Source organism: Pseudomonas sp. 2(2015), from assembly GCF_000955865.1.
GTDB lineage: Bacteria > Pseudomonadota > Gammaproteobacteria > Pseudomonadales > Pseudomonadaceae > Aquipseudomonas.
Genome location: NZ_JYOF01000003.1, coordinates 735,953 through 851,295 on the forward strand (window position 1 = coordinate 735,953; position 115,343 = coordinate 851,295).

The following is a 115,343-nucleotide window of genomic DNA, read 5'->3' on the forward strand; positions in this document are numbered from 1 at the left end:
TTGGCGAACATCTGCCCGCCCTCGCTCAGGCGTGCCGGCTCACTGGCCACGGCGGCCGGGGTACGCGGTTCGCCAGCTTCGCCATTGCGCTCGGGCTGACGGCGCTCGCCGGTGACGAACTGGTCGGGCTGAACCTTGATCAGCAGCAGCTTGCACGGCAAGGCGCCGTTCCAGAAGGCATATTGCTTGTGGCTGCGGATACCCATGCGCTTGCCCAGGTCCGGGGCGCCGGTGAACACCGCCGCTTCCCAGTTCAGGCAGGCCTGACGCAGGCGCTCGCCGAGGTTCTGGTAGAGGTACAGCAGGCTCGCTTCGTCGCCCAGGCGCTCGCCGTACGGCGGGTTGCAGATCACCAGGCCTTTCTGGTTCTGGTCCGGGCGCGGCTCGAAGCTGCCGACTTCGCCCTGGTAGATCTTCACCCAGTCACTCAGGCCGGCGCGCTCAACGTTGTTGCGGCCCGGCTGGATCAGCCGCGGGTCGGCCTCATAGCCGCGAATCCACAGCGGCGGGCGGGCCAGGCCGGCTTCGGCACGGGCCAGCGCCTCATCATGGAGTTTGCGCCAGAGGGCCGGCACGTGGCCGAGCCAGGCGCTGAAGCCCCAACGCTCGCGGCGCAGGTTCGGTGCGATATCGGCGGCGATCATTGCGGCTTCGACCAGGAAAGTCCCCACACCACACATCGGGTCGGCCAGGGCGCCGCCCTCGGCAGCGATGCGTGGCCAGCCAGCGCGGATCAACACCGCGGCCGCGAGGTTTTCCTTGAGCGGCGCCGCACCTTGCTGCAGGCGGTAGCCGCGCTGGTGCAGGCTGTGGCCGGACAGGTCCAGGGACAGGATCGCCTCGCCACGCTCCAGGCGCAGGTGCACGCGCAGGTCCGGGTTGAGCTTGTCGACCGACGGGCGCTCGCCGCTGCTGGTACGCAGCTTGTCGACGATTGCATCCTTGACCTTCAAGGCGCCGAAGTGGGTGTTGTCGATACCCGAGCCGTGGCCGCTGAATTCCACCGCCAGCGAGCCGCTGGCCTCCAGGTGATCCTGCCACTCGACTTCGTTGACGCCGTCGTAGAGGTCGTCGGCGTTCTTCATGTTGAAGCGCTTGAGCACCAGCAGTACGCGGTTGCCCAGGCGCGACCACAGGCACAGCCGGTAGGCGGTTTCCATGTCGGCCGTGCCGCGGATCGCCGAAGTGTGCTCGCGCACTTCTTCAAGGCCGAGGCCGCGGGCTTCTTCGGCAAGCAGGCCTTCAAGGCCTTTGGGACAGGTGAGGTAAAGTTCGAAACGGTCCGACATGGGGTATCCAGAGCCTTGAGCAATAAAGTGGAGAGGCAAGCGCATCGCCCTTCCGATGTTTAATCGAACGCCTTTCCACAGCGTTCGAGTGGCGCTTTATCTCGCGCCGGGCCGCCCGCCAATCCGACTTTTGCCAAGGGCTGAAAAGTCTTTGATTGCCGGGCAGAACGAAAAATTCAGGCAAAAAACCGGGAAAAATGACCCTTCGTCGTTTTGCCGCTGTTGTTACAAATTATCACACGGCGATGGCCAGATGACTTTGCAGCAGGTCAAACCCTGATCATAGCGGGCTTTGCGCCAGATCCTAATCAGACGCATTTATTTACTTATCCTGTGACCCTATGAAAGGTTACGTCCTTATGACAAAACGATCATTCACACTGTGTCCTGCATTGGTTAGAACTGGTCTCAGGTTGTCACCGCAACGGGGCAACACTTCCGCTCGCGACGCCGGCAGCGAGCGCAAACCGGCAGAACGATTCTGCCCGACCTTCTAGAGGTCGACGGGACATTACAGTCAACAAGTGAGGGCAACACCCTATGAGAAGACTTAAGCGTGATCCGTTGGAACGAGCTTTTTCACGTGGCTACCAATATGGGGTCACCGGCAAATCCCGCGAGCTTTGCCCCTTTACTCTACCGTCTGTACGCCAGGCATGGATCAATGGCTGGCGCGAAGGACGCGGCGACAACTGGGACGGTATGACCGGCACTGCGGGTATCCATAGACTCAACGAACTTCACGCCGTTGGCTGAACGAGGAACTGAATCCGATTACCATGCGCGCCCTATCCGGGCGGCGGGCTGAGGCCCAGGGGCCCCTTGAGGGGGCCCTTTTTTATGCCTGCGGTTTCAGCGCCCCATGGCGGCGATGGCGTCCACTGCCTCGCGGATCAGGGCCGGGCCCTTGTAGATGAACCCCGAGTAGATCTGTACCAGGCTGGCACCGGCAGCAATCTTCTGCGCCGCATGCTTGCCTTCGGTAATCCCGCCCGCAGCAATGATCGGCAACTTGCCACCCAGCTCGCCAGCCAGCACCTTGACGATGTGGGTGCTCTTTTCCAGCACCGGCGCGCCCGACAGGCCGCCTGCTTCGTCACCATGCTGCAGGCCTTCGACGCCTTCACGGCCGAGGGTGGTGTTGGTGGCGATCACCGCGTCCATACCCGACTCGACCAGGGCTGCGGCGACCAGCGCGGTTTCTTCGTCGCTCATGTCCGGGGCGATCTTGATCGCCAGCGGCACATGCTTGCCGCGTTCGGTCACCAGTTGCGAGCGGCGCTCGGCCAGGGCGTCGAGCAGTTGCTTGAGCGAATCACCGAACTGCAGGCTGCGCAGGCCCGGGGTGTTCGGCGAGCTGACGTTGACGGTGATGTAGCTGGCCTGGTCGTAGACCTTGTCGAGGCAGATCAGGTAATCGTCGACCGCGCGCTCGACCGGAGTGTCGAAGTTCTTGCCAATATTGATGCCGAGGATGCCGCTGTATTTGGCGGCGCGCACACGGTTGAGCAGGTTGTCGACACCCAGGTTGTTGAAGCCCATGCGGTTGATGATCGCTTCGGCTTCCGGCAGGCGGAACAGGCGCGGCTTGGGGTTGCCCGGCTGTGGACGCGGGGTGACGGTGCCGATCTCGACAAAACCGAAACCCAGCTGGGCAAAACCGTCGATGGCCGCGCCGTTCTTGTCCAGACCCGCCGCCAGCCCGACCGGGTTGGCGAAGTTCAGGCCCATGACGGTAACCGGCAAGGAGGCCGGTGCCTTGGTCAGCAAACCGTTGAGGCCCAGGCGGCCACCGGCGCCGATCAGGTCCAGGGACAGGTCATGGGAGGTCTCCGGGGAGAGCTTGAACAGCAGCTGGCGGGCCAGGGTATACATGGGCGGGCTTAGCTCGACGTGAGTGAGGGGGGCGATTATAGCGGTGGCGTCGCCCGGGGGACAGGGCCGCCTTGGCATATGCGTTGCTTGGGCCCTGTTAATACGCCTGCCACGCAAGCGGTACGGCCTGACCCTCGACACAGGCGCACTGACGTGACCCACCCTATTCCCGCAACCTCCCTGGCTTGGGTGAACGGCAGCGATGCCCCGGAAAAGCCCTGCCTGAATCTCGGTTTCATGGCCCTGAGCGATTGTGCCTCGGTGGTGGTGGCAGCGACCCAAGGCTTCGCCCAAACCTACGGCCTGACTCTTAACCTGCAGCGCCAGAGCTCCTGGGCCGGCCTGCGCGACAAGCTGGCCAGCGGCGAGCTGGATGCCGCGCATAGCCTGTACGGCCTGATCTACGCGCTGCAACTGGGCATCGGCGGTAGTCCGGCCGCCGACATGGCGGTGCTGATGGGCCTGAACCAGAACGGCCAGGGCATCAATCTGTCCGCTGCGCTGCAACGTCAGGGCGTGACCAGTCCCGAGGCATTGGAGCGCTTCGTGCACCAAAGCAGGACAAAACTGACCTTTGCACAGACTTTTCCTACCGGCACCCATGCTATGTGGCTGTATTACTGGCTGGCCAGCCAGGGCATCCACCCCTTGCATGACGTCAACAGCGTGGTGGTGCCGCCAGGCCAGATGCTCGCACACCTGCAAGCCGGACGCATCGACGGATTTTGCGTCGGCGAACCCTGGTCGGCGGGCGCCATCGAACAGGGCCAGGGCTTCACCCTGGCCACCAGCCAATCAATCTGGCCGGATCACCCGGAAAAAGTCCTGGGTTGCACCCGGGCCTTTGTCGAACAGTATCCGAACAGTGCGCGGGCCCTGGTGATGGCGGTGCTGGCCGCCAGCCGCTTCATCGAGCAGAGCCGCGAAAACCGCCGCAGCACCGCGCAACTGCTCAGCAGCAAGGCCTACCTGGATGCGCCGCTGTCGAGCATCGAGCCGCGCCTGCTCGGCCACTACCAGGATGGCCTGGGCAACCAGTGGCAGGACCCGCACGCCTTGCGCCTGCATGATGAGGGCCGGGCCAACCTGCCGTACCTGTCCGATGGCATGTGGTTCATGACCCAGTTCCGTCGCTGGGGCCTGCTGCGCGAAGATCCGGATTACCTCGCGGTGGCCCGCCAGGTCCAGCAACTGGCGCTGTATCGCGATGCCGCCACCGCAGTTGGCGTGCTCTGCGACGGACCGGACATGCGCAGCAGCCAGCTGATCGATGGCACCCGTTGGGACGGCAGCGACCCGCACGGCTACGCCCGCAGCTTTCGTCTGCACGCGCTGGCCGAGCCGCACGCCGCCCTCGCCCGACGCTGAACGGAGAGGCCCCATGCTGCGAATCCTGCTAATCGACGACACCGCGAAAAAAGTCGGTCGCCTCAAGGCTGCGCTGGTCCAGGCCGGCTTCGAAGTGATCGAAGAGTCGGGCCTGACCATCGACCTGCCGGCACGCGTCGAAACGGTGCATCCGGACGTGGTGCTGATCGATACCGAGTCACCGGGCCGTGATGTCATGGAGCAAGTGGTGCTGGTCAGCCGGGACCGGCCGCGACCGATCGTCATGTTCACCGATGAACACGACCCCGGGGTGATGCGCCAGGCGATCCAGGCCGGGGTCAGCGCCTACATTGTCGAAGGCATCCAGGCTACGCGCTTGCAGCCGATCCTCGATGTGGCCATGGCCCGCTTTGAAAGCGACCAGGCGCTCAAGGCCCAGCTGCAGGCCCGCGACCAGCAACTGGCGGAGCGCAAGCGCATCGAACTGGCCAAGGGCCTGTTGATGAAAATGAAGGACTGCAACGAAGAACAGGCCTACACCCTGATGCGCCGCCAGGCCATGAGCAAGCAGCAGAAGCTGATCCAGGTGGCCGAGCAGATCATTGCAATGAGCGACCTGCTCGGCTGAAGCACTCTGGCCCGGCTCTTGCTATCACCACAGCACAGGTAGCCAACGGCGGTTGCCCCCTTCACGACAAAGACGTCGCCCCCCCACTCGCGCCAGCGGGTCGGGTGGCGACGTCTTTTTCGTTTCCGTCCCTGTTCAACGAGGTGTTCGATGAAGACGAGTTTCTGGAAGTCCGGGCATGTCCCCACCCTGTTCGCCGCCTTTTTGTATTTCGACCTGAGTTTTATGGTCTGGTACCTGCTCGGCCCGCTGGCGGTGCAGATTGCCGCCGACTTGCAACTGACCACCCAGCAACGCGGGCTGATGGTGGCCACGCCGATCCTGGCCGGGGCGATCCTGCGCTTTGTCATGGGCCTGCTGGTGGACCGGCTGTCGCCCAAGACCGCCGGGCTGATCGGCCAGGTGATTGTCATCGTCGCACTGTTCTGCGCTTGGCGCCTGGGCATTCACAGTTATGAGCAAGCCTTGTTGCTCGGGGTGTTCCTCGGCGTTGCCGGCGCCTCGTTTGCCGTGTCGCTGCCGCTGGCCTCGCAGTGGTACCCGGCGCAGCACCAGGGCAAGGCCATGGGCATCGCCGGTGCCGGCAACTCCGGCACGGTGTTCGCCGCCCTGCTGGCCCCGGCCCTGGCCGCAGGCTTTGGCTGGAACAACGTGTTCGGTTTTGCCGTGATCCCGCTGCTGCTGACCCTGGTGCTGTTCAGCCTGTTGGCGCGCAACGCCCCCGAACGGCCCAAACCGAAAGCCGTGGCCGACTACCTCAAGGCCCTGGGCGATCGCGACAGCTGGTGGTTCATGTTCTTCTACAGCGTCACCTTCGGTGGCTTTATCGGCCTGGCCAGTGCCCTGCCCGGCTACTTCAACGACCAGTACGGCCTGAGCCCGGTGACCGCTGGCTACTACACCGCCGCCTGCGTCTTTGCCGGCAGCCTGATGCGCCCGTTGGGCGGCGCCCTGGCCGATCGCTTCGGCGGCATCCGCACCCTGCTGGCGATGTACAGCGTTGCCGCCATCTGCATTGCCGCCGTCGGCTTCAACCTGCCCAGCGCAGTGGCTGCCCTGGCCCTGTTCGTCAGCGCCATGCTCGGCCTGGGTGCCGGCAACGGCGCGGTGTTCCAACTGGTGCCGCAACGCTTTCGCCAGGAAATCGGCGTGATGACCGGGCTGATCGGCATGGCCGGCGGCATCGGCGGCTTTCTGCTCGCTGCGGGCCTGGGGGCGATCAAACAGCACAGCGGCGACTATCAGCTGGGCCTGTGGCTGTTCGCCAGCCTGGGCATTCTTGCCTGGTTCGGCCTGCACGGCGTCAAGCAGCGCTGGCGCACCACCTGGGGCTCGGCAGCGGTGACTGCGGCGCGGGTTTGAGGATGACAACATGAGCCTGCAACTGAGCTTTGCCCAGGCCAGCGCCAGCGGCCCCCGGGAGGAAAACCAGGACGCCCTGCGCCTGGTCACCCCCAACCCGGAACTGGCCGCCAGCAAAGGCTACCTGTTCGCCCTCGCCGACGGCGTCAGCCAGTGCGCCGATGGCGGCCTGGCGGCGCGGGCCAGCCTGCAGGCGCTGGCCCTGGACTATTACGCCACGCCGGCCACCTGGGGCGTGGCCCAGGCCCTGGACCGCCTGCTACTGGCGCAGAACCGCTGGCTGCGTGCCAATAGCGGCGGCCAGCCGCTGCTGACCACGCTGAGCGCACTGGTGCTGCGTGGTCGGCGTTTTACCCTGGCGCATGTCGGTGATTGCCGGATCTACCGCTGGGCCGCCGGGCAACTGCAGCGCATCAGCGAAGACCACGTCTGGGACCAACCCGGCATGCAGCACGTGCTCAAGCGCGCCCTGGGCCTGGACCAGCACCTGCAGGTCGACTACCTGGAGGGCGAGCTGCAGGCCGGTGAGTGTTTCCTGCTGCTCAGCGACGGCGTCTGGGCCAGCCTCAGCGAAGCGCAGATTCGCGCGGTGCTGCGCGAGCAGATCGACCTGCAGGACGCCGCCCAGACCCTGGTCAGCTCGGCTCACTACTGCGGCAGCCAGGACAATGCCAGCGCGCTGCTGGTGCGGGTCGAGCAACTGGGTGCGAGCAACCTCGGTGATTCCCTGGCGCAATTGCAGCAATGGCCACTGCCGCCCGCCCTGCGCAGCGGGCAGACAATCGACGGCTGGCAGGTCGAGCGGGCGCTTGGCCACAGCCGCCAATCCTTGCTGTATCGCGTGCGCGACCCGCAGCAACAGGCATGGCTGCTGAAAACCCTGCCGGCCGAACGCAAAGATGAACCCGGCGCGCAGCAAGGCCTGCTGCTTGAAGAGTGGATCCTGCGCCGGGTGGCCGGGCGCTACTTCCCCGAAGTGCACCCGGCCAGCCAGCGCCAGCACCTGTATTACCTGATGCGCGAGTACTCCGGGCAAACCCTGGCGCAACGGTTCGCCGCCAGCGGCCCCCTGCCGTTGGCGCAATGGCAGGCGCTGGCCCGGCAACTGTTGCAGGCGGTAGGCGCGCTGCACCGACGCAACATCCTCCATCGCGACATCAAGCCCGAGAACCTGCTCCTGGGCGATGACGGCCAGCTGCGCCTGCTGGATTTCGGCCTGGCGTTCTGCCCGGGGCTTTCCGAGGACCGCGCCCATGAGCTGCCAGGCACGCCCTCGTTTATTGCGCCGGAAGCCTTCGACGCCGAGCCGCCCAGCCCGCAACAGGACCTCTACAGCGTGGCGGTAACGCTGTACTACTTGCTCACCGGACATTACCCCTATGGCGAAATCGAAGCCTTCCAGCGCCCGCGCTTCACCCAGGCGATCAGCGCCGCCCGCTATCGCCCGGACCTGCCCGAATGGCTCGAGCACAACCTCGCTCAGGCACTGCTCGCCGACCCACGGCAACGCTTTGAAACCGCCGAGCAATGGCTGTTGCTGCTTGAACAGGGCGACCGCCAGGCGCTTAGCGTGCGCCCGCGGCCGCTGCTTGAGCGCGAGCCGCTGAAAGTCTGGCGCACCCTGGCGCTGCTGTCCCTGCTGCTTAACCTGATCCTGCTGATCAGCCTGCTAAAAGGCTGACAGCCCCTATGCCGATGAGGAAAACCCGATGCATGCGAAAGTCTGGCTGATTGGTGCAGGCCCCGGCGATCCGGAGCTGCTGACCCTCAAGGCGGTACGCGCCCTGGGGGAAGCCGAAGTGGTGCTGATCGACGACCTGGTCAACCCGCACATTCTTCAACACTGCCCGCAGGCGCGGGTGGTTGCCGTGGGTAAGCGCGGCGGATGCCGCTCCACGCCGCAAGCCTTCATTCAGCGCCTGATGCTGCGCTATGCCCGTCAGGGCCGCTGCGTGGCGCGGCTCAAGGGCGGTGACCCGTGCATCTTTGGCCGCGGCGGCGAAGAGGCGGCCTGGTTGCAGGCTCATGGCGTCGAAACCGAGCTGGTCAATGGCATTACCGCAGGCTTGGCCGGCGCGACCCAATGCGGTATCTCGCTGACCTTGCGCGGCGTCAGCCGTGGCGTGACCCTGGTCACCGCCCACACTCAGGACGACAGCCCGTTGAACTGGCAGGCGTTGGCTCAGGGCGGTACCACCCTGGTGGTGTACATGGGCGTGAGCAAGCTGGAGGACGTGCAGCAGGGCTTGCTGGCAGGTGGCCTGGCGGCGCAGACGCCGGTGGCCATGATCGAGAATGCCTCGCTGCCTCAGCAGCGCGAGCAACGCAGCACGCTGGCGCAGCTGTGCCAGGACGCCGCCCGCTTCAAGCTGTGCAGCCCGGCGATTGTGGTGATCGGCGAGGTGGCAGCAGCGCACAGCGCAGTGCTGCAGCAACTGACAGCCTGAATCGCAGGCAAAGAAAAGCCCGGCCTAGGCCGGGCTTTTCAGTAGCGCCTGGACCAATTACTTGGCTTGGGCTTCTACTTGTGCTTCTACGCGACGGTTAACAGCGCGACCAGCGTCGGTGGCGTTGTCAGCAACCGGACGGGTTTCACCGTAGCCAACCGACTCAACGCGGTTCGACTCAACACCGTACTGGTTGGTCAGAACTTGCTTAACGGCGTTTGCACGACGCTCAGACAGTTTCTGGTTGTAAGCGTCAGGACCGACGGAGTCAGTGTGACCTTCAACAGTGGTGGTGGTCTGTGGGTACTGCTTCATGAAGTCAGCCAGGTTCTTGATGTCGCCGTAGCTGTTTGGCTTGACGACCGACTTGTCGAAGTCGAACTTGACGTCCAGCTCAACACGGACGACTTCAGCAACAGCTGGGCAGCCATCAGCGTCAACGGTAACGTTGGCTGGGGTGTCAGGGCACTTGTCGACGTTGTCGCAGACGCCATCGTTGTCGCTGTCGGAGCAGACTTCAGCGACTGGAGCAGGAGCGGCTTCAACCTTGCCACCGCTACCACCGAAGTTCAGACCCAGACCAACGGTCGGACCCCACTCGGTGTTGCCGTTGTCGATGTTGTACATGGCTTCAACGCCAGCACGGGCGAAGAACATGTCGGTGATGTACCACTTGGCGCCAGCGCCAACGTTGGCGAAGGTGGAGTGGTCACGGCCGTTACGGGTAGCTTGACCCAGGCTTTCGTGAGCGAAACCAGCCGAAACGTATGGACGCAGAGCGTCGCCGACGGTACCGAAGTGGTAGGTAGCGTCCAGCTTGGCCTTGGAACCTTTGATGTCTTTGTTGAAGACTTCGCCACGAGCGTTGTGAGTCTCGTTGTAGCCCAGGTCCAGGGACAGGTCGTCGGTCAGGAAGTAACCGAGGCGAACACCAGGATTGGTGCCGTCGTTCTTGAAGTTACGTTCGCTGTCGTAGTACTGCTTGGTGACGTTGCCTTCAATTTCGACTGCGCCTTGGCCTTGTGCCAGAGCGCCGAAGGAAGTTGCGGCTACAAGAGAACCAATGGCCAAGCCCAAGGTGTTTTTCAATTTCATCCGTTAAATCCCCATCTGGTGATAGTTAAGCAGTCCCACCAACATCCGGGGGACAACTCGACGGCAAGTCTAGCAGAACTTGCCGGTACGTTAGAGATATTTGCGCGCTACTAAGTTTCAGCAAGGCCCGCAAATTTCTCACGTAGCTTGTCAAGCGCACGCTTGTACCGCATTTTCGTTGCGCTCAGGCCCATGTGCATGATATCGGCGATTTCCTGAAATTCCAGTTCTGCGACAAATCGAAGCACCAGAATCTCGCGGTCAATCGGATTGACATGCACTAGCCATTTGTCCAGCCCGCCTTTCTCTTCCGGTTTTGGCGCCTTCTCTTCCGAGGCCTCCTCGAGTGGATCAAGACTCAAGGCATCCATCAGTCGACGTTTGCGCCGCTCCTTGCGGTACTGGGTGATGCATTCGTTGTAGGTGATGCTGTAGAGCCATGTCTTGAACTTCGATTTGCCCTCGAAGTTCTTCAGCCCATAGAGCACCTTGAGCATCACCTCCTGACAGACATCGTCAGCATCCCGATCGTTCCCTAAATAACGTGCACAGACGTTAAAAAGGGTCCGTTGGTAGCGGCGCATGAGCTCCTCATACGCGCGAGTAACATGAAACAGCTCCTCATGCGAACGCGCCACCAACTCCTCATCAGTGAGCTCGCGGGGGTCGTAACGCATGGGCAGCGAGTGAACTTTATTCAAAACGGATCTGGCCGACAGTCAGGTCAATGTCGCCGCATACCCCTGCCTGGGGCATTTTTGCGGCGGCATACATTAGCAGGATTTGCCCGGTTAGCGGCTATTGACTCGCTGCTCAAGCAGAATCCGGTTGGACAACGACACTAGTTCGCCATCATCGGTCAGCAGGGTCGTCTTGACCGTGCCGATCTCTTCGATCTGCCCTTCGACCTCGCCAATCCGCACTTGTTGGCCCACTTGATACAGTTCACGCACGTAAATTCCGGCCAGGATCTGCCCGGCGATTTCCCGGCTGCCCAGGCCCATGGCCAGCGCTACGGCCAGACCAACGGTAATCAAACCGATGACGATCACATGGTTGAGCAGGTCGGTCTTGACCTCAAGCTGGCTGATTGCCACCGAGATACTGATGATAATCACCAGGCCCTGGGCGATGCGCCCGACGCCTGCGGCATATTCCAGGCCGATGCCTTCGGCGGCGCCGCGTACCAGGCCGTTGACCAGTTGCGCCAGCAACACACCGGCCAGCAGCACCAGCGCCGCACCGAATACCTTCGGCAGGTACAGGGCGAGCATGTCGAGGGTCGCCGAGACGCGCTCAAGGCCAAGGGATTCAGCGGCCGAAACCAGGAAAATCAGCAGCACGAACCAGTAGACGATCTTGCCGATCAGGGTCGAGATCGGCACCTGGATGCCGACCCGGCTGAGCATCTTGGTCAGGCCGGTGCCGCCCATCAGGCGATCCAGGCCGAGCTTGGCCAGCAATTTCGACAACAGGGTGTCGAGCAGCTTGGCCACGACGAAACCGAGCAGCACCACAACCAGGGCGCCGAACAGGTTGGGGATGAAGTTCGCCACTTTGGTCCACAGCGCTGTCATCGCGGTGACCAGGCTCTGGGTCCAGAGATCAAGTTCCATATTCAATCGGCCTTATCAGCTTTACGGGCGGTAGCGTTACGGCGCACCGGCGCGACATGCGCCGAGCCATTGTTCACGGCAATCATCAGCGCCTGGCTCCAGCGGCCCAGCAGGCTGAACAGATCGCCCGCGCCAACCTGGCGGTTGGCGGTTTTCAGGACCCGGCCCAGGCAGGCGTCGTCGTCGCGGTCCTGACCGGACGGCGATGCCTTGAGCAGGTCTCGCAGGGATTCTTCAAACGGATCGTGCATAGGCACCTCGCGCAATATCTGTCAAAGACGAGGTCGCCAGACAACGGGTCACATGAACCGCCCAGGCAGTTTGTGACTGCATGTTCACAGATTTCATCTTCACACCCAGCGCAGGCGGCGGAACAGCCACCATTGCCCCAACGCCAGGGCCAGTACCAGCAGGCTGGCGAACAGAAAGCCGTAGGGGCTGTCGGAGCCGGGAATGCCGCCGACGTTGATGCCCAGAAGCCCGGTGACGAAACTCATGGGCAGGAAGATGCAGGTGATGATACCGAAGCGGTACATGGTCCGGTTCATCCGCTCGCTGCGGCGCCGGTCCTCGCTCTCGAGCACCAGGGCGGCGCGCTCACGGGTGAGATCCAGCTCTTCGAGGTAGCGGGTCAGGCTGTTGTTGAGCTCGTTCCAGTAGTCGGCATCGTCGGCGGCGAACCAGCTCCACTTGTTGCGCGCCAGTTGTGCGTAGATTTCCCGCTGCGGGTTGAGAAACCGCCGCAGCCCCGCCGCACGCCGGCGGATCTGCTGCAGGCTGCCCTGGTCCGGGGCATAGCGCTTGTCGGCTTCAAGCTGCTCTTCTTCGCCGTCAACCACTTCCGAGAGGTCGCTGATCAGCGCCTGGACCTTTTCGGTCAGCAGTTGGGCCATGCTCAGCAGCAGTTCGGAGGCGGTCTTCGGCCCTCGATTTTCGGCCAGTTGCTGGAGCAGCTCGTCACTGGCGCGCAACGGCCGCAGGCGCAGCGAGATCACCCGCTGGGCCTCGGCGAAGATGCGCACCGAGACCATGTCTTCGGGTTCAGCGCCGGGGTTTAAGTTGACCCCGCGCAAAAACAGCAGCATCTGCGCATCCGGCAGGGGCAGCAGGCGTGGACGGGTGTTTTCTTCCAGCAACAGGTCGCAGGCAAACTCGTTCAGGCCGCTGTCGTGGCGCAACCAGGTGCGGGTCTGCGGGTGGCTGCGGTCCCAGTGCAGCCACAGGCTTTCCTGGGGCTGCAACGCAAGGGCGTCCAGTTCAGTTCGGGCGATCGCACGGGCACCGCCTTTTCCATCCAGCACCAGGGCATGCACCAGCCCCCATTGCGCGTTTTCTTCCTCGAACATCCCTACCCCACTGACCGGTTTCAGAGCTTTACTCAGGCATTTTCAACGGGCTTGGCGAGACGATCACGCCATTGTTGTCGGCGTAGATGTATTCGCCCGGACGGAAGGTCACGCCGGCAAAGGTCACGGGGATGTTGAGTTCGCCAACACCGCGGCGTACCGATTTGAGCGGGTGGCTGGCCAGGGCCTGGACGCCGACGTCGGTCTGCGCCAGGACATCGACATCACGCACGCATCCGTAGATCACCAGGCCTTGCCAGTGATTCTTCGCCGCCTTTTCGGCGAGCATGTCGCCGAGCAGGGCATGGCGCAGCGAACCGCCGCCATCGACCACCAGGACCTTGCCGGTGCCATCGAGCTCGACCTGCTCTTTTACCCGCGAGTTGTCCTCGAAGCACTTGATGGTGACGATCTCACCCCCGAAGGAGTCGCGGCCGCCGAAGTTGCTGAACATCGGCTCCAGCACCTGCACCAGTTCCGGGTAGGCGTCGCACAGATCGGGGGTGATGTAATGCATGGGAAACTCCTGTCGATTATCGAGACGATGAATGTCGCAGTTTCACTCAGTGAACGAGGCCCGGCGATGCGGCTTTAGGCCCAAGGCTACACGTCACTGCCGTTGCGGTCACCTTGGGCAAGGAATCAGCGAACAGATGTTCGCTGAAAAACCCAAAAATGACCAAAACCTTCACAATCGTCATATCTTAACGGCATCAGCTCGCCGGCGAAACGGCCTGCGCCGCCTCCGGCAGCAACGCCGCCAGCGGATCCTGCAACCAACGCTCGACCAACGGCCAGACCTGCGCCTGCGCCGGCTTGCTGACCAGCATGTCGACATGACCAAAGTTGTCGAAGCCCTCCTCACGGCCCAGGCGGACAAACTGCTTGTGCTCGCAGCCCAGTTGCTCGAACAGCTTGCGACAGGCCCACACCGGGTCCTGGTGATCACCCGCGCCGGCCACCGCCAGCACTGGCACATCAACTTCGGCCAGCCCCGCCCACCAGTCGCGATCCTTGTCGCCAAAGCGGCCAAACAGACCGAACCAGCGCATGCTTTCCAGCGCCAGGCCAATCGGCTCGTCTTCCGGGCCGCGCTTGAGCCGCGAGCCGGAAATCTGCGCAAAGCGCTTGAGCAGCAGGCGCCCGCCCCACTCCACCGGCGGCAGCTTCAGTGGCCAGTAGGTTCGGCTGACCTGGGTACCGAAGAACGCCACGCCGGCCACCTGCTCGGCGCCCAGGTACTGGCCACCGAGGGCCGCCGCCAGGGTGGTACCGCCCAGCGAGTGACCGATCCAGTGCGCAGGCCTGCCGGCCTGCTCGCAGACGAACGCGGCAATTACCGGCAGGTCGTAACGGGCATAGTCAGCCACGCGGTTGTTGCGATAGCCATGGTTGCGCGGCGACAGGCCGTGGCCGCGCATCTCCGGGATCCACACATCGAAACCGGCGCGCGCCAGGTAGGCGCCCAGGCCAATGCCCCGGGGCGAATACCAGAAGCGCCGGTTGGAAAAGCTGCCGTGCAGCAGAATGACCGGGGTGCCACGCACCTCGGCTTGATCGGCCATGCCCAGGCGGGTGAGCGCCAGCTCGACGCTGCGATCCGGGCTGTTACCGGCTTTGATCCGGTACACGTCCTCGCTCAGGTCGCCACGGCGCTCGGCACTGAGCAAGGCCACGGGAAAAAGGATACTGCTGCTTTGCATAGGGTTCTTGCACAAAAAAGGGCGAGATCCATCACTGGAACACGCCCTGGAATACGGTCGGAACCCTCACCGGCGTAACCGCCAGGTGAAGGCTCCGGTTCAGCGCATCAGTTCGCGGCCTGGCCTTCAGCCAGGAAGAACCAGGTCTCGAGGACCGAGTCCGGGTTCAGCGAGACGCTTTCGATGCCCTGTTCCATCAGCCATTTGGCCAGGTCCGGGTGGTCGGATGGGCCCTGGCCGCAGATGCCGATGTACTTGCCAGCCTTGTTACAGGCCTGGATGGCATTGGCCAGCAGCTTCTTGACGGCAGGGTTACGCTCGTCGAACAGGTGCGCAATGATCCCCGAGTCGCGGTCCAGGCCCAGTGTCAGCTGGGTCAGGTCGTTGGAGCCGATGGAGAAGCCATCGAAGTACTCGAGGAACTCTTCGGCGAGGATGGCGTTGGACGGCAGTTCGCACATCATGATCACGCGCAGGCCGTTGTCACCGCGGGCCAGGCCGTTTTCGGCAAGCAGGTCGACAACCTGGCTGGCCTCGCCCAGGGTGCGCACGAACGGCACCATGATCTCGACGTTGGTCAGGCCCATCTCGTTGCGCACGCGCTTGAGGGCGCGGCACTCGAGCTCGAAGCAGTCACGGAAGGTTTCGCTGATGTAGCGCGAAGCACCGCGGAAACCCAGCATCGGGTTTTCTTCTTCCGGCTCGTAGAGCTTGCCGCCGATCAGGTTGGCGTATTCGTTGGACTTGAAGTCCGACAGGCGCACGATGACCTTCTTCGGCCAGAACGCCGCCGCCAGGGTGCTGATGCCCTCGACCAGTTTCTCGACGTAGAAGCCGACCGGGTCGTTGTAGCCGGCAATGCGCTTGTCGACGCTCTCTTTGAGCTCGGCAGGCAGGCCTGCGTAGTTGAGCAGCGCCTTGGGGTGCACGCCGATCATGCGGTTGATGATGAATTCCAGGCGCGCCAGGCCGACACCGGCGTTGGGCAGCTGGGCAAAATCAAAGGCGCGGTCCGGGTTGCCGACGTTCATCATGATCTTGAACGGCAGCTCCGGCATGGCGTCGACGGAGTTCTTGCGCACGTCAAAGCCCAGCTCACCTTCGAAGATGAAACCGGTATCGCCTTCGGCGCACGACACGGTCACGCCCTGGCCATCCTTGAGCAGCTGGGTGGCGTTGCCGCAACCCACCACCGCCGGAATACCCAGTTCACGGGCAATGATCGCCGCGTGGCAGGTACGCCCGCCACGGTTGGTGACGATGGCGCTGGCGCGCTTCATCACCGGTTCCCAGTCCGGGTCGGTCATGTCCGAAACCAGTACGTCGCCGGGCTGGACCTTGTCCATCTCCGAGACGTCCTTGATGATCCGCACCTTGCCGGCGCCGATGCGCTGGCCGATGGCGCGGCCTTCGACCAGCACGGTGCCGGTCTCTTTGAGCAAGTAACGCTCCATGACGTTGGCCTGGGCGCGGCTTTTCACGGTTTCAGGGCGGGCCTGAACGATGTACAGCTTGCCGTCGTCACCGTCCTTGGCCCATTCGATGTCCATCGGGCACTTGTAGTGCTTCTCGATGATCATCGCCTGCTTGGCCAGCTCGCTGACTTCGGCGTCGCTCAGGCAGAAACGGGTGCGGTCGGCCTTGTCGACATCGACGGTCTTGACCGAACGACCGGCCTTGGCTTCTTCGCCATAGACCATCTTGATCGCCTTGCTGCCCAGGTTGCGGCGCAGGATCGCCGGGCGGCCGGCCTCCAGGGTGCCTTTGTGCACGTAGAATTCGTCGGGGTTGACCGCACCCTGAACGACGGTTTCACCCAGGCCGTAGGCGCCGGTGATGAACACCACGTCACGAAAGCCCGACTCGGTGTCGAGGGTGAACATTACGCCGGCAGTGCCGGTTTCCGAGCGGACCATGCGCTGCACGCCGGCCGACAGGGCCACCAGCTTGTGGTCGAAGCCCTGGTGCACGCGGTAGGAAATGGCGCGGTCGTTGAACAGCGAGGCGAACACTTCCTTGGCGGCGCGGATGACGTTGTCGACGCCGCGGATGTTCAGGAAGGTTTCCTGCTGGCCGGCGAACGAGGCGTCCGGCAGGTCTTCGGCAGTGGCCGAGGAGCGCACGGCCACGGCCATGTTCGGGTTGCCCTGGGACATTTCGGCGAAGGCAGTGCGGATTTCGGCGTTCAGGCGCTCGGGGAACTCGGCCTCCATGATCCACTGGCGGATCTGCGCACCGGTCTTGGCCAGGGCGTTGACGTCGTCAACGTCCAGCGCGTCGAGGGCAGCGTGGATCTGGGCGTTCAGGCCGCTCTGCTCGAGAAAGTCACGATACGCCTGAGCCGTAGTGGCAAAGCCGCCGGGGACCGAGACACCGGCGCCCGCGAGGTTACTGATCATCTCGCCGAGGGATGCGTTCTTGCCCCCCACATGCTCTACATCATGGACGCCGAGCTTATCGAGGGAAACTACGTACTCTACCAAGGTGATCTCTCCACTAACTGTGTTGGAAAAGCTCAGGTCGCCCGCCTGCCAGCTCTGGCTTGGCCGGGCGCTTGTGGCCTGGACCTGGAAAATAAGTGAGAATGCCGAACGCAGTGTTCGGTAAACCGAACCTATCATATCCAAGATTCGTCACCAGCTTAAGGCCCAAGGCGCAAATGAAACGATCTGCTTTCTTTATCTCCGATGGCACCGGCATTACCGCCGAGACGCTGGGACAGAGTCTTCTAGCGCAGTTCGATACCATTCCGTTCAATAAATTCACGCGTCCGTACATCGACAGCGTAGAAAAAGCGCGGGTGATGGTACAACAAATCAATAGCGCCGCTGAGAAAGACGGTGTCCGTCCGATCATCTTCGACACCATCGTCAATCAGGATATCCGCGAGGTCCTCGCCACCTCCAACGGCTTCATGATCGACATCTTCTCGACCTTCCTGGCCCCGCTGGAACAGGAACTGACCGCCCATTCGTCCTATTCGGTGGGCAAATCCCACTCGATCGGCGGCAATTCCAACTATATGGAACGCATCGAGGCGGTCAACTTCGCTCTCGACAACGACGACGGCGCGCGCACCCACTACTACGACAAGGCCGACTTGATCCTGGTAGGCGTGTCGCGTTGCGGCAAGACCCCGACCTGCCTGTACATGGCCATGCAATTCGGCATCCGCGCGGCCAACTACCCGCTGACCGAAGATGACATGGAGCGCCTGCAACTGCCCCAGGCCCTGAAAAACCACCAGCACAAGCTGTTCGGCCTGACCATCGACCCCGACCGCCTGACCGCCATCCGCCACGAGCGCAAGCCCAACAGCCGCTACGCAAGCTTTGCCCAGTGCGAGTTCGAGGTACGTGAAGTGGAGAATCTGTTCCGCCGCGAGAACATTGCGCACATCAACTCCACGCATTTCTCCGTGGAAGAGATTGCGGCGAAGATTCTGGTCGAGAAAGGTGTAGAGCGAAGGTTCAAATAAAATTCACCTGCCTCATCGCGGGTCAAGCCCGCTCCCACAGGTACAGCACGATCCACCCTGTGGGAGCGGCGGTGCGGCGACCCGACTTGACCCGCGATGAGGCCGGGACAGGCACAAAAAAAGCCCCGGCAAATGCCGGGGCTTTTTCATTTCAGCTCACGCTCAGGACGGCATCACCGTTGCCTGGCCACTCAGGGCCAGGTCCACCAGTTCGCGGTTGGCCACCGCGTACATGGCGTAGTCGGTGCCGGTAGCGGCACGCAGCTCGTCGAGCATGGCGCGCCAGCGCTCGACCATGACCCGGTGCTGATCCAGCCACAGGGCCACGCGGGCGTCCATGTCCTCGGGTGCGTCGATCATCTGCAGCACCGAGATGGTGATCGCCCGTTGCTGCAGGTCGATATCATCGCGGAAGGCTTCACGGGCCAGGGCCTGCCAGTTGTTTTCCACCGGCAGGTTGCTGATTTCCTGCAGGTACCAGGTCAGGTCCAGGGCGCTGCCAACGGCGAAGAAGGCCTTGGCCACTTCGGCCGGGTCCTGGCCGGTGACGTCGGAAGCCTCGATGATCGGCAACAGGGTGTACAGGTGCGTGGTGCCGGCCACCATGCGTGCCAGCAGCTCCGGCACGCCGGCTTCGACAAAGCCCTGGTAACGGGTCATCCAGCGCTCGCGGGTCGGCCCTTCCAGCAGTTCGTCAAGCTTGAGCCCCAAAGCAGCGATCTTCGGCCCGAAGTGCGCCACGTCACGCCCGGCATCCTGCTCATTACGACGGCTGCGCAGGAACCAGCGGGTCGCACGGCGGCCCAGACGCATCAGCTCGTCCATCAGGGTCAACTGGATTTCAGCCGGGACCTGGTAGTCCAGCGCCTCGATCTGACGGAACCAGTGCGGCAGGTGGAAGATGTCGCGCACGATCACGTAGGCGCCAGCGACGTTCGCCGGGCTCATGCCGGTGGACTCTTTCAGGCGCTGAACGAAGGTGATGCCCATGTTGTTGACCAGATCGTTGGCGATCTGGGTGCTGACGATCTCGCGTTTCAGGCGATGGCGGCGCATGGCCTCGGCGAACTTGCTCACCAGCGACGGCGGGAACGCGGTTTCCATGTCGCGGGTCAGGTAGTCATCGTCCGGCACCAGCGACTTGAGCAACTGCTCCTTGAGGTCGATCTTGCTGTACGAGATCAGCACCGACAGCTCGGCACGGGTCAGGCCCTGACCGGCGGCCAGGCGCTCGGCCAGTTGCTCTTCGGTCGGCAGGAACTCGATGGCGCGGTCCAGCTTGCCACGGCCCTCAAGGTCGGCCATCAGGCGCTTGTATTCAGCGATGCGCTCCTTGGCCCGACGCGCAGCCAGCGACAACGCCTGGGTCTGCTTGTAGTTGTTGCCCAGCACCAGGCCGGCCACTTCGTCGGTCATGCTGCCCAGCAGCTGGTTGCGCTGCTTCTCGGTCATGTCGCCAGCCTGCACCACTTCGTTGAGCAGGATCTTGATGTTGACCTCGTGGTCGGAGCAGTCCACGCCACCGGCGTTGTCGATGAAGTCGGTGTTGGTGGCGCCGCCGTTCAAGCCGAACTCGACCCGGCCCAGCTGGGTCATGCCGAGGTTGCCGCCCTCGCCCACCACCTTGCAGCGCAGCTCGTTGCCGTCTACGCGCAGGGCGTCGTTGGCCTTGTCGCCGACGTCAGCGTGGCTTTCTTCACTGGACTTGACGTAGGTGCCGATACCGCCGTTCCACAGCAGGTCGACCGGCGCCTTGAGCAGTGCGTTGAGCAGCTCGGTCGGGGTCAGCTTGTCGGCTTCGATGGCGAAGCGCTCTTTCATTTGCGCGGTGATCGCGATGCTTTTCGCACTGCGCGGGAAGATCCCGCCGCCTTCGGACATGATGCTGGTGTCGTAGTCGCTCCAGGCCGAACGCGGCAGGTCGAACAGGCGCTGGCGCTCGGCGAAGCTGCTGGCCGGCTCCGGGTTCGGGTCGATGAAGATGTGCAGGTGGTTGAACGCCGCCACCAGTTGCAGCTTGTCGGACATCAGCAGGCCGTTGCCGAACACGTCACCGGCCATGTCGCCGACGCCGACCACGGTGATCGGGTCTTCCTGGACGTTGATGCCGCGCTCGCGGAAGTGACGCTGCACGCCAACCCAGGCGCCACGGGCGGTAATGCCCATTTTCTTGTGGTCGTAACCGGCCGAGCCACCGGAGGCGAACGCATCGCCGAGCCAGAAGCCGTAGTCGATGGCAATGCCGTTGGCGATATCGGAGAAGGTCGCGGTGCCTTTGTCGGCAGCCACCACCAGGTACGGGTCATCGTCGTCATGCCGGACGACGTTGGCCGGCGGCACCAGGGCGCCGTCCTTGAGGTTGTCGGTGATGTCCAGCAGGCCGGAAATGAAGATCCGGTAGCAGGCGATGCCTTCGGCCTGGATATCGTCGCGGCTGCCGCCCAGCGGCAGGCGACGCGGCAGGAAACCGCCCTTGGCGCCGACCGGCACGATCACCGAGTTCTTCACCTGCTGGGCTTTTACCAGGCCCAGCACTTCGGTGCGGAAGTCTTCTTCACGGTCCGACCAGCGCAGGCCGCCGCGGGCGACGTTGCCAAAGCGCAAGTGCACACCCTCGACCCGTGGCGAGTAGACGAAGATCTCGAACTTCGGCACCGGCTTGGGCAGCTCGGGGATCAGCTTGGGGTTGAACTTGAAGCTGAAGTACGACTTGTTATGGCCCTGGGCATCGGTTTGGTAGAAGTTGGTGCGCAGGGTGGCCTTGATCAGGTCCAGGTAGCGACGCAGGATGCGGTCTTCGTTGAGCACCTGAACGTCGTCCAGGGCGGTGAGGATCGCCTGCTCCAGACGCTGCTGCTTGTCGTCGAGGTCTTCGCTGGTGAGCTTGCGCGCCAGGTAGAAGCGGGTCTTGAACAACCGGGTCAGCTCGCGGGCGATGTCGGTGTGGTTGTTCAGCGTGCTGGCGATGTAGCCGAGGTCGAAGCCTAGGCGGATCTGCTTGAGGTAGCGGGCGTAGGCACGCAGCAGCGCCACATCGCGCCATGGCAGGCCGGCGGTCAGCACCAGGCGGTTGAAGGCGTCGTTCTCGGCATCGCCATTGACGATGTGCACGAAAGCATCCTGCAGGGTGTCGTTGAGCTGCTGGATGTCGAGGTTCAGGCCTTCGGCGGCGGTGAAGGCAAAGTCATGAATCCAGTATTCGCGGCCATTGGCATGGCGCAGGCGGTAGGGGAACTCGCCGAGCACGCGCAGACCGAGGTTTTCCAGGATCGGCAGCACATCTGAAAGCGCCAGCGGCGTATCGGCGTGGTACAGCTTGCAGTGCAGCTGCTGTTTGCCGGCCTGGGTCAGCGGCTGGTAGAAGCTCATGACCAGCGGCTTGCGCTCGGACAGGGTCAGCAGGTGCTGCATGTCGACCACCGCCGAATGGGCGGCGAAACGCTCGCGGTAACCGGCCGGGAAGCCTTTCGGGAAATCGGCCAGGACGTTGGTGCCCTGGGCTTCGCCGAAGCTTTCGACGGTCAGGCTGGCGTAGTCGTCCTGCCACGAACGGCAGGCCTGGATCACTTCGTTTTCCAGTTGCTGCGGGTCGATGTCGATGCGGTTTTTCGGGTCGACGCGCAGAATCAGCTGCACGCGGGCCAGTACCGACTCGGAGAAGAAGGTCCAGAACTCGCAGTCGCTGGCCTTGAGGCGCTCCATCAGCACCTGCTGGATCTTCTGCCGCACTTCGGTGGAGTAGATATCACGCGGCACGTAGGCCAGGCAGTAGCAGAAGCGGCCGTACGGGTCCTTGCGCAGGAACACGCGGATCTTGTTGCGCTCCTGGATCTGCACGATCGACATGACGGTGCTGAACAGCTCGTCGACCGGGGTCTGGAACAGGTCGTCGCGCGGCAGCACTTCCAGGACCTGCGCCAGCTCCTTGCCCAGGTGGGCCTTGGGGTCGAAGTGCGAGCGGCGCTCGACTTCGGCGACCTTGCCACGGATGTAGGGGATCGCGCGCACGCTCTCGCCGTACACCGAGGAGGTGTACAGGCCCATGAAGCGGCATTCCTTGATGACCTTGCCGTCGGCATCCAACTGGCGGATCGACACGTAGTCCGGGTAGGCCGGACGGTGCACGCGGCTTGGGTGCGCGGCCTTGGCGAAGGACAGCAGCAGCGGCTCTTGCAGGTAATTGACGGCGTAGTCTTCGATGCGCAGGTCTTCGGCGGTGAGACCGACGCGCAGCATGCGGGTCAGGCCGAGGAACGACTGCTCGTCGTATTGCAGCTGGCCGCCCTGGGCGTCGCCATGGACAACGAACTCTTCGTAGCCGAGGAAGGTGAAGTGGTTGCCCAGCAGCCACTCGAGGAACGCCTTGACCTCGGCCTTTTCATTTTGTGCCGGGGCGTAGGCGGTTTGTTCAACCAGCGCCACGACCTCGCGCAGCTTGGCTTTCATCGGCTCGAAATCGGCGACGGCGACACGCACTTCAGCCAGCACCTGCTCAAGCTCGCGGGTCAGCAGGTTGAGTTCGGCGGTGTTGGCGCAGCGGTCGATTTCCAGGTACATCAGCGACTCTTGCAGCACGCCTTCGCCCTGGGTGCCCTTGGGCAGGATTTCCAGCAGCTCGCCTTTCGGCCCGCGACGCACGCTCAGTACGGTGGTCTGCAGGGTGTGGATGCTGTAGCCGCGACGGTTGAGCTCGGTGCGTACCGAGTCGACCAGAAACGGCAGGTCATGGTGCAGGACTTCGACCGCGGTGTGGGTCGACTGCCAGCCATGACGCTCGTAATCGGGGTTGTAGACGCGAACCTGAGGCTGGGAGTGATCGAAACGCTCGATGATGCGCCAGGCAGAGAGGGTGCAACCGGCCAGGTCCGACATACGGCGCTGGGTGAGTTCGTCCAGAGAGATGATGCCGAAGAACTGCTCTGCGAACAGCGCCACTTGTGGCAGTGCCTGTTCGCTGATGTGCTGCGCCAGGGCCGCTTGCAGTTGATGCTGGAAGTCGGCTTTGCTGGCTGCGGTGAAAAACGCCATCTGTGGTACTCCGCTTGGGCTTTATTATTGAGTGAAGCGTCGCGCGCGTCCGCCGTTTACGGATCAACGATAGCCAACCCGTAGCAGGAGGACGGTAAAACCATAGAAACAGGCGCTCAAGGTGACCCGCAAGTCACATCTTCCCGCTCCACGGATGGGCATCTGCAAAAACGACTGCCAGCGCGGCTGTGTCTTTACGGGTGTCCATCGACAGCGCAGCTTAACGAGTGCCCGCCCGCCCCTGCTTGCGGTGCTGCGACATATTCGGTCATTGAGGTGCAACCGTACGTTTATCCACAGGCCGAAGACTGGCAGAATCGTGTTTCAACTTGTTTATGGAAGGGCGAGATACCCACTCCTGACAGGTCATGCAGGGTAGGATTCGCAAAGCCCGCTGCCAGGAGCAAGAAGATCATGCTGTATCTCGACACTCCACTCTCCAAAGCCATCGTCAGCCTGTTTGAGCGCGCCTTACCCATGCTGCAAGGCAAACAGCCCGGAGCGTTGAAGATCTATGTATTTGGTGGCTGTGCATTGCACATCCTGACGAACGCCCGAGGGAGTGCTGACGTTGATGCCGAACTGATGGCAGCCGAACATAAAGGTACGGTGAGCAGTTACTTGAGGTTGATTCTCGATGAAGCAAAAGACATCGGCGATGACAGCTAAGCCAGTGTGCCCGCAGGATACTCTGGAGCGCTTCCTCGGGCTGTGCGCCACGCCATCCGATGCCAGGCTATCGGATAACTTGCATAGCGTTTTTGATAAAGTCGTCGTCGAGGTAAGCAAGGCCCCTCTGGATCACCTTGACCAAGACGCAGCGACGCGCTTTGCCGTGGCGCTCTGGTACTTCAGTGATGCAATGACCGAGTCTCTCGAGCAGCGCCTTCAGCACCCCAGGCTTGCTCCGGTGCGAAAACGTCGCCTGTTGTACCTGGTGGACAGGCTGCGCAGATTTCCTGTACTGACACCGGAAAAAGCAGCGCTCATGAAGTCATTTGTCAATCAATGGCGTTGTTTGGCAACGACAGCGGACTCGCTGGCAGTTCGCACGGCTGAAAAAGTTAACCGTTACGACAAGGTTGCGGTGACCTGGGGGCTTACCGAGGATGTCAGTGGCCTAATGAGCAAAGTGCTTGAGTACCAGACTCGGCATTTCGTCGATGCCCATGCTTTGCCAAGCGGCTACTCCGAATTGTGCTCCAGAAAAACAGCTTGAAATCGGCAGACTCCACAGCCTGCAACGCTTATCACCCCTGCCAGTAAAATCGCAGCTCAACACTCGTAGATTTATTGCCAGGCCGAAGACTGGCAGAATCGTGTTTCAACTTATTGATCGAGCCGCTCATGCAATTCAAGACCGCCCTGCTCTTCGCCACCCCCTGCGATGATGAAGAAGACAACATGGCCACCCTGTGCTGCCACAGCGACAAGGGCCAGATGTTCCTCATGACGCGCTATCCGGACGAAGACACGGTGGACATCACCCTGGATGACGAGCCAAGCACTCTCGATGGCCTTAAAGTGACCTTCAGTGCCAAACGCTTGATGATCGAAGTGGCAGCGGGCGATACCGATGCGCTCAATGGCGACGACTTTCTGGAAATCCTGCTTACCGCCGACGGCACCGACCTTGCCGAAGTCGAAGAAACCCTGCAGAACATCCTCAAGGGCACCGGTACCTACGTCAGCGAGCTGTAATCGCCCACGCGGTTTCTTGACAAGGAACCGCTGCAAAAGGCATTGTCTGACAACCTGATTAATGAGCCACCCCTCATGCTTGAGCTTCAGCGCCCCGACACCCTGGTCGAACGGGTTGTCGGCGCCATCCGCGCAGAAATCGATTCCGGTCGCCTGGCGGCCGAATCGCGCCTGCCCACCGAACAGCAACTGGCCGAGCAATTGAACGTCAGCCGCTCGGTGGTACGCGAGGCAGTGGCCCAGCTCAAGGCGGACGGGGTGCTGATCGCTCGCCGCGGCCTGGGTTCGTACATTTCGCAAACCCCGACCGGCACGGTCTTCCGCTTCCCTGCTGCGCAAGGCCGCAGCCCGGACCTGGTGCAGATGTTCGAAGTGCGCCTGTGGATCGAGACCCAGGCCGCCTCGGTAGCCGCCCAGCGCCGCGACGCCGCTGACCTGGCGCGCATGGGCAAGGCCCTGCAGGAGATGCTCGACAAGCGGAGCGAGTTTGCCGTGGCCGCCGCTGCCGACGTGGAGTTCCACCGGGCCATCGCCGAGGCCAGCAAGAACGATTATTTCGTCGCTTTCCATGATTTTCTGCGTGGCCAGCTGGCCGCAGCCCGTCGCACCGCCTGGGAAAACTCGGCGGCGCATTCGGTCGGCGGTTCGGCCGATGCCCATCGCGAGCACCAGGCGCTGTACCAGGCCATCGCCGATGGCGACCGGCTTGGCGCCGCAGCCTGCGCCGAAGCGCACCTGCGGGCCTCGGCCAAACGCCTGAAACTGGACCTGCCGAGTATCGACTGAACACCCTATAGAACGGGCGCTGCGGCATGGCGCCCTTTTGTTTGACCTACTTAGTCTGACAACCTGATAAGCAGACTCTCTGATAAGAACAAGCCAAGGTGACACCTGCATGATCTACGACTACTGCATCATCGGCGGGGGCATCGTCGGCCTCGCCACCGCCATGGCGCTGCTGGAACGCCAACCGGGCGCCTCCTTGCTGATCCTGGAAAAGGAAAGCAGCCTGGCCAAGCACCAGACCGGGCATAACAGCGGCGTGATTCACGCAGGCATCTACTACGCGCCGGGCAGCCTCAAGGCCGACCTGTGCAAGCGCGGCGCCCAGGCCACCAAAGCGTTCTGCAGCGAGCACCAGATCAAGTTCGAAGTCTGCGGCAAGTTGCTGGTGGCCTCGACGCCGCTGGAAGTCGAGCGCATGCACGCCCTGTACGAGCGCTCGCAGCAGAACGGCCTGAAGGTCGAACAGCTGGATGCCAAGGAACTGCAACGCCGCGAGCCGAATATCGTCGGCCTCGGCGGCCTGTTCCTCGATGCCACCGGCATTGTCGACTACCAGCAGGTCTGCGAAGCCATGGCCCGGGTCATCCAGCGATTCGGCGGCGAAGTGCAGCTGCAAACCACCGTGCGCGCTATTGTCGAAACCGCCGACAAGGTCACCATCAGCAGCGACGACAAGGTCTGGAGCGCCCGCCAGCTGGTGGCCTGTGCCGGCCTGCAATCGGACCGCCTGGCAACCATGGCCGGGGTCAAGATCGACCACCAGATCATCCCCTTCCGCGGCGAATACTTCCGCCTGCCTGCGGCCAAGAACGACATCGTCAACCACCTGATCTACCCGATCCCCGACCCGGAGCTGCCGTTTCTTGGCGTGCACCTGACGCGGATGATCGACGGCAGCGTTACCGTCGGGCCGAACGCGGTACTGGGGCTGGGCCGGGAAAACTACCGCAAGTTCTCGGTGAACTGGCGCGACGTTGCCGAATACGCGCGTTTTCCGGGGTTCTGGAAAACCATCTGGAACAACCTTGGTTCCGGCACCGCCGAGATGAAGAACTCGCTGTTCAAAGGCGGCTATCTGGAGCAATGCCGCAAGTACTGCCCGTCGCTGAATGTCGAAGACCTGCTGCCCTATGAGGCCGGGATCCGCGCCCAGGCGGTGATGCGCGACGGCACCCTGGTGCACGACTTCCTGTTCGCCGAGACGCCGCGCATGGTGCACGTCTGCAACGCGCCGTCACCGGCGGCCACCTCGGCCATCCCGATCGGCCAGATGATCGCCGAAAGGATCTTCAAGGCCCGCTGAATCCTGCTGCACACCTAACTACAAAGACAAAAAAGGAACACCCCACATGTCGGTACATGAGGCGGCTGCGGCCGCGAGCGAAACCCCGGAACAAAAACGCAAACGCCTGCGCAAGGTCGCCGCCGCGACCATCTTCGGCTCGATGCTGGAGTGGTACGACTTCTACCTGTACGCGACCATGGCGGCGATCGTCTTCTCGAAGATCTTCTTCGACCCGAGCAACCCGGCGGTGGCGTCGCTGCTGGCGTTCTCCACCTTCGCCATCGGCTTTATCGCCCGCCCCTTCGGCGGCGTGCTGTTCGGCTACCTGGGCGACCGCTTCGGGCGCAAGCAGGTACTGGTCATCACCTTCTGCATGATGGGCGTGTGCACCACCCTGATCGGCCTGATCCCCAGCTACGCCTCGATCGGTATCTGGGCGCCGATCATCCTCGTACTGGTACGCATCATCCAGGGCCTGGGTGCCGGTGCGGAGTTGTCTGGCGCGGCGGTGACCTCTTATGAACACGCCAGCGAAGGCAAGCGCGGCAGCCAGGGCGCCTGGCCGGCGCTGGGCCTGAACCTGGGCCTGCTGCTGTCGTCGCTGACCGTCTACCTGCTGACCATGAACGGCAACGAGTTCCTGCTCGCTGGCGGCTGGCGCATCCCGTTCATCTGCAGCATCGTGCTGGTCGGCGTCGGCCTGTGGGTGCGTAAAAGCATCCCGGAAACCCCGGACTTCAAAGAGCTCGACAAAACCCCGGCCAAGGACCAGGTTTCGCCGCTCAAGCTGCTGTTTCGCAACGACCTCAAGGGCCTGGCCGTGGTGTTCTTCGTGGCCATCGGCTACAACGCCCTGAGCTACATCTTCAAGACCTTCTCGCTGGCCTATCTGACCCAGTACAAAGGCGTCGAAGCCCATGTCACCTCGCTGTCGGTGACCATCGCCAGCCTGGTGGCGATTATCGCCGTGCCGTTCTTCGGCTGGCTGTGCGACAAATGGAGCAGCAAGACCGTGCTGATGCTTGGCGGGCTGTTCTCGGTGCTGTTCGCCTACCCGTTCCTGAGCCTGCTCAACACCGGCGAGCCGATGATGATCTACCTGGCGATTGCCATCGGTACCGGCATCCTCGCACCGATGATGTTTGCCCCGCAGGGCTCGTTCCTCAGCCGCCAGTTCCCGACCCAGACCCGCTCTTCGGGCTTTGGCACCGGGCGCGAGATCGGCACCGCCGTGGCCGGCGGCCTGGCACCGCTGGGCGGCCTGGCGCTGGTGGCCAACTCGGCGACCCACTCCACCGACGGCGTGGCGCTGATTCTGGTGGTGGCGGCGGTGTTCGTGGTGGTGTTTGCCCTGTGTGACCAGGGCCGCAAGCATTCCAGCTTCAAGAACTGACACCCCGGGTCCCACAGGGTCAGCGCGATCCCTGTGGGAGTTGGCGTTGCCGACGATGAGCTGCACAGCAGCCCCGACTTCACGATTTGAACAATTTTCCCTGCTGCCGTTAGTCGCAAGCCCCCGGATGGATTAAAGTATCAGCCCCCGCCCGGGCGCTTTTACGCCGCACGCCCTGGCTTTTTTCCAGGAACCGTCAACGATGGAACACCGTGAGGCGCTGATCGCGCTGCGCACCTTTCTTTCAACCCAGATCCTGGGCCAGGAAAAACTCGTCGAGCGCTTGCTCATCGTGCTCCTCGCCGACGGCCACATGCTGGTCGAAGGCGCCCCGGGCCTGGCCAAGACCAAGGCCATCAAGGAACTGGCCGAAGGCGTCGAAGCCGAGTTCCATCGTATCCAGTTCACCCCCGACCTGCTCCCGGCCGACATCACCGGCACCGAGATCTATCGCCCGGAAACCGGCAGCTTCGTGTTCCAGCAGGGGCCGATCTTCCACAACCTGGTATTGGCCGACGAAATCAACCGCGCCCCGGCCAAGGTTCAGTCGGCGCTGCTCGAGGCCATGGCCGAACGCCAGGTCAGTGTCGGGCGCAGTACCTACGAGCTGTCGCCGCTGTTCCTGGTGATGGCCACGCAGAACCCGATCGAGCAGGAAGGCACCTACCCGCTGCCCGAAGCCCAGCTCGACCGCTTCCTCATGCACGTCAAGATTGGTTTTCCCGATGCCGCCGTCGAACGGCGCATCCTCCAGCAGGCCCGGGGCGAGGCGCTCAACGGCGAGACCAAGCCGGAACGACGGGTCAGCCAGCAGGCGATCTTTGCCGCCCGCAAAGAAATCCTCGGTCTGTACATGGCCGACGCGGTAGAGGAATACCTGGTGCAACTGGTGATGGCCACCCGCACCCCGGCCAAGTTCGACCTGGAGCTGGCCGACTGGATCGCCTACGGCGCCAGCCCGCGCGGCTCGATTGCCCTCGACCGCTGCGCGCGGGCTCATGCCTGGCTGGCCGGACGCGACTTCGTAAGCCCTGAAGACATCCAGGCGGTGCTGTTCGACGTACTGCGCCACCGCATCATTCTTTCCTTCGAGGCCGAGGCCGCCGGGATTGACCAGGACCGGGTGATCCAGCGCATCCTCGACGTCGTCGCCGTCGCCTGAACCCATGCCCAATCGCCTGCTGGCCGCGCCCGGAATCCGCATCAGCCTCGCCGAGCTGATCGAGATGCGCCATCGCGTGCGCGAAGTGCAGTTGTTCTCCCGGCCCGGCCAGCGCAGCCCGCTGGTCGGCCTGCACCACTCGAAACTGCGCGGACGCGGGGTCGACTTCGATCAGGTGCGGGTGTACCAGGCAGGCGACGATGTGCGCAACATCGACTGGCGGGTGACCGCGCGCACCCAGGAGCCGCATACCAAGCTGTTCCATGAGGAGCGGGAGCGGCCGATCTTCATCCTCGTCGAACAAAGCCAGCGTCTGTTCTTCGGTTCCGGGCTGATGTTCAAGTCGGTGCTCGCCGCCCAGGCCGCCGCCCTGATCGGCTGGGCTGCGCTGGGCCACAACGACCGCATTGGCGGCCTGGTGTTCGGCGACAACGAGCACTACGAAATCAAGCCACGGCGCAGCAAGCAGAGCCTGTTGCAGTTGCTCAACCGCCTGGCACGGGTCAACCAGTCGCTGCACACCGAAGCCGTGCCCCAGGCCGACAGCCTCGGTATCGCCCTGCGCCGCGCCCGCGAAGTGCTGCGCCCGGGCAGCCTGGCAATCATCATCTGCGACGAGCGGGCGCTGACGCCTGCGGTCGAGCAGCAATTGAGCCTGCTTTCGCGTCATTGCGACCTGCTGCTGTTGCCGCTGTCCGACCCGCTCGACCATGCCCTGCCGGCCGCCGGCCTGCTGCGCTTTGCCCAGCACGGTGCGCAACTGGAGCTCGACACCCTCGACCCGACCCTGCGCAAGAGCTACCGCCAGCAAAGCGAGGCGCGCATCGAACGCTGGGAGCTGCTGGCGCAAAAGCTGCGGGTGGTGCTGATGCCGCTGAGCACCCAGAGCGAGATGATCGAGCAACTGCGCGAGTACCTTAACGCGCAACGACCGGGGAAAACCTCGTGAACCCGCTCGATCAATTGCAGCCGCTGCTGGCCCCGGCGCCAATCGGCTGGTGGCCGCTGGCGCCGGGCTGGTGGGCGCTGCTGTTGCTGCTGCCGCTACTGGCTTGGGGCCTGTGGCGCCTGCGCCATTGGCGCCCGGGTAAAAAGCCCATCGTGCGCGCCGAACTGCCTCTGGACCCGGTACGCATCGAGGCCCTGGCCGAACTCGCGCGCCTGCCCAAACCCTACGACGGTGCCCCGGCCGGGGCCTGGCTGCAGCAGATCAACGCGCTGCTCAAGCGCCTGTGCCGCAACCATTACCCGGGCAGCCACAGCCATACCCTCAACGGCCGCCAATGGCTGGCGTTTCTTGATAACCGCTGCCCGGCCGCCGGCCTGACCCGCTGGATGGTACTGGTCGAAGGCGCCTACAAGCCCGAATGCAAACTCGACGACAAAGCCATCAACGGCCTCAACCAGTCGGTCGAAACCTGGATCCGCAAACATGTTTGAACTGGCCTGGCCGTGGATCTTCGTACTGCTGCCGCTGCCCTGGCTGGCGCGCCTGCTGCTGCCGGCCGCCGACAGCGGCGAACCGGTGCTCAAGGTCAGTTTCCTCGATGAACTCGAAGGCCTGGCCGGGCGCCGCGCGCGCCTGAACCTGCCGACCTGGCGCCAGCAGGCGCCGTTCGTGCTGGTCTGGCTGTTGCTGCTGTTTGCCGCCGCCCGCCCGCAGTGGCTGGGCGAACCGCTGCCGGTGGCCGCCAGTGGCCGCGACCTGCTGGTGGCGGTGGATGTTTCCGGCTCCATGGACTTTCCCGACATGCAGTGGCAAGGCGACGACGTCAGCCGCCTGACCCTGGTCAAGGCCCTGCTCGGCGACTTTCTCGAAGAGCGCCAGGGCGATCGCGTCGGCCTGATCCTGTTCGGTAGCCAGGCCTACCTGCAGGCACCGCTGACTTTCGACCGGCGCACCGTACGCACCTTCCTCGACGAAGCGCAGATCGGCATCGCCGGCAAGAACACTGCCATTGGCGATGCCATCGGCCTGGCGCTCAAGCGCCTGCGTCAGCGCCCGGCGCAGAGCCGGGTGCTGGTGCTGGTCACCGACGGCGCCAACAACGGCGGGCAGATCCACCCGCTGACCGCCGCGCGCCTGGCCGCCCAGGAAAACGTGCGCATCTACACCATCGGCATTGGTGCCGACCCGGAGCAGACCGGCACCGCCGGCTTGCTGGGCATCAACCCGAGCCTGGACCTGGACGAAGCCTCGCTCAAGGAAATCGCCGAACTGACCGGCGGCAGCTACTTCCGCGCCCACGACGGCGAAGAACTGCAAGCCATCGGCGACGCCCTCGACCGCCTGGAGCCTGTGGCCCAGCAGCCGACCCAGGCGCGCACCGCCGAGCCGCTGTACAGCTGGCCGCTGGCCCTGGCGTTGGTGCTCAGCGTGCTGCTGGTGGTCGAACAGCAATGGCCCGACAACCTGTTGCAGCGCCTGCTGCGCCGCCCACGCTTCCTGCAGCCGCACCCGGAATGGCGCCAGCGCCTGCAACGGCTGCGCTTGAGGAGGCGGCGATGAACGAACTGTGGCCGCAATGGCTACGCCCGCTGTGGCTGGTCGTCCTGCCGCTGCTGGCCTGGTTGCTGTGGAAGCTCTGGCATCGGCAAAAACGCGCCGGGCGCTGGCAGATGATCCTGCCCGCGGCCTTCCATGCCGTGCTGCTCGGTGGCGGCAACGGTCGCGACAGCAAACTGCCGTGGATCGCGTTGGGCCTGGCCTGGCTGATCACCGTGCTGGCCCTGGTGGGCCCAAGCTGGCAGCGCCTGGAGGACACCCGCCAGCGCCCGGCCGACCCGCTGGTGGTGCTGCTTGAGCTGACCCCGCAGATGCTCGCCGACGACGCCGCGCCAAACCGCCTGGAACAGGCCCGACGCAAGATCCTCGACCTGCTCGAGCACCGCCGCGACAGCCAGACCGCGATCATCGTCTACGCCGGCAGCGCCCACACCCTGGTGCCGCTGTCCGACGACCTGGCCACCAGCCGCAACCTGCTCGAAGCCCTGGACCCGGCGATCATGCCGCAAGCCGGCCAGCGCGCGGATCTTGCCGTGCGCAAGGGCCTGGCCCTGCTCGCCCAGGCAGGCATCGGCCAGGGCCGGCTGCTGTTGATCGGCTCATCGCTCGATGCCCAGGAGCGCCAGGGCATCGTCCAGGCGCTTGGCCGCCAGGGCCCGAGCCTGCTGATGCTTGGCGTCGGCAGCGCCGAGGGGGCGCCGGTCAGGCAGGCCAACGGCGAGTTCCTCAAGGACGATCAGGGCGGCATCCTCTTGCCGCGCCTGGACAGCGCCAGCCTCAAGGCCTTTATCAACAGCACCGGCGGGCGTTATCGCAGCGCCCGCATCGACGACCTCGACCTGCGCGGCCTGCGCCTGTTCGACAACCCGCGTAGCCTGCGAGACGATGGCCAGACCGTGCAGCTCGACAGCTGGGCCGACCAGGGCTACTGGCTGTTGCTGCCACTGTTGCTGCTGGCCGCCTGCGCCGGCCGCCGTGGCTGGCTGTTCTGCCTGCCGTTGCTGCTGGCCCTGCCGCAACCAAGCTACGCCTTCGAGTTCAACGACCTGTGGCTGCGCCCCGACCAGCAAGGCCAGCGCCTGCTTGAGCAGCAGCGCCCGGCCGAAGCTGCGCAGCACTTCGAAGACCCGCAATGGAAAGGCCTGGCCTTGTATGAGGCCGGCGACTACAACGGCGCCGCGCGCCAGTTCGCCCAGGGCAACCGCGCCGCCGACCATTACAATCGCGGCAACGCCCTGGCCCGCAGCGGTGAACTGGAAGCCGCAGTGGATGCCTACGAGCAGGCTCTGGAGCGCCAGCCGGAACTGCAACCGGCGCTGGCCAACAAGGCCCTGGTCGAGCAATTGCTGCAACAACGCCAGGCCGAACAGACGCCTGAGCAGCCGCCCGAAGACAACCAGCAAAGCGACCCCAACAGCAGCAGCGACGCTGCCAGCAGCTCGCAGAACGCCCAGGACCAGGCCGCAGCAAAACCACCGCAAGAGGCCGATGAAGCGGGCAAACCTGCAGACAACGCCAACGAGCAGGCACAAAACCAGGCCAGCGGCGCGAACGACGAAGACACCACCCGCCCGCCCCAGCGCCCGACCGACAGCAGCCTTGATGCCGAACAGCGCCAGGCCCTGGAACAATGGCTGCGAGAGATTCCGGACAACCCGGCCGAGCTGTTGCGGCGTAAATTCTGGTATGAACAGCAACAACATCAGGAAACCCATCGATGAGTCGCGTCTGCGTCCTGGTCTTCAGCCTCTTTATCGCCCTGCAGGTGCAGGCGGCGGCGCTGCTCGCCAGTGTCGACCGCACCCGCCTGAATGCCGGCGAAACCCTTGAGCTGACCCTCGAGACCCAGGATGTCACCCAATTCGGCAAGCCCGACCTGACGCCGCTCGCTGCCAGCTTCGAAGTGCGTGGCACCCGCCAGGTCAACAGCCTCAACAGCCTCGACGAGAACAGCGCCAACACCCGCTGGATCATCACCCTGTTGCCACGCCAGAGCGGCAGCATGGAAATTCCCGCCCTGCAGCTGGGCGAGGTGCGCAGCCAGCCGATCAGCCTGCAGATCCAGGCCAACGAGGTCAGCAGCGAAAACCACGGGCCGGTGTTCATCGACGCCAGCCTCGACCAGCCCGAGGTTTACGTCCAGGCCCAGGCGGTGCTGACCCTGAGCATCTATCACTCGGTGCCGCTGTACGACGACAGCAGCCTCAGCCCGCTGCAGCTGGACAACGCCAGGGTCGAGCCGCTGGGTGAGTCGCGCACCTTCGAAAAAGTCATCGACGGTGTGCGCCACGGCGTGATCGAGATGCGCTATGCAATTTACCCGCAGCAAAGCGGCGACCTGAAAATCCCGGCCCTGACCTTCAGCGCCACCGCCGCGCAGAACGACGCCGAGCAGGAACTCAACACCCCGCGCGCCGGCAAGCAGGTGCAGGTCAGCTCGACGCCGCTGGTGTTGACGGTCGACCCGATCCCGGCCGATTACCCAGCCGATACACCGTGGCTGCCGGCCAACAGCCTGACCCTGGAAGAACACTGGAGCCCGGACCCGGCCCAGCAACAGACGCAAATCGGCGACTCGCTGACCCGCACCGTGATCCTCCAGGTCGAGGGTTTGTCCAGCGCCCAGTTGCCACCACTGCCCGGCACCGAAGTGAGCGGCCTGCGCCGCTACCCGGACCAGCCGCAACTGCGCAACCAGGTCAATGACCGCGGCCTGCTCGGGGTGCGTGAAGAGCGCGAAGCGCTGGTACCGACCCACGCCGGCAGGCTGGAACTGCCGAGCCAGGAAGTGGTCTGGTGGAACACCCGCGAAGATCATCTGGAGCGCAGCAATCTGCCGGCGCGCAGCCTGCAGATCGAGGACAACCCGGCGCTGAGTGCCGACAAGCCGGCCAGCGTCGACCCGGTCACGGTGCACACCTACCTGCTCTGGCCCTGGCAACTGAGTACCCTGGTGCTGGCCCTGACCACCCTGCTGGGCTTCGCCCTGTGGTGGCGGGCGCGCTCGCAACCGGCGGTGCTGCGCGCGGCGCAAAGCGGGCCGAGCCCGCGCACCCTGCTTGATGACCTCAAGCGCGCGTGCCAGGCCAACGACCCTCAAGCAACGCGCCAGGCCCTGGATGCCTGGGCGCGCCAGCAACCGGAAACCCTGGCCGAGATGGCCGCGCGTTTCGTGCCGCTGTCCGATGCCCTCGATGGCCTCAACGGCGCGCTGTACAGCGAAAGCGGGCAGTATTGGCAAGGCGAAGAATTATGGCGGGCCATCGGTACCATCCCGGCCGCCGAGCAGGTCCAGCCTGCACAAAGCGAGAACGGCAGCTTGCCGCCGCTGTACCCCAAATAACCTCAAGGCGTGACGCCCCGGGCGCCACGCCGGCACACTGCGGAACCCTTCATGCGTCTGTTTCACACCTCCGACTGGCACCTGGGTCAAACCCTGCACGGCCAGGAACGCGACTTCGAACACGCCTGCTTTCTCGAGTGGCTGCTCGGCCAGCTCAAGCTGCGCCAGCCCGATGCCCTGCTGATTGCCGGCGACATCTTCGACACCGTCAACCCGCCGGTCAAAGCCCAGGAGCGGCTCTACGACTTCATCGTCCAGGCCCACGAACAGCAGCCCAAACTGACCATCGTGATGATCGCCGGCAACCATGACTCCGGTTCGCGCATCGAGTTGCCGGCGCCGCTGATGCGCAGCTTGCGCACCCACGCCCTGGGCCGTGTGCAGTGGCTGGATGAAGGCGAGCTGGACAGCGAGCGCCTGCTGATCCCACTGACCAACGCCAAAGGCAAGGTCGCCGCCTGGTGCCTGGCGCTGCCGTTTTTACGCCCGGCAGAAGTCACCGGTGCCCACCTGGGCGATGACTACCTGCGCGGCATCGCCCAGGTTCACGAAAAACTCATCGCCGCCGCCCTGCAACGGCGCAAAAACGGCCAGGCACTGATAGCCGTGAGCCATGCACACATGGCCGGCGGCTCGATCTCGGAAGACTCCGAACGCAGCCTGATCATCGGCAACGCCGAAGCCTTGCCGGCGCGGCTGTTCGCCCCGCAGATCTGCTACGTCGCCCTCGGCCACCTGCACAAACCGCAGAAGGTCAACCGCGAAGAGCGCATCCGCTACAGCGGCTCGCCGATCCCGCTGTCGTTCTCGGAAATCGGCTATCAGCATCAGGTCCTGGAAATCGAACTGGACGGCGCCAAGCTTGCCAGCGTCGAATCGCGCCTGGTGCCGCGCGCCGTGCACCTGCAACGCCTGGGCCCGGCGCCGCTGGCCGAGGTGCTGGAGCAACTGGCCGAGCTGCCGGTGGTCGACCTGCTCGACGACCCACAGCGCCAACCCTGGCTGGAGATCCGCGTACGCCTGGACGAACCCCTGCCCGACCTGCGCGCGCAACTTGAAAGCGCCCTGCACGGCAAGGCGGTACGCCTGGTGCGCATCGCCGCCGAATATGCCGGCAACGGCCGCAGCGCAGACGACAGCAGCGCCGACCTGCTGGAACTCGGCCAACTGACCCCGCACGAGCTGTTCAGCCGCGCCTGGGAGCAGGCCTACGGCAACGCCGTCGATGAACAGACCCTGGCCGACTTTGCCCTGTTGCTGCAGGACGTCCAGCAGGAGCAAGAACAGCCATGAAGATTCTCGCCATCCGCCTGAAGAACCTGGCCTCCCTGGAAGGCCCGATCGAGATCGACTTCAGCGCCGAGCCGCTGGCCAGCGCCGGCCTGTTCGCCATTACCGGACCTACCGGCGCCGGTAAGAGCACCCTGCTCGACGCCCTGTGCCTGGCGCTGTTCGGCGCGGTGCCGCGGTTGAGCAACATCGGCCGCGAAACCAAGTTGCCGGAAGTTGACAGCGACATCCTCACCAGCGACCCGCGCACCCTGCTGCGTCGGGGTTCGGGCAGCGGCTTTGCCGAGGTGGATTTCGTCGGCATCGACAGTCGTCGCTACCGCGCCCGCTGGGAAACCAACCGCGCCCGCGACAAGGCCAACGGCAAGCTGCAAGGCAGCCGCCAGAGCCTGCATGACCTGGACAGCGAGCAACTGCTGAGCAACCAGAGCAAGGCCGAATACAAGCAACTGATCGAGTCGCGCCTGGGACTTAATTTCGAGCAGTTCACCCGTGCCGTGATGCTCGCCCAGAGCGAGTTCAGCGCCTTCCTCAAGGCCGATGACAAAGAGCGCAGCGAGCTGCTGGAAAAGCTCACCAACACGGCGATCTACAGCCAGTTGGGGCGCCGCGCCTATAGCAAGAGCAAAGAAGCCGAAGAGGCGCACAAAGCCCTGCAGGACCAGGCCAGCGGCGTGCTGCCCATGGCCGCCGAGGCTCGCGCCGAACTGGACCTGCACTACACCCAAGCGCTCGACGGGTTCAAGGCCGAACAGGCGCAACTGCGCCTGCTCGAACAGCAACGCAGCTGGCTCAGCGAGCTGCTGCAACTGCAAGAGCAAGTGCAGGCCGCCAGCGCGCAACTACACAGTGCCCAACACCACCACGACAGCCTGCACGGTGAGCGGCTGAAGCTTGCGCGCCTGGAACAGCTGGCGCCGCAGCGTCACCAGTTCTCCCGCCAGCAGGCGCTCAATGCCCAGCTCAGCCCGCTGGCCACGAATATCGCCGCGCAGCGCCAGCAACATGAGCAGTTGCATAGCCGTCAGCAGCAGCTGCAGGACGAACAGGCCAAGGCCCGCGAAGCCCTGGGCCTGGCCCTGGCGCAACAAAGCGACAGCGCACCTGCGCTACGCCAGGCCTTTGCCGAGCAAAACACCCTGACCCGTTTGCAGCAGGAGCTGACCAACAGCACAGCGCTCAAGCAGCAGGCCGAACAGGCCAGTGCCGAAGGCCAGCAACAGCTGCTGAGCCTCAATGAGCAGCAACGCCTGAGCGAACAACGCTTGCAGCAGATCGGCGCGCAGCTTGAGCAAAGCGTGGCGCTGGCTGGCTTGAGCGAAGCCTGGAATGCCTATCGCCACCGCCTGCAGCAACTGATGCAACTGGGCAACCGCCTCAACCAGGGCCGTGCCGAACTGCCGGGCCTGCAGCAACGCGCCAGCGAGGCCCACGCCCAGCTTGAAACGCAACGCGCCGCCCTGGCCCTGCTCTACCGCGAAGCCGAGGCCGAACCCGAGGCACTGGCCGAACAGATCGGCCTGCTTGGCGAGCTGTTGCAGAAAAACCGCCAGCAGCAACGCCAGGTCGAAGAACTGAGCCGGCTGTGGAGCAACCAGCAAGAGCTCGAACAGCGCCTGCAAGCCCTGCGCGAACGCCAGCAAGCTGCCCTGCAACAACGCGAACAGCTGATCAGCGAAGGCCTCAATGGCAAAAACCAGCTGACCGCCGCCGAACAGGCGCTGAACGTTACTCGCCAGTTGCTCGAACGCCAGCGCCTGGCCCGCAGCCAGAGCGTCGAAGAACTGCGCGCGCAATTGCAGGACGACCAGCCCTGTCCGGTCTGCGGTAGCCAGGAACACCCTTACCATCAGCCCGAAGCCCTGCTGCAAAGCCTCGGCCGCCACGACCAGAACGAAGAAGCCAATGCCCAGCAGGTGGTCGACGGGCTGAAGAAGCAACTCGATGAGCTGCGCACGCAACTGGGCGGGGTCAACGGCCAGATCAAGGAGTACCTGCACCAGCAGGAGCAACTGGGCAGCCAGCAACAGGCGCTGCTGCCCAGCCTCCAAGCGCACCCGCTGTACCCGTCGCTGGCCGCTCAGGACGCAAGCCAGCGCAGCACCTGGCTGGACTTGCAGGCACGCAACCTGAACCACGACATCGGTCGTGACGAGCAGCGCCAGAACGCCCTGCTGACCCTGCAAAAAGACGCCAGCCGCCTGCAACAGCAGCTGCAGGCAGCCCAAGAAGCCAGCCAACAGGCCAGCCAGCACCTGAGCCAGCAGCAAACAGCGCTGGCCGGTGACGAAGAACGCCTGGAACAGGAACTGGGCAGCTTCGCCAGCCTGTTGCCCGCTGACATCCTCAACGACCTGCGCCAGGAGCCGGCCGCCGCCTTCATGCGCCTGGACCAGCAACTGGCCCTGCGCCTGGACCTTTTGCAACGGCAAAAGGACGAACAGCAGGAACATGCCGAGCGCCAGCAGAGCCTGGACAAAGCCCAGCTGCAGCAACAGGCGCGGGTACAAAAACACGAAGAGCTGCAACAGCAGTGCACTGAGCTGGAACACCAGCATCAAAGCAGCCGCGACAGCCTCACCGCCCTGCTCGGCGAACAGGCCAGCGCCGAACACTGGCAGCAGCATCTGGAACAGGCCGTGGAGCACGCACGCCAGGCTGAAACCCAGGCACTGCAACAACTGCAGCAAACCCAGGCGCAACTGATCGAACTGGCCGCCGAGCTCAAGGCCAAAGACGAACGCCTGAGCAACCTGGAACAGGAACACAACGAGGTTCGCACGCAGATCGAACAATGGCGCCAGGGCCACCCGGAGCTGGACGACAGTGGCCTGGAGCAATTGTTGGCACTGGACGACAACGCCGTAGCGCAGCTGCGTCAGGGTCTGCAGGACGCCGAAAAAGCCATCGAACAGGCCCGCACCCTGCTGCAGGAGCGCCAGCAGCGCCTGGACCAGCATCAGACCCAGGGCAACGCCGAGCTCACCCGCGAAGCCCTGGAGCAGGTAATCGACAGCCTGCAGCTACAGCTGGCGGCCAGCGAACAGACCTGCGCCGAACTGCGTGCCGCCCAGGCTGAAGACCAGCGCCGGCAACTGGCGCACCAGGCCCTGGCCGAACGGATCGCCAGCGCCTACGGCGAATGGCAGCGCTGGGCGCGGCTCAACGCCCTGATAGGCTCGGCCACCGGTGACACCTTCCGCAAGATCGCCCAGGGCTACAACCTCGACCTGCTGGTGCACCACGCCAACGCCCAGTTGCGTCAGCTGGCCCGGCGCTACCGGCTCAAGCGCGGTGGCAGCCTGCTCGGTTTGCTGGTGCTGGACACGGAAATGGGCGACGAGCTGCGCTCGGTGCATTCGCTGTCGGGCGGTGAAACCTTCCTGGTCTCGCTGGCCCTGGCCCTGGGCCTGGCATCGATGGCCTCGAGCACCTTGCGCATCGAGTCGCTGTTCATCGACGAGGGCTTCGGCAGCCTCGACCCGGAGTCGCTGCAACTGGCCATGGACGCCCTCGACGGCCTGCAGGCCCAGGGCCGCAAGGTCGCGGTGATCTCCCACGTACAGGAAATGCACGAGCGTATCCCGGTGCAGATCCAGGTACGTCGCCAGGGCAATGGCCTGAGCACGGTGGAGGTCAGCGGATGATCCTCTACTCGTTCCGCCGCTGCCCGTGGGCCATGCGTGCGCGCCTGGCGCTGCGCTATGCCGAGTGTCCGGTAGAAATTCGCGAAGTCAGCCTCAAGGCCAAACCTGCCGAGCTTCTGGCTCTGTCGCCCAAGGGCACGGTACCGGTGTTGAGTGCAGGTAGCCTGGTGCTGGAGGAAAGCCTGGAGATCATGCGCTGGGCCCTGGCCCAGCATGATCCGCAAGACTGGCAACTGACGGCCGACCCGCAGGCGGCGCAGGCCGCCGAGGCGCTGATCGAGCGCAATGATCGCCAGTTCAAGGTGCAGGTCAATCTGTACAAGTACGCTGAACGCTACCCACAGCACTCACGTGAGGAGTACCGGGCACAGGCTGAACCCTGGCTGGCCGAGCTGAATGAGCGACTGGCGCACCAGGGCTACCTGTTCGCTGACCATCCAAGCCTGGCGGATGCGGCGTTACTGCCATTGATGCGCCAGTTCGCCGGGGTCGAGCCTGAATGGTTTGCCCAGGCGCCCTACCCGCATCTGCAGGCGTGGCTGCAGGGTTGGCTGGCGTCGGCATTGTTCAAGGCGATCATGGCGCGTTGAACCCATCGCTGGCAAGCCAGCTCCCACAGGGGCCTGGGCATGCACGGCCATGGTGGGAGCTGGCTTGCCAGCGATGAGGCCAGAAGCTACAGCGCCAGAATCGGCGAAGAATAGAGGAACAGCAACACCGCCAGAATTCGCCATTTCATGTGTTATCCCATGACGTCAATAAATTAGCGTCAAATTCAATCACATGGCGATGTGCCATTGCCAGAAAAAACTACCGGCTCAGTGCTGCGATTTGTGGTCCAGCGCAGCGTAGAAGTTGGCGCTTTGTTGCAGGTACTTCTGGGTGTAGCTCTGAGTCGATGATTTGCGCTCGCTGAGCTCGACATGGGCGTTGGCCGGCAGGACCACCGAAGCAGAAATGGCGGAAGCGGCGATGACCGGGAAAAGGTTGAAGTTCATGGCGCTGACCCTCGAAGTCTGTGGTTTGAAGTGGCCGTCTGGGGCCGTGGTTCAAACTTACGCCGCTGGCGCGGCGCACAGAAATTCATTGCAGCAGTAGCAAACATCAAGGCAATTGATAGTCAGTTGACGAACTTCAGGTCCGAGGGCGCATCCTGGGCCAGCTTCTGCACGGTTTCACCGAGCAAGCCACTGCGCGGATCACGGCGGATCACCACGATCTGGTTACTCTTCTGATTGGCCACCAGCAGGAACTTGCCGCCAGGGTCGAGGGTGAATTCCCGTGGATGATCACCTTCGACACTGCGCCGCTGCACCTGCATCAGCTTGCCGGTCTTGTCATCGACGGCAAACACCAGCAGCTCGTTGGCCGTACCGCGGTTGCTGACATACAGAAAGCGCCCGTCAGCCGACAGGTGCAAGGCCCCCGCCGCGCGGGCCGAGGCATCACCCTGTTCGGTCAAGGGCAGGCGCTGCAGCTCCAGCAGCTTGCCGTCCTGGTAATCGAACGCCACCACTTGCGCGCTCATTTCCAGGGTCAGGTAGGCATGTTTGCCGTCGCGGTCAAACAGCAAATGGCGCGGCCCGCTGCCCGGCGGCAGGCTTACCGGCTCGACCGCGCTCAGGGGCTGGGTGGGGCTGGCACCGTCGTAACGGTAGACAAACACCTTGTCGGCGCCAAGATCACTGGCGAACACGTACTTGCCGTCGTCCGAGGACACCACCGAATGCACGTGCGGCCCGGTCTGGCGCTCCGGATTGACGCCGCTGGGCTTGTGCCGGTCTTGCTGCACCGAGGCCTGCAAGTGGCCGTTGCGGTCTACCGGCAACACACTGAGGCTGCCGCCCGGGGCGGGCAACACGCCGTAGTTGGCGACGAACAGGTAGCGCTGGTCATGGCTGAGGCTGGAATGGGTCGGCTCGTCGCCCAGGCTGGGCACCTGGTTCAGGGCCTTGAGGCTGCCGTCCTTGCCGATGGCAAAACTGCTGACCTGACCGTTGCCGGCGCCATTCTCGTTGACCGCGAACAGCAGGCGCTTGTCGACCGAGAGGGTCAGCCAGGACGGGTTTTCACTGTTGAGCACCTGCAGCGGCGTGGGGTCGATCTGGCCGCTGTCGCTGTTGAAGCGGTAACGGTAGATGCCCTCGCTGCTGCCTGCGGTGTAGCTGCCGACCAGCAGCTCATGGGCCTGGGCGGTGAACATCAGGCTCATGCTACTGGCGATCAGCAGGTTCTTCAGCAGGCGCGTCATCGTCATCCTCTTCGCGGGCACTAAAGGCACTCATACAGACTAGCCGATGCTCGCCGGTGTCGGCCGTGATCAGCCAGTCGGTACCTTCGAGCCGGGCGGCGCCGATCTGCTCGGCGGAGAACGCGTATTTTTTCAAGGCGCGGCCGTCCATCAACTCGATGCGCAGGCCGGTTTCGTCGAAGCTGAAGTCAAAGGCGTGCAGGCCGTCGACCAGGAGCATGTTGCAGGATTCGAGGGCTTGGGAGAGGGTTGTCATTGCAGGGATATCACTGGCGGGAAACCCCCATGATACCTGAAAGCATCGCGGGTCAACCCCGCTCCCCCTGTGGGAGCGGGCTTGACCCGCGATTATCACCAGCAATCAATGGGCGAAAATCGAACCGCCCTGCTTGCCCGCCATTTTTTCCGGCTTGATCAGGAACCGCGCCAGTGCCGGCAGCAGCCACAACGCGCCGAACATGTTCCACAGCAGCATGAAGGTCAGCATCAGGCCCATGTCGGCCTGGAACTTGATCGCCGAGAAGATCCAGGTGCACACGCCGATGGCCAGGCACAGGCCGGTGAACAGCACCGCCTTGCCGGTGGACTTGAGGGTCTGGTAGTAGGCTTCCTGCAGCGGCAGCCCGGCACGCAGGAAACTCTCCAGGCGGCTGTAGATGTAGATGCCGTAGTCCACGCCGATACCCACGCCCAGCGCCACCACCGGCAGGGTCGCGACCTTGACGCCGATGCCCATGAAGGCCATCAGGGCGTTGCCCAGCACCGAGGTCAGCACCAGCGGCAGGACAATGCACAAGGTTGCGGCAAACGAGCGGAAGGTGATCATGCACATCACCGCCACGCAGATGTACACCAGAATCAGGATGGTCAGCTCGGCCGACTTGATCACCTCGTTGGTGGCCGCCTCGATACCGGCGTTACCGGCCGCCAGGAGGAATTCCAGGCCTTCCTTGTTGTGGGTGTCGGCAAATTCCTGCACCGCCTTGACCGCGCGGTCGAGGGTCTCGGCCTTGTGGTCGTTGAGGAAGATCAGCACCGGCGCCAGCGAGCAGTCGGCGTTGTACAGGCCGTCGGCTCGGGAGATCGAGCTGTTGAGCACGTCCGGGTTGCGCGACAGGCTTTCCCATTTCAGGTTGCCCTCGTTCATGCCCTTGATCATCTGCTTGGACACGGTCACCAGGGAGATCGCCGATTGCACCCCCTGGGTGTTCTCCATCTTCCACATCAGCTCGTCGATCGGCGCCATGGTCGAGTGCACCGAGCAGCCTTCGGTCGGGGTCTTGACCATGACCACCAGCACGTCGGAGCTGGTCGAGTAGTTGTTGATGATGAAGGCGTTGTCCTGGTTGTAGCGCGAGTCCGGACGCAGCTCCGGCGCGCCCTGGTCGAGGTCGCCGATCTTCAGGTTCTGGCTGTACCAGAGGCCGCCACCGAAGGCCAGCAAGGCCAGGACGATGGACACCGGCGCCACCTTGGCGCTGGCAAAATTGGACAGCAGGCGCCAGAACGGATGCTCGCGGGTGGCGTCCTTCTTGCTGCGCTCGATGGCCTTCTTGCTGATGCCGACATAAGAGATGGCGACCGGCAGCAGGATCAGGTTGGTAAAGACGATTACCGCCACACCGATCGAGGCACCGATGGCCAGCTCGCGGATCACGCCGATGTCGATGATCAACAGGGTGATGAAGCCCACGGCGTCGGCCAGGATGGCGATCATCCCCGGCAGGAACAGCTGGCGGAAGGTGCGCCGGGCCGCGGTCAGGGCGTTGTCGGCATCACTGGACTGCAAGGCGATGCCGTTGATCTTTTGCACCCCGTGAGAGATGCCGATGGCGAAGATCAGGAACGGCACCAGCATCGAGTACGGGTCAAGACCGAAGCCCACCGCATGCATCAGGCCCAATTGCCAGACCACCGCCACCAGGGTGGTGATCAGCACGGCGATGGTGCTGCGGATACACCAGGTGAACCAGTACAGCAGCACCCAGGTGATCACCAGGGCGATGCCGAAGAACATCGCCACCATCATCAGGCCGTCGATCAGGTCACCGACCTTCTTGGCGAAGCCGACGATGTGCACCTTCACGTTGGGGTTCTGGGCCTGGAACTTGTCGCGGATCTTCTCTTCGAGCTGATGGGAGAATTGCTGGTAGTCGAGCTTGATCAGCCTGCCCTGGTCCTGCGGGTCGGGGTAGGACTCCAGCAGCGGGATGTCGATGATGCTCGACTTGAAGTTGTTGGCCACCAGGCGCCCGACCTGCCCGGACTTGAGCACGTTGTTGCGCAACTGGTCGAGGCTGTCGGCCGAACCGTCGTAGGTCTGCGGGATCACCTCGCCGCCGGCGAAGCCCTCTTCGGTCACTTCGGTCCAGCGCACGCTGGGGCTCCACAGCGACTTCAACCCCGAGCGGTCGACGCCGGGAATGTAGAACACCTCGTCATGCACCTGACGCAGGGTTTCCATGTAGTCCTTGCTGAAGATGTCGCCGTCGGTGGCCTCCACCGAGATGCGCACGGTGTTGCCGAGGTTGGCCAGGTCGTTGCGGTGTTCGAGCATCTTCTCGATGAACGGATGCTCGAGCGGGATCATTTTTTCGAAGCTGGTGGACGGACGAATCTGCGTGGCCTGCCAGAACAGGAACACGCTGACCAGCAGGCAGATGAGGATCACCACCGGGCGGTTATTGAAGATCAGGCGCTCAAGCAAGGTCGCCTTGTCCTGATGGTGTTGCTGCTGGTTCATGTTGAACTGCTCCTGACGGGTCATGGCTGCACTCCTTCGGCGCCCTGGGCCGAAGCCAGGTGCACGCCACCCTGGCCCACCAGCACCAGGCGCCCTTCATTCAGCCCGCTGACGCCGGCCAGGGCAATGCGATCGGCCCGGTTGAACACGCTGAAGCTCTGACCGTCGTCGCTGCTGCGCAGCACGCTGCCGCCATTGCCCACGAGTACCAGGCTGCCATCATCGAGAAGCGTAGCGCTTGCCAGACCAAATTCGAGGTTGCCGCGCGCGGCTTTCAATTTGATCTGTTGCCAGGTGTCGCCAAAATCGCTGGAACGGTAGAGGTTGCCGCGCAAGCCGTAGGCCAGCAAAGTGCGTGGCTGGGCGGTGCCGGTGACGCCGAACAGCGAGCCTTCATAAGGGCCTTCGAGCTTTTCCCAGGTCTGGCCGTCGTCGCTGGAGCGGAACATGCTGCCCTGCTCGCCAACGATGAACAGGCCGGTGTCTTTTACCTCGGCGATGCCGTTGAGGTGGAACTGGTCATCGTTATGCAGCCGATCGCCGACATCGTTCCAGTGCTTGCCACCGTCGGTGGTTTCCAGCAATGCGCCATAGGCGCCCACGGCGATGCCGTGCTGGGTGTCCTTGAACCAGACATCGAGCAGCGGCGCTTCACGCGCCAGGTCTTCGAATTGTTTGCTCCAGGTGGCGCCGCCGTCGGTGCTGGCGAGGATCTGCGCATCGTGGCCGACCGCCCAGCCGTGCTGGTCGTCGACAAAATAGACAGCGGTGAGCAGTTGCCGGGTCGGCACCTTGGCCTGGGTCCAGGACTTGCCCTGGTCATCGGAAAACAGGATATGGCCGCGATCACCCACGGCGACCAGGCGTGCGCCGGCCTTGGTGACGTCCAGCAGCAAGCTTTTTACCGCCTTGGACGATTGGGTGGAGTAGTCATCGGTTTGCGCGGCTGCGGCTTCGGCCGTATTGGCCCACAGCCCGATTGCCAAGACCAGCAAGCCGCTGGCGGCCAATGCCCAAGGGCGATTGCCGGCTTTACGCGCAGCAGCGCCGAGACCCGCCATGACAGGCTCAGTCATAGATCTATCCCCCGTTTATTGTTATTTGGGTCAATCTATATGCAGGTACTGCAAAAACCGTGTTCCAGAGCCCCGCAATAGCTGAGAGCCATCCTATCGGGGTTTGCAAAGGGCTGACAACGAACGGGACGTTATCTTTTGTTAAGCGCAGGATTTGCGGGGAAGCAATCGCGGGTCAAGCCCGCTCCCACACTAAATGTGGGAGCGGGCTTGACCCGCGATGAGGCCATCAGGCCAGACTTTTGCTCACGACTTCATACACATCGCTGGACAGCGAACCACTAGCCAGAATCCGCTCCAGCTCGCCTTTCATCAACGCCTGACGGGCGCTGTCGTATTTGCGCCAGCGGGTCAGCGGCGCCAGTTGCCGCGAAGCGATCTGCGGGTTGAGGGCGTTGAGTTCGATCACCAGGTCCGCCAGGAAGCGATAGCCCGAACCATCGCCGGCATGGAAGTTGACCAGGTTCTGCCCGGCGAAGGCACCGATCAGGGCGCGGACCTTGTTCGGGTTCTTCATGGTGAAGGCCGGGTGCTGCATCAGCGCCTTGACCCGCGCCAGGCCGCCCGGCAGGGTGCTGGCCGCCTGTACGCTGAACCATTGGTCCATGACCAGCGGGTTGTCCTTGAAGTGCTCGGCAAAGCTTTCCAGGGCCTTGGCCCGCTGCGTCTCGAACGGCGAGTTGACCAGCACGGCCAGGGCGGTGAGGCGCTCGGTCATGTTGTCACAGGCGTCAAACTGCTCCAGGGTTGCAGCCAGCACTTCGGGCCGGGCGCTGAGCATCAGGTACGAGAGCACGATGTTCTGCAGGCTGCGACGGGCAAAGTGCTCGGCTTCGGCAACGTACTCGGTGCTGCGCGATAGCGCGCGGTTGGCCTGGTAGCGTGCGTTGAGGGCATCGAACAGCTGCTCGGCGATCTGCTTGCGGGCGAACTCGCGGGCGGCGTGGATGGCATCGACGTCAGCCACTTCGCTGATTTCGGTGAGGTAGGCTTCGCTGGGCAGCGAGAGCATCTCGGCGACCATGGCCTGGTCCAGCTGTTCGTTGGCCAGTACCGTGCCCAACGCGGTCACCAGGCGCTGGTCCAGCACTAGCTTGGCGCCCTGCTGGTGCTGGGCGATCAGTTCCTGCAGCACCTGTACCGACAGTTGCTGGCCGGCTTCCCAGCGATTGAAACCATCGCTGTCGTGCTGCATGAGGAACATCAGCTGGTCGCGGTCATACGGAAAGCTCAGCTTGACCGGGGCACTGAAGCCACGCAGCAAGGAGGGCAGCGGCTTGGCAGCGATGCCTTCGAAGGTGAAGGTCTGCTCGGCTTCGGTGACCGACAACACCCGCGAGGTGCCGTCTGCTGCCGCTTCACCTTGCAGGCGCAGGGCAATGTCGTTGCCCTGGGCATCGAGCAGGCCCAGCTCCACCGGGATCACGAATGGTTTTTTCTCGACCTTGTCCGGGGTGGCCGGGCAGCTCTGACGGAACGTCAGGCTGTAGGTCTGGGCAGCACTGTCGTAAGCCTCGCTGACTGCCAGGCGCGGCGTGCCGGCCTGGCTGTACCAACGCTTGAATTGGGTCAGGTCGACGCCGTTGGCGTCTTCCATGGCCTTGATGAAGTCATCGCAGGTCACGGCCTGGCCGTCATGACGCTCGAAGTACAGGTCGCTGCCTTTACGGAAACCCTCGGCGCCCAGCAGGGTGCGGACCATGCGCACCACTTCCGAGCCCTTCTCGTAGACGGTCAGGGTGTAGAAGTTGGAGATCTCGATGAAGCTGTCCGGGCGCACGGCGTGGGCCATGGGCCCGGCGTCTTCGGCGAACTGGTGGGTGCGCAGGTAGGCGACGTCCTCGATGCGCTTGACCGTGCGCGAGTTCATGTCGGCGCTGAACTCCGAATCACGGAACACCGTGAAGCCTTCCTTGAGCGACAGCTGGAACCAGTCACGGCAGGTCACGCGGTTGCCCGACCAGTTGTGGAAGTATTCGTGGGCGACCACCGCCTCGACCCGCTGGTGCGCAGCGTCGGTGGCGGTTTCGGCGCGGGCCAGCACGCAACTGGAGTTGAAGATGTTCAGGCCCTTGTTTTCCATGGCGCCCATGTTGAAGTCGTTGACCGCGACGATCATGAAGATGTCCAGGTCGTACTCGCGGCCATAGACTTCCTCGTCCCAGCGCATGGACTTCTTCAGGCTGGTCATGGCGTGCTGGCACTTGTCGATGTTTTCCGGCTCGACATAAATGCGCAGGGTCACGTCACGGCCCGACTGGCGGGTGAACTTGTCTTCGACGCACCACAGGTCACCGGCGACCAGGGCGAACAGGTAGGCCGGTTTCATGAACGGGTCTTCCCAGGTTGCCCAATGCCGGCCATCTTCCTGCGGGCCAGTACCGACCGGGTTGCCGTTGGACAGCAGCACCGGATAGCGATGCTGCTCGGCGATCACCGTGGTGGTGAACTTGCTCATCACGTCCGGGCGGTCGAGGTAGTAGGTGATCTTGCGAAAACCCTCGGCCTCGCACTGGGTGCAGAACATGCTGCCGGACTTGTACAGGCCTTCGAGGGCGGTGTTGCGCTCGGGGTGGATCTTCACGCTGGTGTCGAGGGTGAAGGTCGCAGCCTTGGGCTGTACGGTCAGGTGGCTGTCATCGAGCTGGTAGTCGCCGGCGGCCAGGGCCTGGTCGTCCAGGGCGACGCTGAGCAGCTCCAGCTGCTGGCCGTCGAGCACCAGCGGCGGCAGGCCGGCACCCCGGGCCGGATTGCGGCGCATGACCAGTTGCGCGTGGACCAGGCTGTGGTCCTCGAACAGTTCGAAGGTCAGGTGGGTCTCGTCGATCAGGTATTCGGGGGCCTGATAGTCCTTGAGGTAGATCACTTGCGGCTGTTCGGTACGCATGTGGCGGTCCTTTTTTACTGATGCACGGCGAGCTGGTACGCCGTGTATTTGCGAATATTGATCACGCCGGTATCGAAGATCAGGTACTGGCCCTTGATGCCCAGCAGCGTGCCTTCAGCCACGGGGTTCTTGTCCAGGTTAAAGCTGACGATCTTGCTTGGGTAGGCCTCGACCGGGTAGCGGATTTCCAGCACTTCACCATCGTTCAACGGCTGCACGGCCTGTAGGCCGAATCGCGCCTGCAGGGCAGTCAGGCCCTCGGCGCAGCTGTCGAACAGTTGATCGCGCACGGCAAGCAGGTCGACCGCCTCGGCATCGCCCTTGAGCAAGGCGCGCCAGTTGGTGCGGTCGGCCACCTGGCTGCGGAACAGGTCTTCGACCAGCCCCGACTGCTGGCGGGTGGCAACGCGCACGATCGGCAGCGCCTGGCTGGCGCCCTGGTCTAGCCAGCGGGTGGGCAACTGGGTCGCCCGGGTAATGCCGACCTTGATGCCTGAGGAGTTGGCCAGGTACACCACATGATCGGTCATGCAGAACTGCTCGCCCCACGAAGGTTCGCGGCAGGTGCCCTGATCGTAGTGGCATTTTTCCGGAGCCATGATGCACACGTCGCACTGCGCAAGCTTGGTCATGCACGGGTAGCAATAACCCTGGCTGAAGCTGGTCTTGGTCTTGCGCCCGCAGTGGCTGCAATGGATGGCACCGAGGTATTCCAGGCGCAGGGTCTTGCCGATCAAGGGGTTGACCGGCACTTCCTGCTCGCCCAGACGAAAAGCGTACTGCACCACCGGCGCATCGAGACGCGCCGACATTTTACTGATGGAGCCGCGGCCGAGTTCGATCAATGGATCGCATCCGACTTGAACAGGATGTTCGGCACCGGTGCCGACTTCGAGGCGCATTCCTGCGGGCCCATGTAACCGGTACGCTGTTCTTCCGGCAGGTTCTGCAGCTCCCAGGCGATCACCGCCTGCAGCGACAGCTCTTTCTGCTCGGTGGTGAGCTTGCGCCCGTCTGCCCATTTGCCCAGCTCTACCGCCAGTTTCAGGCTCTGGTAGATTTCCGGGGTGATGTTTTCAATCATTTGCGCAAAAGTGGACATAAGGTCTCCCAAAATCAAGCGGTCAGTTTACGCCGGGCCAGCGCCCCGCCCAAGAGCCCGCTGAGGCAACCGACCAACAGCCCGCCGACATGGGCGGCGTTGGCGATCTGGCCGAAGCCGAGCAGGCTGATCAAACCGGACAGGCACAGCAGCAGCCACACCAGCATCATCACCAGCACGCCGCGCGGCATGCGATACACCGGGTTGGGCGCCAGCCACTGGTACAGCCAGATGTGTCCGAGCAAACCGTAGAGCACCCCCGACAAGCCGCCGAACAGGCTCGGGCCGCCAAACAGGTACTGCGCCGCGTTGGACACCAGGCTGAACAGCAAGGTCAGGCCGAGCAGGTTCCATGGCCCCTGGCGCAGTTCGATGCGCCGGCCCAGTTCCCAGTACCAGAGGCCGTTCATGGCCAGGTGGAGGATGCCGAAATGCACCAGCATCGGCGTGAACAGGCGCCACCACTGGCCATCGGCAAGGCTGGCGGCCAAGGGGGTGAAGTACAGGTAGTCGCCCTGCACGCGAAAATCGAGGAAGGTCAGCCAGCTCAAGGTCGCGAAGTTGTCGCCAAGGCCAGTAAGGCCGGCGACGATCAGGCACAGCAGGAGGATCGCCGCCGTGGCCTTGCTGGCGCGCAACTGCTCGCCGATGCTCGGACGCGCCGGCGGCGCCAGGGCGGCATCGGCCGGCAGTTCGAACTCGGCATTGCCCTCGGGGAAACGCTGGTAAAGCTGGCGTACGTCTTCGGCGAGGTTCTCGGCCACCCACAACACCTGGTCACCGCCCTCCTCGCTGACCCGGTGCGGCACCTGCAGGCGCCGCAACAGGCCGACAAAGCCGCTGAGATCGGTACTCAACGGCATGCGTAATACCACCACTGCAGTCATTGGCTGGCCTCCGGCCGGTCGACATCAACCCAGACGAACTTGCGCGGGTCGATGCGGGTTTCAGCATCCAGGCGGTAAGCGACCAGTTTGCCGTACAGCACCGCACTGTAGTCCAGGCAGGCCAGGTTGGCGCGGATCGGCGCCGGCTTGCCGCTGCGCCAGTAATGGCCGACGAACAGCATCGGCTCGTCCTCGCTGTAGCGCAGCAAGGCGTTCTTCTGGCTGTGGCTGAGCGGCGCACTGGCCACCTGCTCGGGCAACGCATCGGGCTGGAAGACGATATCGCCGTAGGTCTGCGGGTCTTCTTCCCAGAACTTGGTGCGGAAAAACGCCCGGGTCAGGCCGTCGCCGCCAGTCAGGGTCAAACCGTCCGGCAGGCGCATGTCGGTGCCGCGCAACAGGCGGTTGCAGACTGTGGCGGCAAAGCTCTCAGGCACTGCCGAAGCCTGGATGAAATGCTCGTCGATGTGCCCGTCCGGGTACTGCTGGCGCAACGGGTCGATCAGCCGCGCATCCCAGCAGGCATGCACAACGCGAAAACGCCCGGCGTCGATGAACAACGGCAGTTCGTAGAACCACTCGAGAAAGTCATGCCAGTCGCCTGGATGCTGTTCGAACTGGGTCAAGGTTTCGTAGATCAGCCGGCCGTGGCGCGGGGTGTGCTCGCGCACGTAGTGCTTGCCGCTCTCGGGCAACGCCGGGGTGTTCCAGCCCAGGGCGTTGTACTCGTGGTTGCCCATGATGCAGTGGGCCTGGCCGGCCTCGACCATGTCATGGACGATGTGCAGCGCTTCGCGAATCCGCGGGCCACGGTCGATGATGTCGCCAAGGAACACGGCCTGGCGCGACGGATGCCGCCAGACGCCGCCCTGGCGCTTGTAGCCGAGGGCGTCGAGCAGGCGCTCGAGGGTGTGGGCACAGCCGTGCACGTCACCGATCAGGTCGAAACTGCGAGCGGGATCGAGCATCACTCGCCTCCACCACCCAGGCGGCTGCCCCAGCCGAGCTTGGTCCGGCATACCTCGTAGTAATTGTGATCCAGCGGATGGATCAGGCGCAGCTTCTGCGGCTTCTTGTTGACCGTGATGGTATCGCCAGGCGCGCAGGTGAAATGGTTCTGGCCGTCGCAGGAAATCTGCGGGTAGATCTGCAGGTCCTTGGACACGACGATCTTCAGCTCACTGTTGCCGTCAACCACGATCGGCCGCCCCGACAGCGTGTGCGGGTACATCGGCACGATGACGATGGCGTCGAGCTTGGGGTGCATGATCGGCCCGCCCGCCGACAGCGCGTAGGCGGTCGAGCCGGTCGGCGTGGCGACGATCAGGCCGTCGGCCTTCTGGCTGCAGACGAACTGGCCATCGATGTAGATCTCGAACTCGATCATTCGCGTCGACTTGCCCGGGTGCAGCACCACATCGTTGAGGGCGTCGCCCTGGCCGATGGCTTCGGCGTGACGGCGCACTTCGGCCTGCAGCAGGAAGCGGTTTTCCACCAGGTAGTGGCCGTCGAGCACCTCGGCGACTTTGACCTCCAGCTCATCGGGGCGGATGTCGGTCAGAAAGCCCAGGCTGCCACGGTTGATGCCCAGTACCGGAATGTTGTGCCGGGCCAGGGCGCGGGCGGCGCCGAGCAGGCTGCCGTCGCCACCGACGACGATCACCAGGTCGCAGACCTCGCCCAGCAGCTTGCGGGTCGAGGTTTGCAGGCCGTGGCCGGGCAGGACTTCGGCGATGGTGTCCTCGAGGATCACGTGCAGATGCCGCGCCAGCAGGAATTTTTTCAGTCGGCGAATGGTATCGAGCACCTGGGAGCTGCCCAGACGTCCGATGATACCGATATTGCGAAATTGCTCCATGGGGCTCCAGGGCTCTGCGGCGGGTAAAGAGGCGATGCTCGCCAAAGAGTTCGATTATGGGCGAAAGCGCCGGGCAGCGGCAAACGCCGGAGAAATTCAGCAAGCGCGCAGGCTGAGCGGCTATGCTCGCAGAATGAACCCGTTCCCCAGCCTGACCGACCTGCCCCGCCAGTTGCGCCAGCCCCAGGTGCGCGACCTGGCCTGGGTGATCCTGGCGCCGCCGATGCTGCGCGACACGCCGTGGCCGCAGCGCCACCCGCTGGCGGCCAGCCGCTGGGTAGCCGAGCCTGAACAACTGCGCCAGTGGCTGCTGGCACAAGACCGCGACAGCCAGGTCCTGCTGCACTGGCTGGCCCAGGCCAGCACCCGGCGCCTGGGTTTGTACTACGAACGTCTATGGCAGTTCGTCCTCCAGCATGCCCCCGGGGTGACCCTGCTGGCTGCCAACCTGCCGATCCGCAATGGCGGGCACACCCTCGGCGAGCTGGACCTGTTGCTGCGCGACAGCGACGGTGTGCACCACCTGGAGCTGGCGATCAAGCTGTACCTGGGGCCGCAGAACGGCACGGGAGAGAACCCGGCGCAGTGGCTGGGGCCGGGTTGCCATGACCGCCTGGACCGCAAGCTTGCCCACCTGGCCGAACACCAGTTGCCGATTTCGGCGCGCGCGGAAAGCCGCGAAGCGCTGGCGGCGCTGGAGATCGAGCAGTTCAGTGCGCAATTGTGGCTGGGCGGTTACCTGCTCTACCCCTGGCCGGGGCAGGCGCAAGCGCCGCGTGGGGCCAACCCGCAGCATTTGCGCGGGCTCTGGTTGCATCAGCGGGACTGGGCAGCGTTCCGTGCCCAGAGTGCACCTGGTCGCTGGCAGCCATTGCCGCGCCATGCCTGGCTGGCGCCGGCCTGTTACCCGGCGCAGGACTGCTGGTCGGCACAGCGCTTCGAGACCTGGTTGCAGGCGCTGGACCCACTGGCGCCAGCGCAGTTGCTGGTGCGGCTGGTCGAGGGTGAGCGTGGCGAGTGGGAGGAAGCCGAGCGGTTGTTTCTGGTCTCGGACTTATGGCCGAACCTGCCAGGGTGACGGGTTTTACGCCTGCTGCGCAGGCGATCGCTGGCAAGCCAGCTCCCACAGGTTCGGCGTGCGCAGATCCACTGTGGGAGCCGGCCTTGCCGGCGATGAAGCCAGCCCTAAACCACAGTCAACCGCAGCGCCAGCGCCACCAAGGTCAGCAGCAACACCGGCAGCGTCAGCACAATCCCGACCTTGAAGTAATACCCCCAGCCAATCTTCACCCCCTTGCGCTCCAGCACATGCAACCACAACAAGGTCGCCAGGCTGCCGATCGGGGTAATTTTCGGCCCCAGGTCACTGCCGATCACGTTGGCGTAGATCATCGCTTCCTTGACCACCCCGGTGGCGGCACTGGCATCGATCGACAAGGCGCCGATCAGCACCGTCGGCAGGTTGTTCATGATCGACGACAGCACCGCGGTCAGCAGCCCGGTACCCAGCGCCGCACCCCACACCCCGCCGCTGGCGAATGCGTTGAGCCAACCGGCCAGGTAATCGGTCAGCCCGGCGTTGCGCAGGCCATAGACCACCAGGTACATCCCTAAGGAGAACACCACGATGTGCCAGGGCGCTTCTTTGAGCACCTTGCGCGTGGAAATCCTGTGCCCGCGTGCCGCCACCAGCAGCAACACCAGTGCACACACCGCCGAAATCGCGCTGATGGGGATGCCCAGCGGCTCAAGGGCAAAACAGCCGAGCAGCAGGATCGCCAGCACCAGCCAGCCGGCAACAAACGTCGCCGGGTCTTGCACCACGCTGCGCGGCGCATCCAGTTGCAGCGGGTCGTAGTCTGCCGGGATATCGCGGCGGAAGTACCACAACAGCACCGCCAGGGTTGCCGCCACGGCAACCAGGTTGACCGGCACCATCACCGCCGCATAACGGTTGAAACCAATACCGAAGAAGTCCGCAGAGACGATGTTGACCAGGTTCGACACCACCAGCGGCAAGCTCGCGGTATCGGCAATAAAACCTGCGGCCATGACAAAAGCCAGGGTCGCCGCCGGGCTAAAGCGCAGGGCCAGGAGCATGGCCACCACGATCGGGGTGAGGATCAGCGCCGCGCCGTCGTTGGCAAACAACGCCGACACCAGTGCCCCCAGCAGTACGATGAAGCAGAACAGCCGCTGGCCACTGCCGCGCCCCCAACGCGCCACGTGCAGCGCCGCCCAGGCAAAAAAGCCAGCAGCATCGAGCAACAGGCTGATGATAATCAGGGCAATGAAGGTGCCGGTGGCGTTCCAGATGATCTGCCAGACCACCGGGATATCGCTCCACTGCACCACCCCGCAGAGCAACGCCAGCAGCGCCCCGCCCGTGGCACTCCAGCCAACGCCCAGGCCACGGGGCTGCCAGATCACCAAGGTAATGGTCAGTAGGAATATCAGCGATGCCATCAGCATGAAGTACAAGCCTTGTAGAAATGGGGCACAAGCGCCGGATTCTAGCGACAGATCAAGGCCTGCGTGACCAATTTCTGCTGCAATGGCCGGGTAATCGGCTGGCAAGCGGTTACAGTTAGCTGACTGCGCCACAAGAGCGCGGACTTCGACCTGATGATGAGGAATACCCATGACGTTGAGCCAAAACCAGGCCCGCTATGGCGGTCTGTCGATTGCCCTGCACTGGCTGATGCTGGTGCTGCTGGCGGCGGTCTACGCCTTTATCGAACTGCGCGGCATGTTCCCCAAGGACAGCGCCGAGCGCGCGCTGATGAAAGACCTGCACTTCATGCTCGGCCTGACGGTATTCGTGCTGGTCTGGCTGCGCCTGGCCCTGCGCCTGGGCCGCCCGACCCCGCCGATCATTCCGGCGCCGCCGGCCTGGCAGACCGGCCTGGCGCACCTGATGCACCTGGCTCTGTACCTGCTGATGATCGGCCTGCCGCTGGCCGGCTGGCTGTTGCTCAGCGCCGCCAACAAATCGATCCCGTTCTACGGTTTCGAGCTGCCGGCGCTGATCGCCCCGGACCCGGACCTGGCCAAGTTCATCAAGGGCTGGCACGAGCGCATCGGCACCTGGGGCTACTGGTTGATCGGCCTGCATGCTGTTGCCGGCCTGTTCCATCACTATGTGCAGCGCGACAACACCTTGCTGCGCATGTTGCCACGCAATAACTAGGCGAACCCGCGGCGGCCCTGCAGGCCGCCGCTGTGTAAAAAGATCAGCCGGGTGCCGGCAGCAAAAGCCCCCGCTTCGACTTCCCGGCGCAGCGCCAGCAAGGCCTTGGCGGTGTACAGCGGCTCCAGCGGCATGCCCGTTTCAGATTCGCAGTCGGCCATAAACGCCACCAACTCGTCATCGACCTTGGCAAAGCCGCCACGGCAGGCCTCATGCAGCCTGTAACCTGCCTTGCCAACCAGTGTTTCGACAGACTCGGGCACGCCGTGGTCCAGCGGTACGGCCAGGGCGCCATGCACCTCACGCCGGCCCGCCTCGGCCAACACCAACCCGGCCAGGGTGGTGCCGGTGCCGGCCGCCAGCCACCAGCCGTGGTAATCCGCCCAGCCCAGCGCCGCCAACTGCGCTTGCGCCTGCTCGACGATCAACGCACAGCCCTTGGCACCCAACGCCCCGCCACCGCCTTCGGCGACACATTGCCACCCCGGATAAAGCGCCTGCCACGGCTGCCAGAACCCCGGTTGATGACGCTCGCGATAACCGCCATACCCCAACCAGTGCAGCTGCATGCCAAAAGCTTGCAGGTCGCGCACGGTCGGGGTGTCCTGGGCATGGCCACGCAACAGCCCGGCGGTAGCAAAGCCGAAGCGCTTGCCCGCCGCCGCCAGGGCATGCAGGTGATTGGAATGGGCGCCGCCAAGGCTGATCACCCCGGGCGCCCCTTGGGCCTGGGCGACTCGCAGGTGCTCGAGCAGCTTGAACCACTTGTTGCCACTGATCAGCGGGTCGATCAGGTCCAGGCGCAACACCGCGAGCTCCACACCATGAGGGCGTAGCCAGTTCAGCGGCAAGGGTTGCAGGGGCGCGAGAGGAAGGTCGTCGAAATTGCCAATCATGGGCGGGGCACAACAGGGCTGCCAGGGCAGCGCAGTGTAACAGCGCGACGGGCCGGGCGGCCCGCCGCGCTGCGCCGGTCAGAGCTCGGCGGCCAGGCGCGAGCCCTGGTTGATGGCGCGCTTGGCGTCCAGTTCGGCAGCGACATCGGCGCCACCGATCAGGTGCACCGACTGCCCGGCGGCGAGCAGGCCGTCCTGCAGTTCGCGCAGCGGATCCTGGCCGGCGCAGATGACGATGTTATCCACAGGCAGCACCTGCGGCTCGCCCTCGGCGATACGGATGTGCAGGCCGGCATCGTCGATGTTCAGGTATTCGACGCTGTTAAGCATCTGCACCTGCTTGTTCTTCAGGCCCGTACGGTGAATCCAGCCGGTAGTCTTGCCCAGGCCGTCGCCTACCTTGGTTTTTTTCCGTTGCAGGAGGAACACCTGGCGCGCCGGCGCATGCGGCTCGGCCTTGATCCCGGCCACGCCGCCGCGGGCTTCAAGCCGGGTATCGATACCCCACTCTTTCCAGAACGCTTCACGATCCTGGCTGGTGGCCACGCCCTGGTGCACCAGATACTCGGAGACGTCAAAACCGATACCGCCGGCGCCGATCACCGCGACCTTCTGCCCTACCGGCTTGCGCTGCAGCAGCACGTCCAGGTAGCTCAACACCTTGGCGTGCTCGATGCCCGGGATGGCCGGCAGGCGCGGGGCGATACCGGTGGCGAGGATGATCTCGTCAAAGCCGCCCGCCGCCAGCTGCTCGGCATCGACGCGGGTGTTCAGGCACAGCTCGACACCGGTGGTCTGCAGCTTGCGCTTGAAGTAGCGCAGGGTTTCATAGAACTCTTCTTTGCCCGGCACGCGCTTGGCCACGTTGAACTGGCCGCCGATTTCGCTGGCCGAATCGAACAGGGTCACTTCATGGCCGCGCTCGGCCGCCACGGTGGCAGCGGCCAGGCCGGCAGGGCCGGCGCCGACCACGGCGATGCGCTTGACCTGGGTCACCGGCAGGTAATTGAGCTCGGTTTCATGGCAGGCGCGCGGGTTGACCAGGCAGCTGGTCAGCTTGCCGCCGAAGGTGTGGTCCAGGCAGGCCTGGTTGCAGCCGATGCAGGTGTTGATCTCGTCGCCACGCCCGGCGGCGGCCTTGTTGACGAACTCCGGGTCAGCCAGGAACGGCCGCGCCATCGAGACCATGTCGGCGTCGCCCTCGGCAAGGATCTGCTCGGCGACTTCCGGGGTGTTGATGCGGTTGGTAGTGATCAGCGGGATCTGCACCGCGCCGCGCAGCTTGGCGGTGACCTTGGTGAATGCCGCACGCGGCACCTTGGTGGCGATGGTCGGGATCCGCGCTTCGTGCCAGCCGATACCGGTGTTGATGAGGGTCGCGCCGGCCTGCTCCACGGCCTTGGCCAGCTGCACGATCTCTTCCCAGCTGCTGCCGCCCTCGACCAGGTCGAGCATCGACAGGCGGAAGATGATGATGAAGTTCGGCCCTACCGCTTCGCGCACCCGGCGCACGATCTCCACCGCCAGGCGCATGCGGTTCTCGTAGCTGCCACCCCAGCGATCGGTACGCTGGTTGGTGTGGGCGGCGAGGAACTGGTTGATGAAGTAGCCTTCCGACCCCATGATCTCGACGCCGTCGTACTCGGCGCTCTGCGCCAGCAGCGAGCAGGTGACGAAGTCCTGGATCTGCTTCTCGATGCCCTCTTCGTCCAGCTCACGCGGCTTGAACGGGTTGATCGGCGCCTGGATCGCGCTCGGCGCTACCGATTTGGGGCTGTAGGCATAGCGCCCGGCGTGAAGGATCTGCATGCAGATCTTGCCACCGGCTTCATGCACCGCTTGGGTGACGATGCGGTGTTTATCGGCTTCTTCCGGCGTGCTCAGCTTGGCCGCGCCGGAGTACACCCCGCCCTCCACGTTCGGGCCGATGCCGCCGGTCACCATCAGGCCGACGCCGCCACGGGCACGCTCGGCAAAATAGGCCGCCATGCGCTCGAAACCGCCGGGCTTTTCTTCAAGGCCGGTGTGCATCGAGCCCATCAGGGTGCGGTTGCGCAAGGTGGTGAAACCCAGGTCCAGCGGGGCGAGCAAATGCGGGTATTGAGCGGCGGCCATAGTGAACTCCACAACAGGCGTAATCACGGAATGCGGGCGCCTCGCCAAGGCTGGCGGGGCCCGTCAGTTATCTGAGGCCGACATTAAAGAGCCAGCGGGCGCGGCTCAATGACCGAAAGTGACAAGTTATTGATCCTGCTGCACTCGGGGTCTACCCTAGGGGCCGAATCCCTTTTCGGCGCTGTCCCGTTTCATGCGAAAACTTCTGTTGAGCGCCCTGGCGCTGGTTGTCATTGCCGTCCTCAGTGGCTACGGCTTCTGGACCGAGCAGCGCCCGGCCGGGCACTATCTGTCGGACCTGCGCATCGAGCTGGCCCTGAGCGAAGGCGTGCCGGCCGATCACGGCAACCTGCTGGGCGTCGAGCCGCAGCTGTTCCCCGGTGACTACCAGAGCCTGCAGCGCCTGCACCGCAAGCTGGCCGCCTACCTTGAACACGCCCGCGCCCAGGGCCTGGTCAACGCCAAAACCATCGTCATCCTGCCCGAACACATCGGCACCTGGCTGTGGGCCCGAGGCGAGAAGAGCGAGCTGTACCAGGTCACCCAACGCCGCGAAGCCCTGCAATGGCTGGAACTGAGCAACCCGCTGCGCTACGGCCTGGCCCTGCTCGGCGCCGAAGGTGACGACCGTCGTGCCGACGCCCACCTGCGGATGAAAGCCGGGCAGATGGCCGAGGATTATCAGCAACTGTTCGGCGGCCTGGCCAAGGAGTTCGGCGTGACCCTGGTGGCCGGCTCCATCGTCCTGCCTGAACCTTACGTCGAGCGCGGTACCCTGCGCATCGGCTCCGGCGCTCTGTACAACGCAAGCCTGGTGTTCGCCAGCGACGGCTCGGTGCTCGGCCAGCCGCAACGCCAGCAGCACCCGGACAGTGAAGTGCGGCGTTTTATCAGCAGCGGCACCGATCAACCGCCACAGGTGCTGCAAACCCCGGCCGGGCGCCTGGGCGTGCTGATCGGCAGCGACAGCTGGTACCCGAGCAACCAGCAGCAACTGGCCAACCAGTTTGCCCAGATCGTCGCCAACCCGGTGTTTCTCAGCGGCCATGACAGCTGGAACGCGCCGTGGCGCGGCAACCGGCATCAACCCCTGGCCTCGTCGCTGGCGCTAAAGCCCGGTGAGGTGAGCGAACACGACGCCTGGCAACGCCTGACCCTGAACGCCAACGCCGCCAGGGTCAGCAGCATGAGTGTGTTCCTGCGCGGGCGCTTCTGGGACCTGGCCGCCGATGGCCAGGGCTTTGCCCAGCTCAACGGGGTGAACCTGGGCGGCACGTCCAGCCCCGGTGCGCGCCTGCTGAACCTCTGGTTGTAGGGCATGAACCGTCCCCGCGTGCGCCTGGGCGACCTGTCGGTCGGTTTTATCCAGCCGCTGAGCGAAACCCTGCAGCAACGCGGCATCGATCCTACGGCCCTGCTCGCCCGCTACGGCCTGGAGCCAGCGCGCCTGGCCGAAGCCGGCGCGCGCCTGTCGATCCCGCGCTATATGCACCTGGGCCATGCTGCCATCGAACTGACCGGCGACCCGGCCCTGGGCCTGCACATGGGCCACATCAGCCGCCTGGGCCAGGCCGGCCTGGCCGGCGTCACTGCGGCACAAGCACCCACCGTGGGCGAAGCGGCGCGCACCTTGTTGCGCTTCGAGCCACTGTACGCGGCCAACTACCGCGGGCACTCAAGCTTTCATGAAGACAGCAGCGGCGCCTGGCTACGGTTCTATTCGATCAGCCCGTACAACGCCTATAACCGCTTCGTGGTGGATTCGCTGCTGGCCGGCTGGCTGGCGCAGCTGTCGAGCCTGGCGGGTACGATGCTGCTGGCCGAACGGGTCGAGATCGAGTTCGAGGCGCCCGCCTACGCCGCCCACTACCAGGCCTTGAGCTGCAACCCGGTGCAGTTTGGCGCCGCCACCAATCAACTGCGCCTGAGCCGCGCCAACCTGGCCCTGCGCAACCCGGCGCACTGCCCAAGCACCTGGCAGCACCTGCTGCAGCTGTGTGAGGCCGAGCTTGAGCAACGCACGCGGATACGCAGCCTGGGCGAGCGCATCGCCCACCTGCTGGGGCCGCTATTGAATGGCGGACGGGAACCGGATCTGGAGGAAGTGGCCAGGCACCTGCAATTGCCGACCTGGACCCTGCGGCGCAAGCTGGCCGAGGAAGGCACGCAGTTTCGCGCCATCCTCAACGATACCCGGCGCGATCTGGCCATGACCTATATCCGTGACACGGAACTGGCCTTTGGCGAGATTGCCTACTTGCTCGGGTTTGCCTCGGCGGAGGCGTTTCAGCGTGCGTTCAAGCGCTGGAACGGCATCACCCCGGGCGAGTTTCGCCGCAGCCAGCGGCGTACCGGCTGATTACAGCTCGGTAGCGTCTTCGGCCGGCTCGACCGGGTCGAGCTCAATGGCGCGGTATTCGAGTAGTTCTTCTTGATAGTCGTCCATCGTCTGCTCCGTTGTTTCTCATTCATGTCATTGATTCATCAACGAGCCTAAAGTGCCGCGATGAAAGAAAAATGACAATGACGCTTATCAAAACAACGTAGCAGAGACGGGCGAATTTACAGCGGCGCCTGCTCGCTGCTGGCCGGTGCTACCGGGGCGATGGTCGGGGTCGGCTCTACGGGTGCCGGTGTGCTGCTGTCCTGGACGCTGATCGGCGCAGCTTCGGCGGGCGGCGGCACCGGCTGCGAGCTACTGCTGTCATCCACCACCGGCGCGGCCGGCACTTCGGCAGCCGGGGCCGGCGACGGTTCGCTGACCGGTACGCCAGCCGCTGCAGCCGCTGGTGCTTCAACCGGAGCCGGAGCCAGGGCGGCCGCTGGTGCTGCCGGCGCGGTCTCGGGCACACCCAGCTCCACCGCTGGCTTGGCTGCAGGCTTTGCCTCAGCCTTCTTCTTGGTTTCCTTGGGCAGGAAACTTTCCACCAGGGCGAAGTAACGCTCGTAGAACTTGGCCGAGGTCACGGTCTCGCTGGCAACCTTGACCATCGAATCGTCACTGGAGCCGATCGGCATCGACACCGAACCCAGCACGCCAACGCCGAGGCTGGCCGAGGTGTTGGATTTTTTCAGCGCATAGCGATCCTGCAGGGCGTTGGCGAACATGGTCGAGCGCTGCTCGTCGCCGCTGTCGCGGGCACAGACCACGTTGAAGCTGATCTGCAGGTGCGAATCGCCAGTCTGCTGGAAGCTCTTGTTGCCATTGACCTGGCCAGCGTCGCTGCTGGTGATGATATAGCCCTGGCTGAGCAAGGCACGGCGCGCCGCTTCGCAGGTACCGGCTTCACTCACCGCAAAGCTGCGCGAGAAGGTACCCGAGTCGTCGAAATTCTCGTGTTCGTAAATGGCAGCTTTCTTCGAAGAACAGCCGGAAACACCCGCCAGCACAAGGGCCAGCCCGAGCGCACCGCAGACGGTTGACTTTGACATTGCAAATCCTGAGGAAACGGTCGGCGCCTATTGTGCAACACATCGACGGAATGCTGAAACCACAGGCGGGCAATCACCGCAGAAAATTCATACAAGGGGCCAGTGATCGCCCCTGATGCCGGGGTTTGACCATTGGTCGATAAACCCACAAATCCTTCGCTCGAACCCTACGAACAGATCGGACCCATCCGACTTTTGCCCTGCCCATTCTACGACTACGCTGGCAACTAGCCATCACCGCCTACCGGTCGACAGGAGTTATCTCGGTGAAAAACCTATCTGTGAAAATCAAGTTGCTGCTTGGCTTTGCGCCCATTCTGGTACTGATGGTGCTACTCGCCATTACCGCCATCAACAGCTTGAACACCCTGACCCAGCGCGCCGATCGCCTGGTGTCGGTCAACTACATCCTCGACAACCTCAATGAAATGCGCGCCGCCCAGCTGAGCTTCGAGCAACGCCGCGAAGGCAGCTTCGCCAGCCAGCTGGTACAGGCCCACCAGGAGGCCAGCCGCCTGGTCGAGGAAAACCTCGGCGCCCTGCCCGATGCCGACTCGCAGCGCCTGCTCAAGGCCACTGGCGATGATCTCAAGCAGTACCTGCAACAGTTCGAGCAACTCAAGGCGGCCAGCGGCGGCACCCTGCTGCAGAGCAAGCTGCATGACCAGTTGCTGCAGACCGTGCATCAGGGCCTGGAGGCGATCAACCAGTTGATCACCCTGCAGAACCAGAAGAGCACCGAGGAATCCAGCGACAGCCGCAGCCTGATGCTGGGCTTGCTGTTCGCAGCCCTGGTGCTGGGCGTGCTGATCAGTGCGCTGATCATCCGCCAGGTCACCCAGCCACTGCGCCAGGCGGTGGAAATTGCCCGGCGCATTGGCCAAGGCGACCTCACCAACACTGCCAGCGAACCGCGCCGCGACGAGTTCGGCCAGCTGTTGCAGGCGCTGGCGCAAAGCGGCGAGAACCTGCGCGAGATGCTTGGCCAGGCCGGGCATGTCACCCGCCAGCTGTCGACCGCCGCCGAGGAGCTGTCGACCATCACTGAACAGACCAGCGCCGGCATCACCAGCCAGAAGGTCGAAACCGACCAGGTGGCCACGGCAATGAGCGAGATGGTTGCCACCGTCCAGGAAGTCGCGCGTAACGCAGAAGAAGCCAGCGAAGCCACGCACCAGGCCGACAGCCAGGCCAAACAGGGCAACCGCGTAGTGCAGCAGGCCCTGAGCCAGATCGGCCAGCTGGCCGACGACATCGGCAATTGCGCCAGTGCGGTCAGCCAATTGTCGGAAGAAAGCGAGCGCATCGGCACCGTGATGACGGTGATCAACGCCATTGCCGAACAGACCAACCTGCTGGCCCTCAACGCCGCCATCGAGGCGGCGCGCGCGGGTGAGGCCGGGCGCGGCTTTGCCGTGGTCGCCGATGAAGTGCGCGGGCTGGCCCAGCGCACACAGCAATCAACAGCGCAGATCGAGACGCTGATTCTGTCGTTGCAACAAGGCGCGCAGAAAGCCGCCGAAATGATGCACGCCAACCAGCAACAGGTCGGCGGTACTGTGGAATTGGCCAACCAGGTCGGTATCGAGCTGCAGGCCATCACCCAGACCGTGACCGGCATCCAGACCATGAACCTGCAGATCGCCACCGCCGCCGAACAGCAGAGCAGCGTCGCCGAATCGATCAACCGCAGTGTGCTCAGCGTGCGCGACGTTGCCGAACAGTCGTCCACCGCGTCGCAGCAGACGGCGGCTTCGTCGGTGGAACTGGCGCGCCTGGGCAGTGAACTGCAACAGCTGGTGGCGCGCTTTCGGGTGTAACCGGTAAGTCAGCCGAACAGGCCGCCGTCGTCGCTGTCGATAACGATCGACGACAGGCTCACATGCCGCGGCCGGGTCACGGCAAACAGCACGGCCTCGACCACGTCACGGTTGGTGCCGCGCTCACCTTTCTGGCGTTGGGCGACGGCCTCCCAGGCCGGTTGCGTCGGGCAGATGTCGTCCAGGTACGGCGGGTGCACGCACAGCGAACGGATCGGCGTACCGGCCAGTTGCTGACGCAACCCCTCTGCCAGCGCACGCTGGGCGTGCTTGGCGGCGTAGAACGGCACTGAGACGCTGTGCAAGGCGGCATTGGGCAGCGCGCTGATCGAGCCTATGGTGACGATGTCCGGGCGCTGAGAGCGGCGCAGAGAGGCCAGCAAGCCCTGGGTGAAGAGAAAGGTGCCGGTGACCGCAGCGTTGATCACGCCGTGGATGTCTTCAGGGGAATAACCTTCCTCGTTGTGCTCCAGCCACATGGCGCCGTTGTTGATCAGCAGATCGATAGAGGGGAACCGCTGGCTGATGGCCTGCGTTGCCTGGGTAACGCTGGCGCTGTCGGCGAGATCGACCTGGACAGTCAATGGCAGTTGAGCGGTGCGGGTTTCGATCGTGGCAGCGACTTGGGCCAGGGCTGCTTCGTTGCGGCCACAGAGCACGACCTTGCAACCAGCGTCGGCCAGGGAGATGGCCAACGCGGCACCCAGGCCGCGTCCGGCACCGGTGATGACCGCGATCGAGTCTTGAAGATTGTTCATCCTGAACCTCAGTGGAAGACTGGAGGCGCTAGCATAACGGTTGTGAGGACTGGATGTAGACCAAGTAGGCCTCATCGCTGGCAAGGCCAGCTCCCACAAGTTTTGTGTACACCGCGCTCCTGTGGGAGCCGGCCTTGCCGGCGATGGCCACACCACAGTGCCGAAATTCAGGCACAAAAAAAGCGACCCGCAGGTCGCTTTCTTTGTTACTTCGATATGGCGCAGCGGACGGGACTCGAACCCGCGACCCCCGGCGTGACAGGCCGGTATTCTAACCGACTGAACTACCGCTGCGTGTCGTGCTCACCCGGGCTGCGCAAAGGCTGCAAATACCGGGCACAAAAAAAGCAACCTCAGGTCGCTCTCTTTATTGCTTCGAGGAGTTCAAGGGCCTCGAAGCGAAGATGGCGCAGCGGACGGGACTCGAACCCGCGACCCCCGGCGTGACAGGCCGGTATTCTAACCGACTGAACTACCGCTGCGTATCGTACAGGCTTGCGCCCGCTTGAAACTGGGATCTGGCTACAAGGCTGTTTGGCCCTGGAACCTCAAACCGGTCGTTAAACCGATCTGGAGAAAAGTGGCGCAGCGGACGGGACTCGAACCCGCGACCCCCGGCGTGACAGGCCGGTATTCTAACCGACTGAACTACCGCTGCGCATATGGACTTGCGTCCTGTTCCTCTCTGGTAACACCTTCTTGCGAAAGTGTCGGGTCAGGAACATCTCAGGAAGTGGTGGGTGATGACGGGATCGAACCGCCGACCCTCTGCTTGTAAGGCAGATGCTCTCCCGGCTGAGCTAATCACCCGTGTGCTTCGCTGAGGTGGCGAAATTTACGCAGGTATCGAACCTAAGTCAATAGCCTGATTGAAGTTTTTTTCACGGGGGTGGAAAAAACAGCTTCAAGGTTCAAGCTGCAAGCTACAAGAAAAAGCAAAATCAAAAGCACAACGCGGACGTCTTGCCGCTTGTCGCTTGCCGCTACCGATAAACCATCTTCTTGGTCATGCCGCCATCGACCACGAATTCCTGGCCGGTGACGAAGCCGGCGTTGCGCGACAGCAACCAGGCCACCATCGCCGCCACGTCTTCTACCGTCCCTACCCTGCCCGCCGGATGCTGGGCATGGTCAGCCTCGCTCAGGGGTTCGGCACGGCGCTGGGCAGGATCACGGGCGTCGATCCAGCCGGGGCTGACGGCGTTGACACGAATCTCCGGGCCCAGGCTCATGGCCAGGGCATGGGTCAGGGCCAGCAGCCCGCCCTTGCTCGCGGCATAGGCCTCGGTGTCGGGCTCCGATTGCCCGGCGCGCGTTGACGCCAGGTTGACGATCGCCCCGCAATGGGCGCGCAGGTACGGCGCACAGTGCTTGGCCAGCAGCATCGGGCCGCCGAGGTTGACCGCCAGCACCCGGTTCCAGTGGGCCAGGCTCAGGCTTTCGAGGGTGGTGTTGTGCGGGTCGGCAATCGCCGCGTTGCATACCAGGGCGTCGAGCCGGCCAAACTGGCCCAGCACTTCGGCCACGCCGGTCATTACCTGGGCTTCGTCGGCGACATCCATGCCGACGAACCAGGCGTTATCACCCAGCACCTTGGCCACTTTCGCGCCACGGGCCCGGTCGAGGTCGGTGAGCACCACCTGCCAGCCTTCGCTGATCAGCCAGGCGGCAATGCCCAGGCCGATGCCCCGCGCCGCGCCGGTGACCAGGGCGACGCGGCCGTTATGGCTACTGTCGCCCACCGACCAGTCGATCACAGTGCCGCCAGCCCGCGGGCCAGGTCGGCCTTGAGGTCAGCGACGTCTTCCAGCCCCACGGCAACCCGGATCAGGCTGTCGCGAATGCCGGCGGCCTCACGCTCCTGCGGCGACAGGCGGCCGTGGGAGGTGGTGCCTGGGTGGGTGATGGTGGTCTTGCTGTCACCCAGGTTGGCGGTGATCGAAATCAGCCGGGTGGCATCGATGAAGCGCCAGGCGCCCTCTTTGCCGCCCTTGACCTCAAAGCTCACCACTGCACCGAAGCCGCTCATCTGCTGCTTGGCCAGCTCGTGCTGCGGATGGCTGTGCAGGCCCGCGTAGTGGACCTTGTCGATGCCGTCCTGCTGCTCCAGCCACTCGGCCAGTGCCTGGGCATTGGCGCAGTGGGCGCGCATGCGCAGGTTGAGGGTCTCAAGGCCCTTGAGGAAGATCCAGGCGTTGAACGGGCTCAGCGACGGCCCGGCGGTGCGCAGAAAGCCCACCACTTCTTTCATCTGCTCGCTGCGCCCGGCAACCACGCCGCCCATGCAACGGCCCTGGCCGTCGATGAACTTGGTCGCCGAGTGCACGACAATGTCGGCGCCCAGCTTCAGCGGCTGCTGCAAGGCCGGGGTGCTGAAGCAGTTGTCGACCACCAGCTGCGCGCCCTTGGCATGGGCGATTTCAGCCAGGGCAGCAATATCCACAAGCTCCGCCAACGGGTTGGACGGTGACTCGACGAACAGCAGCTTGGTGTTGCCCTTGATCGCCTGGTCCCAGCCGGCCAGGTCGGTCAGCGGCACGTAGTCGACCTGCACGCCGAAGCGCTTGAAGTACTTCTCGAACAGGCTGATGGTCGAACCGAAGACGCTCTGCGACACCAGCACATGGTCGCCAGCGCTGCACAGGGCCATGACGGTCGAGAGGATCGCCGACATGCCGGTGGAGGTGGCAACCGCTTGCTCGGCGCCTTCAAGGGCGGCGATGCGCTCTTCGAACGCGCGTACGGTGGGGTTGGTGTAGCGTGAATAGACGTTGCCTGGAACCTCGCCGGCGAACCGCGCGGCGGCATCGGCCGCCGTACGGAACACGTAGCTGGAGGTGAAGAACAGCGGATCGCTGTGCTCACCTTCCGGCGTGCGATGCTGGCCGGCGCGTACCGCCAGCGTGTCGAAAGCGACCCCTTCGAGGTCGCTGTCCAGGCGCCCGGCATCCCATTCCTGTGTCATGCCGCTGCTCCTAACTTAGTTGTTGTAGAGGTCGATGATCGCGCTGACCGCCTGGTTCTTGACCTTGGAGGCGTCGTTGCGCGCCTGCTCGATCTTGTCCAGGTAGGCTTCGTCGATGTCGCCGGTGACGTACTTGCCGTCGAACACCGCGCAATCGAAATGCTCGATCTTGATCTTGCCACCGCCGACCGCTTCGATCAGGTCCGGCAGGTCCTGGTAGACCAGCCAGTCGGCGCCGATCAGCTCGGCGACATCCTGGGTGCTGCGGTTGTGCGCGATCAGCTCGTGGGCGCTCGGCATGTCGATGCCGTAGACGTTAGGGAAGCGCACCGCCGGGGCGGCCGAGCAGAAGTAGACGTTTTTCGCGCCGGCTTCGCGGGCCATCTGGATGATCTGCTTGCAGGTGGTGCCGCGCACGATCGAGTCGTCGACCAGCATCACGTTCTTGCCGCGGAACTCCAGCTCGATGGCGTTGAGTTTCTGGCGTACCGATTTCTTGCGCGCGGCCTGGCCGGGCATGATGAAGGTACGGCCGATGTAGCGGTTCTTGACGAAGCCTTCGCGGAACTTGACGCCCAGGTGGTTGGCCAGCTCCAGCGCTGCGGTGCGGCTGGTGTCGGGAATCGGGATGACCACGTCGATGTCGTGGTCAGGGCGCTCGCGCTGGATCTTCTCGGCCAGCTTCTCGCCCATGCGCAGGCGCGCCTTGTACACCGAGACGCCGTCGATGATCGAGTCAGGGCGGGCCAGGTAGACGTGTTCGAAGATGCACGGCGACAGTTGCGGGTTGGTCGCGCACTGACGGGTGTGCAGCTTGCCCTCTTCAGTGATGTACACCGCTTCGCCTGGCGCCAGGTCACGGATCAGGGTGAAGCCCAGCACGTCCAGAGAGACGCTTTCGGAAGCGATCATGTACTCGACGCCTTCGTCGGTGTGACGCTGGCCGAAGACGATCGGGCGGATACCGTTGGGATCGCGGAAACCGACGATGCCGTAGCCGGTGATCATCGCCACCACCGCGTAACCGCCAACGCAACGGTTGTGCACGTCGGTGACCGCGGCGAACACGTCTTCTTCGGTCGGTTGCAGCTTGCCACGCACTGCCAGCTCATGGGCGAAGACGTTGAGCAGCACTTCCGAGTCGGAGCTGGTGTTGACGTGGCGCAGGTCGGACTCGTAGATCTCCTTGGCCAGCTGTTCGACGTTGGTCAGGTTGCCGTTGTGCGCCAGGGTGATGCCGTAGGGCGAGTTGACGTAGAACGGCTGGGCCTCGGCCGAGGTCGAGCTGCCCGCGGTCGGGTAGCGCACGTGGCCGATACCCATGTGACCGACCAGGCGCTGCATATGGCGCTGCTGGAATACGTCACGGACCAGGCCGTTGTCCTTGCGCAGGAATAACCGGCCATCATGGCTGGTCACAATACCGGCAGCGTCCTGGCCGCGGTGCTGGAGGACGGTTAGCGCGTCATACAGCGCCTGATTGACGTTCGACTTACCGACGATACCGACGATGCCACACATGCGACGCAACCCCTACTTAATGAAACTGGATTGAAAAGCGCTCAAGGCGTTTTGGGCCCCAGCAGCTGTTCCTGGAACGGGAGATCAGCCGGTGCGCTGATCCCGCTGGCTAGCCACTGACTGGTGAACCCCAGAATGAGGTTTTTCGACCAGTCAGCCACCAATAGAAATTGTGGCAGGAGGCGAGACTCCTGCCACCACTGATCCTGTTGTACCGGCCCCAGGCTCAACAGCCCGACCGCCACGACCACCAGCAAGGCCCCGCGGGCGGCGCCGAAGGCCATGCCCAGGAAGCGATCGGTCCCGGACAGCCCGGTGACGCGAATCAGCTCGCCGATGAGAAAGTTGATCATGGCCCCCACCAGCAGGGTGGCGACGAAAAGAATGGCGCATCCGGCGATGACCCGGGCCGAAGGCGTCTGGATATAAGCTTCCAGGTACTGCGACAGCGAGCCACCGAACATCCAGGCCACGGCACCGGCGATGATCCAGGTAAGCAGCGACAAGGCCTCTTTGACAAAGCCGCGCTTGAGACTGATCAGCGAAGAAATGGCGATGATCGCGAGAATCGCCCAGTCGACCCAGGTAAATGCCACAGTGTTGCCTGCAAACGGATAAGGCGGCGCATTTTACCAGAGCAACGGGCTGTCGGTAAGCAGTGATTTACCGCCCGGTACGGGCCGGGCGGCAAGGGTTCAACTGCGCTCGGGCTGGAAGCGTACGACAAAGCCCTTGAGCTTCTGCTGGCGGTTGATCACATCGCGCAGGCGCTCGGCCTCGGCGCGCTCGATCAACGGTCCGACATACACCCGGTTCATGCCTTCGGCCGAACGGATATAAGCGTTGTAGCCCTGGCTGCGCAGGGTTTTCTGCAGGTTGTCGGCGCTGGCGCGGTTGGCCAGGCTGGCCATCTGAATCGACCAGCTGACCGGCAGGCCATTGGCGTCGATCTTGCCCGCAGCAGGCTTGGTCGCAGCGGCGACGGTGGCTGCCGGCTTGGCTTCTACCTTGGCGGGCGCCGGCGTCGCCGGTTTTGCCGCGACAGCCGGTGCCGGTGTCGGCAGCGGCGTGGCGGCCGGCGCCGGGGCAATCGGCGTGCTTGGCGCCTGCACCGGTGCCGTGGCCTGCTCGACGATCAGCGGCTCTTCAGGCACTACCTGCGGCTCGGGGACCTGCACCGGCTCTACCTGCACTTGCGGCAGGGTCGGCACAGCCGGTGCCTCGGGGGCTTCGACGCGCACCTGGCGCATTTCGTCTTCGCGCGAGAACAGCATCGGCAGGAAGATCACCGCCAGCGCCACCAGCACCAGCGCCCCGACCATGCGTTGCTTGACCACTTTATCCAGCAATGCCATTTGCCCCGTCCTCCGTGGCCTGCCGGTCGAGCCACTGCAGGGCTTCGCCGACACAGAAAAATGATCCGAACAGCAGGATTTCGTCATCCGCCGTTGCCTGCGCGCACTGCCCTTCCAGGGCGGCGGCGACGCTGGGGTAAGACTGCACCGCAGCGCCAAGGTTCGTCAGCGCCGCCTGCAACTCGCCAGCCGGCCGGCTGCGGGCGGTGTCCAGCGGCGCCACGGCCCAGGCCTGAACCTGGTGCTGCAGCGGCTTGAGCACACCGTCGAGGTCCTTGTCGGCGAGCAAACCGAACACCGCCAGGCGCTTGCCCTGCGGCGGCCGGGTGGCCAGGCGCTGAGCCAGGTACTCGGCAGCATGCGGGTTGTGCCCGACATCCATGAGGATAGTCAAAGGTTTGCCTTGCCAGATAAAGGCCCGCCGATCGAGGCGGCCGACCATGCGCGTGCTGCGCAGGGCCTCGGCAATCTGCCCGGCATCCCACGGCAGGTCGAGCAACAGGTAGGCCTGCAATGCCAACGCGGCGTTTTCCATCGGCAGGTCGAGCAGCGGCAAATCCTGCAGCTCGACCACCTCGCCACGGGCATTGACCCCACGCCACTGCCAGTACTGGTCAGTGCTGGCCAGGTCGAAATCGCGACCGCGCAAAAACAGCGGGCTGTTCAGGGCACGGGCCTTGTCCAGCAACGGCTGCGGCGGATTGAGGTCACCACACAGGGCCGGCTTGCCCTGGCGGAAGATCCCGGCCTTCTCGAAGGCCACCAACTCACGGGTGTCGCCCAGGTAGTCGACATGGTCAACGCCGATGCTGGTGACCAGCGCCAGGTCGGCATCGACGATGTTGACGGTATCCAGGCGTCCGCCCAGGCCGACTTCGAGCACCACGGCGTCGAGCGCCGCCTGCTTGAACAGCCAGAACGCCGCCAGGGTACCGGCTTCGAAGTAGGTCAGGGAGATGTCGCCGCGGGCCGCTTCAACCGCGGCGAAGGCTTCGCACAGCTGCTCATCGCCGGCTTCAGCGCCGTTGATCTGCACCCGCTCGTTGTAGCGCAGCAGGTGCGGCGAGCTGTAGACGCCGACCTTGAGGCCCTGGGCGCGCAGCAACGCGGCAACGAAGGCGCAGGTCGAACCCTTGCCGTTGGTGCCGGTCACGGTGATTACCCGTGGCGCCGGCTGGCCCAGCCCGAGCCGCGCAGCGACCTGTTGCGAACGCTCCAGGCCCATGTCGATGGCCGACGGATGCAACTGCTCGAGGTAGGCGAGCCAGTCGCCAAGGGTACGTTGGGTCATACGGTGGCAGGCGCCGGCGGCACGACGATCGGCTCGATCACCGGGGCGACGAACGTGGGCGTCGGCAGGCCCATCATCTGGGCCAGCAGGTTGCCCAGGCGCTGACGCAGCTCCTGACGCGGGATGATCATGTCGATGGCGCCGTGCTCCAGAAGGAACTCGCTGCGCTGGAAGCCTTCTGGCAGCTTCTCGCGTACGGTCTGCTCGATCACCCGCGGGCCGGCAAAGCCGATCAGCGCCTTCGGCTCACCGACAATGACGTCACCGAGCATCGCCAGGCTGGCAGAAACGCCGCCGTAGACCGGATCGGTCAGCACCGAGATGAACGGGATGCCTTCTTCGCGCAGGCGTGCCAGTACTGCGGAGGTCTTGGCCATCTGCATCAGCGAGATCAGCGCTTCCTGCATGCGCGCACCACCGGAGGCCGAGAAGCAGACCATCGGGCAGCGGTTTTCCAGGGCGTAGTTGGCGGCACGGACGAAACGCTCGCCGACGATGGCGCCCATCGAACCACCCATGAAGGAGAATTCGAAGGCGCTGACCACGATCGGCATGCCCAGCAGGGTACCGCTCATGGAGATCAGTGCGTCTTTCTCGCCGGTCTGCTTCTGGGCAGCAGTCAGGCGGTCCTTGTACTTCTTGCCATCGCGAAACTTCAGGCGGTCGACCGGTTCCAGGTCAGCGCCCAGCTCGGCGCGGCCTTCGGCATCGAGGAAGATGTCGATACGAGCGCGGGCGCCGATACGCATGTGATGGTTGCACTTAGGGCAGACATCCAGGGTCTTTTCCAGCTCCGGACGATACAGCACGGCCTCGCAGGACGGGCACTTGTGCCACAGGCCTTCAGGGACCGAACTCTTCTTCACCTCGGAACGCATGATCGAAGGGATCAGTTTGTCTACTAACCAGTTGCTCATGCTTTCTTTCTCCAGTAGCGGCGACCGGCAGGCTATGGCTGCCGGCTCGCGCGTATGCCCTTGAGCTCAATTCGTGTATGACGCGATGAAGATGCGGCTCCGGCGCCCGCCTGCAGCGAGCCACCCCGATACCGCACCCTCGTCAACCTGTAAGGGCGACGCCCGTGGCGTCACCCGCTAATTTCGACCGGCCCATGGGCGCGATCCGGCAGCACCGGGCTGCGAAAGCTATGGACGATGGCGCGCGGCCAGCCGTCACATCCGCAGCATGCAGCGCTTTCACGCCTGCTTGACCGCGCGGATAAACGCCTCGATCCGCGCCGGGTCCTTGATGCCCTTGGCCTGCTCCACGCCGCCGCTGACATCCACCGCATAAGGCCGCACCTGCGCAATGGCCTGGGCGACGTTATCCGGCGACAGGCCGCCGGCGAGGATGATTGGCTTGCTCAGTTGCGCAGGCACCAGCGACCAGTCGAACGCCTCGCCGGTACCGCCGGGCACGCCGGCCACGTAGGTATCGAGAAGAATGCCGCTGGCACCGCTGTAGCGCTTGCAACTGGCCTCCAGGTCGTCGCCCGGGCGCACCCGCAAGGCCTTGATCCATGGACGGTTGTGACCTGCGCAATCGGCCGGGGTTTCATCGCCATGGAACTGCAGCAGGTCGAGCGGCACCGCTTCGAGGATTTCCGTCAGCTCGCAACGGCTGGCGTTGACGAACAGGCCGACGGTGGTGACGAACGGCGGCAAGGCGGCGATGATCGCCCGCGCCTGCTGCACATCGACCGCCCGCGGGCTCTTGGCATAGAACACCAGGCCGATGGCATCGGCGCCCGCCTCGGCTGCGGCCAGCGCATCCTCGATGCGGGTAATGCCGCAGATTTTGCTGCGAACGGCGCTCATGACCTGTGAACCTCAGCAGAAAGCGGAAAGTCCCGGATGTTAGCAAATGGCTTGCGGGCCGTCAGCCCGTCAATGCCTCGTAGCCGGTAATGAAGTGTGGGCCGATGTAACGCTCGGGCAGTTCGAACTCGTCGTGGTACTCGACCTGCACCAGGTACAGCCCATACGGATGCGCGGTCACCCCGCCGGCGCGCCGCTCGCGGCTTTGCAGCACTTCCAGGGCCCACTCCGGCGGGCGCTCGCCAGCGCCGATGGTCATCAGCACGCCGGCAATGTTGCGCACCATGTGGTGCAGGAAGGCGCTGGCGCGGATGTCGAGGACGATCATCTGGCCGTGGCGGCTAACACGCAGGTGATGGAGGTTCTTGACCGGCGACTTGGCCTGGCACTGGCCGGCGCGAAAGGCACTGAAATCGTGGGTGCCGACCAGGTACTCGGCGGCCAGGGCCATGCGCTCGGCGTCCAGCGGCCGGTGGTTCCAGGTCACCTCTTCGCCCAGGTGCGCCGGGCGGATCTGGTCGTTGTAGATCACGTAGCGGTAACGCCGGGCAATGGCCTTGAAGCGCGCATGGAAGTGCGCCGGCATCTGCTTGGCCCAGGACACGCTGATGTCGTGCGGCAGGTTGATGTTGGCGCCCATGGTCCAGCCCTTCATGCTGCGCACCGCCTGGGTGTCGAAATGCACCACCTGGCCGCAGGCATGCACGCCGGCATCGGTGCGCCCGGCGCAATGCAGGGTGACCGGCGAATCGGCCACCCGCGACAAGGCTTCTTCGAGGGTTTGCTGCACGCTTGCCACGCCACTGGCCTGGCGCTGCCAGCCGCGGTAGCGCGAACCTTTGTACTCAACGCCCAGGGCGATACGAAAGAAGCCTTCGGCGGCCACTTCGGCAGCCGCGTTATCAATGATTTCCAAGGGGATACAGCCTGTCGGTTTAGCAGATGGCGGCAATTATAACGACAACGGCAGCCACTTGGGCTGCCGTTGGTTTTACACAGGGTGAACTCAGACCAGGCGCGAGAGCAGCTCGTCGGCTTCCTGGCGCTGGGCATCGCTGCCGTCCTTGCGCACTTCGTCGAGAATGTCGCGGGCGCCGTCATGGTCGCCCATGTCGATATAGGCCCGGGCCAGGTCGAGCTTGGTGGCCACTTCGTCGGCGCCGCCGAGGTAGTCGAAATCATCGTCGAGGTCGTCGCTGATCGCGGCGTCCGCTTCGCTGAAGTGCGGCTCGATCGACGGCTGCTCCAGGCTTTGCGACAGCTTGTCGAGTTCGGCGTTGACGTCATCGAGCTCCGAGGCAAAGTTTTTATCCGCCTGCGAGTCCTCCAGCGACAGCGACAGGTCGAAGTCTTCCGGCAGGTCCAGCTCGCTCAACGGGTCGAACTCGGGCATGGTTTCATCGAACGCCGCCAGCTCTGCGGCGATATCGACGGTCTCGCTGTTCGGCGCCAGCGCCGGCTCGTCGCCAGCGACGTCGAGGTCGAAATCGGCGAGGTCGTCCAGGGCCTGCTCAGGCTCGGCAAGATGCTCTGCGAGCAAGGCGTCGAAGTCCGGTTGCGCCGGGCTGGCTTCGCTCGCGACTGCTTCGGCTTGTGGCGCTTCAACAGCCAGCGAGGGCTCGTCGAGCAGTGGCGGCGCGTCCAGCTCCAGGCCTTGCAGGTCGTCATCCAGGCTCAGGTCGAAGGCACTGTCCAGGTCGTCTTCAGGAACAGGCTCAGGCTCGGCCAGCGATTCTTCAACCACAGGTTCAGGTTCAGGTTCAGGCTCGGCCCCTGCTTCTGGCTCAACGGCTGGCTCGACGGCTGGTTCGGCTTCTGTCAGCGGTTCGGCTGGCGCCTCGTCCTGCAGCAGCTCCTGGACATACTGGGCATCCAGTTCAGCCGCCAGCGCCGCCGCGCTGACGCCCGCCGCCGCGACGGCGAGCATGGCCGGGAAGCGGTTTTTCAGGGCTTCGACATCGGCATGGTTCTGGCCGGTGGCGATCAGCTGCCGCTCGTGGCCGACAAAGGCATCGCGATCGCCCTGGCGGGCATAGACTTCCATCAGCTTCAGGCGCAGGTCGCTGCGCTCAGGGGCTGCGGCAACCGCAGGCTCGAGCAGTTCGGCGGCGTGATTGAGGCGACCACGGGCAATGCTCAACGCTGCTTCGTCGAGCACAGCGTCGCCGGTCGGGGCTGCCGGGCTGGCCGCCGGAGCAACCAATGGCGCGGCAATCGGGCCTTGCACCGGCTTGCTCGGCGCTGGCTCCGCCACCACAGGCGCCGGCTCTTCGGCAGGCAAGGCGGCGGCTGTGGCGGCGGCGGCAGATGCCGCGACCACTGCCGGTGCCAGGGTCACGCTCGGCGGCGCGATGTCCAGGCCTTCAAAACTGCTTGGCGGCAGGTCCAGGTCTGGGGCGCGCTCGCCCTCTTCGGCCAGGGCGCGGGCCATGCGCAGGTGTTTTTCCGCTTCCTGGTCGGCCTTGCGCTTGCGTGCCAGCAACAGCAGCAGAAGCAACAGCACCAACAACGCGGAACCGGCGATCAGCGCCAGCAACAACGGGTTGCCGAGCAGATCGTCGAGCATCTTGTTCGAGTCGGCCGGTGCCTGGTCGGCAGCAGGCTGCGCCGGATCAACCGGTGCGGTATCGACCGCAGCCGGTGCCGGGGTGACCACCGGTTCGGCAGGAGCCGGCTGCAACTCGGCGGCAATGGCCGGCGGCTGGGCCGCGGCAGCTTCAGGCGCCGGCGCGCCAGCGGCGCCCTGGGCTTCAAGCTTGGCCAGTTGGTCGTTCTTCAGCGCGATCAGGCGCTGCAGTTTGTCCAGCTGGCTCTGCAGGTCGGCCATGCGACTTTTCAGTTCTTCGTTGTCACGACGGCTGGTGTCCAGGCTTTCCTGGGCCACAGCCAGCTTGTCGTTGAGACCTTTGCCGTCCGCAGCGCCCTTGCTGCCGGGGGCAACCAGCTTGAGGCTGTCCTGGTTGGCGATGCGTGCCGGCGCCGCCTCGGTGCCGCTGCGCCGGGTGGCGTCCAGCTGGCGTGCGCGCGGGCCCAGGCGCCGGCCTTCGCGCCAGGCAGCATACTGCTCGGCCACTTCGGTAACGGCCTGGGCCTGGGGAATACTGGTGATCTGCTGTTGATCGGGCAGGCGCAAGACCTGGCCGGTTTTCAGCAGGTTGATGTTGCCGTTGATAAAGGCATCCGGGTTCAGCGCCTGAATGGCCAGCATGGTCTGCTGCACCGACCCGCCCTGACGGGCTTTCGAGGCGATTTCCCACAGGGTGTCGCGACGCACGGTGGTGTAGTTGGCCGCGGTCACCGCCGGCGCTACGCCAGCTGGCGCCGGTTGTCCGGCAGGTGTATTGAACTTGGCCGGGTCGACCAGCACGCTGTAGTCGCGCAGCAGGCGGCCGCTCGGCCACATGACCTGGACCAGGAACTTGACCATCGGCGCCGGCAGCGGCTGGCTCGAGGTCACCCGCAACACGCTCTTGCCGTTGGGGTTGATCACCGTGGTGAAGGTCAGGTCATTGAGAAACGCCTGGCGCTCGACACCGGCCTTGGCGAACTCTTCGGCCGGCGCCAGGCTCGGCGCTACTTCGGCCGCGGTCAGGTCGCGGACATCGAGCAGTTCGATCTCGGCATCCAGGGGCTGGTTCTGCGCTGACTTCAAGGTCAGCTCGCCCAACCCGAGGGCATGCGCCATACCGGACGACAGCGCCGACGCCGCGGCTATTGCTAAGACCAGTTTGCGAATTCGAAGCATGACCTCTTCCTTTGAATGAACCTTCCCCGACAAGCGAGAACAAGTGGAGCAAATTGTCGGCAAGTATCTTTTACACAAGGCCTTTTATCAACAATTGCGCCAGCTGGACCGCGTTCAGGGCCGCACCTTTGCGCACATTGTCGGTGGTCAGCCAGAGGTTGAGCTGCTCAACCTCGTCGATTCCACCCCGTACCCGTCCAACATAGACCACGTCCTGGCCCACTGCGTCACCCACCGGCGTCGGATAATCACCCTCCTCCACCAGTTCGATGCTGTCAGCGGCTTCCAGTGCGGCGTTGACCGCCGCCAGGTCGACCGGCGTGCGGCTTTGCACGGACACACTGTAGCTATCGCCGAAAAACACCGGGACTTGAACGCAGGTCACCGAAATCTTCAGTGAAGGCAAGCCGAGCACTTCGCGCAACTCACTGACCAGGCGGCGTTCAAGGGCGCCATGGCCGTCAGCATCGCTGGCACCGACCTGGGCCAACAGGTTGAAGGCCATCTGCCGGTCGAAGAAGCGCGGCTCCAGCGGGCGGGCGTTGAGCAGCTCGGCGGTCTGCCGGGCCAGCTCGTTGACCGCCTCGCGCCCCTGGGCCGAGACCGCCAGGCACGCGGTGACATTAATGCGCTCAAGTTCCAGCAAGCCCTTGAGGGGCGCCAGGGTTACCGCCAGGGCAATCGCTGCGGCGCTTGGGCTGCTCAGTTGCTGCGGCGCCTTGAGGCTGTCGAGCACTGCCGGGTTGGCTTCCGGCACCACCGCCGGCGCCTGCTCGGCCGGCAAGCCGCCGGACAGGTCGATGACTGCGCAACCGGCCGCCTGGGCCCGTGGCGCGAAGCTGCGGGTCACTGCCGGGCCGGCGGCGAAGAAGGCCAGCTTGACCTTGCTGAAGTCGAAGCTGTCGACCTCGCGCACGCGCAGGCTCTTGCTGCGAAACATCACCCCGCTGCCCGCCGATTCGTTGCTGGCCAGCAGGTGCAGGGTGCCGACCGGGAAATCGCACTCGTCAAGGATCTGCACGAGGGTTTCACCGACAGTACCGGTGGCACCGATAACGGCGATATCAATAGGCTGGCTCATGGAAAAATCCTCTGCTGAAACGGCGGGAGCGGCACTTTACTTGGATTCTCATGCGCGGAACACCTGAATCGCGGGTCAACCCCGCTCCCACAGCGTGGACCACCCACAAAAAAGCCCGTGCTGTTTCCAGCACGGGCTTGGGTTCAACACTGCCTGGCGATCAACGCTCCAGGAGGATGCGCAGCATGCGCCGCAGTGGCTCGGCCGCGCCCCACAGCAGCTGATCACCAACGGTGAAGGCGCCCAGGTACTGGGAACCCATGTTCAGCTTGCGCAGGCGACCCACCGGGATGTTCAGGGTACCGGTGACGTTGGTCGGGCTGAGCTCCTGCATGCTGATTTCACGCTGGTTCGGCACCAGTTTCACCCAAGGGTTGTGCTGGCTGATCATGCCTTCGATGTCGGCAATCGGCACGTCCTTGTTCAGCTTGATGGTCAGTGCCTGGCTGTGGCAACGCATGGCGCCGATGCGCACGCAGATGCCGTCGACCGGGATCGGGCTCTTGAAGCGGCCGAGGATCTTGTTGGTCTCGGCCTGGGCCTTCCACTCTTCACGGCTCTGGCCGTTAGGCAGCTCTTTGTCGATCCACGGGATCAGGCTGCCGGCCAGCGGCACGCCGAAGTTCTCGGTCGGGTAGGCGTCGCTGCGCATGGCCTCGGCAACCTTGCGGTCGATGTCGAGGATGGCGCTGGCCGGGTTGGCCAGGTCATCGGCGACCGCGGCGTGGGTCGCGCCCATCTGGCGAATCAGCTCGCGCATGTTCTGCGCACCGGCGCCGGAGGCTGCCTGGTAGGTCATGGCGCTCATCCACTCGACCAGGCCGGCTTCGAACAGGCCGCCCAGGCCCATCAGCATCAGGCTGACGGTGCAGTTGCCGCCGATGTAGTTCTTGGTACCGGCGTCGAGCTGCTGGTCGATGACCTTGCGGTTGACCGGGTCGAGAACGATGACCGCATCATCCTGCATGCGCAGGCTGGAGGCGGCGTCGATCCAGTAGCCCTGCCAGCCGGCTTCGCGCAGCTTGGGGAAGACTTCGTTGGTGTAGTCGCCGCCCTGACAGGTCAGGATCACATCGAGGGTCTTGAGCTCTTCAATGCTGTAAGCGTCCTTGAGCGGAGCAATATCCTTGCCCACTGCCGGACCCTGGCCACCGACGTTGGAGGTGGTGAAGAACACCGGCTCGATAAGATCAAAATCCTGCTCTTCCAGCATCCGCTGCATGAGCACGGAACCGACCATACCGCGCCAACCGATCAGACCTACACGTTTCATCGCAACTACACCTTTGCTAAAAAGTGGGCCGCTGCTTCACTAGGAAAAACAGCAGCGGGCCCGAGAGATTACAGATTCCGCAGCGCTGCGACTACTGCGTCGCCCATTTCCTGCGTACCTACCTTGCTGCAACCGTCCGACCAGATGTCGCCGGTGCGCAGCCCCTGATCCAATACCAGGCTGACGGCCTTTTCAATGGCCTCGGCTGCCGCCTGCTGGTTGAAGCTGTAACGCAGCATCATCGACACCGACAAAATGGTCGCCAGCGGGTTGGCGATGCCCTGGCCGGCGATGTCCGGTGCCGAGCCGTGGCAAGGCTCGTACATGCCCTTGTTGTCGGCATCCAGCGACGCTGATGGCAGCATGCCAATGGAGCCGGTGAGCATGGAAGCCTCATCCGACAGGATGTCGCCGAACATGTTGTCGGTGACCATCACGTCGAACTGCTTGGGCGCACGCACCAGTTGCATGGCGGCGTTGTCGACGTACATGTGGCTGAGTTCGACGTCCGGGTAGTCCTTGGCGACTTCCTCGACGATCTCGCGCCACAGCTGGCTGGAGGCCAGGACGTTGGCCTTGTCGACCGAGCAGAGTTTTTTACCGCGCACGCGGGCCATGTCGAAACCGACCCGGGCGATACGGCGGATTTCGCTCTCGCTGTATGGCAGGGTGTCGTAGGACTGGCGCTCGCCGCCTTCCAGCTCGCGGGTGCCGCGGGGTGCGCCGAAATAGATGCCGCCGGTCAGTTCGCGAACGATGAGGATGTCCAGGCCGGCGACGATTTCTGGCTTGAGCGACGAAGCGTCGGCCAGTTGCGGGTAGAGGATCGCCGGGCGCAGGTTGGCGAACAGGCCCAGTTGCGAGCGGATTTTCAGCAGGCCGCGTTCAGGGCGAATGTCGCGCTCGATCTTGTCCCACTTCGGCCCGCCAACGGCGCCGAGCAGCACGGCATCGGCCTTGCGAGCGCGCTCCAGGGTCTGGTCGGCCAGCGGCACGCCGTGCTTGTCGATGGCGGCGCCGCCGATGACGTCGTGCTCCAGGCTGAAACCGAGCTGGAACTTGTCGTTGGCCAGTTCCAGCACCTTGACCGCCTCGGCCATGATTTCCGGACCGATGCCATCACCTGGAAGAATCAGAATCTGCTTGCTCATGCTTTCCTCTATTCAATTCAAGCGGCACGCCCTGTTGGCCTGCCGGAAAAAACCTAGCGTTCGGCCCAGAGCACCACGACATCGGTGCTGAACGAGCCGTCGGCTTCAATCTGGTAATACTGCCGTACTTCTTCGCCCATCGCCTGCTGCAATTGGCGGATGGCGCCACGCATCACTTCAGGGGTGCGCATGCGCTCGACCCACGAGCTGTACTCCAGGCGCAGGCGCTGGCGGCTGTGGCTGCGGGTGAACAGGCCGGCTTCGCTGACCTGCTGCAGCCATTCGCTGGCCGAATAATCGCGTACATGGCTGGTGTCGCGCAGCACCTCGACGCTCTGCAGGTAAGTGTCGAGCAACGGGCTGCCCGGCGACATGACGTCGATGAAGGCTGCCACGCCGCCGGGCTTGAGCACCCGCTTCACTTCCCGCAGCGCCAGGCCCAGGTCGCTCCAGTGGTGCGCCGAATAGCGGCTGAAAACGAATTCGAACGAAGCATCGGCGAACGGCAGGCGCTCGGCGGCGCCACGTTCGGTGACGATGTTCTCGAAGCCACGCTCGGCGGCAGCAGCGGCGACCACATCCAGCATCTGCTGCGACAGGTCGTAGGCCACTACTTCACGCACCAGCGGGGCAACGTGGAAACTCACATGGCCGGCGCCACAGCCAAGGTCCAGCAGGCGTGCCCGGCCCTGGCCGGCAAGTTCGGCCTGCAACAGGGCGAACTCGCTGCCCTGGGCATGCACGGCGCTGCTCAGGTAGGCACTGGCCTGTTCGCCGAACTGGCGCTGGACGACGTCCTTATGGGTGGTGCTGGTCATCTGCATCTCCTGGGGCCTTATCGCGGGGCATGTGGGAGCGGGCTTGCCCCGCGATTGGCATCAATCAAGCGTCACGAAACAACCAGGGCTGGCTGGCCCGGTGCTTGGCTTCAAAGGCGGCAATCGCATCGCCATCCTGCAAGGTCAGGCCGATGTCATCCAGGCCGTTGAGCAGGCAGTGCTTGCGAAATGCATCGATCTCGAAGGTCAGCACCTTGCCGTCCGGGCGGGTCACGGTCTGAGCCTGCAAGTCGATGCTCAACTGGTAACCCGGATCGGCTTCAACCTGCTTGAACAGCTCGTCGACTTCCTCATCGCTGAGGATGATCGGCAGCAAGCCGTTCTTGAAGCTGTTGTTGAAGAAGATGTCGGCATAGCTCGGCGCGATGATGCTGCGAAAGCCGTACTCTTCCAGCGCCCACGGCGCATGTTCACGGCTTGAGCCACAACCGAAGTTCTCGCGGGCGAGCAACACGCTGGCACCTTGATAACGCGCGTGGTTGAGCACGAAATCCGGGTTCTGCGGGCGCTTGCTGTTGTCCTGGTACGGCTGGCCGACATCCAGGTAACGCCATTCATCGAACAGGTTGGGGCCAAAGCCGGTGCGCTTGATCGACTTCAGGAACTGCTTGGGAATGATCTGGTCGGTGTCGACGTTGGCACGGTCCAATGGCGCGACAAGGCCGGTGTGCTGGGTAAAGGCTTTCATGCTGCGCTCCCTTGGATCAACTCGCGTACATCGACAAAACGGCCGGTAACGGCGGCGGCGGCGGCCATGGCCGGGCTCACCAGGTGGGTACGGCCACCGGCGCCCTGACGCCCTTCAAAGTTGCGGTTGGAGGTCGAGGCGCAATGCTCGCCACTCTCCAGGCGGTCGGGGTTCATCGCCAGGCACATCGAGCAACCCGGTTCACGCCACTCAAAGCCCGCTTCGAGGAAAATCTTGTCCAGGCCTTCTTTCTCGGCCTGGGCCTTGACCAGGCCCGAGCCCGGCACCACGATCGCCTGCTTGATGGTCGCGGCAACCTTGCGGCCCTTGGCGATTTCGGCGGCGGCGCGCAGGTCTTCGATGCGCGAGTTGGTGCAGGAGCCGATAAACACCCGGTCAAGCTGAATGTCGGTGATCGCCTGGTTGGCATTCAAGCCCATGTACTTCAAGGCGCGTTCGATCGAGCCACGCTTGACCAGATCGGCCTCGGCAGCCGGGTCCGGTACGCGCTGGTCGACGGCCAGGACCATCTCCGGCGAGGTGCCCCAGCTGACCTGCGGCTTGATCTGCGCAGCGTCCAGCTCGATCACCGTGTCAAACACCGCATCGGCGTCGGAGACCAGGTCTTTCCAGGCTTCGACCGCTTGCGCCCACTGCTCGCCCTTGGGTGCATAGGGGCGGCCCTTGACGTACTCGACGGTTTTTTCATCGGTGGCCACCAGACCTACCCGGGCGCCGGCTTCGATGGACATGTTGCAGATGGTCATGCGCCCTTCGACCGACAACTCGCGAATCGCGCTGCCAGCGAATTCCATGGCATGGCCGTTGCCGCCGGCGGTGCCGATCTTGCCGATCACCGCGAGGACGATGTCCTTGGCGGTGACGCCGAACGGCAATGTGCCTTCGACGCGCACCAGCATGTTCTTCATCTTTTTGGCCACCAGGCACTGGGTGGCGAGTACGTGCTCGACCTCGGACGTACCGATACCGTGGGCAAGGGCGCCGAAGGCACCGTGGGTCGAGGTGTGCGAGTCGCCGCAGACCACGGTCATGCCCGGCAAGGTCGCACCCTGCTCCGGGCCGATGACGTGGACGATGCCCTGACGCACGTCATTCATCTTGAATTCGACGATGCCATACTCGTCGCAGTTTTCATCGAGGGTCTGAACCTGCAAACGCGAGACCTGGTCGACAATGGCGTCGATACCGCCCTTGCGCTCCGGGGTGGTCGGCACGTTGTGATCAGGCGTGGCGATGTTGGCATCGATGCGCCAGGGTTTGCGATTGGCCAGGCGCAGGCCTTCGAAGGCTTGCGGCGACGTCACTTCGTGAATGATGTGACGGTCGATATAGATCAGCGCCGAACCATCGTCGCGCTGCTTGACCAAATGCGAATCCCAGAGCTTGTCGTAAAGCGTTTTGCCGGCCATCAGACTGTTCCTCATCAGCGTCTTTCTATGCCAATAACCCCTTGGCTTGTACGGACGATGCTATGCCGGTAGATTGAATAACTCAAATTCATAATTTTTATGCTTTGGATAACCAAAAGGAATCTGAGTAGTGGACCTGGCCAACCTCAATGCCTTTATCGCGATTGCCGAGACTGGCAGTTTCTCCGGGGCCGGCGAGCGCCTGCACCTGACCCAGCCGGCAATCAGCAAACGCATCGCCGGCCTTGAGCAGCAACTGGATGTGCGCCTGTTCGACCGCCTCGGCCGCGAGGTCAACCTGACCGAGGCCGGACGCGCCCTGCTGCCGCGCGCCTACCAGATCCTCAATGTGCTGGACGACACCCGCCGGGCCCTGACCAACCTCACCGGGGAAGTCAGCGGGCGCCTGACCCTGGCCACCAGCCATCACATCGGCCTGCACCGCCTGCCGCCGCTGCTGCGAGCCTTCACCCGCCAGTACCCGGCGGTGGCGCTGGATATCCAGTTTCTCGATTCGGAAGTTGCCTACGAAGAAATCCTCCATGGCCGCGCAGAGATCGCCGTCATCACCCTGGCCCCGGAGCCACACCATCTGGTGCGTGCCGTGCCGGTATGGGACGATCCGCTGGACTTCGTCGCCGCCCCAGAGCACCCGCTGGCACGCAAAGACGCGGTCAGCCTGGCCGACATTGCCCACCATCCGGCGGTGTTCCCCGGTGGTAACACTTTCACACACCATATCGTCCAGCGCCTGTTCGAAGCCCAGGGCCTGACGCCGAACATCGCCATGAGCACCAACTATCTGGAAACCATCAAGATGATGGTCTCCATCGGTCTGGCATGGAGCGTGCTGCCGCGTACTATGCTCGACGAGCAGGTTGCGCCCATCGCCTTGCCGGGCATACAGCTGTCGCGCCAGCTAGGCTACATTCTGCACACCGAACGAACGTTATCGAATGCCGCCAGGGCCTTTATGGCATTGCTCGACAGCCATGCAAGCCCCTTGAACCACTGAGGTAGTACCCGGGCACACCTGCCCGCTCAAGGACGCGTTATCTGCCAAAGGTCTGGTATCGATGCCCAAATCAGCAAACCGTTTTCCGCGCATGCCCCGAATTCATGCAGCGGACCCCCAGGAATCGGAGCAAACCTGGGAAAACGCCCCGCAACTGTTGGCGGCGCTTAACGGTGCGCGCCTGGGTGCCTGGTTCTGGGATGTCGAGACCGGGCAGATCAGCTGGTCGCGCGGCACCCAGGCGCTGTTCGGCTTTGACCCGCACCAGCCGCTGCCCAATGACCTGGACTACCTGGAACTGGTGCCCATGGAAGACCGCGCCCGCGCCCTGCAGGCCTTTCATGCGGTGGTCAACGGCGAGCCGGTCGAGCAAGCCCTGCGCCATCGCATCCGCTGGCCCGACGGCAGCCTGCACTGGCTGGAAATCAACGGCAGCATGACCAAGGACCGCAACGGCCGGCGACAGATGGTCGGGGTGATTCGCGAAATTACCCGCCAGCGTGAACGGGAAGCGGCGCTGATCAACTCGGAAAAGCGCTTTGCCACGCTCTTCCACCTGAGCCCCAATGTCATCCTCCTGACCCGCCGCGCCGACGGCATGATCTACGAGGTCAACCAGCACTTTGAAAACATCCTCGGCTGGCCGGGCCACCAGATCATCAACAAGAGCACCCTCGAACTTGGCCTGTGGGTGCATCCACAGCAGCGCCTGCAGGTGCTGGCGGCGACCAGCGGCACCAGCGGCCCGGTGACCCTCGAGGTGCAGTTTCGCGGCAGCAGCGGCGAAGTCCACGACGGCCTGCTCTGTACTCAGAACATCGACCTGGAAGGCACCGCCTACCTGCTCAGCACCTTCGTCGACACCAGCGAGCGCAAACGCGCCGAACAAGCGCTCAAGGACAGCCAGGAGCGCCTGGACCTGGCCCTGGACTCGGCACAACTGGGCACCTGGGACTGGCACATCCCCAGCGGCATGCTCTATGGCTCGGCCCGCGCCGCCGAACTGCACGGCCTTGAGCCGGTGCCGTTTCACGAATCCTTCGAGTCGTTTTTCGAAGGCGTGCCGGAAATGGAACGCAGCAGCATGCGCCAGGCCTACCGCAGCCTGCGCGAAGGTCCGGCCGGCAATTACCAGATCACTTACCGCATCCAGATGGAAGACGGCAGCTCGCGCTTCATTGAAAGCCGCGCGCGCCTGTACCGCGATGAACAGGGCAACCCGCTGCGCATGGCCGGCACCTTGCTGGACATCACCGAACAAGTGGAGCGCGAGCAGCGCCTGACCAGTTCCGAAGAAAAGTTCGCCAGCCTGTTCCAGGCCAGCCCCGACCCGATCTGCGTGACCCGCCAGGACAGCGGCCAGTTCATCGAGATCAACCCGGCCTTTACCCAGGTGTTTGGCTGGAACGCCGAACAGGTACTGGGCAACACCGCCGAACAGATCGGCCTGTGGGCCGAGTCGGCCGAACGCGCCCGGCGCATCGAACGGGTGATCCGCGACCAGGCCTTGAACAACGTCGCCGTGGTGGTCAACCACAAGGACGGGCAGCCGCTGACCTGCGTGATTTCCAGCCGCCTGATCAAGGTCGACAACCAGCCCTGCAGCGTCACCACCCTGCGCGACATCACCCAGCAGCAGCGCGCCGAAGCGGCGCTCAAGGCCAGCGAAGAGAAATTCGCCAAGGCCTTCCATTCAAGCCCCGACGCCATCACCATCACCGAACGCGACAGCGGCCGCTACCTGGAGGTCAACGACGGTTTCTGCCGCCTGACTGGCTACAGCGCCGCTGAAGTGATCGGCCAGACTGTGCACGACATCGGCATCTGGGCTGACGACAAACAGCGCGCCGCGCTGCTCAACGAATTCCACGACAAAGGCCGCGTGCATCACCGGGAAATGCTCGGGCGCAACAAGCGTGGCGACATCCTCACCGTCGAGGTTTCGATCGAGCCGATCAACCTCAACGAAACCGAGTGCCTGCTGCTCACCGCCCGCGACGTCAGCCAGTTGAAGAATGCCCAGGCGCAGATCCGCCACCTGGCCTACCACGACCCGCTGACCAACCTGCCCAACCGCGCCCTGTTGATGGACCGCCTGAGCCAGCAGATCGCCCTGCTCAAGCGCCACAACCTGCGTGGCGCCCTGCTGTTTCTCGACCTCGACCACTTCAAGCACATCAACGATTCGCTTGGCCATCCGGTCGGCGACACGGTGCTGAAGATCATCACCGCGCGCCTGGAAGCCAGCGTGCGCCTGGAAGACACCGTCGCGCGCCTGGGCGGTGACGAGTTCGTGGTGCTGCTCAGCGGCCTTGAAGGCAGCCGCGAGGAAGTCACGGAAAAAGTCCGCGAACTGGCCGACACCCTGCGCGAACTGCTGGCCGAGCCAATGTCGCTGGACGGCCAGCGCCTGCAGGTGACGCCGAGCATCGGCGTGGCGCTGATCCCCGACCACGGCTCGACCCCGGCCGATTTGCTCAAGCGTGCGGACATCGCCCTGTACCGGGCCAAGGACTCCGGGCGCAACACCACGCAAATGTTCCACACCACCATGCAAAAGGCTGCCAGCGAACGCCTGCGCATGGAAAACGACCTGCGCCTGGCCCTGGCCCGCGGCGAACTGGCCCTGCACTTCCAGCCCCAGGTCGACGCCCGCGACAACCGCATCGTCGGCGCCGAAGTGCTGTTGCGCTGGCACCACCCGCAACTGGGCCAGCAGCCGCCGGCGCAGTTCATTCAGGTGCTGGAAGAAAGCGGGCTGATCCTCGAAGTTGGCAGCTGGATCCTCGACGAAGCCTGCGACGCCTGCGCCGGTATGCTGCGCGACGGCCTGATCGACCCCGACGACTTCAGCCTGTGCGTGAACATCAGCCCGCGCCAGTTCCGCCAGAACGACTTCGTCGAACGGGTAATGCGCAGCCTTGACGACTACCGCCTGCCGCACAAGATCCTCAAGCTGGAAATCACCGAAGGCATCGTCATCCAGAACCTCGAAGACACCATCAGCAAAATGCGCGAGCTCAAGGCCTTTGGCGTGAGTTTTGCCATGGATGATTTCGGCACCGGCTACTCCTCGCTGACCTACCTCAAGCGCCTGCCGGTGGATGCCCTGAAGATCGACCAGTCCTTCGTCCGCGACGCCCCGATCGACCCCAACGACGCCGAAATCGTCCGCGCCATCGTCGCCATGGCCCGCAGCCTGGACCTGGCGGTGATTGCCGAAGGGGTGGAGCTGTCGGAGCAACTGGAGTTTCTTGAGCGGCTGGGCTGCCACTTGTACCAGGGCTACCTGCATAGCCGGCCGTTGCCGCTGGGGGAGTTTCGGGCGATGTTGCTTGAAGCGCCGGCGGGCTACTGAAGCTTTCGAAAATGTAGAAGCGGGCTAGCTCCGCGATATCGTCCCGCCCGCCACATCGCATCGCGGGTCAAGCCCGCTCCCACAAAAGCAACGCGAATTGTGCTCTTGATCTGCCGGCCCCGTTAACCAGAAGGGCCGTAGCGACACCGGAGCGAGGGAACCCGAAGCGCAGCGCAGGGCCCACTGGTGGGGCGAGAGTTTTTGCTTACTTTTTTTTCGACTGAAAAAAGTAAGCCGCCGTAAGGGCGGAAAGGTGCCTCGGCAGCACCCTCGCCAATGGATAATCACCAAAGACAAAAAGGGCACCCGAAGGTGCCCTCATTCACATCAAACAATCAATTCAGAGCAGGCTTGCTCTCACCATTGATAGGAATCCGCTTGGCCTTGGCCTCTTCCGGCACAATCCTCAGCAGATCAATGCTCAGCAGCCCGTTCGCCAGACCAGCCGCCTTGACCTCGATATGGTCAGCCAACCGGAACGACAACTTGAACGCCCGTTGGGCGATGCCCTGATGCAGATAGGTAACGCTATCAGCGTTGCTGTCACGCTTGCCGCCAGTCACGGTCAAGACGCCTTTTTCCACCTGCAGGTCCAGATCCTGCTCCTGGAAACCGGCCGCAGCAACGACGATTCGATAATGGTCATCGCCATGTTTTTCAACGTTGTAGGGAGGGTAGCTGCTACCCGCCTCATTACGCGCCGCAGACTCGAACAGGTCATTGAAACGGTCGAAACCTACGGAATGACGGAACAGTGGAGCCAGAGAAAAAGCAGTAGTCATGATGCATCTCCTGAAAATCAGCGAGGTTGTGTAGTAGCGCGACCCGACTTCGGCATCGCGTACTCCCTAGATAAGGACCCTCGCCTGCTTTTCAAGCAACCCTGCAAAAATTTTTTCAGGCCGCCTCGCTGACCGGTACACCAATCAACTGCCCGACCCGATCGCAGTCGGTTTCCCGACGCAATTCGGTGAACAGCGCCACCGCTTCGGGGTAGGTGCGGGTCAGCATCGCCACCCATTGCTTGAGACGCCCCGGCGCCTGGCGCGGGGTCATCTGCGCGCGGGCCTGGCCCCAGAAGTCCTGGATCAGCGGCAGCAAGCTCTGCCAGTCCATGGGCACGAACTCGACGCCATCGCGTTCGGCGGCAATCTGCCGGGCCAGGTCCGGGCGCGAAACCAGGCCACGCCCCAGCATGATGTCTTCAACGCCACTGACTTCGCGGCAGCGCCGCCAGTCTTCCAGGGTCCAGACCTCGCCGTTGGCATACACCGGCACCTTGACCACCTCTTGCACCCGCGCCACCCACTCCCAATGGGCCGGCGGCTTGTAGCCGTCAACTTTGGTCCGCGCGTGCACCACCAACTGCTCGGCGCCGCCTTCGGCCAGGGCCCGGGCGCAGTCCAGGGCGCTGTCGGGGCTGTCGAAACCCAGGCGCATCTTGGCCGTGACCGGGATATGCGCAGGCACCGCGCGACGCACTTCACGCAAGATCGCGTGCAGCAGTTCCGGCTCCTTGAGCAGCACCGCCCCGCCCCGCGACTTGTTGACGGTCTTGGCCGGGCAGCCAAAGTTGAGGTCGATCACCGGCGCGCCCAGCTCACAGGCCAGCACTGCGTTCTCGGCCAGGCACACCGGGTCGGAACCGAGCAATTGCACCCGCAACGGCACCCCGGCAGCAGTGCGGGCACCCTGGCTCAGCTCCGGCGCGAGCTTTTCGAAGGTCGCCGCCGGCAGCAGGCGGTCGCAGACCCGAATGAACTCGGTGACACACCAGTCGATGCCGCCCACCTGGGTCAGTACGTCGCGAAGAATGTCGTCGACCAGCCCCTCCATCGGGGCCAGGGCAATTTGCATGGGTTGCATCTCGGCTGGAAAAGGCCGGCAGTCTAGCAAAATCCGCGGCTTACAGCGCTCCGGCCATCAGCGCCGGGCCATAGCCGTCGATAAACTCGGCCGGCATGCGCTTGGGTCGCCCTGTGGATAACTCGATGCAGACGAAGGTGGTTTGCGCACGCAGCAAAGTGGTGCCGTCGCTGGGGCGGACCAGCTGGAAGCGCCGGGTCATTTTCAGCCGCTGGTCCCAGTCGACGATCCAGGTTGCCAGTTGCAGCTCGTCGTCTTCGTAGGCAGCGGCCAGGTAGTCGATTTCGTGGCGGACCACCGCCATGGCCCGGTCCAGGCGCCGGTATTCGGCCAGGTCCAGCCCCAGGCGCTGGGAGTGGCGCCAGGCGCAGCGCTCGAGCCAGGTGACGTAGACCGCGTTGTTGGCGTGGCCGAGGCCGTCGATGTCGTCGGCAGCGACCCGCAGGTCGATGATGAACGGTGTTGCCAGGTCCCAACTCATGCCCGCTCCAGATCCGTGGTTAACGGGCAGAGTGTACCGGATGCTCAGGCCGATTGCCGGGCCGGTGAACTGGTGCGCTGCAGCAGCGCCAGCACCCCTTCGCGCACTTGTGGGTCAGCCAGCACCCGCAGGTGACCACCGTCGGGCAGGCGCAGCAGGCGGCTGTCGAACCAGGCGCGGTGGATGGCGTCGGACTCGTCTACCGGTACCAACTGGTCGTCCTCGGCATGCACGATCAAGCCGGGCAGCTCCAGTTGGTAGCCGCTGACATCCAGGCGAGAAATCTGCACGCCGACATCGCGCTCAATCTGGCGAATGAACGCCGCCCGCGCCCGCGCCGGCATGCCCAGGTGACGAGCGAAACCGCGGATCACGCCAAGCAACTGCGCCGGCGCGGCGATGCTCACCGCCACTTCGGCGCGCAGCCCCCACTGCAACGCCAGGAGCATGCTGGCGCCGCCCATGGAATGGCCAACCACGGCCTTGAGCGGCGGCAGTTCGGCGGCGGCTTCCAGCAAGGCACGGGCGAACAGCACCACGTTAGCTTCGTTGCCCGGCGAGCGGCCATGGGCCGGGCCTTCCAGGGCCACGGCGGTGTAACCGGCGTCGACCAGGCTGTCGATCAGGTGGGCGAACTGGGTCGGGCGCCCTTCCCAGCCGTGCATCAGCAGCACGGTCGGGCCCTGGCCCCAGCGCAGTGCCGAGAGGCCGAAACGCAAGGTGATGCGCTCGGCGCGGGCCAGCAGCGGCAGCTCCCAGTCTCGCGGCGGCCGGTTGCGAGGGGTCATGAAGGCACGGCGCATCTTGCGTGCGATATGTTCCGGCGCCAGATGCCCGAGGGTGCCGTTAACACTACGAATCCAGCTCAAGGTATTCATCGCTTCACTCCGGTGGATATCGCGTAGTTCAGACAACCGCCGACTTGGCGGCGCGCAGGATGCGGTCAGACAGCTCGTCAGTGCCCAGGGCCCGGGCCAGGGCCAGGCCACCAATCATCAGGGCCATGTCGGCGAGCACCTTGTCGGCCTCTTCCGGGCTGTCGGCGAGGTTGGCCATCATCAGTTCAATGTGTTCGGCCAGCACTTCGCGGAAGGCTTCCGGAAGGCGCGCCATTTCGCCCAGCGAGGTGGGCAGCGGGCAGGCACGCTCGGTGGCGTCGCGGTGCTTGCGCGACAGGTAGAAGGCGGCAACCAGAGCCCGGCGCTCCTCGCCGCTCATGTTCGGGTCGACTTCGGCGAGCAGCGCCCGACGCTCGCCCAGCAACTGGCGAAAGGCTTCGAGCATCAACGCGTCCTTGCTGTCGAAATGGGCGTAGAAGCCACCGACGGTCAGGCCGGCGGCGCCCATCACCTGATTGACGCTCGGCTCGGCGGGGCCATGCTGGATCAGCGCACTGCAGGCAGCATCGAGAATCCGTTCGCGGGTCTTGGCCTTTTTGTCGTTCATGCTTGCCTCCAAAATATTATGGTTAGAATATTACTATCATCATATTTTTTAGCAAGCAGAAATTGCTGCCGCTGGTCGCGTCAGGCAAGAAAGGCGTGAGGAGAAGTTTTTTCAAGACAAAAACAAAAGGCTCATTCAATAATCGAATGAGCCTTGAAATCCCACAAAGTGGGTAAAATGGCGTCCCCTAGGGGACTCGAACCCCTGTTACCGCCGTGAAAGGGCGGTGTCCTAGGCCACTAGACGAAGGGGACTTGTAACCTTCGTGCAGATCCGTTTTCACGAATCCTGGCAAAATTGGTGGAGCTAAGCGGGATCGAACCGCTGACCTCCTGCATGCCATGCAGGCGCTCTCCCAGCTGAGCTATAGCCCCAGATTTCTAGCCTCGCGGCCCAGCGACTTCTTTCGATGTCGCTTGTGTAAAACTGGCGTCCCCTAGGGGACTCGAACCCCTGTTACCGCCGTGAAAGGGCGGTGTCCTAGGCCACTAGACGAAGGGGACGAACCTTCTTACCTTACCAACCCGGTCGCTGGAACCCGGTTGATTCCGCAGTCAGTCTAGCTGACTGCGAATCGGAATTTGGTGGAGCTAAGCGGGATCGAACCGCTGACCTCCTGCATGCCATGCAGGCGCTCTCCCAGCTGAGCTATAGCCCCACAATGTCGCTTTGAACTTGAATCGCTTGGCTGGGTGCTTCGCGTTTCGTTTTCGTTCATCGCTGTGGACGGGGCGCATATTAAGATCGGATGGCGAACCTGTCAAATATATTTTCAACAAAATTCAAAAAAAATTTCCGAGATAACAAACACTTACCGCCCGAGCGGATGAAACACCCCGGTTTTACAGGGGTTTGCGGGCTTCTTCGCGGGGCAAGCCCGCGCCTACTGAACAGGTAGGAGCGGGCTTGCCCCGCGAAGTTTTACCAAGGTCAGGCAATCAGGCGATGGTGCCCAGGAGCTTTTCCCACTCTTTGTTTTCTTTCTTCGACACACCACCGAGCAGGTCCAGAGCCTGGCGCAGGCGGTAGCGGGTCAGGTCCGGGCCGAGGATTTCCATGGCATCGAGCACCGAAACCGAGCTGGCCTGGCCGGTGATGGCGGCAAACATCAGCGGCATGGCATCACGCAGCTTCAGCTCCAGGGCTTCGACCACCGCCTGGATGCAAGCGGTGATCCGCTCTTTTTCCCACTGGCGCAGGCTTTCGAGCTTCCACAGGATCAGCTGGATCACCTGGCGTACCTGGTCGGCCGAGAGCTTTTTGCTTTCGAACAGCTTGGCGTCGAGCTTGAGCGCACCTTCAAAGAAGAAGCCGCCCAGCGGCACGACCTGGCTGAAGGTCTCTACCCTGCCCTGCACGTGCGGCGCGATCTGCATCATGTAGTCGCTGTTGAACGCCCATTTCTGCAGGCGCGCAGCGAATTCCTCTACCGGCAGTTCGCGCAGCCACTGGCCATTGAGCCACGACAGCTTCTCGATGTCGAAGATCGGCCCGCCGAGGGACACCCGCGACAGGTCGAAGTGCTCGACCATCTCGGCCAGGGAGAATTTCTCGCGCTCGTCCGGCATCGACCAGCCCATGCGGCCCAGGTAGTTGAGCATGGCTTCGGGCATGAAGCCCATGCGCTCGTAGAAGGTCACCGAGGTCGGGTTCTTGCGCTTGGACAGCTTGCTCTTGTCCGGGTTACGCAGCAGCGGCATGTAGCACAGGGTCGGTTGTTCCCAGCCGAAGTACTCGTACAGCTTGATCAGCTTGGGCGCCGACGGCAGCCATTCTTCGCCGCGCAGCACGTGGGTGATGCCCATCAGGTGGTCATCGACGACGTTGGCCAGGAAGTAGGTCGGCAGGCCGTCGGTCTTCATCAGCACCTGCATGTCCATGCGGTCCCACGGGATTTCGACGTCGCCACGGAGCATGTCCGGGACTACGCAGACGCCTTCACTCGGCACCTTCATGCGGATCACGTGCGGCTCGCCAGCGGCCAGGCGGCGCTGCACTTCTTCAGCCGACAGCAGCAAGGCGCGACCGTCGTAGCGCGGGGTTTCGCCGCGGGCCATCTGCTCGGCACGCATCTGGTCGAGCTCTTCGGCGGTGCAGAAGCACGGGAAGGCGTGGCCAAGGTCGACCAGTTGCTGGGCGTACTGCTTGTAGATATCGCCCCGCTCGCTCTGCCGGTAAGGGCCATGCGGGCCGCCGACGTCCGGACCTTCGCTCCACTCGATGCCGAGCCAGCGCAGGGCGTCGAAGATTTGCTGTTCCGACTCGCGGGTCGAGCGCAGCTGGTCGGTATCTTCGATACGCAGGATGAACTCGCCGCCGTGCTGCTTGGCAAAGCAGTAGTTGAACAGGGCGATGTAAGCGGTGCCGACGTGGGGATCGCCAGTAGGCGAAGGCGCGATACGCGTGCGAACGGTGGTCATGGACAGTCTCGAACTAGAGATGAAACAAAGGCTGGATGTTAACAGGGAGCGGGCACCGGGCTCCAGCAATGGGCGCGATCGGCACTTGTAAGCACGGCTGCAAACGCTGTTAAATTTGCTTACATTTTTACAACGATCGTACCCATGCCTGCCCAACTCAAGCGTCGCCTGCTGATTTTTCTTGCCCTTGTCCTGCTGATTGCCCTCGCCTTCCTGGCCCACTGGTACTTCAAGGGACGCTTCTATGAAAGCACCGACAACGCCTACGTGCAGGGCGAAATAACCCGGGTTTCCAGCCAGCTGAGCGCGCGCATCGATCAAGTGCTGGTACAGGACAACCAGCACGTGGCCAAGGGCGACCTGCTGGTGCGCCTTGAGCCCGAAGATTTTCGCCTGGCCGTTGAACGCGCCCGCGCCGCCCTTGATACCCGCGAAGCCGAACGCCTGCAGGCCGAAAGCCGGCTCACCCAGCAAGCCAGCCTGATTGCCGCAGGAAAAGCGCAGGTTGCCGCCAACCAGGCCACCCTCGGCCGTGCGCAACTGGACCTGAACCGCGCCGAGGCCCTGCGCAAACCGGGCTTTGTCTCGGAAGAACGGGTCACCACACTGTCAGCCGAAAACCACGTCGCCCGCTCCCAGGTGAGCAAGGCCCAGGCCGACCTGCAAGGCCAGCGCCAGCAGGTCAACGCCCTGGCCGCCGAGATCAAGCGCCTCGATGCGCAGATCGTCAACGCCCGCGCCGACCTGGCCCAGGCCGAGCTGAACCTGACCCGCAGCGAAATCCACGCCCCGATCAGCGGCATCATCGGCCAGCGCGCCGCGCGCAATGGCCAGGTGGTCCAGGCCGGCGCCTACCTGCTGTCGATCGTCCCCGATGAAGACATCTGGATTCAGGCCAACTTCAAAGAAACCCAGATCGGCCACATGCAGCCCGGGCAAAAGGCTGAACTGCTATTCGACAGCTACCCGGACACCCCGATCGAAGCGCGGGTCGACAGCCTGTTCGCCGCCTCCGGCGCGCAGTTCAGCCTGCTGCCGCCGGACAACGCCACCGGCAACTTCACCAAGGTGGTGCAGCGCATTCCGGTAAAACTGACCTTCGCCGCCAACAACCCGCTGCACGGCAAGATCCGCCCGGGCATGTCGGTAACCGCCACCGTTGATATCCGCGACAACGCCGACCATGGCCGGTGACCAGTTGATCCGTCCCGCCGGCGAACCCAGCCGACGCGACTGGATCGCGGTAATGAGCGTGATGCTCGGCGCCTTCATGGCGGTGCTGGACATCCAGATCACCAACTCCTCGCTCAAGGACATTCAGGGCGCGCTGTCGGCAACCCTGGAGGAAGGCTCGTGGATTTCCACCTCCTACCTGGTGGCCGAGATCATCATGATTCCGCTCACCGCCTGGCTGGTGCAGCTGCTGTCGGCGCGGCGCCTGGCGGTGTGGGTGTCGCTGGGCTTTCTGGCCTCATCGCTGCTCTGCTCCATGGCCTGGAACCTGGAGAGCATGATCGTCTTCCGCGCCATGCAGGGCTTTACCGGCGGCGCGCTGATCCCCCTGGCCTTCACCCTGACCCTGATCAAGCTGCCCGAGCACCACCGGGCCAAGGGCATGGCCATGTTCGCCATGACCGCCACCTTCGCCCCCTCGATCGGCCCGACCCTGGGTGGCTGGCTGACCGAGAACTGGGGCTGGGAGTACATCTTCTACATCAACATCCCGCCGGGGCTGATCATGATCGGCGGCTTGCTGTACGGCCTGGAGAAGAAAGAAGCCCATTGGGAACTGCTGAAAAGCACTGACTATGCCGGTATCGTCACGCTCGGCGTCGGCCTTGGCTGCCTGCAGGTATTTCTCGAGGAAGGCCACCGCAAGGACTGGCTGGAATCGAGCCTGATCGTCACCCTGGGCAGCATCGCCCTGCTCAGCCTGATCACCTTCGTGATCCTGCAGTTTTCCAAACCCAACCCGCTGATCAACCTGCGCATCCTTGGCAACCGCAACTTCGGCCTGTCGAGCATTGCCAGCCTGGGCATGGGCGTGGGTTTGTACGGTTCGATCTACCTGCTGCCGCTTTACCTGGCGCAGATCCAGAACTACAACGCCCTGCAGATCGGTGAAGTGATCATGTGGATGGGCATTCCGCAGCTGTTCCTGATTCCGCTGGTGCCGCAGCTGATGAAGGTGATTTCACCGAAGATCCTCTGCACCCTGGGTTTCGGCCTGTTCGGCCTGGCCAGTTTCGGCTCCGGGGTGCTCAACCCGGACTTTGCCGGCGAGCAGTTCAACCATATCCAGATCATCCGCGCCCTCGGCCAACCAATGATCATGGTGACCATCTCGCTGATTGCCACCGCGTACATCCAGCCGCAGGACGCCGGCTCGGCCTCGAGCCTGTTCAACATCTTGCGCAACCTGGGTGGCGCCATCGGCATCGCCTTGCTGGCGACCTTGCTGGATGCACGTACCAAGGTGTATTTCGATTACCTGCGCGAGTCGATAGTGCCGAGCAACCCGCAAGTCGCGGAGCGTCTGGCGCAACTGGCCGAGCGACTGGGTAGCGATGCGGCGGCGCTGGGCAAGCTGAGTGAAATCACCCACCAGCAGGCGATGATCATGGCCTATAACGATGCCTTCCACTTTGTCGGCATCGGCTTGGCGATCAGCATGCTGGCGGTGGTGATGACGCGCAAATTGCCGCAGGGGTTGAAGGCTGGGGAAGCGCACTGACCCGTTTAGGGCCTGCTTTGCAGGCCATCGCTGGCAAGCCGGCTCCCACGGGTATGGCATTCACAAGCCCTGTGGGAGCTGGCTTGCCAGCGATAGGGCCCTCAGGTGGTAATCATCCGCTCGCGCAGCGCGGTAATCTCGTCGCGCAACTGCGCCGCCGCTTCGAACTCCAGGTCCCGCGCCAGCTGGTACATTTTCTCTTCCAACTGCTTGATGCGCTTGGCGATCTCGCCCGGTGAGCGCAGTTCGGCTTCGTAACGGGCGCTCTCCTCTGCCGCCTTGGCCATGCCCTTGCGCTTCTTGCTGCGCGAGCCGGGCACGTTGGCGCCTTCCATGATGTCGGTGATGTCCTTGACCACGCCCTTGGGCACGATGCCGTTGGCGGCGTTGAAGGCGATCTGCTTGTCGCGGCGCCGCTCGGTCTCGCCAATCGCCCGCTGCATGGAGCCGGTCATGTTGTCGGCATAGAGGATCGCCCGGCCATTGAGGTTACGCGCCGCGCGGCCGATGGTCTGGATCAGCGAGCGCTCGGAACGCAGGAAACCTTCCTTGTCGGCATCGAGAATCGCCACCAGCGATACCTCCGGCATATCCAGGCCTTCACGCAGCAGGTTGATGCCCACCAGCACATCGAAGGTACCCAGGCGCAGGTCGCGGATGATCTCGACCCGCTCCACAGTATCGATGTCCGAGTGCAGGTAGCGCACGCGCACATCGTGGTCGGCCAGGTAGTCGGTGAGGTCCTCGGCCATGCGTTTGGTCAGGGTGGTGACCAGCACGCGCTCCTCCACGGCCACGCGCTTGCGGATCTCCGAGAGCAGGTCGTCGACCTGGGTGGTGGCCGGGCGCACTTCGACCTGCGGATCGACCAGGCCGGTTGGGCGTACTACCTGCTCGACCACCCGGCCAGCATGTTCGGCCTCGTAGTTGCCGGGGGTCGCCGAAACGAAGATGGTCTGCGGGCTGACGTTTTCCCACTCGTCAAAGCGCATCGGCCGGTTGTCCAGCGCCGAGGGCAGGCGAAAGCCGTACTCGACCAGGGTTTCCTTGCGCGAGCGGTCGCCCTTGTACATGGCGCCGACTTGCGGAACGCTGACGTGGGATTCGTCAATTACCAGCAGGGCATCGTCCGGCAGATAGTCGTAAAGAGTCGGTGGCGCTGCCCCGGCCGGGCGCCCGGAGAGGTAGCGCGAGTAGTTTTCGATGCCGTTGCAGTAACCCAGCTCGAGGATCATCTCCAGGTCAAAGCGGGTGCGCTGCTCCAGGCGCTGGGCCTCGACCAGCTTGTTGGCCTTGTGCAGGTACTCAAGGCGCTGGGCCAGTTCCTCCTTGATGCCGTCCACGGCCTCGAGCAGGGTCTCGCGCGGGGTCACGTAATGGCTCTTGGGGTAGAAGGTGAAACGCGGCAGTTTGCGGATCACCTCGCCGGTCAGCGGATCGAAGGCGGCGATGTTCTCGACCTCGTCGTCGAACAGCTCGATGCGGATGGCTTCCAGGTCCGATTCGGCCGGGAAGATATCGATCACATCGCCGCGCACGCGGAAGGTGGCGCGGGCAAAGTCCATTTCGTTGCGGGTGTACTGCAGGTCGGCCAGGCGGCGCAGCAGCGCACGCTGGTCGAGCTTGTCGCCGCGGTCCACGTGCAGGACCATCTTCAGATAGGTTTCCGGGCTGCCCAGGCCATAGATGCAGGACACCGTGGTGACGATGATCGCATCACGGCGCTCCAGCAGCGCCTTGGTCGCCGACAGGCGCATCTGCTCGATATGGTCGTTGATCGAGGCGTCCTTCTCGATAAAGGTGTCCGAGGACGGCACGTAGGCTTCGGGCTGGTAGTAGTCGTAGTAGGAAACGAAGTACTCGACGGCGTTGTTCGGGAAGAATGACTTGAACTCGCCATACAGCTGCGCCGCCAGGGTCTTGTTCGGCGCCAGTACCAATGTCGGGCGCTGCACCTGGGCGATCACGTTGGCAATGCTGAAGGTCTTGCCTGAGCCTGTCACCCCGAGCAGGGTCTGGTGCGCAAGGCCCGCCTCGATTCCTTCGACCATCAGGCGAATGGCCTCGGGCTGGTCGCCGGCCGGCTGGAAACGGGTGACGAGCTGGAACTCGGACATGACAAACCTCTGTGTGATCGCGATGGTTTCATCGCTGGCGCGGGCAACTGTATTTATAGACAGTAGTTATACCGAATTAAGGGCCCATTGCGCCAGTTTCAACTGAGTAACCCGGGCATTTCTGAGTATGGACCGGTGAAATCGACTAACGGTCGAAAAATATTCGGTCAAACAGCAGGAAAAGCTGCGACAGACTGTCGCCGTGACCGAGCGGTATCACTATACTGACTCCCCGTTTGTGCACCGCTCTAGTGCAAGCGACTGGAGCGTGCGACCTCTTCCACTCTCCATTCAGAGCCAAGGTAATAATGAGCCTGTTTTCCGCTGTCGAGCTGGCACCACGCGATCCCATTCTGGGCCTCAACGAAGCTTTCAACGCCGATACCCGTAGCAACAAGGTCAACCTGGGTGTAGGTGTTTACTGCAACGAAGAAGGGCGTATCCCACTGCTGCGTGCAGTGATCGAAGCCGAAACCCAGCGCGCTGCCCAGCACGCTTCCCGCGGTTACCTGCCGATCGACGGTATCGTCGCTTACGACCAGGCCGTACAGAAGCTGCTGTTCGGTGCCGAGTCGCCACTGCTGAGCGCCGGTCGCGTAATCACCACCCAGGCCGTCGGCGGTACCGGCGCCCTGAAGATCGGTGCCGACTTCCTCAAGCAGCTGTCGCCGAACGCCGTCGTCGCCATCAGCGACCCGAGCTGGGAAAACCACCGCGCACTGTTCGAAACCGCTGGCTTCCCGGTCCAGAACTACCGCTACTACGACGCCGCCACCCACGACGTCAACCGCAGCGGCATGCTCGAAGACCTCAACGCCCTGCCGTCCGGCTCGATCATTGTGCTGCACGCCTGCTGCCACAACCCGACCGGTGTCGACCTGACCCCGCAAGACTGGAAAAACGTCCTCGAAGTGGTCAAGGCCAAAGGCCACGTGCCGTTCCTCGACATGGCCTACCAGGGCTTTGGCGCCGGCATCACTGAAGACGCCGCCGCGGTACGCCTGTTCGCCGAGTCGGGCCTGGACTTCTTCGTCTCCAGCTCGTTCTCCAAATCCTTCTCGCTGTACGGCGAGCGCGTTGGCGCCCTGTCGATCGTCACCGAGTCCAAGGAAGAGGCCACCCGCGTGCTGTCGCAAGTCAAGCGCGTGATCCGCACCAACTACTCCAACCCGCCGACCCACGGCGCGACCATCGTCGCCACCGTGCTCAACAGCCCAGAGCTGCGCAAGATGTGGGAAGACGAGCTGGCCGAGATGCGCCAGCGCATCCACGGCATGCGCAAGCAGATGGTCGAGCTGCTGGCCGAGTACGGCGCCAAGCAGGACTTCAGCTTCGTCGGTCGCCAGTGCGGCATGTTCTCCTACTCCGGTCTGACCGTTGAGCAGGTCGCGCGCCTGAAGAACGAGTTCGGTATCTATGCTCTGGATACCGGTCGCATCTGCGTCGCCTCGCTGAACCAAAACAACATCCATGTGGTGACCAAGGCGATCGTCGAGGTCCTGTAATTTACTCAATTGCATAGGGGAGGCTTGACTTCCCCTTAGCAATCAGTAAGATACGCCACAGATTCCGCGATAGCTCAGTCGGTAGAGCAAATGACTGTTAATCATTGGGTCCCAGGTTCGAGTCCTGGTCGCGGAGCCAAACACCTGAAAAACCTCCAGTTGCCCTGAGCACTGGAGGTTTTTTCGTTTCTGGCAGATTAAATCGCGCAGCCCGGTCACCCATCAGGGAAAACCGGGCGGACGATCAGGTCCGGCCGATGGGGTAGAAACAGCCACCACTCCAGACGCCCAGCCACTGCTGGCCATCGATCTGTCTGGGCACCGCCAGTTCGACCAACTGGTAGAAGACATTGCGATGGATCAACGCTTCGAGGTTGCTACGCATGTGCACGTACGGCGAAGGCTCCTGGGTCTGCGCGTCGATTTCAACGCGCAGCGGATGCTCGGGGCCGGCCTCGACCTGGTCGTCGACATTGCTGGTAAAGCGCAACAATTGCTGCTCACCCTCGCCCTGCACCTCCAGGCTGACCGCAACAAAGGGCGCGTCATCGACCTTGATGCCGACCTTCTCCACTGGCGTCACCAGGAAGTAGTCGTCACCGTCGCGGCGGATGATGGTCGAGAACAGCCGCACCATCGGCTTGCGCCCGATCGGCGTACCCAGGTAGTACCAGGTGCCGTCACGGGCGATGCGCATGTCGATGTCGCCGCAAAAATCCGGGTTCCACAGGTGCACGGGCGGCAGGCCCTTTTCTGCCTTGGGAATCTGCGCCAGTAGATCATTGGCCTTGCCGGTGTCTTGCATCACCCTCTCCTTAACGACTCATGCCCAACAGACTGCGAGCGTAATCCTCGAGTGGCGGGCGGAGCAAATCTTCCGGCTTGTTGTCGTGGAACGTCAGCAAACCGCCGCGGCTTTTGATCCGCGCGGTGTCGATCAGGTAACGGGTGCTGGTTTCAATCAGCATCAGCTGCACCACGCCAGTATCGATACCCAGACGATCGACCGCCTGCTCGTCATACCACTCATCGCCATTGCCGATGCGATCATCGGTGCGGGCAAAACGGGTGTACAGCAGGTAATGGGCGCCGACTTCACGCGCTTCGATCAGCGCTTGCTCAAGGCCCAGCGGCGCCGGGGCACGGCGAACCAGCGGGAAGTACTCGACAAAGCCCTTGAAGGCTTCTTCAGCCACGACGTTGGGCCGGGGGTACGGGCCCTTGCCTGATGGCACGAAAGCACCCTGGCCAATGTAAATGAATGAATCAGGCTGCAGGCGCACCGACAGCGAACGACGGGTGTCGCTGTGATCGAGCAGACCGGCATCGCTCATGTGATAACGGGCACCCTCGCCCATATCGCTGACATTCATGCAGCCGCCCAGCGCCGTCAGCGCCAGCAGCAAAACCAGGCTACGCATCTATCCTCCAGTGGCCGGTGACGGAAAACCGGCGAACAGCTGGCAGATGCAGCTTTTGCGCCAGTCTTAGCCGCCGATGATTTTCATCACCGTCGCGCCGCCCGAAAACGCCACCGGCTGCTTGTCGCCAAGGGCTTTGACCAGCAAGCCCTGTAGCGCCGGCAAGGCCTGGTGGCGCGGTTTGTCGAGCAGGTCGCCGATATAGTGGCGGTTGCTCGACGACAGGCAACCGTGCAGCCAGCCGGTAGACGACAGGCGCAAACGCGAACAGGTACGGCAGAACGGTACGCTCTCGTTGGCGATCACGCCAAAATAGCCCTGGCCCGGGATCTGATAGCGCAAGGCGGTGGCATCCACCGGCGCGTTGGCCTGCAGGTACTCGTACTGCTCGCCGATCAATTGCAGCAAGTGCTCAAGGCTGACGAACTGCTGCAAAAATGCATTGCTGTCGCGCGCCAGGTGCCCCATGCGCATCAGCTCGATGAAGCGCAGCTCGTAGCCGTGGGCCAGGCAGTACTCCAGCAGCGGCAGCACCTGGTCGAAGTTCTGCCCGCGCAACGGCACCATGTTGACCTTGATCTGCATGCCGGCGGCGCTGGCCTGGCTCATGCCGTCGAGCACAGTGGCCAGGTCGCCGCCACGGGCAATGCGCCGGAAGGCATCCGGATCAAGGGTGTCGAGGGAAACGTTGAGGCGACGGATACCCGCCGCGCGCAGCAACGGCAGCTTGCGCGCCAGCAACTGGCCGTTGGTGGTCAGGCTGATTTCATCCAGGCCCAGATTGGCAATGGAGCTGAGGAAGGTTTCCAGCTTGGGGCTGACCAGCGGCTCGCCGCCGGTGACGCGCACCCGCTCGATACCGGCGGCCTCGACCAGATAAGCCACGCCGCGGGCCATGGCCTCGGCCGAGAGCTCGTCCTGGGCCGCGACCAGACGCTTGCCGTCGGGCACACAATAGGTACAGGCGTAGTTGCAGGCAGCCGTGAGGCTGACACGCAAATTGCGAAAACGCCTGCCTTGGCGGTCGACGATCATGGGTGACTCCGGCATGGGTGAATCGGGCCTGCAAAACCTGACTCAAAAATCAGGTTTTTGCAAGCCTCATACCTGAGTATATTCCTCGCCACCCAATCCCAGTAGCGCCATGGTTTGGCTGAATGTCTCAGCTACCGGCGGTATCCGGGTCGCGCTTGCGCTTGTTGCCCATGCGCACGCCAATGTCCATGAGGAACTGGAAGAAGCCTTCCTGATCTTCCAGGACGTTGCTCCAGAACGGCGAGTGGTAGAGCGCCACGGCCCCATGCACAAGGGCCCAGGCCGCGCAGTAGTGGAAGTACGGCGGTACGTCCTCAAGCTTGCCTTCGCTGATGCGACCCTTGATCAGCAGGGTTAGGCGGTCGAAGTTGGAGGCGCGGATCTTGTGCAGCTCCTCGACCATCTCCGGCACCTGGTTGCCCTTGACCACCTTCTCTTCGAGACGGTCGAACAGGCGGTAGCGCTGCGGATCACGCATGCGGAATTCGAAGTAGGCGCGCGACAGGGCTTCCTTGTCGCGGTCGACGTCGGCAGAGTGCAGCAGTTCGTTCAAATCGCGCTCGTAGTCGAGCATCAGGCGCAGGTAGATCTCCGCCTTGGATTTGAAATGCTTGTAGATCGTGCCTTTGCCGATACCGACGGCATCAGCGATCATCTCGACGGTGACACTGTCTTCACCCTGTTCGAGAAACAGCTTGAGCGCGGTATCGAGAATTTCTTGCTCTCGGCGACGAAACTCACGGACCTTACGAGGTTCTTTCTGCATAAGAAGGACTGGATCAAAATCGAAGCCGGTTATTATGCCTAACTTGCGCCAAAATGCACGGATCATCCAACCATGTCTATGTTTCTTGATGAGTTTGAACAGGCCCCGGGGCTTCGTTATCTGAACCATGCCGCGGTCGCACCCTGGCCCAAACGCGCCAGCCAGGCGGTTTCGCGCTTCGCCAGCGAGAACGTTTTGCTCGGTGCAAGGGACTATCCGGACTGGATGGCCATGGAGCAGCGTTTACGTGAACGCCTGATGCGCCTGACGAATGCACCGTCGACGGATGACATCGCATTGGTCAAGAACACCTCCGAAGCGCTGTCTTTCGTCGCCTTCGGTATCGACTGGCAGGCCGGCGACCAGATCGTCATCAGCGACGAAGAATTCCCCTCCAACCGGATTGTCTGGGAAGCCTTGGCCGACAAAGGCGTCAGCGTCATCCAGGTAAGCCTCAAGGGCAGCGACCCGGAGGCGGCCTTGCTCGCGGCCTGCGGCCCCAAGGTGCGCCTGCTGGCAATCAGCGCCGTGCAGTTTGCCAGCGGCCTGCGCCTTGACCTGGTGCGTCTGGGCCAAGGCTGTCGTGAGCGTGAGGTGTTGTTCTGCATCGACGCCATCCAGCAATTGGGCGCCCTGCCCTTCGACGTCCAGGCCTATCAGTGCGACTTTGCCATGGCCGATGGGCACAAATGGATGCTCGGCCCGGAAGGCCTCGGGGTGTTCTATTGCCGCGCCGAGGTCCGCCCGCTGCTCAAGCTCAGCGAGTACGGCTGGCACATGCTCGAACACATGGGCGACTACAGCCGTAGCGAATGGCAGCCGGCCCACAGCGCCCGGCGCTTTGAATGCGGCAGCCCGAACATGCTCGGTGCAGCGGCGCTGGAGGCAAGCCTGGCGCTGCTCGAAGAAGTGGGCATGGATCAGGTGGCCACAGCGCTGCTGGAGCGGGTGTACTGGCTCAACGAAGGCCTGGCAGCGATCCCTGGGGTCCGCGTACACAGCCCGCAGGAGCCTGCGCGTCGCTCAGGGATCGTGTCCTTCAGCATTGAGGGCGTCGAGAACGCCCAGGTTTATCAGCGCCTCAAGCAGGAACAGGTGATCTGCATTCCGCGTGGCCCCGGGGTGCGATTTTCCCCGCACTTCTACACACCTAGGCAGATAATCGACGAAACTCTGGCCATTGTGCGCGAGATCGCAGAGCGATGAGTGCTCAGCAGCGGCAGGCGTATTCCAAATCTGTTTAAAAAACGACCAGCTGTGGCTGGCGGCGCGTCAATCCTGGCCAATACTTCAGGTGTTGGCGCAGCGCATCCCCCCATGTGGCGCGCCGATAAAGGTGCTCAGGGACCGCGTGCCTTTGTTTTACTCCTAATGGTCTTAACCCGGATTCACCCCCCAGAACCCGGGTTTTTTTTGCCTGCGGTTTTTACCGCCCGCAGGCTCAGGCCACCCGCGCCAACGGAAACAGGCGCTTGAAGTTGGCCGTGGTCTGTTCAGCCAGTTGCTCATAACTTTCACCGCGCACCATCGCCACGAACTCCGCCACTTCACGTACGTACTCTGGCAAGTTGGCCTTGCCGCGGTAGGGGATCGGCGCCAGGTACGGCGAGTCGGTCTCGACCAGTAGCCGATCGGCAGGCACCTGGCGGGCCACATCGCGCAACGCATCGGCATTGCGGAAGGTGACGATGCCCGACAGCGAAATGTAGTAGCCCAGGTCCAGCGCCGCCCTGGCCATGTCCCAGTCTTCAGTGAAGCAATGCAGAACGCCGGCCTGCTTGAGGTCCGCTTCACGCAGCAAGGCCAGGGTGTCGGCGCGCGCCGCGCGGGTATGGATGATCACCGGCTTGCCGGTTACCCTGGCCGCCTCCAGGTGCAGGCGGAACGAGTCCTGCTGCACCTGAGCCGCTTGCGGCTCATAGTGATAGTCCAGGCCGGTCTCGCCAATCGCCACCACATGCGGGTGCTCCAGCTCCTTGAGCAGCCAGTCCAGCGGCGGTGCGCCATCGGGGGTGAGGTCGAGCGGGTGGATGCCCACCGAGCAGTCGACATCACTGTAACGCTCGCTGAGGTCCTTGACCGCCTGGGCGTTGTCGGCGCTGATGCCGATGCACAGGAAGTGGCCGACGCCGCGCGCGCGGGCAGCGTCCAGGGCCGCATCCAGGGAGCCCTGGTGGGCGGTGAGGTCAAGACGGTCGAGGTGGCAATGGGAATCTACAAGCATGGGTGCATGACAACGCTGAAAAGAAATGAAGGAACGGCGCAGCTCAACGCTGGCCCGGCAACATCGCCCAGGACGCCAGCAGCGCCTCGAGCAACAGCACCCGATTGAGGTTGGCCTTGCCCAGGACCTTCTGGCGCTGGGCCAGAATCCAGTCCTGGATCTCCAGGACCCTGGCCTGGCTGCTCTTCTGCGCCAGGTACTGGACCACCTTGCGCATATCGCTCAAGCCTAACCCCTCCTCGTCCTGGGTCAACTGATAACGCAGGACCAGGCTGGACCAGTCGCAGAACCAGTCGAACAGTTGCAGCAAGGGAATGGCATTCCAGGCGTCGGCCAGCTGGCTAGGCGATTGCTGCTGCTTGAGCAGCTTCTTCACCCCATCGACCACCAGCGCGCGCTGCTCGCGCACACCCTGGGCCTGCAGACTGACGGCCGCCAACGGCGAGCCGGCGGCCAGGCTGAGCAACTCCAGGCGCTCCTGCTCGTCGCAGTCGGGCAAGGCCTGTTCGAGCCAGGCCAGGCTTTGCTCGCGGCTCGGCAGCGGGCAGGCCTGCTGCTGGCAGCGGCTCTTGATGGTTGGCAACAGGCGGCTGGGCTGATGGCTGACCAGCAGCAGAACAGTATTGCCCGAGGGCTCTTCAAGGCTTTTGAGCAAGGCGTTGGCGGCGTTGACGTTCATCGCCTCGACCGGCTCGATCAAGATCACCTTGCGCCCGCCCAACTGCGCAGTCTGCACCACGAAAGACACCAGCTCGCGGACCTGGTCGACCTTGATCGGCTTGTCGGCCTCTTCCGGCTCCAGCACGTAGTTGTCCGGGTGGCTGCCGGCTGCGAGCAACAGGCATGACTTGCACTGCCCACACGCCTGCAGCCCTTGCGCACGCTGGCACAGCAGCAAGGCCATCAGGCGCTCGGCCAGGGCCCGCTTGCCAATGCCTTGCGGGCCGTGCAGCAGATAGGCATGGGCATGCTGGGTGCGCCCGGCCAGTTGCTGCCACAGCGCCTGCTGCCAGGGAAAGGCCTCAGCCACGGCAACGCTCCAGAATCTGCGGCAGCAAGGCGTCCAGCGCCTGCTGTACCTGGGCCAGCGGCAAAGCGGCATCAATCAGCCGGTATTGCTGCGGCGAAGCCTGGGCGCGAGCCAGGTAGGCCTGGCGCACGGCTTCGAAGAAGGCCTGGCCTTCCTGTTCGAAACGGTCCAGGCGGCCGCGGGCGGCCGCGCGCGACAGACCGATCGCCACCGGCAGATCGAACACCAGGGTCAGGTCCGGGCGCAGATCGCCCTGGACGAAATTCTCCAGGGTGGCGATGCGCTCCAGCGACAGGCCGCGCCCGCCGCCCTGATAGGCGTAGGTGGCATCGGTAAAACGGTCGCACAACACCACCGCGCCACGGGCCAGGGCCGGGCGAATGACTTCGGCCAGGTGCTGGGCACGGGCGGCAAACACCAGCAGCAGCTCGGTGTCGGCATCCATCTTCTCTTCACTGGGGGCCAGCAGCAGTTCGCGGATTCGCTCGGCCAGTGGCGTGCCGCCCGGCTCGCGGGTCAGCACGACATCCAGGCCGGCGCCGCGCAGGTGCTCGGCGAGGTACTCGCGATTGGTGCTTTTGCCCGCGCCTTCAGGGCCTTCCAGGGTGATAAACAAGCCGCTCACAGGCAGTCCTTACAGTGGGTCATTGCGGGGAGGCCGCGTCGCTGGCCGGCGCCGCTTGCTCGGGCGCCGGCTCAGGGCTGACATCCGGCGATTGCGGCGCCAGCGGCTGGGCCTCAGGTTCAGGTTCGGTAACCGGGGCCGGGCTCGAACGGTAGTCGGCACGGCGCTTGATCTGGTACTCGCGCACGGCCGAATTGTGCGCATCGAGGTCATCGGAGAACACATGGCTGCCATCGCCACGCGCCACGAAATACAGGCTGCTGCCCGGCGTCGGGTTCAACGCGGCATGAATGGCTTCGCGGCCAACCATGGCAATCGGCGTCGGCGGCAGGCCGGCGTTGGTGTAGGTGTTGTACGGCGTCGGCTCGCGCAGGTCGGCGCGGGTGATCTTGCCGTTGTAGCGTTCGCCCATGCCGTAGATCACCGTCGGGTCGGTCTGCAGCAGCATGCCGATACGCATGCGCCGCACGAACACCCCGGCAATTTGCCCGCGCTCTTGCGGTACGCCGGTTTCCTTCTCGACCAGCGACGCCATGATCAGCGCCTGGTACGGGTCGCGATACGGCACATCGCTGGAGCGCTCAGCCCATTCCTTGGCCAGCACTTCTTCCAGGCGCGCGTAGGCCTGCTGGAGGAACTCGACATCGCTCATGCCACGCACGAAGCGATAGGTATCGGGGAAGAACCGACCTTCAGGGAACACCCCCGGATGGCCGAGCTTGTCCATGACCTCGGTATCACTCAGGCCGTCGATGGTTTTCTTGATCTTCTCGTGCCTGGCCAGCGCCGCACGCACCTGGCGGAAGTTCCAGCCCTCGACCAGCGTCAGGGTGTACTGCACCACATCACCGCGACGCCAGACCTCGAACAGCTCGCGCACGGTCATGCCCGGGGTCATGCGGTACTCGCCGGTATGCAGCGGCACGCCAGCCATGTTGAAGCGCCAGTACAGGCGCAGCCAGAAGGCGTCTTCCAGTACCCCGTCGTTCTGCATGCGGTAGAACATGCGGTTGGGGGTGGTACCGGTGGGCACGTCGAGCAACTGCTCCTGGGACACGTGCAGGGTCTGCTCCAGCGCCGATTTTACCTTCCAGGCCGAATAGCCCAACGTCAGGCCGGCCAGGATCAAGCCGATCTCCAGCAGCACCAAGAATTTACGTCTCACAAATCAGGCATCCAGTAGCGTACGGGCAATGGCCTGCAGTTTACGGGTGAGCGGCCCCGGCGGCCAGTTCAGCGATGTAAAAGCCTGTACCGGCCAGATGCCGTAGACGCTGTTGCAGACAAACACTTCGTCAGCTTGCTGCAGGTCCTGCAGGCTCAGGTCGGTAATCTGCACAGCGATTGCGGCGTCCCTGGCGTGATCGAGCAAGGCTGCGCGCATGACCCCGGCCACGCCGCAGCGGCTCAGGTCGGCAGTCTGCAGTTGGCCATCGCGCACCAGGAACAGGTTGCTGTACACCCCCTCGATGATGCGCCCGGAAACATCGCGCATCAAACCTTCGGCGTGCGCGGCATCCTGCCACTCGGCACGGGCCAGCACCTGCTCGAGGCGATTGAGGTGTTTCAAGCCTGCCAGCAAGGGTTGCTCGGCCAGACGGGTCTGGCAATCGAACAAGCGAACGCCCTCTTCGGCATGCCCTGCGGGATAGGTGGGCAAGGGATTGCCCTGGAGAATTCGTCGTGGCGCCACGCCAGCGGCCGGCGCGTAGCCGCGCTGGCTGTCGCCGCGGGTAACAATGAGCTTGAGCACGCCGTCACCCAGCAAGCTGGCATAACGGCATAGCTCGTCGCGAATCAGGCCGTGATCGGCGCTGATCGCCAGGCGCTGGCAACCCAGCGCCAGGCGCTCGAGGTGGTACTCGAGCAACGATGGCCGACCTGCGCGCACGGCGATGGTCTCGAACAGACCATCGCCATAGGCCAGCCCCCGGCTTTGCAGGGTTAGTGCATCTGCCGGCAGGCCATCGACCCAGCTGTGCATCAGCCGGCGAACCGGCGGAACACCAGCGAGCCGTTGGTGCCACCAAAACCGAAGGAGTTGGACAGCACCACCTCGATCGGCATGTTGCGCGCCTGGTGCGGCACGAAGTCGAGGTCGCAACCTTCGCTCGGCTCGTCCAGGTTGATGGTCGGTGGCGCCACCTGGCTGTTGATCGACAGCACGCTGAAGATCGCCTCGACGGCACCGGCAGCGCCAAGCAGGTGCCCGGTCATCGACTTGGTCGAGCTGACGGCCAGCTTGTAGGCGTGATCGCCAAACACCGACTTGATCGCCGAGCTTTCTGCCAGGTCGCCGGCCGGCGTCGAGGTGCCGTGGGCGTTGATGTAATCGACTTCGCCGGGGTTCAGGCCGGCATCGCGCAGGGCGTTGGCCATGCAGCGCGCGGCACCGCTGCCATCTTCTGGCGGCGAGGTCATGTGGTAGGCATCGCCACTCATGCCAAAGCCTACCAGCTCGGCATAGATGGTCGCGCCGCGGGCCTTGGCGTGCTCGAGTTCTTCGAGTACCAGCGCACCGGCACCGTCGGCGAGGACGAAGCCATCACGGCCCTTGTCCCACGGACGGCTGGCGCGGGTCGGGTCGTCGTTGCGGGTCGACAGCGCCCGCGACGCACCGAAACCACCCATGCCCAGGCCACAGGCGGCCATTTCCGCACCGCCGGCGATCATCACGTCGGCTTCACCGAAGGCGATGTTGCGCGCAGCCATGCCGATACAGTGGGTACCGGTGGTGCAGGCGGTGGAAATAGCGTAGTTAGGCCCCTGTACACCCAGGTGGATCGACAGGAAACCGGAAATCATGTTGATGATCGAACCCGGCACGAAGAACGGCGAAATACGCCGCGGGCCCTGGTCATGCAAGGTCCGGCTGGTTTCTTCGATGTTGGTCAGGCCACCGATACCCGAGCCCATGGCCACGCCAATGCGCTCGCGGTTGGCATCGGTCACTTCCAGGCCGGCGTTACGCACTGCCTGAAAACCGGCTGCCAGGCCGTACTGAATGAACAGATCGAGCTTGCGGGCTTCCTTGACCGACAGGTACTGCTCGACTTCAAAGCCCTTTACCGAGCCGCCAAAACGGGTGGAGTAGGCAGACAGGTCAGTATGCTCGATCAGACCTATGCCACTGCGGCCAGCCAGAATGCCCTGCCAACTGCTCGGCACATCCGTACCCAGTGGCGACAGCATACCCATACCGGTGACCACGACGCGTCTACGCGACACAGCACTCTCCTTATTCAATTGACTACATCTCTTGTAAAGAAAAAACCGCACGCCGGCGAAGGCAGTGCGGTTTTTCCATGACAAGAAGCGACGACTACAACGTCTTAGGCCTGGTGGCTGGTGACGTAGTCGATAGCAGCTTGAACAGTAGTGATCTTCTCGGCTTCTTCGTCAGGGATTTCGGTCTCGAATTCCTCTTCCAGAGCCATCACCAGCTCAACGGTGTCAAGGGAATCGGCACCCAGATCTTCGACGAAGGAAGCAGTGTTCACTACTTCTTCTTCTTTAACGCCCAGTTGCTCGGCGACGATTTTCTTGACGCGTTCTTCGATGGTGCTCATACCTTGTTTTCACTCCTAATGGACATATGTCAGGCAGCTGGCCGGTGTGTAAGTGTATAGAAAGACGTCTGCTTTTCAAGCGCAACACGCCTTGCAAGACCACACCTGCCAACCGACTAGAATCTGGTTGCAGCTTTATAACGGATTTTAGACAGCTCGTATGACATTTTTTTGATGCAATCCGTCACATTCAATTTTACATGTACATGCCGCCGTTGACCGGAATGGTCGCGCCGGTGACATAACCTGCACCTTCGGAGGCCAGGAAAGCCACCACATTGGCTATCTCCTGAGCCTGGCCCAGACGCCCCAGGGGGATCTGGGTCTGCAGCGCTTCACGCTGAGCTTCAGGCAGCTCGCGCGTCATGTCGGTGTCGATGAAGCCCGGGGTCACCGAGTTGACGGTGATCGCGCGGGAGCCGACTTCACGCGCCAGGGCGCGGCTGAAGCCTTCCAGGCCGGCCTTGGCGGCAGCGTAGTTGACCTGGCCGACGTTACCCATGGCACCGACCACCGAGCCGATGCTGATGATACGACCCCAGCGCGCCTTGGTCATGCCGCGCAGCACGCCCTTGGACAGACGGTAGAGGCTGTTCAGGTTGGTGTCGATGACGTCGAACCACTCGTCGTCCTTCATGCGCAGCATGAGGTTGTCGCGGGTGATGCCGGCGTTGTTGACCAGAATGGTCGGCGCACCGAACTGCTCCTGGATCTTGGCCAGCGTAGCGGTGACCGACTCGTCGCTGGTCACGTTCAGCTCAAGGCCAGTGCCGGTGATGCCGTGCTCCTTGAGGGTCGCGGCGATACGCTCGGCGCCCGAAGCGGAGGTGGCGGTACCGATCACGGTAGCGCCCAGACGGCCCAGCTCCAGGGCGATAGCCTGGCCGATACCACGGCTGGCGCCGGTAACCAGGGCAACTTTACCTTGCAGGCTCATGCAAGTTTCTCCTAAATCAGGCCAGCGCCGCACGAGTGGCGGCGACAGCATCTGGGGTATTGAGGTTGTAGGTGGTCACGCCATCGGCGCAACGCTTGTTCAGACCGGCCAGAACCTTGCCCGGGCCGCATTCGACCAGGTTGACCGCACCCTTGGCGGCCAGGGTCTGCACGCACTCGACCCAACGCACTGGCTTGTACAGCTGCTCCAGCAGATCGCGCTTGAGGGTGTCGAGGTCCGCGGCAACGGCGGCGCTGACGTTTTGCACCAGCGGGATCTGCGGGGCCTGCCAGTCGATGGCATTGACCGACTCGGCAAAGCGCTCGGCTGCCGGGCGCATCAGCTCACAGTGCGACGGCACGCTGACCGGCAGTGGCAGTGCGCGCTTGGCGCCAGCAGCCTTACAGGCTTCCATGGCACGCTCAACGGCGGCCTTGGCACCGGCGATGACTACCTGACCTGGCGAGTTGAAGTTCACCGCACTGACCACTTCGCCCTGGGCTGCTTCTGCGCAGATACCCACGACAACGGCGTCGTCCAGACCCAGGATTGCCGCCATGGCGCCCTGCCCGGCCGGTACGGCCTCTTGCATGAGCTCGCCGCGGCGCTTGACCAGTTTAACGGCGTCACCCAGGCTCAGGCTGCCGGCGGCGACCAGGGCGCTGTACTCACCCAGGCTGTGACCGGAAACGAACGCCGGACGCGCGCCGCCCTCAGCCAGCCACAGGCGCCACAAAGCGATCGAGGCGGTAAGGATGGCCGGCTGGGTTTTGTCGGTTTGGTTGAGTTGCTCTTCCGGACCGTTCTGGGTCAGCGCCCAGAGGTCATAGCCCAGAGCCTCGGAGGCCTCACGGAAGGTATCAATGACCAGCGGATGCTGGGCGCCCAGCTCGGCGAGCATGCCGAGGGACTGCGAACCTTGACCGGGAAAGACGAATGCGAGGGATGCAGACATTGAACAAGCCCCTAGTGATCTTGTCGTCGGAAATAAAGCGCCCAGCATCAGGCTGAGCACAAGAAACTGAAGAGTTGGATGGTAACGAGGACCAAGCGGTCACATTTAACCACTTCCTGAGGCATATGCCTAAAGCAACAGGTCTTCCAGGCGCCCGTGCAAACGTTGCGGCAGGTTCTCCTGGATCTCGATCAAAGCGCGCTGGATAGCGCTCTGCAAGCCCTGCACCCCGGCAGAGCCATGGCTCTTGATGACAATGCCCTGCAGGCCGAGAAAGCTTGCGCCATTATGTCGCGCCGGCGCCAGGTCAGCCTGCAGGCGGCGCAGCAGGGGCATGGCCACGGCGCCGGCCAGGCGCGCGCCGAGCCCGCCCTTGAACAACGCCTCGATGCGCGAGCCGATCATGGTCGCCAGGCCCTCGCTGGACTTGAGCAGGATATTGCCGACAAAACCGTCGCACACCACCACATCCGCCTCGCCACGGTACAAGCCGTCACCTTCGACGAAACCGATGTAGTTCAGGCCGCGGGCGTTCTGCAGCAGGCTGGCCGCAAGCTTGACCTGCTGGTTGCCCTTGATGTCTTCAGTGCCAACATTGAGCAAGGCTACGCGCGGGCGCGAGATACCCAGGGCCTGGGCGGCCACCGAGCCCATCACGGCAAACTGATAGAGGTTTTCTGCACTGCAGTCGACATTGGCGCCCAGGTCGAGCAGCTGGCAATAGCCGGTCTGGGTGGGAATGGCGGCAACCATGGCCGGGCGATCGATACCGGGCAGGGTTTTCAGCACATAGCGCGAAAGGGCCATCAGCGCACCGGTGTTGCCGGCACTGACGCAGGCTTGAACCTTGCCATCACGCAATAATTCCAGGGCCACGCGCATGGACGAATCGGGCTTGCTGCGCAGCGCCTGTGACGGCCGCTCGTCCATGCCGATCACTTCGCTGGCGGCCACGATCTGCAGGCGCGCGCGATCCGCTGCCGACTGGCCAGCGATCAGATCTTCAAGGAGGGAGGGTTGACCGACAAGGGTCAGGTGCAGCGAGGGGGTAGCCGACAGGCAAGCAATACTCGCCTGAACAATGCTGCGGGGACCGAAGTCCCCGCCCATTGCGTCAATCGCGATGATCTGAGCGGACAAGGATTACTCGTCAGCGCCCTTGTCGATCACTTTACGACCACGGTATACGCCTTCTGGCGATACGTGGTGACGCAGGTGCACTTCACCAGTGGTTTTCTCTACGGACAGAGCGTTTTCCGAGAGGGCGTCGTGCGAACGGCGCATGTCACGGGCAGAGCGGGATTTTTTGTTCTGCTGAACAGCCATAATTGATTAACTCCTAAACGTTTGGGTCACGCT

Annotated in this window: 99 protein-coding genes and 9 tRNA genes (2 of these 108 running past the window's edge); 34 read left to right on the top strand and 74 right to left on the bottom strand. The window is 63.6% G+C overall.

What is annotated here, in order from left to right:
* A protein-coding gene (gene rlmKL / locus UB48_RS06250; RefSeq protein ID WP_045194999.1) for a bifunctional 23S rRNA (guanine(2069)-N(7))-methyltransferase RlmK/23S rRNA (guanine(2445)-N(2))-methyltransferase RlmL crosses the window boundary here: on the bottom strand, positions 1-1,289 show its 5' portion. Its footprint begins 910 nt before the window's first position; only the first 1,289 of its 2,199 coding nucleotides appear in the window; the start codon lies at positions 1,287-1,289; its stop codon lies beyond the left edge, outside the window.
* A 540-nt stretch (positions 1,290-1,829) separates the two neighbouring features.
* On the opposite strand from rlmKL, the gene rmf reads away from it, so the two are divergent.
* Positions 1,830-2,045 (top strand): ribosome modulation factor, encoded by a 216-nt coding sequence (gene rmf, locus UB48_RS27270; RefSeq protein WP_010223328.1) that lies wholly within the window; start codon positions 1,830-1,832, stop codon positions 2,043-2,045.
* 96 nt (positions 2,046-2,141) lie between these two features.
* Here the strand turns inward: rmf and UB48_RS06255 are convergent, their stop codons facing one another.
* The gene (locus UB48_RS06255; protein WP_045195001.1) at positions 2,142-3,164 is read right to left on the bottom strand and encodes a quinone-dependent dihydroorotate dehydrogenase; all 1,023 of its coding nucleotides are present in this window, start codon (positions 3,162-3,164) and stop codon (positions 2,142-2,144) included.
* Positions 3,165-3,317: 153 nt separating this feature from the next.
* Here UB48_RS06255 and UB48_RS06260 point away from each other — a divergent pair, with 153 nt between their 5' ends.
* From UB48_RS06260 to cobA, 5 genes are all read left to right on the top strand, one after another.
* The gene (locus UB48_RS06260) at positions 3,318-4,532 is read left to right on the top strand and encodes a CmpA/NrtA family ABC transporter substrate-binding protein (protein ID WP_045195004.1); all 1,215 of its coding nucleotides are present in this window, start codon (positions 3,318-3,320) and stop codon (positions 4,530-4,532) included.
* A 13-nt stretch (positions 4,533-4,545) separates the two neighbouring features.
* Positions 4,546-5,121 carry an ANTAR domain-containing response regulator gene (locus UB48_RS06265; protein ID WP_010223325.1) on the top strand — a complete coding sequence of 192 codons (576 nt, stop codon included), beginning with the start codon at positions 4,546-4,548 and terminating at the stop codon, positions 5,119-5,121.
* Between the two features lie 150 nt (positions 5,122-5,271).
* Entirely contained in the window at positions 5,272-6,483 is a 1,212-nt protein-coding gene (locus tag UB48_RS06270) for a NarK/NasA family nitrate transporter (RefSeq protein WP_045195006.1), read from the top strand.
* Between the two features lie 10 nt (positions 6,484-6,493).
* Entirely contained in the window at positions 6,494-8,164 is a 1,671-nt protein-coding gene (locus UB48_RS06275; protein ID WP_045195008.1) for a bifunctional protein-serine/threonine kinase/phosphatase, read from the top strand.
* Between the two features lie 28 nt (positions 8,165-8,192).
* Positions 8,193-8,930 carry a uroporphyrinogen-III C-methyltransferase gene (cobA, locus tag UB48_RS06280; protein ID WP_045195011.1) on the top strand — a complete coding sequence of 246 codons (738 nt, stop codon included), beginning with the start codon at positions 8,193-8,195 and terminating at the stop codon, positions 8,928-8,930.
* Between the two features lie 57 nt (positions 8,931-8,987).
* On the opposite strand, the gene UB48_RS06285 is transcribed toward cobA, so the two are convergent.
* The 8 genes from UB48_RS06285 to ppsA form a co-directional block, all read right to left on the bottom strand.
* Positions 8,988-10,025, bottom strand: coding sequence for an OmpA family protein (locus tag UB48_RS06285; protein WP_045195013.1), 1,038 nt, complete (start codon positions 10,023-10,025; stop codon positions 8,988-8,990).
* Between the two features lie 110 nt (positions 10,026-10,135).
* The gene (sigX, locus tag UB48_RS06290) at positions 10,136-10,726 is read right to left on the bottom strand and encodes an RNA polymerase sigma factor SigX (protein WP_028945871.1); all 591 of its coding nucleotides are present in this window, start codon (positions 10,724-10,726) and stop codon (positions 10,136-10,138) included.
* A 90-nt stretch (positions 10,727-10,816) separates the two neighbouring features.
* Entirely contained in the window at positions 10,817-11,641 is an 825-nt protein-coding gene (locus UB48_RS06295) for a mechanosensitive ion channel domain-containing protein (protein ID WP_038994250.1), read from the bottom strand.
* Positions 11,642-11,643: 2 nt separating this feature from the next.
* A complete protein-coding gene (locus tag UB48_RS06300; RefSeq protein ID WP_010223315.1) occupies positions 11,644-11,892 on the bottom strand; it encodes a hypothetical protein in 249 nt (82 codons plus the stop codon).
* A 99-nt stretch (positions 11,893-11,991) separates the two neighbouring features.
* On the bottom strand, positions 11,992-12,987 hold the full coding sequence (locus tag UB48_RS06305; protein ID WP_045195019.1) for a zinc transporter ZntB: 996 nt from the start codon (positions 12,985-12,987) through the stop codon (positions 11,992-11,994).
* A 28-nt stretch (positions 12,988-13,015) separates the two neighbouring features.
* On the bottom strand, positions 13,016-13,504 hold the full coding sequence (gene rraA, locus UB48_RS06310; protein ID WP_038994247.1) for a ribonuclease E activity regulator RraA: 489 nt from the start codon (positions 13,502-13,504) through the stop codon (positions 13,016-13,018).
* A gap of 196 nt (positions 13,505-13,700) precedes the next feature.
* Entirely contained in the window at positions 13,701-14,690 is a 990-nt protein-coding gene (locus UB48_RS06315) for an alpha/beta fold hydrolase (protein WP_045195021.1), read from the bottom strand.
* 107 nt (positions 14,691-14,797) lie between these two features.
* Positions 14,798-17,173 carry a phosphoenolpyruvate synthase gene (gene ppsA, locus UB48_RS06320; RefSeq protein WP_045195023.1) on the bottom strand — a complete coding sequence of 792 codons (2,376 nt, stop codon included), beginning with the start codon at positions 17,171-17,173 and terminating at the stop codon, positions 14,798-14,800.
* Between the two features lie 176 nt (positions 17,174-17,349).
* Here ppsA and UB48_RS06325 point away from each other — a divergent pair, with 176 nt between their 5' ends.
* Positions 17,350-18,168, top strand: coding sequence for a pyruvate, water dikinase regulatory protein (locus UB48_RS06325; RefSeq protein ID WP_045195025.1), 819 nt, complete (start codon positions 17,350-17,352; stop codon positions 18,166-18,168).
* 162 nt (positions 18,169-18,330) lie between these two features.
* Here UB48_RS06325 and UB48_RS06330 read toward each other — a convergent pair whose 3' ends face one another.
* Positions 18,331-23,196, bottom strand: a complete 4,866-nt coding sequence (locus tag UB48_RS06330) for an NAD-glutamate dehydrogenase (protein ID WP_045195028.1) — start codon at positions 23,194-23,196, stop codon at positions 18,331-18,333.
* Between the two features lie 414 nt (positions 23,197-23,610).
* Here UB48_RS06330 and UB48_RS06335 point away from each other — a divergent pair, with 414 nt between their 5' ends.
* From UB48_RS06335 to UB48_RS06405, 15 genes are all read left to right on the top strand, one after another.
* Positions 23,611-23,865 carry a hypothetical protein gene (locus tag UB48_RS06335; RefSeq protein ID WP_052676491.1) on the top strand — a complete coding sequence of 85 codons (255 nt, stop codon included), beginning with the start codon at positions 23,611-23,613 and terminating at the stop codon, positions 23,863-23,865.
* Positions 23,834-24,415, top strand: a complete 582-nt coding sequence (locus UB48_RS06340; RefSeq protein ID WP_275559075.1) for a hypothetical protein — start codon at positions 23,834-23,836, stop codon at positions 24,413-24,415. Before UB48_RS06335 ends, UB48_RS06340 begins: the two co-directional genes overlap by 32 nt.
* Before the next feature lie 128 nt (positions 24,416-24,543).
* Positions 24,544-24,897: a hypothetical protein gene (locus tag UB48_RS06345; RefSeq protein ID WP_045195029.1), complete on the top strand. Its 354-nt coding sequence runs from the start codon at positions 24,544-24,546 to the stop codon at positions 24,895-24,897.
* 75 nt (positions 24,898-24,972) lie between these two features.
* Entirely contained in the window at positions 24,973-25,683 is a 711-nt protein-coding gene (locus UB48_RS06350) for a FadR/GntR family transcriptional regulator (RefSeq protein ID WP_045195031.1), read from the top strand.
* Positions 25,684-25,792: 109 nt separating this feature from the next.
* Entirely contained in the window at positions 25,793-26,986 is a 1,194-nt protein-coding gene (gene lhgO / locus UB48_RS06355; RefSeq protein ID WP_045195033.1) for an L-2-hydroxyglutarate oxidase, read from the top strand.
* A 46-nt stretch (positions 26,987-27,032) separates the two neighbouring features.
* On the top strand, positions 27,033-28,361 hold the full coding sequence (locus UB48_RS06360) for an MFS transporter (protein WP_045195035.1): 1,329 nt from the start codon (positions 27,033-27,035) through the stop codon (positions 28,359-28,361).
* 202 nt (positions 28,362-28,563) lie between these two features.
* Positions 28,564-29,523, top strand: coding sequence for a MoxR family ATPase (locus tag UB48_RS06365; protein WP_038994235.1), 960 nt, complete (start codon positions 28,564-28,566; stop codon positions 29,521-29,523).
* A 4-nt stretch (positions 29,524-29,527) separates the two neighbouring features.
* The gene (locus UB48_RS06370; protein WP_045195038.1) at positions 29,528-30,472 is read left to right on the top strand and encodes a DUF58 domain-containing protein; all 945 of its coding nucleotides are present in this window, start codon (positions 29,528-29,530) and stop codon (positions 30,470-30,472) included.
* Positions 30,469-30,963, top strand: a complete 495-nt coding sequence (locus tag UB48_RS06375) for a DUF4381 domain-containing protein (RefSeq protein WP_045195039.1) — start codon at positions 30,469-30,471, stop codon at positions 30,961-30,963. The genes UB48_RS06370 and UB48_RS06375 overlap by 4 nt, the downstream gene beginning before the upstream one ends.
* On the top strand, positions 30,956-32,032 hold the full coding sequence (locus UB48_RS06380) for a VWA domain-containing protein (protein WP_045195041.1): 1,077 nt from the start codon (positions 30,956-30,958) through the stop codon (positions 32,030-32,032). Before UB48_RS06375 ends, UB48_RS06380 begins: the two co-directional genes overlap by 8 nt.
* Positions 32,029-33,750 (top strand): tetratricopeptide repeat protein, encoded by a 1,722-nt coding sequence (locus UB48_RS06385; protein ID WP_045195043.1) that lies wholly within the window; start codon positions 32,029-32,031, stop codon positions 33,748-33,750. Before UB48_RS06380 ends, UB48_RS06385 begins: the two co-directional genes overlap by 4 nt.
* Positions 33,747-35,372 (top strand): BatD family protein, encoded by a 1,626-nt coding sequence (locus tag UB48_RS06390; protein ID WP_045195045.1) that lies wholly within the window; start codon positions 33,747-33,749, stop codon positions 35,370-35,372. Before UB48_RS06385 ends, UB48_RS06390 begins: the two co-directional genes overlap by 4 nt.
* Before the next feature lie 51 nt (positions 35,373-35,423).
* Positions 35,424-36,665, top strand: coding sequence for an exonuclease SbcCD subunit D C-terminal domain-containing protein (locus UB48_RS06395; protein ID WP_045195047.1), 1,242 nt, complete (start codon positions 35,424-35,426; stop codon positions 36,663-36,665).
* Positions 36,662-40,309: an AAA family ATPase gene (locus tag UB48_RS06400; RefSeq protein ID WP_045195050.1), complete on the top strand. Its 3,648-nt coding sequence runs from the start codon at positions 36,662-36,664 to the stop codon at positions 40,307-40,309. Before UB48_RS06395 ends, UB48_RS06400 begins: the two co-directional genes overlap by 4 nt.
* The gene (locus tag UB48_RS06405; RefSeq protein WP_045195052.1) at positions 40,306-40,899 is read left to right on the top strand and encodes a glutathione S-transferase; all 594 of its coding nucleotides are present in this window, start codon (positions 40,306-40,308) and stop codon (positions 40,897-40,899) included. Before UB48_RS06400 ends, UB48_RS06405 begins: the two co-directional genes overlap by 4 nt.
* A 228-nt stretch (positions 40,900-41,127) precedes the next feature.
* On the opposite strand, the gene UB48_RS06410 is transcribed toward UB48_RS06405, so the two are convergent.
* The 11 genes from UB48_RS06410 to UB48_RS06460 form a co-directional block, all read right to left on the bottom strand.
* Positions 41,128-41,307 carry a hypothetical protein gene (locus UB48_RS06410; RefSeq protein ID WP_010223291.1) on the bottom strand — a complete coding sequence of 60 codons (180 nt, stop codon included), beginning with the start codon at positions 41,305-41,307 and terminating at the stop codon, positions 41,128-41,130.
* A gap of 122 nt (positions 41,308-41,429) precedes the next feature.
* Positions 41,430-42,560 carry a lactonase family protein gene (locus UB48_RS06415; protein ID WP_045195054.1) on the bottom strand — a complete coding sequence of 377 codons (1,131 nt, stop codon included), beginning with the start codon at positions 42,558-42,560 and terminating at the stop codon, positions 41,430-41,432.
* Positions 42,523-42,816 carry a DUF5629 family protein gene (locus tag UB48_RS06420; protein ID WP_045195056.1) on the bottom strand — a complete coding sequence of 98 codons (294 nt, stop codon included), beginning with the start codon at positions 42,814-42,816 and terminating at the stop codon, positions 42,523-42,525. The genes UB48_RS06415 and UB48_RS06420 overlap by 38 nt, the downstream gene beginning before the upstream one ends.
* A gap of 105 nt (positions 42,817-42,921) precedes the next feature.
* Positions 42,922-45,303, bottom strand: a complete 2,382-nt coding sequence (locus tag UB48_RS06425) for an RND family transporter (RefSeq protein ID WP_093387402.1) — start codon at positions 45,301-45,303, stop codon at positions 42,922-42,924.
* Positions 45,304-45,323: 20 nt separating this feature from the next.
* The gene (locus tag UB48_RS06430; protein ID WP_082075400.1) at positions 45,324-46,379 is read right to left on the bottom strand and encodes a YCF48-related protein; all 1,056 of its coding nucleotides are present in this window, start codon (positions 46,377-46,379) and stop codon (positions 45,324-45,326) included.
* 229 nt (positions 46,380-46,608) lie between these two features.
* Entirely contained in the window at positions 46,609-49,266 is a 2,658-nt protein-coding gene (pepN, locus tag UB48_RS06435) for an aminopeptidase N (protein ID WP_045195061.1), read from the bottom strand.
* A 14-nt stretch (positions 49,267-49,280) separates the two neighbouring features.
* The gene (locus UB48_RS06440; protein ID WP_045195062.1) at positions 49,281-50,111 is read right to left on the bottom strand and encodes a DUF2797 domain-containing protein; all 831 of its coding nucleotides are present in this window, start codon (positions 50,109-50,111) and stop codon (positions 49,281-49,283) included.
* A complete protein-coding gene (locus tag UB48_RS06445; RefSeq protein WP_045195064.1) occupies positions 50,108-50,368 on the bottom strand; it encodes a YeaC family protein in 261 nt (86 codons plus the stop codon). Before UB48_RS06445 ends, UB48_RS06440 begins: the two co-directional genes overlap by 4 nt.
* Before the next feature lie 14 nt (positions 50,369-50,382).
* Entirely contained in the window at positions 50,383-51,255 is an 873-nt protein-coding gene (locus tag UB48_RS06450; RefSeq protein WP_045195066.1) for a rhomboid family intramembrane serine protease, read from the bottom strand.
* Positions 51,252-52,223 carry a metallophosphoesterase gene (locus UB48_RS06455; RefSeq protein WP_045195068.1) on the bottom strand — a complete coding sequence of 324 codons (972 nt, stop codon included), beginning with the start codon at positions 52,221-52,223 and terminating at the stop codon, positions 51,252-51,254. Before UB48_RS06455 ends, UB48_RS06450 begins: the two co-directional genes overlap by 4 nt.
* Positions 52,223-53,113, bottom strand: a complete 891-nt coding sequence (locus tag UB48_RS06460; RefSeq protein ID WP_045195070.1) for an NAD(+) kinase — start codon at positions 53,111-53,113, stop codon at positions 52,223-52,225. The genes UB48_RS06455 and UB48_RS06460 overlap by 1 nt, the downstream gene beginning before the upstream one ends.
* A 133-nt stretch (positions 53,114-53,246) precedes the next feature.
* Here UB48_RS06460 and UB48_RS06465 point away from each other — a divergent pair, with 133 nt between their 5' ends.
* Positions 53,247-54,191 (top strand): DUF1853 family protein, encoded by a 945-nt coding sequence (locus UB48_RS06465; RefSeq protein ID WP_045195071.1) that lies wholly within the window; start codon positions 53,247-53,249, stop codon positions 54,189-54,191.
* A gap of 107 nt (positions 54,192-54,298) precedes the next feature.
* Here UB48_RS06465 and UB48_RS06470 read toward each other — a convergent pair whose 3' ends face one another.
* The gene (locus tag UB48_RS06470; RefSeq protein ID WP_045195073.1) at positions 54,299-55,585 is read right to left on the bottom strand and encodes an arsenic transporter; all 1,287 of its coding nucleotides are present in this window, start codon (positions 55,583-55,585) and stop codon (positions 54,299-54,301) included.
* Between the two features lie 169 nt (positions 55,586-55,754).
* Here UB48_RS06470 and UB48_RS06475 point away from each other — a divergent pair, with 169 nt between their 5' ends.
* On the top strand, positions 55,755-56,303 hold the full coding sequence (locus tag UB48_RS06475; protein WP_045195075.1) for a cytochrome b: 549 nt from the start codon (positions 55,755-55,757) through the stop codon (positions 56,301-56,303).
* Here the strand turns inward: UB48_RS06475 and UB48_RS06480 are convergent.
* On the bottom strand, positions 56,300-57,199 hold the full coding sequence (locus UB48_RS06480) for a 1-aminocyclopropane-1-carboxylate deaminase/D-cysteine desulfhydrase (RefSeq protein WP_045195077.1): 900 nt from the start codon (positions 57,197-57,199) through the stop codon (positions 56,300-56,302). The two genes, UB48_RS06475 and UB48_RS06480, sit on opposite strands and share 4 nt — an antisense overlap.
* A gap of 78 nt (positions 57,200-57,277) precedes the next feature.
* Entirely contained in the window at positions 57,278-59,314 is a 2,037-nt protein-coding gene (locus UB48_RS06485; protein WP_045195079.1) for an NADPH-dependent 2,4-dienoyl-CoA reductase, read from the bottom strand.
* Positions 59,315-59,507: 193 nt separating this feature from the next.
* On the opposite strand from UB48_RS06485, the gene UB48_RS06490 reads away from it, so the two are divergent.
* Both UB48_RS06490 and UB48_RS06495 read left to right on the top strand, forming a co-directional pair.
* Positions 59,508-60,629: a carbon-nitrogen hydrolase family protein gene (locus tag UB48_RS06490; RefSeq protein ID WP_045195081.1), complete on the top strand. Its 1,122-nt coding sequence runs from the start codon at positions 59,508-59,510 to the stop codon at positions 60,627-60,629.
* A 3-nt stretch (positions 60,630-60,632) separates the two neighbouring features.
* On the top strand, positions 60,633-61,673 hold the full coding sequence (locus tag UB48_RS06495) for an AraC family transcriptional regulator (protein WP_045195083.1): 1,041 nt from the start codon (positions 60,633-60,635) through the stop codon (positions 61,671-61,673).
* A 203-nt stretch (positions 61,674-61,876) separates the two neighbouring features.
* Here UB48_RS06495 and UB48_RS06500 read toward each other — a convergent pair whose 3' ends face one another.
* A complete protein-coding gene (locus UB48_RS06500; protein ID WP_045195085.1) occupies positions 61,877-62,746 on the bottom strand; it encodes a DUF2242 domain-containing protein in 870 nt (289 codons plus the stop codon).
* A gap of 266 nt (positions 62,747-63,012) precedes the next feature.
* Here UB48_RS06500 and UB48_RS06505 point away from each other — a divergent pair, with 266 nt between their 5' ends.
* Positions 63,013-64,566, top strand: coding sequence for a methyl-accepting chemotaxis protein (locus UB48_RS06505; protein WP_275559096.1), 1,554 nt, complete (start codon positions 63,013-63,015; stop codon positions 64,564-64,566).
* An 8-nt stretch (positions 64,567-64,574) separates the two neighbouring features.
* Here UB48_RS06505 and UB48_RS06510 read toward each other — a convergent pair whose 3' ends face one another.
* The 21 genes from UB48_RS06510 to leuC all read right to left on the bottom strand — a co-directional run bounded on the left by UB48_RS06510 (position 64,575) and on the right by leuC (position 84,480).
* Positions 64,575-65,324: an SDR family oxidoreductase gene (locus tag UB48_RS06510; RefSeq protein ID WP_045195089.1), complete on the bottom strand. Its 750-nt coding sequence runs from the start codon at positions 65,322-65,324 to the stop codon at positions 64,575-64,577.
* Between the two features lie 217 nt (positions 65,325-65,541).
* Positions 65,542-65,618 (bottom strand) — tRNA-Asp (locus UB48_RS06515).
* A 111-nt stretch (positions 65,619-65,729) separates the two neighbouring features.
* Positions 65,730-65,806 (bottom strand) — tRNA-Asp (locus tag UB48_RS06520).
* 99 nt (positions 65,807-65,905) lie between these two features.
* Positions 65,906-65,982, bottom strand: a tRNA-Asp gene (locus UB48_RS06525).
* A gap of 76 nt (positions 65,983-66,058) precedes the next feature.
* Positions 66,059-66,134, bottom strand: a tRNA-Val gene (locus UB48_RS06530).
* A 173-nt stretch (positions 66,135-66,307) separates the two neighbouring features.
* The gene (locus UB48_RS06535; RefSeq protein ID WP_177329148.1) at positions 66,308-67,066 is read right to left on the bottom strand and encodes an SDR family oxidoreductase; all 759 of its coding nucleotides are present in this window, start codon (positions 67,064-67,066) and stop codon (positions 66,308-66,310) included.
* A gap of 11 nt (positions 67,067-67,077) precedes the next feature.
* Positions 67,078-68,289: an O-succinylhomoserine sulfhydrylase gene (locus UB48_RS06540; RefSeq protein ID WP_045195093.1), complete on the bottom strand. Its 1,212-nt coding sequence runs from the start codon at positions 68,287-68,289 to the stop codon at positions 67,078-67,080.
* Positions 68,290-68,304: 15 nt separating this feature from the next.
* On the bottom strand, positions 68,305-69,810 hold the full coding sequence (gene purF, locus UB48_RS06545) for an amidophosphoribosyltransferase (RefSeq protein ID WP_010223267.1): 1,506 nt from the start codon (positions 69,808-69,810) through the stop codon (positions 68,305-68,307).
* Between the two features lie 41 nt (positions 69,811-69,851).
* Positions 69,852-70,406, bottom strand: a complete 555-nt coding sequence (locus UB48_RS06550; RefSeq protein ID WP_045195095.1) for a CvpA family protein — start codon at positions 70,404-70,406, stop codon at positions 69,852-69,854.
* A gap of 99 nt (positions 70,407-70,505) precedes the next feature.
* A complete protein-coding gene (locus UB48_RS06555; RefSeq protein ID WP_045195097.1) occupies positions 70,506-71,165 on the bottom strand; it encodes an SPOR domain-containing protein in 660 nt (219 codons plus the stop codon).
* Complete coding sequence (folC, locus tag UB48_RS06560; RefSeq protein ID WP_045195098.1) at positions 71,149-72,456, bottom strand: bifunctional tetrahydrofolate synthase/dihydrofolate synthase; 1,308 nt, start codon at positions 72,454-72,456, stop codon at positions 71,149-71,151. The genes UB48_RS06555 and folC overlap by 17 nt, the downstream gene beginning before the upstream one ends.
* Positions 72,453-73,373 (bottom strand): acetyl-CoA carboxylase, carboxyltransferase subunit beta, encoded by a 921-nt coding sequence (gene accD, locus UB48_RS06565; protein ID WP_045195100.1) that lies wholly within the window; start codon positions 73,371-73,373, stop codon positions 72,453-72,455. The genes folC and accD overlap by 4 nt, the downstream gene beginning before the upstream one ends.
* Before the next feature lie 279 nt (positions 73,374-73,652).
* Positions 73,653-74,273 carry a phosphoribosylanthranilate isomerase gene (locus tag UB48_RS06570; protein ID WP_045195103.1) on the bottom strand — a complete coding sequence of 207 codons (621 nt, stop codon included), beginning with the start codon at positions 74,271-74,273 and terminating at the stop codon, positions 73,653-73,655.
* Between the two features lie 61 nt (positions 74,274-74,334).
* Positions 74,335-75,159, bottom strand: a complete 825-nt coding sequence (truA, locus tag UB48_RS06575; RefSeq protein ID WP_045195741.1) for a tRNA pseudouridine(38-40) synthase TruA — start codon at positions 75,157-75,159, stop codon at positions 74,335-74,337.
* Positions 75,160-75,279: 120 nt separating this feature from the next.
* Complete coding sequence (locus tag UB48_RS06580; protein ID WP_045195105.1) at positions 75,280-78,018, bottom strand: FimV/HubP family polar landmark protein; 2,739 nt, start codon at positions 78,016-78,018, stop codon at positions 75,280-75,282.
* 70 nt (positions 78,019-78,088) lie between these two features.
* Positions 78,089-79,099, bottom strand: a complete 1,011-nt coding sequence (locus UB48_RS06585; RefSeq protein ID WP_045195107.1) for an aspartate-semialdehyde dehydrogenase — start codon at positions 79,097-79,099, stop codon at positions 78,089-78,091.
* 160 nt (positions 79,100-79,259) lie between these two features.
* On the bottom strand, positions 79,260-80,372 hold the full coding sequence (gene asd, locus UB48_RS06590; protein ID WP_045195108.1) for an aspartate-semialdehyde dehydrogenase: 1,113 nt from the start codon (positions 80,370-80,372) through the stop codon (positions 79,260-79,262).
* A gap of 68 nt (positions 80,373-80,440) precedes the next feature.
* Positions 80,441-81,523 carry a 3-isopropylmalate dehydrogenase gene (gene leuB, locus UB48_RS06595; RefSeq protein ID WP_045195110.1) on the bottom strand — a complete coding sequence of 361 codons (1,083 nt, stop codon included), beginning with the start codon at positions 81,521-81,523 and terminating at the stop codon, positions 80,441-80,443.
* A 53-nt stretch (positions 81,524-81,576) separates the two neighbouring features.
* Positions 81,577-82,341 (bottom strand): class I SAM-dependent methyltransferase, encoded by a 765-nt coding sequence (locus tag UB48_RS06600; RefSeq protein ID WP_045195112.1) that lies wholly within the window; start codon positions 82,339-82,341, stop codon positions 81,577-81,579.
* 64 nt (positions 82,342-82,405) lie between these two features.
* Positions 82,406-83,050 (bottom strand): 3-isopropylmalate dehydratase small subunit, encoded by a 645-nt coding sequence (gene leuD, locus UB48_RS06605; RefSeq protein ID WP_045195114.1) that lies wholly within the window; start codon positions 83,048-83,050, stop codon positions 82,406-82,408.
* On the bottom strand, positions 83,047-84,480 hold the full coding sequence (leuC, locus tag UB48_RS06610; protein ID WP_045195116.1) for a 3-isopropylmalate dehydratase large subunit: 1,434 nt from the start codon (positions 84,478-84,480) through the stop codon (positions 83,047-83,049). The genes leuD and leuC overlap by 4 nt, the downstream gene beginning before the upstream one ends.
* A gap of 130 nt (positions 84,481-84,610) precedes the next feature.
* Here leuC and UB48_RS06615 point away from each other — a divergent pair, with 130 nt between their 5' ends.
* Both UB48_RS06615 and UB48_RS06620 read left to right on the top strand, forming a co-directional pair.
* On the top strand, positions 84,611-85,495 hold the full coding sequence (locus UB48_RS06615) for a LysR family transcriptional regulator (RefSeq protein WP_045195118.1): 885 nt from the start codon (positions 84,611-84,613) through the stop codon (positions 85,493-85,495).
* Positions 85,496-85,556: 61 nt separating this feature from the next.
* Positions 85,557-88,853 carry an EAL domain-containing protein gene (locus UB48_RS06620; RefSeq protein ID WP_045195120.1) on the top strand — a complete coding sequence of 1,099 codons (3,297 nt, stop codon included), beginning with the start codon at positions 85,557-85,559 and terminating at the stop codon, positions 88,851-88,853.
* A gap of 335 nt (positions 88,854-89,188) precedes the next feature.
* Here UB48_RS06620 and UB48_RS06625 read toward each other — a convergent pair whose 3' ends face one another.
* From UB48_RS06625 to gltX, 10 genes are all read right to left on the bottom strand, one after another.
* Positions 89,189-89,635 (bottom strand): Hsp20 family protein, encoded by a 447-nt coding sequence (locus UB48_RS06625; protein ID WP_045195122.1) that lies wholly within the window; start codon positions 89,633-89,635, stop codon positions 89,189-89,191.
* A 115-nt stretch (positions 89,636-89,750) separates the two neighbouring features.
* Positions 89,751-90,710 carry a tRNA-dihydrouridine synthase gene (locus UB48_RS06630; protein ID WP_045195123.1) on the bottom strand — a complete coding sequence of 320 codons (960 nt, stop codon included), beginning with the start codon at positions 90,708-90,710 and terminating at the stop codon, positions 89,751-89,753.
* A gap of 49 nt (positions 90,711-90,759) precedes the next feature.
* Positions 90,760-91,200, bottom strand: coding sequence for a thioesterase family protein (locus UB48_RS06635; RefSeq protein WP_045195126.1), 441 nt, complete (start codon positions 91,198-91,200; stop codon positions 90,760-90,762).
* A gap of 44 nt (positions 91,201-91,244) precedes the next feature.
* The gene (locus tag UB48_RS06640) at positions 91,245-92,078 is read right to left on the bottom strand and encodes an alpha/beta fold hydrolase (RefSeq protein ID WP_045195128.1); all 834 of its coding nucleotides are present in this window, start codon (positions 92,076-92,078) and stop codon (positions 91,245-91,247) included.
* A gap of 28 nt (positions 92,079-92,106) precedes the next feature.
* On the bottom strand, positions 92,107-92,646 hold the full coding sequence (locus tag UB48_RS06645; protein ID WP_045195130.1) for a TetR/AcrR family transcriptional regulator: 540 nt from the start codon (positions 92,644-92,646) through the stop codon (positions 92,107-92,109).
* Between the two features lie 178 nt (positions 92,647-92,824).
* Positions 92,825-92,900: transfer RNA gene (locus UB48_RS06650), tRNA-Glu, on the bottom strand.
* 44 nt (positions 92,901-92,944) lie between these two features.
* Positions 92,945-93,020: transfer RNA gene (locus UB48_RS06655), tRNA-Ala, on the bottom strand.
* A gap of 53 nt (positions 93,021-93,073) precedes the next feature.
* A tRNA-Glu gene (locus UB48_RS06660) sits at positions 93,074-93,149 on the bottom strand.
* A 79-nt stretch (positions 93,150-93,228) separates the two neighbouring features.
* A tRNA-Ala gene (locus UB48_RS06665) sits at positions 93,229-93,304 on the bottom strand.
* A gap of 280 nt (positions 93,305-93,584) precedes the next feature.
* A complete protein-coding gene (gene gltX / locus UB48_RS06670; RefSeq protein WP_045195132.1) occupies positions 93,585-95,066 on the bottom strand; it encodes a glutamate--tRNA ligase in 1,482 nt (493 codons plus the stop codon).
* Between the two features lie 144 nt (positions 95,067-95,210).
* On the opposite strand from gltX, the gene UB48_RS06675 reads away from it, so the two are divergent.
* Together UB48_RS06675 and UB48_RS06680 are read left to right on the top strand one after the other, a co-directional pair.
* The gene (locus UB48_RS06675; protein WP_045195134.1) at positions 95,211-96,260 is read left to right on the top strand and encodes an HlyD family secretion protein; all 1,050 of its coding nucleotides are present in this window, start codon (positions 95,211-95,213) and stop codon (positions 96,258-96,260) included.
* Complete coding sequence (locus tag UB48_RS06680) at positions 96,250-97,800, top strand: MDR family MFS transporter (RefSeq protein ID WP_045195135.1); 1,551 nt, start codon at positions 96,250-96,252, stop codon at positions 97,798-97,800. The genes UB48_RS06675 and UB48_RS06680 overlap by 11 nt, the downstream gene beginning before the upstream one ends.
* A gap of 101 nt (positions 97,801-97,901) precedes the next feature.
* Here the strand turns inward: UB48_RS06680 and uvrB are convergent, their stop codons facing one another.
* Positions 97,902-99,917 (bottom strand): excinuclease ABC subunit UvrB, encoded by a 2,016-nt coding sequence (gene uvrB / locus UB48_RS06685; protein WP_045195137.1) that lies wholly within the window; start codon positions 99,915-99,917, stop codon positions 97,902-97,904.
* A 308-nt stretch (positions 99,918-100,225) separates the two neighbouring features.
* Between uvrB and UB48_RS06690 the strand changes: the two genes are divergently transcribed.
* On the top strand, positions 100,226-101,422 hold the full coding sequence (locus UB48_RS06690) for an amino acid aminotransferase (protein ID WP_045195139.1): 1,197 nt from the start codon (positions 100,226-100,228) through the stop codon (positions 101,420-101,422).
* Positions 101,423-101,485: 63 nt separating this feature from the next.
* Positions 101,486-101,561, top strand: a tRNA-Asn gene (locus UB48_RS06695).
* A 105-nt stretch (positions 101,562-101,666) separates the two neighbouring features.
* Here UB48_RS06695 and UB48_RS06700 read toward each other — a convergent pair.
* The 4 genes from UB48_RS06700 to UB48_RS06715 all read right to left on the bottom strand — a co-directional run bounded on the left by UB48_RS06700 (position 101,667) and on the right by UB48_RS06715 (position 104,644).
* Positions 101,667-102,227 carry a DUF1285 domain-containing protein gene (locus UB48_RS06700; protein ID WP_045195140.1) on the bottom strand — a complete coding sequence of 187 codons (561 nt, stop codon included), beginning with the start codon at positions 102,225-102,227 and terminating at the stop codon, positions 101,667-101,669.
* A gap of 10 nt (positions 102,228-102,237) precedes the next feature.
* On the bottom strand, positions 102,238-102,843 hold the full coding sequence (locus UB48_RS06705; RefSeq protein ID WP_045195142.1) for a DUF4823 domain-containing protein: 606 nt from the start codon (positions 102,841-102,843) through the stop codon (positions 102,238-102,240).
* A gap of 66 nt (positions 102,844-102,909) precedes the next feature.
* Positions 102,910-103,878 carry a GTP 3',8-cyclase MoaA gene (locus UB48_RS06710; RefSeq protein ID WP_045195144.1) on the bottom strand — a complete coding sequence of 323 codons (969 nt, stop codon included), beginning with the start codon at positions 103,876-103,878 and terminating at the stop codon, positions 102,910-102,912.
* Positions 103,879-104,005: 127 nt separating this feature from the next.
* Positions 104,006-104,644 carry a TetR/AcrR family transcriptional regulator gene (locus tag UB48_RS06715; RefSeq protein ID WP_045195146.1) on the bottom strand — a complete coding sequence of 213 codons (639 nt, stop codon included), beginning with the start codon at positions 104,642-104,644 and terminating at the stop codon, positions 104,006-104,008.
* 72 nt (positions 104,645-104,716) lie between these two features.
* Here UB48_RS06715 and UB48_RS06720 point away from each other — a divergent pair, with 72 nt between their 5' ends.
* Positions 104,717-105,850, top strand: a complete 1,134-nt coding sequence (locus tag UB48_RS06720) for an aminotransferase class V-fold PLP-dependent enzyme (protein WP_045195148.1) — start codon at positions 104,717-104,719, stop codon at positions 105,848-105,850.
* Positions 105,851-106,085: 235 nt separating this feature from the next.
* Here UB48_RS06720 and UB48_RS06725 read toward each other — a convergent pair whose 3' ends face one another.
* From UB48_RS06725 to UB48_RS06780, 12 genes are all read right to left on the bottom strand, one after another.
* A complete protein-coding gene (locus UB48_RS06725) occupies positions 106,086-106,868 on the bottom strand; it encodes a TatD family hydrolase (protein ID WP_045195150.1) in 783 nt (260 codons plus the stop codon).
* A 43-nt stretch (positions 106,869-106,911) separates the two neighbouring features.
* Positions 106,912-107,898: a DNA polymerase III subunit delta' gene (locus UB48_RS06730; protein WP_045195153.1), complete on the bottom strand. Its 987-nt coding sequence runs from the start codon at positions 107,896-107,898 to the stop codon at positions 106,912-106,914.
* Entirely contained in the window at positions 107,891-108,523 is a 633-nt protein-coding gene (gene tmk, locus UB48_RS06735) for a dTMP kinase (protein ID WP_045195155.1), read from the bottom strand. The genes UB48_RS06730 and tmk overlap by 8 nt, the downstream gene beginning before the upstream one ends.
* A gap of 19 nt (positions 108,524-108,542) precedes the next feature.
* Complete coding sequence (mltG, locus tag UB48_RS06740) at positions 108,543-109,688, bottom strand: endolytic transglycosylase MltG (protein WP_045195157.1); 1,146 nt, start codon at positions 109,686-109,688, stop codon at positions 108,543-108,545.
* Between the two features lie 3 nt (positions 109,689-109,691).
* Positions 109,692-110,507 carry an aminodeoxychorismate lyase gene (gene pabC / locus UB48_RS06745; RefSeq protein WP_045195158.1) on the bottom strand — a complete coding sequence of 272 codons (816 nt, stop codon included), beginning with the start codon at positions 110,505-110,507 and terminating at the stop codon, positions 109,692-109,694.
* Positions 110,507-111,751 (bottom strand): beta-ketoacyl-ACP synthase II, encoded by a 1,245-nt coding sequence (fabF, locus tag UB48_RS06750; RefSeq protein ID WP_045195160.1) that lies wholly within the window; start codon positions 111,749-111,751, stop codon positions 110,507-110,509. Before fabF ends, pabC begins: the two co-directional genes overlap by 1 nt.
* Before the next feature lie 104 nt (positions 111,752-111,855).
* Positions 111,856-112,092 carry an acyl carrier protein gene (acpP, locus tag UB48_RS06755; RefSeq protein ID WP_003175607.1) on the bottom strand — a complete coding sequence of 79 codons (237 nt, stop codon included), beginning with the start codon at positions 112,090-112,092 and terminating at the stop codon, positions 111,856-111,858.
* A 196-nt stretch (positions 112,093-112,288) separates the two neighbouring features.
* A complete protein-coding gene (gene fabG, locus UB48_RS06760) occupies positions 112,289-113,029 on the bottom strand; it encodes a 3-oxoacyl-ACP reductase FabG (protein ID WP_038994156.1) in 741 nt (246 codons plus the stop codon).
* 16 nt (positions 113,030-113,045) lie between these two features.
* Positions 113,046-113,984: an ACP S-malonyltransferase gene (gene fabD, locus UB48_RS06765; RefSeq protein WP_045195164.1), complete on the bottom strand. Its 939-nt coding sequence runs from the start codon at positions 113,982-113,984 to the stop codon at positions 113,046-113,048.
* 129 nt (positions 113,985-114,113) lie between these two features.
* The gene (gene plsX, locus UB48_RS06770) at positions 114,114-115,124 is read right to left on the bottom strand and encodes a phosphate acyltransferase PlsX (protein WP_082075402.1); all 1,011 of its coding nucleotides are present in this window, start codon (positions 115,122-115,124) and stop codon (positions 114,114-114,116) included.
* Between the two features lie 3 nt (positions 115,125-115,127).
* Positions 115,128-115,310: a 50S ribosomal protein L32 gene (gene rpmF, locus UB48_RS06775; RefSeq protein WP_010223221.1), complete on the bottom strand. Its 183-nt coding sequence runs from the start codon at positions 115,308-115,310 to the stop codon at positions 115,128-115,130.
* A gap of 13 nt (positions 115,311-115,323) precedes the next feature.
* Positions 115,324-115,343: the final stretch of a YceD family protein gene (locus tag UB48_RS06780; protein ID WP_045195168.1), read on the bottom strand. The gene runs 508 nt beyond the window's last position; only the last 20 of its 528 coding nucleotides appear in the window; its start codon lies off the right edge, out of view; the stop codon is at positions 115,324-115,326.

Coding starts and splice junctions, on each gene's coding strand:
- lhgO (WP_045195033.1), top strand. CDS start 25,793: ATGATCTACGACTACTGCATCATCGGCGGGGGCATCGTCGGCCTCGCC.
- UB48_RS06495 (WP_045195083.1), top strand. CDS start 60,633: ATGAACCGTCCCCGCGTGCGCCTGGGCGACCTGTCGGTCGGTTTTATC.
- accD (WP_045195100.1), bottom strand. CDS start 73,373: ATGAGCAACTGGTTAGTAGACAAACTGATCCCTTCGATCATGCGTTCC.
- UB48_RS06425 (WP_093387402.1), bottom strand. CDS start 45,303: ATGAACCAGCAGCAACACCATCAGGACAAGGCGACCTTGCTTGAGCGC.
- UB48_RS06345 (WP_045195029.1), top strand. CDS start 24,544: ATGCAATTCAAGACCGCCCTGCTCTTCGCCACCCCCTGCGATGATGAA.
- rraA (WP_038994247.1), bottom strand. CDS start 13,504: ATGCATTACATCACCCCCGATCTGTGCGACGCCTACCCGGAACTGGTG.
- UB48_RS06600 (WP_045195112.1), bottom strand. CDS start 82,341: ATGACCAGCACCACCCATAAGGACGTCGTCCAGCGCCAGTTCGGCGAA.
- UB48_RS06450 (WP_045195066.1), bottom strand. CDS start 51,255: ATGACTGCAGTGGTGGTATTACGCATGCCGTTGAGTACCGATCTCAGC.
- UB48_RS06585 (WP_045195107.1), bottom strand. CDS start 79,099: ATGAGCCAGCCTATTGATATCGCCGTTATCGGTGCCACCGGTACTGTC.
- UB48_RS06330 (WP_045195028.1), bottom strand. CDS start 23,196: ATGGCGTTTTTCACCGCAGCCAGCAAAGCCGACTTCCAGCATCAACTG.
- pabC (WP_045195158.1), bottom strand. CDS start 110,507: ATGCACAGCTGGGTCGATGGCCTGCCGGCAGATGCACTAACCCTGCAA.
- UB48_RS06715 (WP_045195146.1), bottom strand. CDS start 104,644: ATGCAGAAAGAACCTCGTAAGGTCCGTGAGTTTCGTCGCCGAGAGCAA.
- UB48_RS06285 (WP_045195013.1), bottom strand. CDS start 10,025: ATGAAATTGAAAAACACCTTGGGCTTGGCCATTGGTTCTCTTGTAGCC.
- UB48_RS06725 (WP_045195150.1), bottom strand. CDS start 106,868: ATGCTTGTAGATTCCCATTGCCACCTCGACCGTCTTGACCTCACCGCC.
- UB48_RS06455 (WP_045195068.1), bottom strand. CDS start 52,223: ATGCTCGATCCCGCTCGCAGTTTCGACCTGATCGGTGACGTGCACGGC.
- UB48_RS06470 (WP_045195073.1), bottom strand. CDS start 55,585: ATGCTGATGGCATCGCTGATATTCCTACTGACCATTACCTTGGTGATC.
- UB48_RS06630 (WP_045195123.1), bottom strand. CDS start 90,710: ATGCAAATTGCCCTGGCCCCGATGGAGGGGCTGGTCGACGACATTCTT.
- UB48_RS06335 (WP_052676491.1), top strand. CDS start 23,611: ATGCTGTATCTCGACACTCCACTCTCCAAAGCCATCGTCAGCCTGTTT.
- UB48_RS06315 (WP_045195021.1), bottom strand. CDS start 14,690: ATGCAAAGCAGCAGTATCCTTTTTCCCGTGGCCTTGCTCAGTGCCGAG.
- UB48_RS06350 (WP_045195031.1), top strand. CDS start 24,973: ATGCTTGAGCTTCAGCGCCCCGACACCCTGGTCGAACGGGTTGTCGGC.
- UB48_RS06365 (WP_038994235.1), top strand. CDS start 28,564: ATGGAACACCGTGAGGCGCTGATCGCGCTGCGCACCTTTCTTTCAACC.
- UB48_RS06645 (WP_045195130.1), bottom strand. CDS start 92,646: ATGAACGACAAAAAGGCCAAGACCCGCGAACGGATTCTCGATGCTGCC.
- leuD (WP_045195114.1), bottom strand. CDS start 83,050: ATGAAAGCCTTTACCCAGCACACCGGCCTTGTCGCGCCATTGGACCGT.
- UB48_RS06540 (WP_045195093.1), bottom strand. CDS start 68,289: ATGACACAGGAATGGGATGCCGGGCGCCTGGACAGCGACCTCGAAGGG.
- UB48_RS06385 (WP_045195043.1), top strand. CDS start 32,029: ATGAACGAACTGTGGCCGCAATGGCTACGCCCGCTGTGGCTGGTCGTC.
- folC (WP_045195098.1), bottom strand. CDS start 72,456: ATGACCCAACGTACCCTTGGCGACTGGCTCGCCTACCTCGAGCAGTTG.
- UB48_RS06620 (WP_045195120.1), top strand. CDS start 85,557: ATGCCCAAATCAGCAAACCGTTTTCCGCGCATGCCCCGAATTCATGCA.
- UB48_RS06370 (WP_045195038.1), top strand. CDS start 29,528: ATGCCCAATCGCCTGCTGGCCGCGCCCGGAATCCGCATCAGCCTCGCC.
- UB48_RS06430 (WP_082075400.1), bottom strand. CDS start 46,379: ATGACTGAGCCTGTCATGGCGGGTCTCGGCGCTGCTGCGCGTAAAGCC.
- UB48_RS06265 (WP_010223325.1), top strand. CDS start 4,546: ATGCTGCGAATCCTGCTAATCGACGACACCGCGAAAAAAGTCGGTCGC.
- UB48_RS06465 (WP_045195071.1), top strand. CDS start 53,247: ATGAACCCGTTCCCCAGCCTGACCGACCTGCCCCGCCAGTTGCGCCAG.
- UB48_RS06270 (WP_045195006.1), top strand. CDS start 5,272: ATGAAGACGAGTTTCTGGAAGTCCGGGCATGTCCCCACCCTGTTCGCC.
- UB48_RS06420 (WP_045195056.1), bottom strand. CDS start 42,816: ATGACAACCCTCTCCCAAGCCCTCGAATCCTGCAACATGCTCCTGGTC.
- UB48_RS06340 (WP_275559075.1), top strand. CDS start 23,834: ATGAAGCAAAAGACATCGGCGATGACAGCTAAGCCAGTGTGCCCGCAG.
- UB48_RS06295 (WP_038994250.1), bottom strand. CDS start 11,641: ATGGAACTTGATCTCTGGACCCAGAGCCTGGTCACCGCGATGACAGCG.
- gltX (WP_045195132.1), bottom strand. CDS start 95,066: ATGACCACCGTTCGCACGCGTATCGCGCCTTCGCCTACTGGCGATCCC.
- UB48_RS06410 (WP_010223291.1), bottom strand. CDS start 41,307: ATGAACTTCAACCTTTTCCCGGTCATCGCCGCTTCCGCCATTTCTGCT.
- UB48_RS06570 (WP_045195103.1), bottom strand. CDS start 74,273: ATGAGCGCCGTTCGCAGCAAAATCTGCGGCATTACCCGCATCGAGGAT.
- UB48_RS06555 (WP_045195097.1), bottom strand. CDS start 71,165: ATGGCATTGCTGGATAAAGTGGTCAAGCAACGCATGGTCGGGGCGCTG.
- leuC (WP_045195116.1), bottom strand. CDS start 84,480: ATGGCCGGCAAAACGCTTTACGACAAGCTCTGGGATTCGCATTTGGTC.
- cobA (WP_045195011.1), top strand. CDS start 8,193: ATGCATGCGAAAGTCTGGCTGATTGGTGCAGGCCCCGGCGATCCGGAG.
- UB48_RS06705 (WP_045195142.1), bottom strand. CDS start 102,843: ATGCGTAGCCTGGTTTTGCTGCTGGCGCTGACGGCGCTGGGCGGCTGC.
- UB48_RS06635 (WP_045195126.1), bottom strand. CDS start 91,200: ATGAGTTGGGACCTGGCAACACCGTTCATCATCGACCTGCGGGTCGCT.
- rpmF (WP_010223221.1), bottom strand. CDS start 115,310: ATGGCTGTTCAGCAGAACAAAAAATCCCGCTCTGCCCGTGACATGCGC.
- UB48_RS06700 (WP_045195140.1), bottom strand. CDS start 102,227: ATGCAAGACACCGGCAAGGCCAATGATCTACTGGCGCAGATTCCCAAG.
- UB48_RS06485 (WP_045195079.1), bottom strand. CDS start 59,314: ATGGCCGCCGCTCAATACCCGCATTTGCTCGCCCCGCTGGACCTGGGT.
- UB48_RS06480 (WP_045195077.1), bottom strand. CDS start 57,199: ATGATTGGCAATTTCGACGACCTTCCTCTCGCGCCCCTGCAACCCTTG.
- UB48_RS06255 (WP_045195001.1), bottom strand. CDS start 3,164: ATGTATACCCTGGCCCGCCAGCTGCTGTTCAAGCTCTCCCCGGAGACC.
- UB48_RS06680 (WP_045195135.1), top strand. CDS start 96,250: ATGGCCGGTGACCAGTTGATCCGTCCCGCCGGCGAACCCAGCCGACGC.
- UB48_RS06445 (WP_045195064.1), bottom strand. CDS start 50,368: ATGTCCACTTTTGCGCAAATGATTGAAAACATCACCCCGGAAATCTAC.
- asd (WP_045195108.1), bottom strand. CDS start 80,372: ATGAAACGTGTAGGTCTGATCGGTTGGCGCGGTATGGTCGGTTCCGTG.
- uvrB (WP_045195137.1), bottom strand. CDS start 99,917: ATGTCCGAGTTCCAGCTCGTCACCCGTTTCCAGCCGGCCGGCGACCAG.
- UB48_RS06405 (WP_045195052.1), top strand. CDS start 40,306: ATGATCCTCTACTCGTTCCGCCGCTGCCCGTGGGCCATGCGTGCGCGC.
- UB48_RS06710 (WP_045195144.1), bottom strand. CDS start 103,878: ATGATCGTCGACCGCCAAGGCAGGCGTTTTCGCAATTTGCGTGTCAGC.
- UB48_RS06380 (WP_045195041.1), top strand. CDS start 30,956: ATGTTTGAACTGGCCTGGCCGTGGATCTTCGTACTGCTGCCGCTGCCC.
- UB48_RS06475 (WP_045195075.1), top strand. CDS start 55,755: ATGACGTTGAGCCAAAACCAGGCCCGCTATGGCGGTCTGTCGATTGCC.
- UB48_RS06580 (WP_045195105.1), bottom strand. CDS start 78,018: ATGCTTCGAATTCGCAAACTGGTCTTAGCAATAGCCGCGGCGTCGGCG.
- UB48_RS06300 (WP_010223315.1), bottom strand. CDS start 11,892: ATGCACGATCCGTTTGAAGAATCCCTGCGAGACCTGCTCAAGGCATCG.
- UB48_RS06390 (WP_045195045.1), top strand. CDS start 33,747: ATGAGTCGCGTCTGCGTCCTGGTCTTCAGCCTCTTTATCGCCCTGCAG.
- UB48_RS06720 (WP_045195148.1), top strand. CDS start 104,717: ATGTCTATGTTTCTTGATGAGTTTGAACAGGCCCCGGGGCTTCGTTAT.
- rmf (WP_010223328.1), top strand. CDS start 1,830: ATGAGAAGACTTAAGCGTGATCCGTTGGAACGAGCTTTTTCACGTGGC.
- UB48_RS06305 (WP_045195019.1), bottom strand. CDS start 12,987: ATGTTCGAGGAAGAAAACGCGCAATGGGGGCTGGTGCATGCCCTGGTG.
- pepN (WP_045195061.1), bottom strand. CDS start 49,266: ATGCGTACCGAACAGCCGCAAGTGATCTACCTCAAGGACTATCAGGCC.
- UB48_RS06625 (WP_045195122.1), bottom strand. CDS start 89,635: ATGACTACTGCTTTTTCTCTGGCTCCACTGTTCCGTCATTCCGTAGGT.
- UB48_RS06640 (WP_045195128.1), bottom strand. CDS start 92,078: ATGAATACCTTGAGCTGGATTCGTAGTGTTAACGGCACCCTCGGGCAT.
- UB48_RS06275 (WP_045195008.1), top strand. CDS start 6,494: ATGAGCCTGCAACTGAGCTTTGCCCAGGCCAGCGCCAGCGGCCCCCGG.
- fabD (WP_045195164.1), bottom strand. CDS start 113,984: ATGTCTGCATCCCTCGCATTCGTCTTTCCCGGTCAAGGTTCGCAGTCC.
- UB48_RS06675 (WP_045195134.1), top strand. CDS start 95,211: ATGCCTGCCCAACTCAAGCGTCGCCTGCTGATTTTTCTTGCCCTTGTC.
- UB48_RS06510 (WP_045195089.1), bottom strand. CDS start 65,324: ATGAACAATCTTCAAGACTCGATCGCGGTCATCACCGGTGCCGGACGC.
- leuB (WP_045195110.1), bottom strand. CDS start 81,523: ATGAGCAAGCAGATTCTGATTCTTCCAGGTGATGGCATCGGTCCGGAA.
- UB48_RS06460 (WP_045195070.1), bottom strand. CDS start 53,113: ATGGAGCAATTTCGCAATATCGGTATCATCGGACGTCTGGGCAGCTCC.
- UB48_RS06325 (WP_045195025.1), top strand. CDS start 17,350: ATGAAACGATCTGCTTTCTTTATCTCCGATGGCACCGGCATTACCGCC.
- UB48_RS06400 (WP_045195050.1), top strand. CDS start 36,662: ATGAAGATTCTCGCCATCCGCCTGAAGAACCTGGCCTCCCTGGAAGGC.
- UB48_RS06415 (WP_045195054.1), bottom strand. CDS start 42,560: ATGACGCGCCTGCTGAAGAACCTGCTGATCGCCAGTAGCATGAGCCTG.
- purF (WP_010223267.1), bottom strand. CDS start 69,810: ATGTGTGGCATCGTCGGTATCGTCGGTAAGTCGAACGTCAATCAGGCG.
- acpP (WP_003175607.1), bottom strand. CDS start 112,092: ATGAGCACCATCGAAGAACGCGTCAAGAAAATCGTCGCCGAGCAACTG.
- UB48_RS06690 (WP_045195139.1), top strand. CDS start 100,226: ATGAGCCTGTTTTCCGCTGTCGAGCTGGCACCACGCGATCCCATTCTG.
- fabG (WP_038994156.1), bottom strand. CDS start 113,029: ATGAGCCTGCAAGGTAAAGTTGCCCTGGTTACCGGCGCCAGCCGTGGT.
- UB48_RS06490 (WP_045195081.1), top strand. CDS start 59,508: ATGCGAAAACTTCTGTTGAGCGCCCTGGCGCTGGTTGTCATTGCCGTC.
- UB48_RS06360 (WP_045195035.1), top strand. CDS start 27,033: ATGTCGGTACATGAGGCGGCTGCGGCCGCGAGCGAAACCCCGGAACAA.
- UB48_RS06500 (WP_045195085.1), bottom strand. CDS start 62,746: ATGTCAAAGTCAACCGTCTGCGGTGCGCTCGGGCTGGCCCTTGTGCTG.
- UB48_RS06395 (WP_045195047.1), top strand. CDS start 35,424: ATGCGTCTGTTTCACACCTCCGACTGGCACCTGGGTCAAACCCTGCAC.